106 protein-coding genes (1 of these 106 running past the window's edge) are annotated in these 115,343 nt (G+C 37.9%); 12 read left to right on the plus strand and 94 right to left on the minus strand.

From position 1 onward, the window contains the following. Positions 1-199: 199 nt before the first annotated feature. Genes CYP28_RS06075 through CYP28_RS06085 form a run of 3 tightly spaced genes read right to left on the minus strand, consistent with a single transcriptional unit; the run spans position 200 to position 2,416 of the window. On the minus strand, positions 200-973 hold the full coding sequence (locus CYP28_RS06075; RefSeq protein WP_103593500.1) for a transporter substrate-binding domain-containing protein: 774 nt from the start codon (positions 971-973) through the stop codon (positions 200-202). 11 nt (positions 974-984) lie between these two features. Further along, on the minus strand, positions 985-1,713 hold the full coding sequence (locus tag CYP28_RS06080; protein WP_103593501.1) for an amino acid ABC transporter ATP-binding protein: 729 nt from the start codon (positions 1,711-1,713) through the stop codon (positions 985-987). Then, a complete protein-coding gene (locus CYP28_RS06085) occupies positions 1,706-2,416 on the minus strand; it encodes an amino acid ABC transporter permease (protein WP_021091602.1) in 711 nt (236 codons plus the stop codon). The genes CYP28_RS06080 and CYP28_RS06085 overlap by 8 nt, the downstream gene beginning before the upstream one ends. 150 nt (positions 2,417-2,566) lie before the next feature. Between CYP28_RS06085 and putP the strand changes: the two genes are divergently transcribed. Beyond that, the gene (gene putP, locus CYP28_RS06090) at positions 2,567-4,054 is read left to right on the plus strand and encodes a sodium/proline symporter PutP (RefSeq protein WP_103593502.1); all 1,488 of its coding nucleotides are present in this window, start codon (positions 2,567-2,569) and stop codon (positions 4,052-4,054) included. A 58-nt stretch (positions 4,055-4,112) separates the two neighbouring features. Here putP and mnmC read toward each other — a convergent pair whose 3' ends face one another. From mnmC to CYP28_RS06160, 14 genes are all read right to left on the minus strand, one after another. Next, complete coding sequence (mnmC, locus tag CYP28_RS06095; RefSeq protein WP_103593503.1) at positions 4,113-5,981, minus strand: bifunctional tRNA (5-methylaminomethyl-2-thiouridine)(34)-methyltransferase MnmD/FAD-dependent 5-carboxymethylaminomethyl-2-thiouridine(34) oxidoreductase MnmC; 1,869 nt, start codon at positions 5,979-5,981, stop codon at positions 4,113-4,115. After that, the gene (locus CYP28_RS06100; protein WP_103593504.1) at positions 5,978-7,420 is read right to left on the minus strand and encodes an N-acetylmuramoyl-L-alanine amidase family protein; all 1,443 of its coding nucleotides are present in this window, start codon (positions 7,418-7,420) and stop codon (positions 5,978-5,980) included. Before CYP28_RS06100 ends, mnmC begins: the two co-directional genes overlap by 4 nt. Then, a complete protein-coding gene (locus CYP28_RS06105; RefSeq protein WP_103593505.1) occupies positions 7,417-8,508 on the minus strand; it encodes a nitronate monooxygenase in 1,092 nt (363 codons plus the stop codon). The genes CYP28_RS06100 and CYP28_RS06105 overlap by 4 nt, the downstream gene beginning before the upstream one ends. Then, positions 8,509-9,714: a tyrosine--tRNA ligase gene (tyrS, locus tag CYP28_RS06110; protein ID WP_103593506.1), complete on the minus strand. Its 1,206-nt coding sequence runs from the start codon at positions 9,712-9,714 to the stop codon at positions 8,509-8,511. 10 nt (positions 9,715-9,724) lie between these two features. Next, entirely contained in the window at positions 9,725-11,914 is a 2,190-nt protein-coding gene (locus tag CYP28_RS06115; RefSeq protein ID WP_084041542.1) for a RelA/SpoT family protein, read from the minus strand. Next, complete coding sequence (locus tag CYP28_RS06120) at positions 11,901-12,116, minus strand: DNA-directed RNA polymerase subunit omega (RefSeq protein WP_084041541.1); 216 nt, start codon at positions 12,114-12,116, stop codon at positions 11,901-11,903. The genes CYP28_RS06115 and CYP28_RS06120 overlap by 14 nt, the downstream gene beginning before the upstream one ends. Before the next feature lie 18 nt (positions 12,117-12,134). Beyond that, complete coding sequence (pyrH, locus tag CYP28_RS06125) at positions 12,135-12,851, minus strand: UMP kinase (RefSeq protein WP_054196984.1); 717 nt, start codon at positions 12,849-12,851, stop codon at positions 12,135-12,137. 73 nt (positions 12,852-12,924) lie between these two features. After that, complete coding sequence (locus CYP28_RS06130; protein ID WP_103593507.1) at positions 12,925-14,142, minus strand: murein hydrolase activator EnvC family protein; 1,218 nt, start codon at positions 14,140-14,142, stop codon at positions 12,925-12,927. Beyond that, the gene (locus tag CYP28_RS06135) at positions 14,139-14,954 is read right to left on the minus strand and encodes an FtsX-like permease family protein (RefSeq protein WP_103593508.1); all 816 of its coding nucleotides are present in this window, start codon (positions 14,952-14,954) and stop codon (positions 14,139-14,141) included. Before CYP28_RS06135 ends, CYP28_RS06130 begins: the two co-directional genes overlap by 4 nt. Next, on the minus strand, positions 14,941-15,612 hold the full coding sequence (locus tag CYP28_RS06140; RefSeq protein ID WP_021091805.1) for a cell division ATP-binding protein FtsE: 672 nt from the start codon (positions 15,610-15,612) through the stop codon (positions 14,941-14,943). The genes CYP28_RS06135 and CYP28_RS06140 overlap by 14 nt, the downstream gene beginning before the upstream one ends. After that, on the minus strand, positions 15,596-16,783 hold the full coding sequence (trmB, locus tag CYP28_RS06145; RefSeq protein ID WP_103593509.1) for a tRNA (guanosine(46)-N7)-methyltransferase TrmB: 1,188 nt from the start codon (positions 16,781-16,783) through the stop codon (positions 15,596-15,598). The genes CYP28_RS06140 and trmB overlap by 17 nt, the downstream gene beginning before the upstream one ends. Next, positions 16,783-17,340 (minus strand): fibronectin type III domain-containing protein, encoded by a 558-nt coding sequence (locus CYP28_RS06150; RefSeq protein WP_242047022.1) that lies wholly within the window; start codon positions 17,338-17,340, stop codon positions 16,783-16,785. Before CYP28_RS06150 ends, trmB begins: the two co-directional genes overlap by 1 nt. Next, on the minus strand, positions 17,315-17,989 hold the full coding sequence (locus CYP28_RS06155) for a fibronectin type III domain-containing protein (RefSeq protein ID WP_180997967.1): 675 nt from the start codon (positions 17,987-17,989) through the stop codon (positions 17,315-17,317). Before CYP28_RS06155 ends, CYP28_RS06150 begins: the two co-directional genes overlap by 26 nt. Continuing rightward, complete coding sequence (locus CYP28_RS06160; RefSeq protein WP_103593510.1) at positions 17,922-18,893, minus strand: RluA family pseudouridine synthase; 972 nt, start codon at positions 18,891-18,893, stop codon at positions 17,922-17,924. Before CYP28_RS06160 ends, CYP28_RS06155 begins: the two co-directional genes overlap by 68 nt. A 52-nt stretch (positions 18,894-18,945) precedes the next feature. Here CYP28_RS06160 and CYP28_RS06165 point away from each other — a divergent pair, with 52 nt between their 5' ends. Continuing rightward, positions 18,946-20,052 carry an FtsW/RodA/SpoVE family cell cycle protein gene (locus tag CYP28_RS06165; protein ID WP_103593511.1) on the plus strand — a complete coding sequence of 369 codons (1,107 nt, stop codon included), beginning with the start codon at positions 18,946-18,948 and terminating at the stop codon, positions 20,050-20,052. A 37-nt stretch (positions 20,053-20,089) separates the two neighbouring features. Here CYP28_RS06165 and CYP28_RS06170 read toward each other — a convergent pair whose 3' ends face one another. From CYP28_RS06170 to CYP28_RS06185, 4 genes are all read right to left on the minus strand, one after another. Continuing rightward, positions 20,090-21,367, minus strand: coding sequence for an aminotransferase class V-fold PLP-dependent enzyme (locus tag CYP28_RS06170; RefSeq protein ID WP_103593512.1), 1,278 nt, complete (start codon positions 21,365-21,367; stop codon positions 20,090-20,092). Positions 21,368-21,436: 69 nt separating this feature from the next. Further along, entirely contained in the window at positions 21,437-22,042 is a 606-nt protein-coding gene (gene thiE, locus CYP28_RS06175; RefSeq protein ID WP_103593513.1) for a thiamine phosphate synthase, read from the minus strand. After that, positions 22,035-22,781 carry a hydroxymethylpyrimidine/phosphomethylpyrimidine kinase gene (locus tag CYP28_RS06180; protein WP_103593514.1) on the minus strand — a complete coding sequence of 249 codons (747 nt, stop codon included), beginning with the start codon at positions 22,779-22,781 and terminating at the stop codon, positions 22,035-22,037. Before CYP28_RS06180 ends, thiE begins: the two co-directional genes overlap by 8 nt. Continuing rightward, positions 22,778-24,109, minus strand: coding sequence for an aminotransferase class V-fold PLP-dependent enzyme (locus CYP28_RS06185; RefSeq protein ID WP_103593515.1), 1,332 nt, complete (start codon positions 24,107-24,109; stop codon positions 22,778-22,780). Before CYP28_RS06185 ends, CYP28_RS06180 begins: the two co-directional genes overlap by 4 nt. A gap of 108 nt (positions 24,110-24,217) precedes the next feature. Between CYP28_RS06185 and CYP28_RS06190 the strand changes: the two genes are divergently transcribed. From CYP28_RS06190 to CYP28_RS06200, 3 genes are read left to right on the plus strand one after another with little or no spacing between them, the layout of a single operon-like run. Continuing rightward, positions 24,218-25,054 carry a DUF234 domain-containing protein gene (locus CYP28_RS06190; RefSeq protein ID WP_103593729.1) on the plus strand — a complete coding sequence of 279 codons (837 nt, stop codon included), beginning with the start codon at positions 24,218-24,220 and terminating at the stop codon, positions 25,052-25,054. Further along, on the plus strand, positions 25,051-26,040 hold the full coding sequence (locus CYP28_RS06195) for a sensor histidine kinase (RefSeq protein ID WP_103593516.1): 990 nt from the start codon (positions 25,051-25,053) through the stop codon (positions 26,038-26,040). The genes CYP28_RS06190 and CYP28_RS06195 overlap by 4 nt, the downstream gene beginning before the upstream one ends. Further along, on the plus strand, positions 26,037-26,699 hold the full coding sequence (locus CYP28_RS06200; protein WP_103593517.1) for an isochorismatase family protein: 663 nt from the start codon (positions 26,037-26,039) through the stop codon (positions 26,697-26,699). Before CYP28_RS06195 ends, CYP28_RS06200 begins: the two co-directional genes overlap by 4 nt. Here CYP28_RS06200 and CYP28_RS06205 read toward each other — a convergent pair. The 16 genes from CYP28_RS06205 to CYP28_RS10370 all read right to left on the minus strand — a co-directional run bounded on the left by CYP28_RS06205 (position 26,696) and on the right by CYP28_RS10370 (position 46,581). Beyond that, on the minus strand, positions 26,696-27,385 hold the full coding sequence (locus tag CYP28_RS06205) for a DUF6882 domain-containing protein (RefSeq protein WP_103593518.1): 690 nt from the start codon (positions 27,383-27,385) through the stop codon (positions 26,696-26,698). The two genes, CYP28_RS06200 and CYP28_RS06205, sit on opposite strands and share 4 nt — an antisense overlap. Next, positions 27,385-31,002, minus strand: coding sequence for a DNA polymerase III subunit alpha (gene dnaE, locus CYP28_RS06210; RefSeq protein WP_103593519.1), 3,618 nt, complete (start codon positions 31,000-31,002; stop codon positions 27,385-27,387). Before dnaE ends, CYP28_RS06205 begins: the two co-directional genes overlap by 1 nt. 315 nt (positions 31,003-31,317) lie before the next feature. After that, entirely contained in the window at positions 31,318-32,169 is an 852-nt protein-coding gene (locus tag CYP28_RS06220) for a universal stress protein (protein ID WP_103593520.1), read from the minus strand. Positions 32,170-32,186: 17 nt separating this feature from the next. Beyond that, positions 32,187-34,385 (minus strand): polyribonucleotide nucleotidyltransferase, encoded by a 2,199-nt coding sequence (locus CYP28_RS06225; RefSeq protein ID WP_103593521.1) that lies wholly within the window; start codon positions 34,383-34,385, stop codon positions 32,187-32,189. After that, positions 34,375-35,073: a sodium:proton antiporter gene (locus CYP28_RS06230; protein ID WP_103593522.1), complete on the minus strand. Its 699-nt coding sequence runs from the start codon at positions 35,071-35,073 to the stop codon at positions 34,375-34,377. The genes CYP28_RS06225 and CYP28_RS06230 overlap by 11 nt, the downstream gene beginning before the upstream one ends. Further along, complete coding sequence (locus tag CYP28_RS06235) at positions 35,074-37,233, minus strand: LPS-assembly protein LptD (protein WP_103593523.1); 2,160 nt, start codon at positions 37,231-37,233, stop codon at positions 35,074-35,076. Beyond that, positions 37,226-37,675 (minus strand): RDD family protein, encoded by a 450-nt coding sequence (locus CYP28_RS06240; RefSeq protein WP_103593524.1) that lies wholly within the window; start codon positions 37,673-37,675, stop codon positions 37,226-37,228. Before CYP28_RS06240 ends, CYP28_RS06235 begins: the two co-directional genes overlap by 8 nt. Next, on the minus strand, positions 37,672-38,916 hold the full coding sequence (gene purD, locus CYP28_RS06245) for a phosphoribosylamine--glycine ligase (RefSeq protein WP_103593525.1): 1,245 nt from the start codon (positions 38,914-38,916) through the stop codon (positions 37,672-37,674). Before purD ends, CYP28_RS06240 begins: the two co-directional genes overlap by 4 nt. Positions 38,917-39,149: 233 nt before the next feature. Then, the gene (locus CYP28_RS06250; RefSeq protein ID WP_103593526.1) at positions 39,150-39,788 is read right to left on the minus strand and encodes a uroporphyrinogen-III synthase; all 639 of its coding nucleotides are present in this window, start codon (positions 39,786-39,788) and stop codon (positions 39,150-39,152) included. Further along, positions 39,781-40,941, minus strand: coding sequence for a multidrug effflux MFS transporter (locus tag CYP28_RS06255; protein ID WP_103593527.1), 1,161 nt, complete (start codon positions 40,939-40,941; stop codon positions 39,781-39,783). Before CYP28_RS06255 ends, CYP28_RS06250 begins: the two co-directional genes overlap by 8 nt. Positions 40,942-41,050: 109 nt before the next feature. Then, complete coding sequence (locus CYP28_RS06260; RefSeq protein WP_103593528.1) at positions 41,051-41,695, minus strand: cupin domain-containing protein; 645 nt, start codon at positions 41,693-41,695, stop codon at positions 41,051-41,053. Between the two features lie 543 nt (positions 41,696-42,238). Beyond that, positions 42,239-42,607, minus strand: a complete 369-nt coding sequence (locus CYP28_RS06270; RefSeq protein WP_103593529.1) for a TIGR02328 family protein — start codon at positions 42,605-42,607, stop codon at positions 42,239-42,241. Further along, positions 42,591-42,995, minus strand: coding sequence for a YbgA family protein (locus CYP28_RS06275; protein WP_103582265.1), 405 nt, complete (start codon positions 42,993-42,995; stop codon positions 42,591-42,593). Before CYP28_RS06275 ends, CYP28_RS06270 begins: the two co-directional genes overlap by 17 nt. A 371-nt stretch (positions 42,996-43,366) precedes the next feature. After that, positions 43,367-44,899: a glutamine-hydrolyzing GMP synthase gene (guaA, locus tag CYP28_RS06280; protein ID WP_103593530.1), complete on the minus strand. Its 1,533-nt coding sequence runs from the start codon at positions 44,897-44,899 to the stop codon at positions 43,367-43,369. Positions 44,900-44,909: 10 nt separating this feature from the next. Continuing rightward, positions 44,910-46,298: a sodium:proton antiporter NhaD gene (gene nhaD / locus CYP28_RS06285; RefSeq protein WP_103593531.1), complete on the minus strand. Its 1,389-nt coding sequence runs from the start codon at positions 46,296-46,298 to the stop codon at positions 44,910-44,912. 115 nt (positions 46,299-46,413) lie between these two features. Next, entirely contained in the window at positions 46,414-46,581 is a 168-nt protein-coding gene (locus tag CYP28_RS10370) for a hypothetical protein (RefSeq protein WP_181000433.1), read from the minus strand. Positions 46,582-46,611: 30 nt separating this feature from the next. On the opposite strand from CYP28_RS10370, the gene CYP28_RS06290 reads away from it, so the two are divergent. From CYP28_RS06290 to CYP28_RS06305, 4 genes are read left to right on the plus strand one after another with little or no spacing between them, the layout of a single operon-like run. Continuing rightward, entirely contained in the window at positions 46,612-47,061 is a 450-nt protein-coding gene (locus tag CYP28_RS06290) for a hypothetical protein (RefSeq protein ID WP_103593730.1), read from the plus strand. Continuing rightward, a complete protein-coding gene (gene uvrC / locus CYP28_RS06295) occupies positions 47,055-48,872 on the plus strand; it encodes an excinuclease ABC subunit UvrC (RefSeq protein WP_103593532.1) in 1,818 nt (605 codons plus the stop codon). The genes CYP28_RS06290 and uvrC overlap by 7 nt, the downstream gene beginning before the upstream one ends. Continuing rightward, on the plus strand, positions 48,869-49,624 hold the full coding sequence (locus CYP28_RS06300; protein WP_103593533.1) for a hypothetical protein: 756 nt from the start codon (positions 48,869-48,871) through the stop codon (positions 49,622-49,624). Before uvrC ends, CYP28_RS06300 begins: the two co-directional genes overlap by 4 nt. Beyond that, entirely contained in the window at positions 49,614-52,484 is a 2,871-nt protein-coding gene (locus CYP28_RS06305) for a response regulator (protein ID WP_103593534.1), read from the plus strand. The genes CYP28_RS06300 and CYP28_RS06305 overlap by 11 nt, the downstream gene beginning before the upstream one ends. Here CYP28_RS06305 and CYP28_RS06310 read toward each other — a convergent pair. Beyond that, positions 52,481-53,752, minus strand: a complete 1,272-nt coding sequence (locus CYP28_RS06310) for an anthranilate synthase component I family protein (protein ID WP_103593535.1) — start codon at positions 53,750-53,752, stop codon at positions 52,481-52,483. The two genes, CYP28_RS06305 and CYP28_RS06310, sit on opposite strands and share 4 nt — an antisense overlap. Positions 53,753-53,906: 154 nt before the next feature. Here CYP28_RS06310 and CYP28_RS06315 point away from each other — a divergent pair, with 154 nt between their 5' ends. Further along, entirely contained in the window at positions 53,907-54,647 is a 741-nt protein-coding gene (locus tag CYP28_RS06315) for a sulfite exporter TauE/SafE family protein (RefSeq protein ID WP_103593536.1), read from the plus strand. 30 nt (positions 54,648-54,677) lie between these two features. On the opposite strand, the gene CYP28_RS06320 is transcribed toward CYP28_RS06315, so the two are convergent. The 24 genes from CYP28_RS06320 to lpxB form a co-directional block, all read right to left on the minus strand. Further along, a complete protein-coding gene (locus tag CYP28_RS06320) occupies positions 54,678-56,138 on the minus strand; it encodes a class I SAM-dependent methyltransferase (RefSeq protein WP_103593537.1) in 1,461 nt (486 codons plus the stop codon). Next, on the minus strand, positions 56,138-57,217 hold the full coding sequence (gene serC / locus CYP28_RS06325) for a phosphoserine transaminase (protein WP_103593538.1): 1,080 nt from the start codon (positions 57,215-57,217) through the stop codon (positions 56,138-56,140). The genes CYP28_RS06320 and serC overlap by 1 nt, the downstream gene beginning before the upstream one ends. Before the next feature lie 2 nt (positions 57,218-57,219). Continuing rightward, positions 57,220-58,386 (minus strand): exodeoxyribonuclease VII large subunit, encoded by a 1,167-nt coding sequence (gene xseA, locus CYP28_RS06330; protein WP_103593539.1) that lies wholly within the window; start codon positions 58,384-58,386, stop codon positions 57,220-57,222. Beyond that, positions 58,379-59,101: a bifunctional demethylmenaquinone methyltransferase/2-methoxy-6-polyprenyl-1,4-benzoquinol methylase UbiE gene (ubiE, locus tag CYP28_RS06335; protein WP_103593540.1), complete on the minus strand. Its 723-nt coding sequence runs from the start codon at positions 59,099-59,101 to the stop codon at positions 58,379-58,381. Before ubiE ends, xseA begins: the two co-directional genes overlap by 8 nt. 12 nt (positions 59,102-59,113) lie before the next feature. Further along, complete coding sequence (locus CYP28_RS06340) at positions 59,114-60,520, minus strand: CHAD domain-containing protein (RefSeq protein WP_258032518.1); 1,407 nt, start codon at positions 60,518-60,520, stop codon at positions 59,114-59,116. A gap of 140 nt (positions 60,521-60,660) precedes the next feature. After that, positions 60,661-61,071 carry a Fur family transcriptional regulator gene (locus CYP28_RS06345; protein ID WP_054197019.1) on the minus strand — a complete coding sequence of 137 codons (411 nt, stop codon included), beginning with the start codon at positions 61,069-61,071 and terminating at the stop codon, positions 60,661-60,663. 72 nt (positions 61,072-61,143) lie between these two features. After that, entirely contained in the window at positions 61,144-62,970 is a 1,827-nt protein-coding gene (gene dxs / locus CYP28_RS06350; RefSeq protein WP_103593541.1) for a 1-deoxy-D-xylulose-5-phosphate synthase, read from the minus strand. Continuing rightward, a complete protein-coding gene (gene fliH / locus CYP28_RS06355; protein ID WP_103593542.1) occupies positions 62,963-63,826 on the minus strand; it encodes a flagellar assembly protein FliH in 864 nt (287 codons plus the stop codon). The genes dxs and fliH overlap by 8 nt, the downstream gene beginning before the upstream one ends. Beyond that, positions 63,823-64,854: a flagellar motor switch protein FliG gene (gene fliG / locus CYP28_RS06360; RefSeq protein WP_021091747.1), complete on the minus strand. Its 1,032-nt coding sequence runs from the start codon at positions 64,852-64,854 to the stop codon at positions 63,823-63,825. The genes fliH and fliG overlap by 4 nt, the downstream gene beginning before the upstream one ends. Beyond that, positions 64,854-66,551: a flagellar basal-body MS-ring/collar protein FliF gene (gene fliF / locus CYP28_RS06365; protein ID WP_103593543.1), complete on the minus strand. Its 1,698-nt coding sequence runs from the start codon at positions 66,549-66,551 to the stop codon at positions 64,854-64,856. The genes fliG and fliF overlap by 1 nt, the downstream gene beginning before the upstream one ends. A gap of 4 nt (positions 66,552-66,555) precedes the next feature. Further along, a complete protein-coding gene (gene hisC, locus CYP28_RS06370) occupies positions 66,556-67,653 on the minus strand; it encodes a histidinol-phosphate transaminase (protein WP_103593544.1) in 1,098 nt (365 codons plus the stop codon). Beyond that, the gene (gene pheA / locus CYP28_RS06375; protein ID WP_103593545.1) at positions 67,653-68,732 is read right to left on the minus strand and encodes a prephenate dehydratase; all 1,080 of its coding nucleotides are present in this window, start codon (positions 68,730-68,732) and stop codon (positions 67,653-67,655) included. Before pheA ends, hisC begins: the two co-directional genes overlap by 1 nt. Next, positions 68,716-69,939 (minus strand): diaminopimelate decarboxylase, encoded by a 1,224-nt coding sequence (gene lysA / locus CYP28_RS06380; RefSeq protein WP_103593546.1) that lies wholly within the window; start codon positions 69,937-69,939, stop codon positions 68,716-68,718. The genes pheA and lysA overlap by 17 nt, the downstream gene beginning before the upstream one ends. Before the next feature lie 55 nt (positions 69,940-69,994). Beyond that, entirely contained in the window at positions 69,995-71,059 is a 1,065-nt protein-coding gene (locus CYP28_RS06385; RefSeq protein WP_103593547.1) for an LptF/LptG family permease, read from the minus strand. Further along, the gene (gene pth / locus CYP28_RS06390) at positions 71,056-71,604 is read right to left on the minus strand and encodes an aminoacyl-tRNA hydrolase (protein ID WP_103593548.1); all 549 of its coding nucleotides are present in this window, start codon (positions 71,602-71,604) and stop codon (positions 71,056-71,058) included. The genes CYP28_RS06385 and pth overlap by 4 nt, the downstream gene beginning before the upstream one ends. Positions 71,605-71,616: 12 nt before the next feature. Continuing rightward, positions 71,617-72,153 carry a 50S ribosomal protein L25/general stress protein Ctc gene (locus CYP28_RS06395; protein ID WP_021091684.1) on the minus strand — a complete coding sequence of 179 codons (537 nt, stop codon included), beginning with the start codon at positions 72,151-72,153 and terminating at the stop codon, positions 71,617-71,619. Positions 72,154-72,270: 117 nt separating this feature from the next. After that, the gene (locus CYP28_RS06400) at positions 72,271-73,263 is read right to left on the minus strand and encodes a transaldolase (RefSeq protein WP_103593549.1); all 993 of its coding nucleotides are present in this window, start codon (positions 73,261-73,263) and stop codon (positions 72,271-72,273) included. 6 nt (positions 73,264-73,269) lie between these two features. After that, on the minus strand, positions 73,270-73,896 hold the full coding sequence (gene serB, locus CYP28_RS06405) for a phosphoserine phosphatase SerB (RefSeq protein ID WP_103576701.1): 627 nt from the start codon (positions 73,894-73,896) through the stop codon (positions 73,270-73,272). A gap of 8 nt (positions 73,897-73,904) precedes the next feature. Next, on the minus strand, positions 73,905-74,402 hold the full coding sequence (locus CYP28_RS06410) for a chemotaxis protein CheW (protein WP_085658145.1): 498 nt from the start codon (positions 74,400-74,402) through the stop codon (positions 73,905-73,907). Positions 74,403-74,411: 9 nt separating this feature from the next. After that, positions 74,412-76,754 carry a hybrid sensor histidine kinase/response regulator gene (locus tag CYP28_RS06415; protein ID WP_103593550.1) on the minus strand — a complete coding sequence of 781 codons (2,343 nt, stop codon included), beginning with the start codon at positions 76,752-76,754 and terminating at the stop codon, positions 74,412-74,414. 8 nt (positions 76,755-76,762) lie between these two features. After that, complete coding sequence (locus CYP28_RS06420) at positions 76,763-77,716, minus strand: chemotaxis protein (RefSeq protein WP_054197033.1); 954 nt, start codon at positions 77,714-77,716, stop codon at positions 76,763-76,765. After that, a complete protein-coding gene (locus CYP28_RS06425; protein WP_103593551.1) occupies positions 77,716-78,507 on the minus strand; it encodes a UDP-2,3-diacylglucosamine diphosphatase in 792 nt (263 codons plus the stop codon). Before CYP28_RS06425 ends, CYP28_RS06420 begins: the two co-directional genes overlap by 1 nt. Before the next feature lie 63 nt (positions 78,508-78,570). Then, a complete protein-coding gene (gene greA, locus CYP28_RS06430; protein WP_103593552.1) occupies positions 78,571-79,056 on the minus strand; it encodes a transcription elongation factor GreA in 486 nt (161 codons plus the stop codon). Positions 79,057-79,059: 3 nt separating this feature from the next. Continuing rightward, the gene (gene lpxB / locus CYP28_RS06435) at positions 79,060-80,094 is read right to left on the minus strand and encodes a lipid-A-disaccharide synthase (protein WP_103593553.1); all 1,035 of its coding nucleotides are present in this window, start codon (positions 80,092-80,094) and stop codon (positions 79,060-79,062) included. Positions 80,095-80,196: 102 nt separating this feature from the next. On the opposite strand from lpxB, the gene surE reads away from it, so the two are divergent. Together surE and CYP28_RS06445 are read left to right on the plus strand one after the other, a co-directional pair. Next, positions 80,197-80,973 (plus strand): 5'/3'-nucleotidase SurE, encoded by a 777-nt coding sequence (surE, locus tag CYP28_RS06440; RefSeq protein ID WP_103593554.1) that lies wholly within the window; start codon positions 80,197-80,199, stop codon positions 80,971-80,973. Next, positions 80,963-81,613 carry a tRNA threonylcarbamoyladenosine dehydratase gene (locus tag CYP28_RS06445; protein WP_103593555.1) on the plus strand — a complete coding sequence of 217 codons (651 nt, stop codon included), beginning with the start codon at positions 80,963-80,965 and terminating at the stop codon, positions 81,611-81,613. Before surE ends, CYP28_RS06445 begins: the two co-directional genes overlap by 11 nt. A gap of 341 nt (positions 81,614-81,954) precedes the next feature. On the opposite strand, the gene CYP28_RS06450 is transcribed toward CYP28_RS06445, so the two are convergent. From CYP28_RS06450 to CYP28_RS06605, 32 genes are all read right to left on the minus strand, one after another. Then, a complete protein-coding gene (locus CYP28_RS06450; protein WP_021091757.1) occupies positions 81,955-83,469 on the minus strand; it encodes a 2-isopropylmalate synthase in 1,515 nt (504 codons plus the stop codon). 145 nt (positions 83,470-83,614) lie between these two features. Beyond that, on the minus strand, positions 83,615-84,346 hold the full coding sequence (pssA, locus tag CYP28_RS06455; RefSeq protein WP_103593556.1) for a CDP-diacylglycerol--serine O-phosphatidyltransferase: 732 nt from the start codon (positions 84,344-84,346) through the stop codon (positions 83,615-83,617). After that, entirely contained in the window at positions 84,339-84,965 is a 627-nt protein-coding gene (locus CYP28_RS06460) for a phosphatidylserine decarboxylase (RefSeq protein WP_103593557.1), read from the minus strand. Before CYP28_RS06460 ends, pssA begins: the two co-directional genes overlap by 8 nt. Positions 84,966-84,967: 2 nt before the next feature. Then, positions 84,968-86,893 carry an ATP-dependent zinc metalloprotease FtsH gene (gene ftsH / locus CYP28_RS06465; RefSeq protein WP_103593558.1) on the minus strand — a complete coding sequence of 642 codons (1,926 nt, stop codon included), beginning with the start codon at positions 86,891-86,893 and terminating at the stop codon, positions 84,968-84,970. Then, positions 86,886-87,719, minus strand: coding sequence for a 50S ribosomal protein L11 methyltransferase (locus tag CYP28_RS06470; RefSeq protein WP_103593559.1), 834 nt, complete (start codon positions 87,717-87,719; stop codon positions 86,886-86,888). The genes ftsH and CYP28_RS06470 overlap by 8 nt, the downstream gene beginning before the upstream one ends. Beyond that, complete coding sequence (locus tag CYP28_RS06475) at positions 87,719-88,084, minus strand: chemotaxis response regulator CheY (protein ID WP_002939933.1); 366 nt, start codon at positions 88,082-88,084, stop codon at positions 87,719-87,721. Before CYP28_RS06475 ends, CYP28_RS06470 begins: the two co-directional genes overlap by 1 nt. A gap of 63 nt (positions 88,085-88,147) precedes the next feature. After that, positions 88,148-88,858: a 1-(5-phosphoribosyl)-5-[(5-phosphoribosylamino)methylideneamino]imidazole-4-carboxamide isomerase gene (hisA, locus tag CYP28_RS06480; RefSeq protein ID WP_103593560.1), complete on the minus strand. Its 711-nt coding sequence runs from the start codon at positions 88,856-88,858 to the stop codon at positions 88,148-88,150. Further along, entirely contained in the window at positions 88,858-89,469 is a 612-nt protein-coding gene (gene hisH / locus CYP28_RS06485) for an imidazole glycerol phosphate synthase subunit HisH (RefSeq protein WP_103593561.1), read from the minus strand. Before hisH ends, hisA begins: the two co-directional genes overlap by 1 nt. Continuing rightward, positions 89,466-90,362, minus strand: coding sequence for a PDC sensor domain-containing protein (locus CYP28_RS06490; RefSeq protein ID WP_103593562.1), 897 nt, complete (start codon positions 90,360-90,362; stop codon positions 89,466-89,468). Before CYP28_RS06490 ends, hisH begins: the two co-directional genes overlap by 4 nt. Before the next feature lie 2 nt (positions 90,363-90,364). Beyond that, positions 90,365-92,146, minus strand: a complete 1,782-nt coding sequence (gene pglF / locus CYP28_RS06495; RefSeq protein ID WP_103593563.1) for a UDP-N-acetylglucosamine 4,6-dehydratase (configuration-retaining) — start codon at positions 92,144-92,146, stop codon at positions 90,365-90,367. Continuing rightward, positions 92,146-93,237: a UDP-N-acetylbacillosamine transaminase gene (gene pglE / locus CYP28_RS06500; protein ID WP_103593564.1), complete on the minus strand. Its 1,092-nt coding sequence runs from the start codon at positions 93,235-93,237 to the stop codon at positions 92,146-92,148. Before pglE ends, pglF begins: the two co-directional genes overlap by 1 nt. A gap of 48 nt (positions 93,238-93,285) precedes the next feature. Next, the gene (gene pglD, locus CYP28_RS06505) at positions 93,286-93,876 is read right to left on the minus strand and encodes a UDP-N-acetylbacillosamine N-acetyltransferase (protein WP_103593565.1); all 591 of its coding nucleotides are present in this window, start codon (positions 93,874-93,876) and stop codon (positions 93,286-93,288) included. Next, on the minus strand, positions 93,863-94,468 hold the full coding sequence (pglC, locus tag CYP28_RS06510; protein ID WP_087586201.1) for an undecaprenyl phosphate N,N'-diacetylbacillosamine 1-phosphate transferase: 606 nt from the start codon (positions 94,466-94,468) through the stop codon (positions 93,863-93,865). The genes pglD and pglC overlap by 14 nt, the downstream gene beginning before the upstream one ends. Beyond that, a complete protein-coding gene (pglA, locus tag CYP28_RS06515) occupies positions 94,461-95,576 on the minus strand; it encodes a N,N'-diacetylbacillosaminyl-diphospho-undecaprenol alpha-1,3-N-acetylgalactosaminyltransferase (RefSeq protein WP_103593566.1) in 1,116 nt (371 codons plus the stop codon). Before pglA ends, pglC begins: the two co-directional genes overlap by 8 nt. A gap of 2 nt (positions 95,577-95,578) precedes the next feature. Then, positions 95,579-97,678 carry an STT3 domain-containing protein gene (locus CYP28_RS06520; RefSeq protein ID WP_103593567.1) on the minus strand — a complete coding sequence of 700 codons (2,100 nt, stop codon included), beginning with the start codon at positions 97,676-97,678 and terminating at the stop codon, positions 95,579-95,581. Then, positions 97,671-98,795, minus strand: a complete 1,125-nt coding sequence (gene pglJ, locus CYP28_RS06525) for an N-acetylgalactosamine-N,N'-diacetylbacillosaminyl-diphospho-undecaprenol 4-alpha-N-acetylgalactosaminyltransferase (RefSeq protein ID WP_103593568.1) — start codon at positions 98,793-98,795, stop codon at positions 97,671-97,673. Before pglJ ends, CYP28_RS06520 begins: the two co-directional genes overlap by 8 nt. Then, positions 98,792-99,835, minus strand: a complete 1,044-nt coding sequence (locus CYP28_RS06530) for a glycosyltransferase (RefSeq protein WP_103593569.1) — start codon at positions 99,833-99,835, stop codon at positions 98,792-98,794. The genes pglJ and CYP28_RS06530 overlap by 4 nt, the downstream gene beginning before the upstream one ends. Next, on the minus strand, positions 99,832-100,890 hold the full coding sequence (locus tag CYP28_RS06535; RefSeq protein ID WP_103593570.1) for a glycosyltransferase: 1,059 nt from the start codon (positions 100,888-100,890) through the stop codon (positions 99,832-99,834). Before CYP28_RS06535 ends, CYP28_RS06530 begins: the two co-directional genes overlap by 4 nt. Next, positions 100,887-101,819 (minus strand): glycosyltransferase family 2 protein, encoded by a 933-nt coding sequence (locus tag CYP28_RS06540; RefSeq protein WP_103593571.1) that lies wholly within the window; start codon positions 101,817-101,819, stop codon positions 100,887-100,889. The genes CYP28_RS06535 and CYP28_RS06540 overlap by 4 nt, the downstream gene beginning before the upstream one ends. Then, positions 101,820-102,581, minus strand: coding sequence for a glycosyltransferase family 25 protein (locus CYP28_RS06545; RefSeq protein WP_103593572.1), 762 nt, complete (start codon positions 102,579-102,581; stop codon positions 101,820-101,822). Next, a complete protein-coding gene (locus CYP28_RS06550) occupies positions 102,582-104,099 on the minus strand; it encodes an MATE family efflux transporter (protein WP_103593573.1) in 1,518 nt (505 codons plus the stop codon). It lies immediately after the preceding gene. Further along, a complete protein-coding gene (locus CYP28_RS06555) occupies positions 104,099-106,225 on the minus strand; it encodes an STT3 domain-containing protein (RefSeq protein ID WP_103593574.1) in 2,127 nt (708 codons plus the stop codon). The genes CYP28_RS06550 and CYP28_RS06555 overlap by 1 nt, the downstream gene beginning before the upstream one ends. Positions 106,226-106,233: 8 nt before the next feature. Continuing rightward, a complete protein-coding gene (locus CYP28_RS06560) occupies positions 106,234-107,466 on the minus strand; it encodes a nucleotide sugar dehydrogenase (RefSeq protein ID WP_103593575.1) in 1,233 nt (410 codons plus the stop codon). Next, positions 107,463-107,903: an ecotin family protein gene (locus tag CYP28_RS06565; protein WP_103593576.1), complete on the minus strand. Its 441-nt coding sequence runs from the start codon at positions 107,901-107,903 to the stop codon at positions 107,463-107,465. Before CYP28_RS06565 ends, CYP28_RS06560 begins: the two co-directional genes overlap by 4 nt. Then, the gene (locus CYP28_RS06570) at positions 107,900-109,222 is read right to left on the minus strand and encodes a UDP-glucose dehydrogenase family protein (protein WP_103593732.1); all 1,323 of its coding nucleotides are present in this window, start codon (positions 109,220-109,222) and stop codon (positions 107,900-107,902) included. The genes CYP28_RS06565 and CYP28_RS06570 overlap by 4 nt, the downstream gene beginning before the upstream one ends. Positions 109,223-109,230: 8 nt before the next feature. Continuing rightward, complete coding sequence (galE, locus tag CYP28_RS06575; protein WP_103593577.1) at positions 109,231-110,214, minus strand: UDP-glucose 4-epimerase GalE; 984 nt, start codon at positions 110,212-110,214, stop codon at positions 109,231-109,233. Positions 110,215-110,294: 80 nt separating this feature from the next. After that, a complete protein-coding gene (locus CYP28_RS06580) occupies positions 110,295-111,143 on the minus strand; it encodes a DNA ligase (protein ID WP_103593733.1) in 849 nt (282 codons plus the stop codon). Next, entirely contained in the window at positions 111,143-111,721 is a 579-nt protein-coding gene (locus CYP28_RS06585) for a DNA-3-methyladenine glycosylase I (protein WP_103593578.1), read from the minus strand. The genes CYP28_RS06580 and CYP28_RS06585 overlap by 1 nt, the downstream gene beginning before the upstream one ends. 9 nt (positions 111,722-111,730) lie before the next feature. Continuing rightward, on the minus strand, positions 111,731-112,789 hold the full coding sequence (locus tag CYP28_RS06590; protein WP_103593579.1) for an NAD-dependent epimerase: 1,059 nt from the start codon (positions 112,787-112,789) through the stop codon (positions 111,731-111,733). Positions 112,790-112,834: 45 nt separating this feature from the next. Continuing rightward, positions 112,835-113,512 carry a DUF4272 domain-containing protein gene (locus CYP28_RS06595; RefSeq protein WP_103624656.1) on the minus strand — a complete coding sequence of 226 codons (678 nt, stop codon included), beginning with the start codon at positions 113,510-113,512 and terminating at the stop codon, positions 112,835-112,837. A 38-nt stretch (positions 113,513-113,550) separates the two neighbouring features. Next, the gene (locus CYP28_RS06600; RefSeq protein WP_103593581.1) at positions 113,551-114,897 is read right to left on the minus strand and encodes an FAD-dependent oxidoreductase; all 1,347 of its coding nucleotides are present in this window, start codon (positions 114,895-114,897) and stop codon (positions 113,551-113,553) included. Positions 114,898-115,025: 128 nt separating this feature from the next. Beyond that, on the minus strand, positions 115,026-115,343 hold the final stretch of the coding sequence (locus CYP28_RS06605) for a TonB-dependent receptor domain-containing protein (RefSeq protein WP_103593582.1). It continues 1,689 nt past the right edge of the window; only the last 318 of its 2,007 coding nucleotides appear in the window; the start codon falls outside the window, past its right edge; it ends in the stop codon at positions 115,026-115,028.

Raw genomic sequence — 115,343 nt, forward strand, 5'->3', positions numbered from 1 at the left:
AAGTTATTATGCAAGCAAATAGAAAATAGCACATTTAAAATAAATGCCGTTCTCATCCTGAGAAGCTTCATTTTTTCTCCTTGAAAATAGTTAAGTCATTTTATTAATTTTACTTTTAAAAGATGTTAAATTTTAAAAATTAGAAAAAAGTGAGTTTTTGCAGAGAATTCCTGCTTCTCTGCAAATTTTGTATTTAGATTTATTTCTTTAATCCATATTTATCTAGCATTTTGTCAAATTCGCCAGATTTTTGCAGCTCATCGATCGCTGCGTCTATCTTCTTGATAAGCTCAGTGTGTTTGCCTTTATCAAACGCCATCGCAAATCCTTCTGTGCCATCAGGAACTCTTAAAAATTCTTCCAAATCTGGATTTAGTTTTAAATACTCAACCCCTATCGGACTATCAGTTAGTACAACGTCGATTTTATCGGCTTTTAGTGACATGATGGCAGCTGCTACATTTTCAGCAGGTATCGATTTAGTGGTTATGCTTTTGGCTGCTTCTTCTTGCAATGTTCCAACTTGAGCTGAAATTTTCTTATCCTTAAGGTTGTCTTTATTTACATCTGAGCCTTTTTTGCGGATAAATAAATTCTCTGAAAAATAATATGGCTTAGTGAAATCAACCGATTTTCTTCTCTCATCAGTTGCGCTCATTCCGCTTATAGCAATATCGATTTTACCGGTTTTTAATGCTGATATCAGCCCATCAAAGCTCATATTTGCAACATCAAATTTTATTCCAGTTTTTTTGGTGATCTCATTTAATAAATCTATCTCAAAGCCAACAATTTTATTGTTTTCATCAAGATATTCAAAAGGTGGATAATCAGCACTCGAGCCAACTTTATAAACTACATTTTTACTAGCTTCTTCGGCATTATTTGCTGTATTTTTTTTATTAGCGTCATCGCCACAACCTAGTAAAAATAAAACCAAACTTGCCATCAAAAATTTTAAAATTTTACTCATTTTCTACTCCTTTAATGATTTAAAATTTTACCTAAAAACTCTTTTAAACGCTCATGTTGTGGATTTGTAAAGACATTTTTTGGTGTGTCATCAACTGCGATTTTGCCTTTATCCATAAAGAAAATTCTATTTGCCACATTTCTCGCAAAGCCCATCTCATGGGTCACAACAAGCATCGTTATGCCCCTTGCAGCAACATCTTTCATAATATCAAGTACCTCTCCGATCATCTCAGGATCAAGCGCACTTGTCGGCTCGTCAAAAAGTATCACTTCTGGCTCCATCGCTAGGCTTCTAGCGATCGCGATACGTTGCTTTTGTCCGCCTGAGAGTTTGTGCGGATAGGCAAATTTCTTATCACTTAGCCCAACACTTTTTAGCAACTCATCGGCTCTTTTTTCTGCACTTGCTTTATCTAAAATTCCCGCTTTTATCGGAGCTAGAGTTAAATTTTGTAAGACGTTTTTATTTGCAAAAAGATTAAAGTGCTGAAAAACCATGCTCACTTTTTGGCGAATTTTATTTATATCTGATTTTTTATCTAAAATATCTTCGCCATTTATCTTTATGTGTCCACTATCTGGATCCTCAAGGCGGTTTATGCAGCGTAAAAATGTACTTTTGCCACCACCACTTGGACCAATTATCGCTATAACTTCACCCTTTTTTATATCTACGCTAATATCATTTAAAACTCGCAAATCGCCATAACTTTTGTTTAAATTTTTAATCTCAATCATGGCGGTTTAATCTCCTCTCAAGTAGTTTTGTCAAAAGTGTAAAAAATTTAACACTCACATAATAGACAATACCTGTAAAAATAACTGGCTCTGGGCTATAAAAGACCGCTTGCAAGCTCTTACTTTGCATCGTGATATCAACGACGCTTATATAGCCCACGACTGATGTCTCTTTAAATAGCGATATAAACTCATTTGCAAGAGCTGGTAAGATATTTTTTGTAGCTTGTGGGAAAACTATCTCGCGCATCGAAACATAATAGTTTAGTCCCATCGCACGAGCCGCTTCCATTTGTCCTTTATCCACACTGTTTATGCCACTTCGCACGATCTCGGCTACATAAGCAGAACTATTTAGTCCAAGTGCGATGAGAGCTACATAAAAATTATCACTCCATGTTGCAAAAATGACAACTGAAAATATTAAAAGTTGAAGTATTACAGGTGTTCCACGTAAGATATCGATATATTCATCGATTATAAAATTTAAGACTTTGATATTTAAAAATTTAATAAACGCCAAGGTAAATCCAAGTGTTATGCCTATGGCAATACCGCCTATCGTTAGTCCTAAAGTCACTCCGTAACTTTTGATATAAGCGATCTCTTGAGCCTCACTAAGATCTCTTGGATAGAAAAAATATGCTCCAAGTGAGACGATTATTATAAAAAATAGAAATTTAGCTAAATTTTGAGCCTTCAACTTCGTCCTTCTCTTTAAAATATGGCTTTAAATAATACGAAAAAATTTATATCATTTTGCTTAAAAGTGTTTAAGGATCGGCACTGAATGTTGTAATTTAAAAAAATTTATATTAACATAAGCCATTTATCTTAATTTGAAAGGAAATTTATGAGCTTTGGGTCTTATTTAGCCATCGCCATCTATTTTGGCTTTTTGCTCTTTATCGGACGATATTTCTACGATAAAAACGCAAGTATGAACGAGTATCTGCTAGATAACCGTCGAATGGGTCCAGTAGTTACTGCACTTAGTGCTGGTGCTTCTGATATGAGTGGTTGGATGCTGCTTGGCGTGCCCGGAGCCTTATACGCAACTGGCATAGCAAATGTGTGGATGATAATCGGTCTTATCATTGGAGCTTACTGCAACTATCTATTTTTAGCAAAGAGGCTTAGAATTTATACTGAAGTTGCGAGTGATAGCATCACGATACCAGACTTTTTAGAAAATCGCTTTAAAGATAGGACTAAAATTTTAAGAATCATCTCTGGTCTTATCATTTTAATCTTTTTCACGCTTTATGTAAGTAGCGGCATCATCGCTGGCGGAAAGACATTTGAGAGCTTTTTTGGTTTAAAATTTGCCTACGGAGCGGTCTTCACACTTGTTATTGTGGTTTTTTACACATTTTTTGGTGGATTTAAAGCAGTTAGTATAACTGACGCATTTCAGGGGCTTTTGATGTTTTGTGTCCTAGTCTCGATCCCAGTCGTGGCATATCTAAATTTAGACTTGCCAAGCGATACAAATTTGATAAAGGAGATAGGCAAGCTTGATGCAAATCACCTAAATCCGTTTAGAGATCAAACTTTTTGGGGAATTTTAGGACTTATGGCTTGGGGATTTGGCTATTTTGGCCAGCCACATATCATTGTTAGATTTATGGCGATACGCGACTCAAAAGAACTTGCCAAAGCAAGAAGGATCGGTATTGGTTGGATGAGCATTGGGTTGCTTGGTGCGATTATGAGCGGACTTATCGGCTTTGTCTACTTTAAACAAAGAGGCGGACTTAGCGATCCTGAGACTGTATTTTTAAAGCTTGGCGAGTTACTTTTCCCACCATTTTTTATAGGCATTATCATCTCAGCTGTGCTTTCAGCGATCATGAGTACTATCTCAAGTCAGCTTTTAGTTACATCTAGCTCGGTAACAAAGGATTTTATCTTTGCATTCTATAAAAAAGAGATTAGTCAAAATACACAAACAGCGATCAGTCGCTATGCTGTCGTAGTAGTGGCCATAGTTGCTACTATACTTGCCTTTATCTCGACAGATAATGTTCTAAATGTCGTTGGCAACGCTTGGGCTGGATTTGGTGCGAGCTTTGGACCAGTGCTACTTTTTAGCCTTTACTGGAAGCGCATGAGTGCACTTGGAGCATTAGCTGGTATGATAGCTGGAGGCGCGACCGTAATATTTTGGATCACTTCAGGGCTAAACGTTTATGTTTATGAAATTTTACCTGGCATCATAGCTTCTTGTATAGCGATCATTAGCGTAAGTATCTGGGGAGATGCGATAAATAAAATGACGAGCGAACCTCACGAGCAAGTCATAAAAGATGAATTTGAAAAGATGAAAACAAGGCTTTAAGCCTAAACTTACAAGAAATTCCTAGTATCTTGTGCTAGGAATTTCTGCTAATTCTCTCTTAAAATTTTAATCCCTTTTTCAGTTTTCTTATCAAAAACCTAGCTGGATGAAGCTCATGAAATAGTGATCTTTCTATACAAAGTGGGCGATCAAATACAAGATCAGCTATCAAATTTGCTCCAAGTATCGCTGTGCCAAGACCTCGTGAGCCGTGAGCAAAATTTACAAAGACATTTTTTTCGTAGTTTGCTTTTGGATTGTTATCTTTATTTTTGCTCCAAAATAGCCCTTTGTAGTTTTGTTTATAAAATTCCTCATCATACAAGGCGCCAATTATCGGAAACCTATCTCCACTATAGCTTCTATATCCCACACGTGAGCCGATAATGGTGGCTTTTGTGGTGTCAAAAAACTCGCTTACATCGCTTAAATTTTTAGCATTATCCTCAACTTTAGGCATATCGCAAATTTCATTTCTAGCGTAAGTAGCGCCGATAACTTGCATGCCTTTTACAGCTGGACAAATGTAGCCTTTTGCGCTTAGCGGCATGGCATTTTTTAGCACTGGTTTTAGGTGCGTGACTTGACCTCGGACACTGCTTATTTGCATGTCGTAGTCCTTAAAAATTTCACTGCTCTTACTGCCAGTGCAAAAGATTAAAATATCGGTCTCTAAATTTTTACCATTTTTAAATTTAACGCTGATCTTGCCATTTTGAAGGTACTCTCTGCTCTCGTACTCATGGTTAAATAAAATTTCAAAGTTGCTTGATAAAAATTTACAAATTTCTCTTGGTCTAGCGTATGCACCATCTTTTATAAATATGCCAGGATATGGTTTTAAGTTCTCATCGAATTTAAAAATATCCTCTGCATTTTGATCCTGCCATGAGGCGTACCTTTTAACGAGCTCATCATCAAATGCGTAGTCGATGCAGCCGTTAAATTTGATAAGGCTTTTTGGCAAAGTTGCCTTGTAAAATCTCACTGCTTGCAAAAATGCGTTTAAATGCATGCGGCCTAAATTTACCCCAGGCTTCGTAACTAATGGCATCAAAGCACCACAGTGATTGCCTGAGCCATTTGTTGCGACCTCACCATTTGCCTCGGCGATCACCACTTTAAAGCCATTTTTGGCTAGCTCGCCAGCTGTTGCAAGTCCAGCCACTCCTGCTCCTATGATGAGCGCTGTTTTGCCTTTTACGCTAGAGGCTGGCTCGCATCTCGCAAACCAAGCATCTTTTAAATTTTTATCTTTTTTCTCTAGCACGGCGCTACTCATCTGGCGTTTTCTAGCGTATCCCTCTTTTAGGCTTAGCAAAAAGCCAGCACCCTTTAGCCCGTCTTTTACTATTTTTGCACACGAGTAGGTTCTAGCAATCGTGCCAACCCTGCTTAGTCTTGCGATCTGCCTAAAAATTTCTTCGCTCCAGATCGAGCCATTTTTACTTGGAGCAAAGCCGTCTAGAAACCAGATGTCGGCAATAAAATCAAGCTCAGGTAAAATTTCTTTAGCCTCGCCGTAGCAAAGATCAAGTGTAATATTTGGGGCAAAATTTATACGGTGTATGCCTGAGATTAGCGGCGGATAGAGCGAAACCAGCTTTTTGGCACAAGCTTTAAAAATGCCTAAATTTTCATAAATTTTTAAAAGATCTTCTTTTTTAATAGGGCTTTTTTCGATACTAACAAAGTGAAGTTTTTTAGAGCTATTTTTAAATTTCTTACAAATTGTGAAAAAATTTAATCCAGCACCAAAGCCAGTTTCAGCGATAATGAAGCTATCTTTGATCTGCCAAATTTCATCAAGCGCTCTTGCAAAGACAAATTCACTCTCAAGCCAAGGTTTGTCGGTATTAAAGTAGATGTCACCAAACTCCTCGTTAAATGGAATTTGCCCTTTAAAGCTTAAATTTGCATTTTTCATCTATTTTTTGCAAAATATCCATCGATGCCATTTGCGATGCCGTTTGCAAGGGCATTTTGATATGCATCATTAAAGAGCTTTTCACCCTCGACTGGATGCGTGATATAGCCGATCTCAACAAGAACTGCTGGCATAAGAGCACCTACAAGTACCCAAAATGGTGCCTCTCTCACACTGCCGTCACTTGCAGCATAGACTTTTCTGGCACTTGCTAAAATTTCTTTTTGGATATCGATGCCAAGCTTGTTTGAGGCGATGATCTTCTCGCGGTTTAGCACGTTTAGAAACGTCTGCTGCGAAAAGTAGTTCATCTCTTCTATATCTGATTTGTTCTCAAGCGCGGCTGCGTTTTTACTACGTTCACTTCGTGCAGGCGATAAGAAAAATGTCTCAATGCCGTGCATGCTCTTTGCCTTTGTGGCATTTGGAGCGGCATTTGCGTGAATGGAAACAAAAAGATCAGCCATCTTATCATTTGCAAATTTTGTTCTTGTTCTTAAATTTATAAAGACATCGGTTGATCTGGTAAAAAAGACCTTGTAGCCACGCGCTTTTAGTATGTCGCCAAGTTTTTTGGCTACACCTAAAACCGCAGTTTTTTCCTGAAGCTTACCATTTACTGCACCTGGATCAGTGCCACCATGGCCTGGATCGATGGCGATCGTTTTGTTGCGTGAAAATTTACCAGTCGCAACTGGTGGCAAAGGTGCTGCTACTGGCTCACTTTGTGCAGGCTGCGGCTTTAAATTTGGCTCAGGCTCTTTGTGTGGCACTTCTTCATTTTTGTTTTTAGTTTTATGAAGTGGTGCTTTTACATTTTCATTTGAGATAAAATTTTGAGCGCTGATCACAAGCAGATCACTTGTTGCATTTGCTTTTATAGTCTTTTGGATCTTATCAGAAAAAATAACTCTAACAGTATTTTTATCATACTGCGAGATATGAATGTAATCAGATATGAAATTTTTATAAGTCAGCGGATTACCATTTAATCTACCATCAATATCCATAATATTTTTATATGTATTTTGCTGCTTTAAAAAGGATGTTTTTAGTTTTGCGGTATCGATTTTTGTATTAAACTTAAGCACTAAAGTGTCATTTACCTTGGTTGCACTAAGCAGCGTCAAAGTAGCGGTGCTAGGCGTGCTAGCGCTCTTTATGCCATTTAGTGCATTTAGATCTTTTATATACCCATTTGAATCAAAACCAAGCGATTTTGAGCTAGTTATGAGTCTTGTGAGTGCTTGTTTTTTTATATTTTTGTCATTTTTTATGATCGCGTCGACATAGATGTCTTTTATATCGTTGTGAAATTTGATCTTTGCACTTCTGCTTGAGCTGGCAAAATTTTTATCAAATTTTGCAAATATCTCTGAATTTGTCGCAGCAAAAAGGAAATTACAAACAATAAAAAAGAGGATTATCGCTCGTTTCATTCACCATGTACCAGCTTGTGCATTAGCTCTTTTACGCTTATTAGCTCTTTTAGTTTATATCCGTTTGCTCCCGTGAAAAATAACCCGGTCTCTTTTTTGCCACTAAATGAGTCAAACAGCCTATCAGCGATGCAATATCCAACCTCTTTAGCCCCTTTGCCCCTTTGACAAGGGCTCACACAGTTGCTTATACACTGGATCTTTGGTCCCATCCTTTTTTCTACCAAATTTATCAAATTTGTTCTAATCCCACGAGCCGGATAGCCAACTGGACTTTTTATAAGCTCTATGTCCTTTTCCTCGGCTGCTAGTATCACTTCTTTAAAGCCAATATCTGCGTCACACTCATGAGTTCCGATAAAGCGTGTACCCATTTGAACGCCGTCTGCGCCTAGCGATATTGCTTTTTCGATATCATTTTTATCCCAAATTCCACCGGCTGCGATGAGCGGAAAGTCGCCCCACTCTTTTATCTCGGCTTTTACTTGTGGGATTAGATTAAATAGCGAAAACTCAGGATCAAGGCACTGCTCGTAAGTAAAGCCCTGATGCCCACCGCTTAGTGGTCCTTCAAGCACAACTGCATCTGGTAAGCGGTCATATCTTTGTAGCCAACGTTTGCAGATGATCTTTAGTGCTTTTGCACTTGAGATAATAGGAACTAGCGCGACTTCTTTAAAGTTTTGTGTAAATTCTGGCAAATTTGTAGGCAAGCCTGCACCTGATACGATGATGTTTATGCCAGCCTCGCAAGCATCTTTTACTACCCTCGCGTAGTCATTTGCGGCATACATGATATTTACACCAAGCGGCAGATCGCCACAAATTTTTCGCGCATTTTCGACAATTGCTCTAAATCCTTTTGTAGAGTAGAAATTTTCACTTCCAAAAGGCTTTGCGTTAAGCTCTTTATCTATAAATTTTCTATTTTCATAATATCCAGTACCAACTGAGCTGATTATCCCAAGGCCGCCTTCAAGGCTGACATTGCCAGCTAGTTTGTCCCAACTAATACCAAGTCCCATACCACCTTGAAATATCGGATACTTTATCTCATATTTTCCTATTTTTAATGGCTTTAACTCCATTTATTCAACCTTTACTTTTGCAAATTTACGCTTACCGACTTGCAAGATATATTCACCTGCTCCTAATTTTAACTGCTCATCACTGATCTTTTCTTGATTAATGCTAACCGCATTTGCCTTTATATCACGCCTTGCTTGAGAATTTGACTCGCTTAGTTCGCACTGTGATAAAGCTTCCACTATCCATACTGGTGCTTTTAGAGTAAATTCTTTTATATCAGTTGGGATTTGATTTTGTGAGTGGACACTATTAAACTCAGCCATCGCAGCCTTTGCAGCCTCCTCGCCGTGATATCTCGCTGTTATCTCGTACGCAAGGTCTTCTTTTGCTTTTTTTGGATGATACTTGTCGTTTTTAACATCGTTCATTAAATTTTCTATCTCGCCAAGGCTTTTTGCGCTTAAAAGCTCGTACCAACGCCACATTAGCTCATCGCTTATACTAAGCGTTTTTGCAAACATATCATTTGCATTTTCGGTTACGCCGATATAATTTCCAAGACTTTTGCTCATCTTATTTACACCATCAAGCCCTTCAAGAAGAGGCATCATGATTACAGCTTGCTCTTTGCCAACATTATATGTTCGCTGTAAGGTTCTACCCATTAGAAGATTAAATTTCTGATCCGTACCGCCCATCTCGATGTCGCACTTCATCGCAACACTATCATAACCTTGAAGAAGTGGATACATAAATTCACAAATTGAAATTGGACTACCAGATTTTATCCTTTTTTCAAAATCATCGCGCTCTAGCATTCTAGCGACTGAAAATGTGCTAGTTAGCTCTATCATTCCAGCAGCTCCAAGTTCATTTGACCATTTTGAGTTAAACATGATCACGGTCTTTTTTGGATCTAAAATTTTAAAAACTTGCTCTTCGTAGGTTTTAGCATTTTTTAAAACTGTCTCTTGATCTAGTTTTTTTCTGGTGGCTGATTTGCCAGTTGGATCGCCTATTTGAGCGGTAAAATCGCCTATCAAAAACTGCACGATCGCGCCATGTTTTTGAAGAAGTGCCATCTTGTTTAAAACGACTGTGTGACCTAAGTGAAGGTCTGGAGCAGTTGGATCAAAACCAGCCTTTACATAGAAATTTTCACCTTTTTCATAATAGTTTTTTATTAAATTCTCAACTCTTTCAAAGTCAATAATCTCGGCAACACCGCGTTTTACCTCTTGTAAAATTTCAGCTATATCTTGCATTATCTTTCTCCTAGTTATGGTATGGATCGCTTTGCGAAACGAAATCTATAATCTTATATCTATCTTTGATCTTCTCTCTTAGCTCGTTTGCATCGATGTTTTCAGCTATCTCAACACTTATCTCAAATGTATCACCGCTAAGGTCATTTGCTTCATTTAGCGAGATTGTAGCCAAATTTACATCTAGTCTAGCAAGATATGTTAAAAATTCAGCCAACGCGCCTTTTCGGTTTTCCAAATTTAATAAAATTTTATATCTATGCGGAGCATTTCTAGTCCATTTGACAAAGATGATCTCATTGCCCTTATCCATAAGTTTCCCGGCACGCTCACAAAGCTTGTGATGCACTGTCACATTGTGCCCATTTTTAAAGCCAACTATACTATCGCCTCTTTTTGGGTTACAACAATAGTCAAACTCGACATTTGAAATTTTATGATTTGAATAGATTACGATATTTTCAAATTTTTGCTTTTTAACCTGATATTTGTCGCCCAAAGAGATCATAAAAGGGCGCTCTTTTTTTATATACTTTTTAAGCATATTTACGACCTCTTGCAAAAAATCGCTCTCAGTTGCAGCACGAAAAACTTTTTTGCCTAAATTTTCATGCTCTATCCAGTCTAAAATTCTATCTTTCGAAACGCCAAAAACCGACTTTAAAATGTCAACTGCGATTTTATAATTTATATCTTTTATCTTTTGTTTGCAATATGTCCTTATCGTAGCTCTTGCTTTACCAGTTCGAACGCTATTTATCCATGAACAGCGAAATTTTGCCTCTTCACCAGTTACAATCCTTACAATATCGCCGTTTTTTAGCTCCGTTAAAAGTGGCATCCTGACGCGATTTATATAAGCTTCTTTTGCATAAAGTCCGATCTCTGTGTGAATCTCATAAGCATAATCAAGTGCAGTAGCCCCGCGTGGAAGCGTAAAAACCTCACCTTTTGGCGAATAGACCGCAATATCTTCTATGTAAAGACTATCTTTTGCATATTCATAAAGCTCTTCGACGTTACTTTCAGCTTCATTGTTTTGCATACCAATGTCGTTTAGCCAGTCAAGTTTTGGATTAAGTAAACTGCCCTCGCCGTTTTTGTATTTCCAGTGAGCTGCGACACCATATTCAGCGGTTTTGTGCATATCGTAAGTGCGAACTTGCGCCTCAAAAATACTCTTATTATCAAAAATAGTTGTATGTATCGTTTGATAGCCATTTTGCTTTGGAAGTGCAATATAATCCTTAAATCTCGAAATAAGAGGATTAAAATTTATATGCAAATTTCCAAGCGCAAGATAGCAATCAAGCGGCTTTTGTACAAGAATTCTAATAGCTAGCAAATCAAGCACCTCTTCAATCGAAATACCTTTTCTTTGCATTTTTAAATAGATTGAGTAGTAATGCTTTATACGTTTTTGTATCTCAAAAGTACCCTCAATAAAGCCGTTTTCAAGCAAAATTTGATTTACTTTTTCGTAAAAAGCATTTAGTTTAAGGCTAAGTTGCTGCTTATTTTTATTTAAAAAGCTATCGATCTTAGCGTATTCTTCTGGCATCGCATATTTAAAACTTAGATCTTCAAGTATGTTTTTGATAGATGAAATTCCAAGCCTATGAGCGATCGGAGCATAGACCATAAGCGTCTCTTCAGCAATTCGTTTTTGTTTTTCTACCTTTAACGCATCAAGGGTTAGCATATTATGAAGTCTGTCACAAAGCTTAACCACAAGAACTCTAACATCCTCAATGGAGATTAAAAGCATTTTTCTAAAAGTTAGCGCCGAACTTGCTAGTTTTTCGTTACTACTTGAGCTTGCAAGCTTGTTTTCTCTTATAGCAACTATCTTTGTAAGTCCTTCAACCAGCTTCGCCACTTCATCACCAAATTCAGCCTGAACTTCGCTAAGTGTAACTTCAGTATCTTCAACTACATCGTGAAGTAGTGCAGCTATAACCATACTCTCATCTCCACCCATATTTGCTACTATTGATGCTACCAATATTGGATGGATTGCGTATGGCTCGCCACTTTTGCGATATTGACCAGCATGAGATGTGACACAGCTATCTATAGCTTTGTCTAATTTCTCGCTTCGTTCGCAAAGAGAAAAGAGCAGCGTTATAGCTTCTGAAACATTTTTACAAGGTAAAATTTGCTCGATCAGCTGCTCTAAAAAAAGACTATTTTCCTTCAACTATTGCCTCTAAGCCTATTTTACCCTCAGCTACTTCAAGTAGTGCAATGTCAGCAAATTTCATCTTTGAAGTATCAGCATTAACAAGAGTTTGAGCTCCATTTGCCAGTGCTTCTGCACGCTTTGCAACTATAAGTGAAAGCTTATATCTATCGTCACCAACTTGTTTTAACGCTCTTGCTGTTATTTGTTCTGTTCTCATTTTTATCCTTTTTAAAATTTATTTTACTACTGAGTATAGGGCCGCTTCTTCTTCATTTATTATTTTTAATAAATTTCCAGCCTTAAACATATTACAAACCAAAATCGGTAGTGAGTTATCTTTTGCTAAAGCTATGGCAGTATCGTCCATAACCTTGATATCATCGCTCATTGCCTTTTCATAGTTTAGTGATTTTAAAAGTTTTGCATCTTTGAATTTTTTAGGGTCTTTATCATAAACACCATCAACTTTTGTCGCTTTTATGATCATATCTGAGCCAATCTCAATAGCTCTTAGCGTAGCTGCGGTGTCTGTTGTGAAGAATGGATTACCAGTACCTGCAGCAAATATAACAACTCTGCCTTTTTCCAAATGGCGCTGTGCACGTCCCACGATGAAAGTCTCACAGATCGCTTCCATTTTGATTGCACTTTGCACTCTTACCTCTAGCCCACTTCGTTCTAAAGCTTCACGCATTGCGATCGAATTTATAACAGTTGCTAGCATGCCCATGTGATCGCCGCTCGTTCGTTTAATAATGCCATCTTTTGCGGCACTCACACCGCGTATAATGTTGCCACCACCGATAACGATGCCAACCTCAATACCATTTTCAACAAGCTCTTTTATCTCATTTGCTATAAATTTAAGCACCGCCGTATCTATACCAAAACCATTCTCTCCCGCTAAAGCTTCGCCTGAAAATTTAACTAATACGCGTTTTCTTTTACTCATTGTCTTGCTCCTTAAAATTCACGCATTCTAGCCAAAAAGGCTTTAAATTTAGTTAATAGTACTTGCAAAGCGGCTATTTTGAGATCATCTCAAGTGGATCAATGTGGTAGTTTCTTTGCGTCACTTCAAAGGTTAGATCATTTCTAACTCGGCCTATAACGTAGCCTTTTTGCACAACTGAGCCGACTTTTACAGTCGGTGCGATCTGGCTTAGATGAGCGTAGATCGTATGGATGCCATTTTCGTTTTCTATAATGACTACATTTTCAAGCATCGGAGTTGCTTTTGCAAAGACCACTTTGCCATTTAGCACGCTTTTAACCTTGGCATCTGGCGTGGTTGAGCGAAGTGTGACTGACTCATTAAAAATTTTTATGTTATATATTGGGTCTACGTAATTTCCAAATTTTTGCTTTACGGTGTAGCTATCAAGAGGAGCGATTGTCTTTGCACCTGAATATTTTTTGACTGAGCTTGTTTGATAGCCTCCACCCATTGGCTGGCTTTTTTCGCCTTTTTTGCCACTCTTACTGGCTACTTTTTCTTGTTTTTCTCTAGCAGCACGTGCGGCTTCATCTTCTTGTTTTTGCATGATAGCAAGCTGCTCTAGCGTCTTTCTTAGCTCATCTTGCTGGGCTTGAAGCTTGGCTAGTTTTTTGCTGTAAATTTCTTTATCTCGTTTTAGTCCGTTTATAGTATTTTTCTGCGTACTTTCTAAATTTTGCAAATCACTTTGCTTGCGTCTATAGTTTTTGATGCTTGAGTTTATCTCACTTATTTTGTTTGATTTACTTTTTATCTTCTCAATCGTATCTTCATAGTTCTGGCTAAGCCTTTTAAAATCCTCTTTTGTAATGGCATTTAGCTTGGTTAAAATTTGAGACGAAATGATGCTCTCCTCGCTTTGCTTGCCCTCAGTTGCAGACATCAAAAGATCAAACGAAAGATCTTCTGCGATGATCCTTATCATGTTTTGCTCAAGCTCCTTTTGAGTGCGTTCTAGCTCTTTGTTTTGCTTAGTTAGATCATCAAGTTCAATAAGTGCTTTTGAAGCATTTGTCTCAAGTACAGAAATTTGACCTTTTAGATTTGTGATATCACCACTTATACCTCGAAGTTTTTTCTCGCCACTTACGATATCACCAGCCAAATCATCAAGCTTTTTACTAAGCTGCTCACTCATCGCCTGACTCGACCTTAATGAGTTTTTGGAGTCTTTGATCTTCTCTTTGGTATTTGACGCAAAAGCTAGACTAAAAGCTAGCAAAAATATAAAAATTCCTTTTCTCATATCGTGCTTTTTCTAGCCTTACTCATCACCAAACTAACAGCAAAAATACTTAAAAGCATAGCCACGCCAAATAAAATAAAAATATCTCTTGAAGGATCAAGACTAGGCAAGATCACATCAATGCTTGCGGCATTTTCTCTAAAAATTTCAATGCCCGGCAAGAAAAAGAAAAATGCACTAACGGCAATGGTTGCAACTAGACTATCGACCATAGCTGATTTGTAAAGCATGGCTGATTTTAGCCAAAAAGGTGCTCCAAAAAGCGTCATGATCTCGATGCGCTCTCTGTGCTCAAACAGCCAAATTTTAGCCTGCTTTAGCATGAGCATAAGACCTATTACGCAAAGTATCGCCATAAATGCGTACGATATGCTTTTGGCTAAATTTAGTATTTTAAAAACCTTATCATGAGTCTTTGAAAATGTCTCAACCTTTGTGATGCCATCAAATTTTAAAAGTTTTTGCTTTAGCTCATCCATGTACTGCGGTGTCGGAAATTCGCTAAGTTTTAGTGAGTAAAATTTAGGTAGCGCATTTTGCAGTATGGACAAATTTTTAGCAGAGATGTCATTTGAGAGGCGGTCGATGATCTTTTGTGGACTTAGTGGCTCGAGGCTAGCTAGATTACTCACAATCGGCTTTAGAACGGGCTCACTTAACTCTTTGCTTGAAACTATGACGATGTTGTAGTCATTTCCCATAAGTCTTTCATAATCTCTCACAACCTTATCAGCAGTTAGGCTAAACTGCACAGAAAACAAAAGCGCGATCAGTGGCAAGATAAATCCAAGATGATTCTTAAGCGATCTCATGCACGCCTCCATTTTCTATGACGAAGTGACGGTATGGGATACGAAGTGTCGATGGGATATGGTGCGTGACAACTACCACGCTCGTACCTAAAAATTCCCTAGCTGATTTTAAAAGTGACCAGATGACGTCGCTTGAGTATTCGTCTAAATTTCCAGTTGGCTCGTCGCATAAAAGCAAATTTGGATTGTGCGCTAGAGCCCTTGCCATGGCAACTCTTTGCTGCTCACCACCACTTAGCTCACGAGGGTATTTATCGGCTTTATGAAGCATATTTACATGTTTTAAAAGTTTAGCCACTTGCTTTTTACTCACATTTTGATTGATGCCTTTGATGATGAGGGGCAACATGACGTTTCTTTCCACATTCCATTCATTTATCAAGCGATAATTTTGAAATATAATGCCAACTCGCTGCCTAAGCTCACAAAGTCTTTTATCATCGATGTCGTCCATTTGTGTCATGCAGACATTTAGCTCTCCAGCAAGTGGTGAAATTTCTCCGTAAAATGATTTTAAAAGCGTGCTTTTTCCACTTCCACTCTTACCTGTGATAAAGACAAAATCATTTGCATAAATATCTAAATTGACGCTATTAATTACGATTTCATCGCGTTCATAAGCTAGGCTCAAATTCCTTGCACTAATTATCTCTTGCATCAGCCAAATACTCCTTCAAAAGCTCGTGTGCAGCTAAATTCTCACGAATTAAGATCGGTTTTTTTATAAAATATTCGCTTTTTTCATCACTTATTTTGATAAAACATTGCTCGGGTTTATTAAATGCCCCAAAAGCAACTTTTAGCAAAATTTCACCCTCATTTATGGTGTAAATTTCTTCAAAATGTAAAAAATAATCCTCTTTTTTGATGATGAAATTTTTGAAATTTTTAATGATATTTTTTACGCTTGTCTTTTCTTTGAAGCTAAAATCCCCAACTAAAATACTCTCACCACTTTTGACCTCACAAGTATAAATGACATCATAAATATCCTTATCTTGGCGTCTCCAGCGGTCTTCGTATTTACTAGTTACTTCTAAATTTCTATTTTTGAAAGCTTCTATTTTTGAGTTTGTAGGCTCTAAAAATTTACTCAAACTAAAGTCGCAATACTCCTTGCTATCAGTCCTTAACTCAAATTTACCGCCAAGCTTTAATATCCTCTCGCATTCAAGCGCAAACGCCGACGAGACCACACGTCTATGCTCTGCTTTATCCCACGGCACTGGAAAGTGTAAAAAGACTCTATCAACTAAATTTGAGCCAACGAGAGAGAGTAAAAGTCTGGCGTCAGTATTGATTAGACGTACGTTTTCTAGGCCATTTGCCCTAGCTAGCTTTGCTACTTGCTCGATGCTTGGTTTATAGACTTCTATTCCGATAACTAGGGTATTTGGATTGTTTTTAGCTTGATAAAGCAAGTGCCTACCGGAACCAAAGCCGATCTCTATAAAAATTTGATCAAATTTATCTTTTAGCTTACAAAATACTGGCACAAATTCTTCAAGGCTTAAAATTTCACTCACTTTTTTAGTCAAATTTGTCTTTTTTACAGCAAATGCTTGACTGATTACGTCATTGCAATTTTGCTCTTTAAAAAGCTCCAGTGCCTCTTGCAAAAGACCAACTTTAGCTGGCTTTGTAAGCTTCTCTCCCTTTACAACAACGCCATTTTTACCGGGCTTTACAACTAGAAAAAAGCTCTCTTCTTCATTTTTTGTGTAGATGAGCCTCTCGTTTCGCCCATTTGCCTGCCAAAGAAATTTGACTTTGTCATTACCAAATGGAAATGAGAGCTCTTTTAAAGACGAAGCGATGAAATTTGGCATTATTTTATGCTAACTTCTGCTTTTGATGACTTATCAGAGGCGATGCCGTACTCATCGATAGCTACGACGCTGTAAGAATAGCTAGCTCCTTTTTGCACGCTATCATCTCTAAGTCCAGTACCATCTATGCCACTAAAAATTTTCTCACTTTCGCCACTTCTATAAACAGTGTACGAACTGGCTCTATCAACTGCACTCCAGTTTACATTTACGCCGCTACCATCGTAGCTAGCGCTAATATTTGGAGTCTTTGGTGCGCCAAGCGTTATCCCCACGATTGGCTCTTCTTGTTTTAAGCTCTCAAGGCCGTCTTTATCGACTGCTGTGACTCTGTAATACCTCGTCGATGCATTTGTATTTATGAGATCTTCATAGGTGTTGCTAGTCGTTTTTGCTAGATATGTGTAAGGCAAAATTTTACTTACTGTCCTATAAACCTTAAAATAAGCAAAATCCTCAGCCGGCGCGTAATCCCAAGTTAAAATTATCTTTTTTGGCGCATTTTTTGTTGCCTGAAGGTTTGTTACTGATTTAGGGTAACTCCTTTGTCGTTGCACTTATGTTTTGGCTTGGTTTTGAAACAACGCCTGAAGAAGTTTTAACTAAAATTCTATACTCATAAGACTTACCAGGTTTTACCTCAGTATCGATATACTCGGCGTTTAGTCTGCCATTTACCTCTGCGATTTGGCTAAATTTATTAACTCCGGCATCACTTCTTTGAATGATATAGCTTGCCACGGTGCTATCAGGATGTGGTCTCCAGATCACTTTTACACGTCCTGGAAGCCCTGTAATAGCTTGCGAAAACGGTACTGAGTCAAGCAGTGGCTTTGTAGTTGCTGTTGCGATCGTGCCCGGTTGAGAGATGGCATTACTTGAGTAAGTTCTCATTTGGTATGAGTAGGTTGTCTCTGGAGCTAGATCACGATCCACATAGTGCGTTGCAAAGCGGTCTTTTATGTCTGCAACTAGTTGCATTTTTGAGTTTGCATCATTTGGATTTGAGCGGTAAAGGTAGTAGCCAACGACGCTCTCATCGGTCACTGGATTCCACTCGAAGCCAACTTCTGTCATATCTGAAATAGTTTTTAAACTTGTAATCGTAGGTAGTGACATGCTTTGCTGAGTCGGTACGCTAGAGCCGCATCCCGCCAAAAAAGCTGCTAAAAATGGTGTCAATATGCGTAGGGCAAATTTTTTCATCAAAAATCTCCTTGGGAATTTTTTTGTAAATTATCTGGTTAAAGTCATCATACGTTTTTGCGGTAAATTCTACCCTTTTGCCAGTTCTTGGATGGATAAAATAAAGCATATAAGCGTGAAGCATAACCCTGCTTATTTTATCGCCTTGGCTCTTAAATCCGTATAAATCATCGCCTAAAATATGGCGGTTTATGCTAGCAAGATGCACTCTTATTTGATGAGTCCTGCCTGTAAAAAGTTTTGCTGCTATTAAATTTATGCCATTTTCACTTAGCAAATTTACAAAGGCACTTTTTGCAAATTTAGCGTCCGCAACGATCGCTTTTTTTAGGCGGTTGTTTGGATTTCTGCCGATTGGCTTGTCGATTATGACATCCTCTTTTAGCGGTAAGTCAGTGAGCGCTAGATAAATTCTCCCCATACTCTTATCACTTAGTTGCTCGCTAAGTTTTGCATGGGTGAAGTTGTTTTTAGCAACTACGATAGCACCACTCGTGCCCTTATCCAGGCGGTGGACGATGCCAGCTCTTACGTCACCATTTAAATTTGAGAGCATAAAGCCTTTTTTATTTAGCCATTCAACAAGTGTCGCCTCTTTTACACTTGGAGCTTGGTGAACGACGATTTGAGGTGGTTTATTTAGCACTATAAGATCGTCATCTTCGTAGATGATTGGAATATCAAAATTTACTTCATACTCGTTTTGTACCTCTTTTTTTGGGGCAAAATTTACGCAAATTTCATCGTTTTCACTTAACAAAAAGCTTGGTTTTGAGACTGGTTTTAAATTTACGCTTACGAGGTAGTCTTTTATCAAATTTAAAGCTTGATTGCGTGAAATTTGAAGCTCTTGTGCTACTGCAACGTCTAGTCTTGAGCTATTTAAAACGTTAAATTTAACCAAAATCAAAGCCTTGTTTGTGATATAATCTAGCCCAAAAATTAAGGTTTGCTTCTTGATAAAACTAGATCGGCGTATTTTAACACATTTTGATTTTATTCAGCCGTTTTTAATAATCCCAATCATCATAATTTCATACATCCTAGTTTCCGAAGCAAACGACATTTTAGCAAACAAACAGCTTGTGTATTTTGGCATAGGTTTTGCATCATTTTGTGTAGCGTTTTTACTGCCTATTAGGCGTATTGACTGGATTATTCCGATGTTTTACTGGGTCTGCATCGTGCTGCTTTTAAGTGTCGATCTCTTTGGCGTTAGCAAACTAGGAGCTAGGCGCTGGCTAGAAATTCCCTTCGTTCATTTCACGCTTCAGCCCTCAGAGCTCATGAAGCCAGCATTTTTGCTGATGTTAGCCTATCTCATTAAACAGCGTCCTCCAGAGGCTAATGGATACGGAGTAAAAGATTTTTTAAGACTTAGTTTTTATATACTTTTACCATTTGTACTCATCATGAAAGAGCCTGATCTTGGCACTGCACTCATACTTTTGATAGTTGGCTACACCATCCTTTTTGTAATCGGTGTAAATAAGAAAATTTGGATCACCATCATCCTTGCGATAGGCTTTTTGGCGCCAGTTTTGTATGAAAATTTACATGATTATCAAAAAAAGAGGATTCACGATTTCATCGCTGAAGAGCCAAGCTATCACGTCAAACAAAGCATCATCGCCATAGGTAGTGGTGGGATAAAAGGCAAGCCAAAGGATGAAGCGACGCAGACGCACTTTAAATTTTTGCCAATCGCTACTAGCGACTTTATCTTTGCCTACAATATCGAGCGTTTTGGCTTTTATGGTGGATTGTTTCTGCTTGGGCTTTATGGAGCGCTTATAACACATCTTTTAAGTTTAAATTACGGCCTAAAAAATGACTATTTTACACAAGTTACCACCACGGGAATTGCTGCACTAATCTTCGTTTATGTGGGTGTAAATGTCTCGATGACGATCGGTTTTGCACCAGTTGTAGGTGTGCCGCTACCATTTTTTAGTTACGGCGGAAGTAGCTTTGTTACATTTATGGTGCTTTTTGGAATTTTGCAAAATTTGCTAACTTTTAGATTTGATAGAACTTATAGCTTTATAAAAATTCACTTCTAAAATTTTCTCCGCAAATATCAAGCATATAGTTTTTGCTCTATCCTTCTTTGTGCTTTTTGATGCAAGATTTTATAGCATTTATAAGATATTTTATATCCTCTTTTGTATGCGTGTAGTGAATGCTAACACGTACCCAGCCAGGCTTTTCGTCAAAAATGGCATTATCTTTTAAATTAAGTAAATCATGTCCATACGGCCCAGCGCAATCACAGCCTGCACGCGTTTGTATACCAAAATCACTACTTAAACTAGCAGCAAAATCATAAGGTGAAATGCCTTTTACATTAAATGCAAAAATGGGCAATCTGTCTAAATTTTCAGGGCAATAATTTATCACCTCATCTATCTTTTCTAGCTCTTTGCAAAACATCTCGCCTAACTCACATTCAGCCACTTTTATATTATTAAGTCCGATTTTATTTCTTAGCTTGTAGGCTAAATTTGCACGGATTAGCTGCATTATCGGTGGCGTGCCGCCCTCTTCTAAATTTTCAACTTCACTAGTAAAAATATGCGATGTCCTGCTTACGTACTTGACTGTGCCTCCTGCTGCAAATGTAGGCAAATTTTTACAAAGCTCTTTTTTGATAGCCAAAAGCCCACAACTCCCAACTCCACCAAGTAGCTTATGAGGCGAGAGAAACAGTGCGTCAAAATATTTACAATCAACATTCTCATAAGCACTAAGAGTGGCTGCATCAAGAGCTAAAATGCCATCATATTTTTTGATCAACGAGTAAATTTTTTTATAATCAGTTTTAACGCCAGTGACGTTTGAAGCAGCGCTAAAGCTAGCTATTATCTTTCTTTTTGCATTTTGCTTTAATGTATTCTCAAGCATCGCATAGTCTATCTCATTGTTTTCATCAAGCTCTATGCGTTTTATATCACAAACCCCTTCTCTTAAGCTAACTTCAACAGAGTGATGCTCATAAGGCCCCACGATCACTAATGGCAAGTTTAATTTTCTTAAATTTGCTTCACCGATCAAGGCTCTTGTAGCTGGTGAGATATAAATTCCCATTATCTCCTGAAATTTCTTTATCGCAGCCGTTGCTCCTTGACCAGTCGCGATAAGATAAAAACTATCATCAAGGCTCAATAAGCTTTTTAACTCAGCCCTTGCATTTTCATAGCATTTTTGCGTTAGCACTGCGCTTGAACTACTATCTGAGTGAGTGTTTGCGTAGGTTTTTAAAAATTTTAAAATTTCATCTTCAATGGGCTTATAAGCAAGACCTGAAGCCGTGTAGTCAAAATAGTAAAGACCCTCTTTTAAAATGATATTTTTTCTTACTTCATCAATATTTAGCAATGTTTTCCTTTTTTTAAAGCAGGGATTATAATTAAATTTTCATAAAAAATCTTGCAAAACAAGCATCTTTTAAAGCAATAAATTTCTTTGTAAATTTTCTATATTTTTCTTTATCGTGCCATCTTTATAGATAGCGGATATTAAGGCGACCATGTCTGGCTTTACTTTAGCGACACTTGCAATATTGCTAGAGTTTATGCCACCTATGACACATACATTCATTCCCATTTCTTTTGCTTGCGATATGGTTTGAACCTTGCAAAGCGGTGCATTTGGTTTTGTTGGGCTTTTAAACATCGCTCCAAAAGCCACATAGCTAGCACCATTTTGTTTTGCCCTAAGGGCAAGCTCCAAGCTATCATAGCAGCTAACTCCCACGTAAGCGTCATCTCCTAAAATTTCAAACGCTTCTTTTATGTTCGCATCATCTTTTCCCAAATGCACGGACTTTGCCCCTATATGAGCAGCAAATAAAATATCATCATTTACGATAAATCTAGCTCCAAATTTTTCGCATAAGTTGAAAATTTCACTAGCTAGCCTCTTATCTTTGGGTATTTTTTTAGAGCGAAATTGAAAAAATTTCACCCCACACTCTAAAATTTCTTTAGTGTATTGCAAGGCTAAATTTTCAGGCATCAACACATCGTCGCTAATCGCGTAAATTTCAATCACTTATGTCAACTTTATGATTTAGTAGACGTTTGCCAAATTTTGTCGTAATTGCATTTTTAATAGCATTTAAAATGTATTTTTTGGCTAGTTTTATAGCCTCTTCTTTTGTGTGTCCATTTGCTAGCAAGCAAGCCAGCGCACTCGCAAAGCTACATCCAGCCCCATGCATGATTTCTGGTTTTATTAGTGGCTCTTTAAATTTAATCACGTCACCATTTTTTTTAAAAAGAGTATCTTCACAAATTTCTGCAACCGTGCTTCGCTTTAAGATCATATCGCAAGGTAAATTTTTGCTATCAAGTTCCAAAACTTTGGCTTCATCGATATTTGGCGTGATAATGTCTGCGAATTTAAAAAGCTCTTTTAAGCTTGCTATCGCGTCATCTTCTAGCAGCTTTGAGCCTGATTTTGCTACGCAAACTGGATCTATTACTATCTTGATGCCTTGCTTATAAAATTTTTCAAGCCAAGAACCAACGCAAGATATAAGCTCTTTATTAAAAAGCATACCAACCTTGATAGCGTCTATATTTAGCTCCTCGTCTACCATTTTGATTTGTTCATTTAGATTTGTAACATTTGTAGCAAAGATATTGCTAACGCCATTTGTATTTTGTGCCGTAAGAGCCGTGATAGCCGTCGCTGCGTAGCAAGAAAACGCCTCACATGTCTTTATATCAGCCTGCACGCCAGCACCACCAACACTATCACTTCCTGCAATGATTAATATATTTTTCATCTATCTCCCATACAACCTGAAATTTCATTAACACTAAAAGGATCATCGACCTTCCAACTACTTGAATACTTTTTAATGCTATTTTTTAATGCGTCTACTAGATAATTCACGTCTTCTAGTGTATGCGTATAGTGGAGTCCAGCCCTCACCCAGCCTGGCTTGTGGGTAAAGAGTGCGTCTTCCTTTAAATGAAGCAAATCATGTCCATATGGCCCAGCACAAGAACATCCTGCACGCGTTTGAATGCCGTACTCTTTGCTTAAAACTTTAGCTAATTCATAAGGCGAAACACCAGCCACATTAAAAGCAAATATTGGCAAACGCTTTGCATTATTTGGATGATAGCAAGTAAGCTCAGGAATTTCTGCTAGTCTTTGCTCTAAATACTCTCCAAGCTCGCTCTCGTTTTCATATATCGTCCCAAATCCTATCTCATTTCTTAGCCTATAAGCCAAATTTGCTCTTATGAGTCCTAAAATAGGCGGTGTGCCAGCCTCTTCTAGCTGCTCACTATCTTTTACAAATATAGCATAGTTTTTGCTGACATAACTTACCGTTCCACCACCAGCAAATGTCGGCTTATCTGAGTTTGCCAGTATCTTTTTTATAGCAAGGAGCCCACAGCTCCCTACTCCACCAAGCAGTTTATGTGGCGATAAAAAAAGAGCATCGAAATAGTCACAATCAATATTTCCATAAGCGCTAAAGCTTGCAGCATCAAATGCCACAATGCCACCATAAGATTTTATAAGAGTATAAATTTTTCTATAATCACTCAAAACCCCAGTCACATTTGAAGCCACACTAAAAGTTGCGATGATCTCACGACCGGCATTTATCCTTAAAATTTGCTCCAAATGATTAAAGTCGATCCCTCCATTTTTATCAAGCCTGATACGCTCAACCTCACAAAGTGCTTGCCTAAAGCTTATCTCATTTGAATGGTGCTCATAAGGTCCAAGCACCACAAGCGGAGAATTTTCATCTGGCTTTAGGGCATATCTTTTTTTGAGCGCTGGCGGCGCATAGATTCCTAAAATTTCTTGAAATTTCTTTATCGCACCGGTAGCTCCATTACCACAAGTAAAAAGATAAAAGCTCTCATCAAGTCCTAGTAAGTTTTTTAATTCACGTCTTGAATCTTCATAAGTTTGAGCGGTTTTATAGGCATTTGATGAGCTGATAGAGTGCGTATTTGCGTATGTTTGGAGTATTTTTGCCATCTCATCTTCGATAGGTTTATAAGCTAGTCCTGAAGCTGTAAAGTCAAAATAATAAATGCCATTTTTTAAAATTATATTTTCTCTAATATGCTCTAAATTTACCAAATCACAACCCCTTTTTTTGCGTAGCATTATAGATTACTTTAGCTAAAATATACTACAATGCCCAATAAAGGAGTCAATATAAAAGCTTTAAAATCAACATTTGAGCGAATGAAACACCTTGATATAAATGAACTTATTAAATTTCATCTCGTCTTTGATGAGTTTGATTTAAAGCACTCATATTATGATGTTTTTGAAGCGATTGAGGCTGAAATTTTAAATAACTTCTTAGCCTTGATGCCAAAATTTTACTTCGAATCCGATACAAACGATGCTATAAAATCTGCCCTCATAAAACTCGCACGAAGCGATAGAAAAAAATTTAGCGTACATAAAATTTTATCTCAAAGCCTAGCTAGCAAAGTCTATGCAAAGCTTTTCGAAAAGAATTTTTTACTGCTTGAAAAAAGTAGAGAAGTACTTCCAAAAAGATCAAAAAACCAAATGCTAAAAAAAGAAGAAAGGAGCTATAAAGTTGAGGATAAAATACATTTTAATAGCCATTTTTCAAGGTTTTGGTTTAGATTTATTGAGCCAAATTTAAGCTTACTAAAAGCTGGCAAAAATGATGAAATTTTAGCCATCATAAAAAAGGAATTTGACGAATATGCAAGCCTTGGGTTTGAAATTTTATGCGGTGAACTCATGGCAAAAAAATTTCTGATTAATGGCATATTTTTAAGTAGCTTTTGGAGCAAAAACATAGAGCTTGATATGCTATTAAATATAGATGGCAAGATCATAGTCGGCGAGGCAAAATACAAAGAGAGAAAAGTTTGTAAAAACGTGCTAAATTTACTATTAAAAAAATGTGAAAAGCTAAACATAACGCCAGATATTATTGCTCTTTTTTCAAAGAGTGGATTTAGTAGCGAGCTTTTAAATCTAAAAGATGAAAGGCTAAGGCTTTATGAAATTAGCGATTTTGAGGAACTTTTAAAATGAACGAACACGATATCCAAGCTGGCTTAAAAAGCCTGATAGAGCAGACTTATCTGATAGAAAACGAATATAAAAATTTAACATCATCTTACGTAAACTTGCAAAATTTCATTAAAGATATTGTAGAAATTTTGCCAAATGCTATCTGGGTGTTAGATGAAAATGATGAGATCTTTTTACAAAACTCAGAAGCAGTAAGACTTGGTAAAATTTTTAAAGAGATACCAAAAAAAGAGGGTGAGATAAATGTAGATGGACAAATTTATCTTTTTAAAACAAGCTCTAAAGACAATAAACTAATAATCTCTGCAACAAACATAACAGTAGAAAAACGTACCGAGCGTCTTGCCTCTATGGGCCAAGTGGCAGCTCACCTAGCCCACGAGATCAGAAATCCGGTAGGCTCTATCTCGCTTTTAGCTTCAACTCTACTTAAAAGAGCTGATGAGCGCACAAAGCCTATCGTAAATCAAATACAAAAAGCTACATGGCGAGTCGAACGCATAATCAAAGCCACTCTACTTTTTACCAAAGGTCTTAACATAAATGCACAAATTTTTGACTTTTCACAGCTTAAAAAAGAGTGCGAAGAGGCTATAAATTTTTACGACTATTCAAAGGATATTAAATTTAGCCTAGAATTTCCAGATGGCAAATATATGGGCGACCTTGATCTACTTGCCATTGTTTTCCAAAATATTTTATTTAACGCCATTGATGCCATCGAAGAGAGCGATGATGATGAAGGAGAGATCATTTTAAGCTACGAAAAAACACAGAGTGAGCATAAATTTATCGTTTACGATAGTGGCGAGCCTATCAAAGACAAAGCCATAGTCTTTGAGCCATTTAAAAGTAGCAAATTAAAAGGAAACGGCCTTGGGCTGCATCTTTGTTTGCAGATCATAGAGGCTCACAAAGGCAGTATCGAGATCACACTAAATCCAAAAACATTTTGCATAAATTTACCAATAAAGGAGAAAGAATGAACATACAAAACGAACTTGAGACATTTAAAAATTCTCTTCAGACACTTAATCTGAGAGAAATTTCAAATGATGGAGCAAAAAACGTTGCATTTATCTGTATCGATATGATAGAGGCTTTTGCTGGTAGCGGCGCACTCTCTAGTCAAAGAGTAGCTGCCTTATCAAAAGGGATCGCAACACTTTTTGATAGAGCGTGGAAAGATTTTGGCTTTAGAAATTTTATCCTTATAGAAGATAGGCACACCAGTGATTCAAAAGAATTTGAGAACTTTTTGCCGCATGCCATACTTGATACAAATGAGATAAAAACCGTAAAAGAGATAGAAAATCTAAGCTTCTTTAAAGAGTTCAAGACATTTTATAAAAACTCTTTAAGCATTGCATTTAATAAAGAATTTGAGAAATTTTTAGAGCAAAACCCACAAATTGACACTTTTGTTATTACTGGAGATTGCACTGATATGTGCGTTTATCAGTGCGTTAGTTATCTTAAACTACGAGCTAATGAATACAATAAAAAATCAAGAGTTATCGTGCCGTTTGATCTTACACAAACGTATGATATACCAGGACACAATGGTGATTTTTACCACGAGATGTTTTCTCTTCATATGAAGCTAGCACTTGGTGCTGATGTGGTAAAGAGTATTAAATTTTAAAGCTTGCTTGAAATATTTATGAGCCTATTTAGCTCGTCAAATTTAAAGCTAAGCTCGTATTTATCCGATACGATTTCATTAGGACTTTCGCTAAATTTTATACCACAGCTTAGCAAAAGTCCTTTTATAAAGATTTTGTGATCTAGCTCGTAGCTACTTATACACTCATTTACTATGCTCAAAAGCTCACTTGCTAGCACTGGCTCTTCAAAGACCACATCTGATCTAAAAGCCACATACGCAGCTCCACCCTCGTACTCTATCCTATAATAATTTTGCTCATCAAAAGTGGTGCAAGCAACCATACTAATCGTGTGGCCATTAAAATTTTCATCTAGATCAAATCGTGGCGTGCTAAATGCACTAAGTCCAAATTTCTCGCCAAACTCACGTGCTTTATTTGCAAGCTCAAGCAACCGCTCATCAAAGCCATTTATATTTTCATAACCCCAAAGCCACGTATTTGACGAGAAGCTTTCAGAGCCTATAAACTGCATATCAAACTCACGTTCATCAAAGTAAATTTTACCGCTATCAAAATCAACCTGCCACTTACTACCTTCAACAAGTAGCTTAAATGCACGTTTTTGAAGTAATGTCGCTTTGCCAACACATGCGCTAAAAAGCTCGCTCCAGTTACTTTTATCTACGTCAAGCTTATCTAAAAACATCGCTTCTCCAGGCATTAGCAAGCTATTGCTTGAAGTGCTTTTTCTTTAAAGCTGTCATTTACAACAAATTTTGTCTTATAGACAAAAATTTGAGCCGTATTTTCATTTTTTATCTTAATAACAAGACGCTTATCGTTGTTTGTGCCACTTTTTATATGCTCGTTATAGCCAAGATTATAAAGGCTAGTGATCTTATCTTTGCTAAGCTCGCTAAGGCATAAAAGCACCTCTAGTTCGGCATATTCTCTTGCTCTTTGAGGTGTGCTAGCTTCTTCATTTTTAGAAAATTTAGAGTTTTGTTTTAGTTTTCTTGTCTTAAAGTCTAAATTTTGCGCATCTTCTAGGCTATAAACCTCATTTAAATTTGTCCTAACAAACTGATCGTCGCGCGAGATATTTATCCTAAAAGCATAAGGCAGATCACGTTTAGCCTCGTCTTTTACGATATCTTCGATGTTGCCAAGCTCTCTTTCAAAGACGGCGATCTCGATGTTACCGTGAAAATCAAGCACATTTATAGTGCCCATTTTTTTGCCACTTTTTGTTATCCTAGTAGCAAAGTCTTCAATCTTTCCAACAACTAAAATTTCTGCACTTTGCGGCAAACTCTCAAACTCCGAACTGATCGTATATTTGATCTTATTTATCTCCTCTTTATAATCATCAAGCGGATGTCCTGAAAGGTAGATACCAACGCTCTCTTGCTCAAATTTTAAAATTTGTTTGATGTCAAATTCATCATTTATCGCAACAAAATTTATCTTCACATCATTCATGCTCTCATCTTCGCCAAACAAGCTCTCAACAGCATTTTTACGGATCTGAGCTGCACTTTTGCAAGCTTCTATGATGTTTTCTACATTTTGCATAAGCATCTTGCGACTAAAGCCAAACTCATCAAAGCAACCAGCTTTTATGAGGCTTTCAAAGACCTTTTTATTTACTTTAAATGGATCGATCCTTGAGACAAAGTCGTCCATACTCTTAAACTCGCCATTTGCTTCACGCTCAGTGATAATATTTTCAATAGCCGCTCCACCAACGCCTTTAATCGCACCAAGCCCAAAGATAATGCCGTCATGATCGCCATTTTTAACGACGCTAAATTCTTTAGTTGATTTATTGATAGATGGCGGCAAAGTGTCTATATTTATACGTTTTATCTCATCAATATATCGAACGATCTTATCGACATTGCTCTCTTCGCTTGTAAGAAGTGCTGCCATAAATTCAGCTGGATAGTAAGCCTTAAGATAAGCTGTTTGAAATGTGACGTAGGCGTAAGCTGCGGAGTGAGATTTATTAAAACCATATCCTGCAAATTTTACAATTAGCTCGAAAAGATCGTCTGCTTTTTGTCCATTTAACCCTTTTGCCTCAGCACCTTTTACAAACTCTCCCTTTAGCCTGTCCATCTCTTCTTTAATCTTTTTACCCATCGCACGGCGCACAAGATCCGCCCCGCCAAGACTAAAGCCACCTATGGCTTGAACGATTTGCATAACTTGCTCTTGATAAACGATTACGCCGTATGTTGGCGCAAGGATTGGCTCAAGCTCTTTAAATGAGTAGGTTATCTCCGCCTCACCATGTTTTCTTTTGACAAAGTCATCAAGCATGCCACTTTCCATCGGTCCTGGGCGGTAGAGTGCTAGCATCGCGACGATATCCTCAAAGCAGTCTGGACGCAAGCTAGTTCCTAGCTTTCTCATGCCTTCGCCCTCGATTTGGAAAATTCCTATCGCTTGGCCGCTTTGTATCATTTTATAAACATTAGAATCGTTTTTATCGATCTGCTCCCAAATAATATCCTTGCTAGTTCGTTGTTTTACTAGCTTTATGGCATTATCGATAACCGTTAGTGTTTTTAGTCCAAGAAAGTCGAATTTAATTAAATCCACATCCTCAAGATATTTAAGACTATACTGCGTAACATAGCGATCTTCTGGGCTGTTTGGCTGACGAAATAGCGGAGTTTTGTTCCACAGCTCCTCATTTGAGATAACGACACCTGCTGCGTGCTGACCGGCGTTTCTATTTAGCCCCTCAAGATCAAGGGCAAATTTCCAAATTTTAGCTGCCTTTGGATTTTGACTGATGAGCTCAGCTATCTTTGGCTCTTTTTCATAAGCATCTTTTAGCGTAATGCCTAGTTCATCAGGTATTAGCTTTGCCATCGCATCAGCTTCGGCATAAGGCATATCACAAACTCTAGCAACATCTCTAATGACACCTTTTGCGAGCAATTTACCAAATGTAATAACGCCAGCAACGTTAAATTTTCCGTATTTTTGCGTAACATAGTCGATGATCTCGCCACGCCTACTTTGACAAAAATCCACGTCGATATCTGGCATACTAACACGCTCTGGGTTTAGAAACCTCTCAAAAAGTAGGTTGTATGGGATCGGATCAAGGTCGGTGATCTTTAGCGAGTAAGCGACCAAGCTACCAGCCGCAGAACCACGTCCTGGACCAACTGGCACACCTCTACTTTTGGCCTCATTTATGAAGTCCCAAACGATCATCATATAGCCTGGGAAATTCATTTTATTTATGATACCAATCTCTATCTCAAGGCGCTTTTTGTATTCGTCATGTAAATTTTCAGGGACAAATTTTAGCCTCTCTTCAAGCCCCTTTCTGCATTCATATTCAAAAAACACAGCATCATTTTTAAAGCTATATCTATTTTCAGGCTCTGGAAGTATTAAATTTCTCTCTTTAGCATACTCAAGTGTAAATTTAAAATTTGGCGGAGTTGGGTTGCCAAGCTTGATCTCAAGGTTGCACTTATTTACGATCTCTTGGGTATTTTCTATCACTTCAGGGATATCTAAAAATAGCTCACTCATCTGCTCTTTGCTCTTAACAAAAAACTCATGGACGCTGTGGCGAAGTCGGTTTGGATCATCTAAAGTTTTGTTCATCGCGATACACATAAAAACCTCATGTGCGTCGGCTCGCTCTTTAAAAGTGTAGTGAGTATCGTTTGTGGCGATGACCTTTATGCCAGTCTCTTTGGCGATACGTAAAATGTCATCATCAATGCGTTTTTGATCGCCGATGCCGTGACGCATGATCTCAAGATAAAAGTCATCTCCAAAAATTTCTTTATATTCAAGTGCGACCTCTTTTGCTCTCTCGTAGCCCTTTGCGCCAAATTTCACATTGCGATCGCTTAAATTTAGATGCCAACTCACCTCGCCCTGCAAGCACGCTGAGCTACAAACCAAGCCCTCGCTGTGCTCTTTTAAGATTTTTTTATTGATACGAGGATAGTAGTAAAAGCCCTCAATGTAGCTCATGGAGCTTAGATACATTAAATTTTTATAGCCAGTCTCGTTTTTGGCGATTAAGATAAGGTGAAAGCGTTGTTTGGTGCTTTTGTCATCAAGCTCTTCGCCATTATGCACATAGGCTTCAATGCCAATTAGAGGCTTTACACCCTCTTTTTTCATCGCTTTGTAAAAATCTATCGCTCCAAACATATTGCCGTGATCAGTAATCGCCGCTGCTGTGTCACCTCTATCATGAAGAACATGAGCTAGCTCTTTTATCTTGTTTGCTCCGTCAAGTAGGGAGTATTCGGTGTGTAAATGTAGGTGTGTAAAGCTAGAATTTTCACTCATTTTTTATCCTTTTTTAATGAGTGGATTTTACAAAATTTTGGCTAATAAGGTGCTTGATGAAAACTTAATGAGAGCTTTAAAATTTAGATATTTTTCAGTCTGTGGCAAGAGCAAAGCGCACTGTCATCTGATACACTATGCTATTAAGGTCTTGTAAATTTTAAAATTTTATGAACGAGTAACTTTAGCTCTAAAATTTGAGTTAAGCGGTCAGTGAAGTTAAAATTTAGTAGTCAATTCTTGCGAGTGAACAAAAATTAGCAAATCAAAAAGATAAATTTAAAAGAATTAGATCGCGGACTAAGCCGCAATCCATTATAAATAAACTGGGATATTTGTGTGTTCTAAGAAAAATCTCGAAGTGCCACCAAGCACCATTTCCATAAGACCATTTTCACCATATCTGCTAGCAACGATTAGATCAGCATTTCTATCAATAGCTGCTTTCAAAAGTGCTTCACCAGGTATCATCGTGGTAGCGATCACTTCAAAAGTGGCTGATATGCCATGAATTTTGAAGTACTCTTCAAGCTTTTTAAGATTTAGTTCAGCATTATCGCCAAGGCTTGCTTTTGAGGTAATGCACTGAACCTTTTTTGCCTTTTTTAAAAGATCGATTGAGCCTGTTAATGCCCTTGAGCTTTGCGTCGTACCAGTCCAGCTAACAAGGATATTATCGGCTTTAAACTCACGCATTTTTCTAGGGATTACAATCGCATTTTTACCGCTTTTTAAAACAGCTGACTCAAATGTACCAGTAATCTTTCCATCAAGTGGCACAGCAGCCACCACTAGATCGCAAAATTTACTCTCTTGCTCCACTATCGCGCTTCTTTTGCCACTGTGAATAGTAAAATTTGCAGTGCAAACATCTTCAATGATTTCACTAGTTACTTTTATGCCAAGCTCAGCACAAATTTTATTGAAAATTTTCTCATTCTCTTCATGCTCGACAGCTAGTTCAGATTTAGCTGATTTTAGAAATTCCTCAAAAAGCACTCCTCCGCGAAGCGTCATTTTCATATTATAAACTACGCTTGGATCAAGCTGGCAAGTCATAATTTCTATATGTGTGTTAAACCACTGAGCAACCTTTAGGGCACCATAAATTCTTGGCTCGATATCGTCTCCAGCTCCTATTGGAAAAAGCAACTTTTTGTATTTCATCATCTGTCCTTTAAAATTTATTCGACTAAAGAGAGCGAAATTTTATTTCCTTTTTGCTCGCTCACACATACTTTGACCTGATCGCCTACGTTTAATGGGGTTTTTATCTTTGAGATGTGAAGCAAGCCATCAATGCCATCTTTTAGCTCGATAAACACACCAAAATCAACCACACTCTTTACAGTTCCCAGAAACTCATCACCGATATTAAAATTTGGTTTTGAACGCTCTTTGTCGTGTTTAAACGGCTTTTTGCCAAATGAACGTCCATTGTCTTTTGAAGTGATAGAGATGATGTAATCTTTTGCAGCATCGACATTTTTCTTTGCTCCACCTGCGATTTTTACCTCCCCTTTTTCTCTATCAAGATCTATTGAGACTTCAAATTTCTCAATGATCTCTTTTATGGTTTTTCCAGCTTGTCCAATGATGTCTACGATCTTACTTGGATCGACACTAAATAATTCAAGCTTTGGAAGTACATCTTCATTTATTTCTATATTTTTATCAGCTTCTGCCATCAAAGATAAGATATGCTCTCTACCACGTTTTGCTTGATAAAGTGCCTCTTTTAGCACTTCTAAGCTAATGCCACCAAGTTTAATATCCATCTGAAGCGCCGTGATGCCATCACTTGTACCTGCTACTTTAAAGTCCATGTCGCCGTCATGATCTTCAAGTCCCATGATATCTGTTAGTACTGCGTGTTTATCGCCTTCAAATATAAGACCCATAGCAACACCTGCGACAAGTTTTAAAGTATTTACGCCAGCTGCTCTAAGTGCGAGCGAGCCACCGCAAACGCTAGCCATCGAGCTTGAGCCGTTGCTCTCTAAAATTTCTGAAACGACTCTTATTGTGTATGGTGAAGCTAGATCGATACTTGGTGCAAGGGCACGTTTGGCTAAATTTCCATGTCCAAGCTCACGTCTACCAGGAGCTTTTAGTGGGCTTGCCTCACCTACGCTAAAGCCTGGGAAGTTGTAGTTAAACATAAATTTCTCTACAAAAGGTACTTTTTCAGTAAGGATGTCATACATTTGAGCGTCGCTATCAGTGCCAAGAGTAGTGACAACTAGAGCCTGAGTTTGGCCCCTTGTAAAGAGGCATGAGCCGTGAGCGTTTGGAAGCACATTTGTTTCGATACTAATAGGCCTAACCTCTTCAAGACCGCGTCCATCGGCCCTTACGCCCTCGTTTATGATCTGCTCTCTTACGATTTTCTTTTTATATTTGCCAAGGACATTTGTGATGGCAGCCTCATCCCAGCCTTCTTTTTGAGCTACCTCATCGCTTGAAATTTGTTTTGCGATCTTACTAAGTTCGCTCGCACGCTCGCTTTTTGCCATTTGATTGATAGAATTTTTGACTTCAGCTTTATAAAATTTATCTATATAGATAGCAATATTTTCATTTTCTATCTCAGGTTTTAGCTCAAGCGCAGCGTCCTCTTTCTTATGCTCTTTGAAAGCTTCTTCGTAAGCACTGCTAGCCCTTAATATCGCCTTACCAGCAAAATCAATCGCCTCAACCATCATATCTTCACTAAATTCATTCATTAACTGTTTTTGAGCCATGCTATCACTTAGGCTCGGATCTATCATCGGCTCGATCGCAACCATCGGGATAAGCTGCGTGGTTTGTTGAGGCAAGCTTCTCATCTCTATCATCAAAAGCTCATCTTTTGTGCCAGCCACATAAAGATCGATCGCACTTTGTTTTAGCTCAGAGTTGCTTGGATTGATCACAAATTTTTCATCTATGTAACCAACTCTCACGCCACAAACTGGGCGATTTACTGGGATGTCGCTAAGATATAGTGCAACTGAGGCTGCATTTAAACTTACAACCTGCAAATCAACCTCAGGATCGGCTGAAAGCACCATTACCACTATTTGAGTTGGATATGCGTAACCTTTTGGAAAGAGTGGTCTAAGAGATCTATCAATGATGCGAGCTGTTAGCGTTTCAAAGTCGCCTGGCTTTGTCTCGCGCTTAACATATCCACCTGGAATTTTACCAGCGGCGTAGGCTTTTTCTATATACTGCACCGTTAGAGGTAAAAAATCCTCCTCAACTTGTGTGTCCTCTCTTGCAACAGTTGCTAAAACGACGGTATTTTTTACCCTTAATAGTACCGCTCCGCTAGCTTGTTTTGCTACCTTATTAAGGTCAAAAATTTCAACCTGATTATTGACTTCTATACTATATTGCATTATTTTTATCTCCTTGTTGTTTTTGTAACGGCAAATAATAAGGGCTCTCTTCTAATATTGACATGATACGCTCACTCGTAGCTTCGATCTTTTTCTCGTAATACGAATCCACATCGATAAAATCAACGATCTTGTTTATTGTGTAAATTTCATCAACCATATCATTTAAATTTGTAAAGACATCAGTAGCAATCACTGGCGTTGCGTATGAGATGGATTTTACCTTCACATCAAGCAACGTCTTTATGCAAATGAGTGCCGTCATACCAGTCTCGCACCCCTCATCGATTAGTAAAATATTTTTATCTTTTAGCTCTCCTATCAAATTTCCTTTTCGGTATTTATAAACGTTTTTTAAAATTTTTTCTTCGTATTTTCTATGCGCTTCGCCATAAATATAGTCATAGCTTATATTAAAAGCTTTTATAAGCTTATCGTTTAATACTATATCTTCTGTCTCACTAACTATTGCAACGTCGCATTCGCTATTATTTGGCGCAGGTATTGGCTCGCTAAAAAGCATCTCGTAGCTTAAATTTAAACTTCTACAAACTGCATCTGTGAGTATAACTGACTCAAGCGACATACAAACGATTATCGTCTTTTTATCTACGAGCTCCTTTTTTGGCAAAATTTCAATTAGCTTGCTAGCTGCCTCTAATTGATCCTTAAATTTAGCCGTTATCATTTAGTTGGCACTCGATTTTGTACTGCTTTGCGAAAAGTCATAGTGCAAACCGCCCATTGGATAAAAATTTATCGTGAAATAGATACCATTTTTTCTAGTTGATGCTGAACCATTTATTGTTGTTGTTGGCTCGACATCTTGTTGATAAATTATCCCGTAATTCCAGCATTTTCTTTGATGAAGTACACCAACTCTCCAGCTTTTTGTGTAACTTCGCTCGATATCATATTGCCAGCCGCCAATAAGGCTATATTGATGAGGCAATTTTACTCCAAGACCACTTGTAAAATAGCTATCTTTTGTTGCACTATTTTTTATTTTGCTATCATTTTTCTTCATGGTGTGAAGCATATTTAGCCAAAATAGATCATTCGTGTATGAAAGTCCGCTTTGTATCTTTTTAAGCTCTTTGCTCTTGTGCGAATACTCAAGCTTATTATAAAGACTTAAATTTTCAAATGGATATAGATAGATAGCATTTTTTAAATTCGAATATTCATCTTCTTTTGTGTAATAACCTTGAGAAATACTATGTTTTATAATCTTTCTACCATTAGAGTTAAAGAAATACTGAGTCAGATAACCAGAAATTTCTTCCTTGCTCTGCCCTTGAGTCAAGAAATTTTCATACTCATTTAGATTTTTATCATAGATAAACTCATCATCTAAATTTCCTTTTCTATAACCTGGTAGTAGGTATTCAGCTCCAAAATTTAGAGTGTGGTAAAAGCTTTCATACGCTTTTGCAAGGTCAGTGTGAAGGGCAAATTTATGGTAATTATTTACAAAATTTGTATGTTTATCTTCTCTTTTATCATCAAATGAATTTATCTTATTCTCGTAATTTATTCTTGATGCGTATAGATACTCGTAAAATGAAAATGTTAAGCTATCATCAAGCAGTGGCACATGCACTGAAGCTGGAAGCGTAAATTCATACTGAGTCGCTCTAACGCCTATCTTTCTATCATATCTATGTGACTGAAGATCGAGTGAATATAAGATATTTGGCAAAGCAATATCATCTGTAAATTTGTGATACTGAAGCGATGGAAGCTCTTGAAGCGTATCTTTGTTCTCATTTTTTGAGCCAATTTTTTCAGTGTCTATATAGTATTTTGCATAAGCACCAAAGTAATGATCGTCATTTGCGATGAAATAGTTAAATTTAGAAGTTACAAGCGAATCGTAATCATTATCCCTGCCCTTTAAATTTAAATAATCTATATCATTTAGCTTCGTTGCATCTATCCAAATTCCCTCTTGCAAATCCGCTTCGCTAAGGTATCTTATAAGCTTATCTCTTTCGTATTTTAGTCCGATACCTTTATGTGTTTTATTTTTTAGTTCGGCCTTATTTGAAGTCTCTCCTTTTTGCTTGGCTTGGTAGCTGCTTTTATCAGCAAATGAACCAAAGCTGATTTCGCCCCTTGAATCAGGCGACTCAGTAAATCTAAACGCACCATAAATTCCAGCGCCTCTGTTTGTTCTTATCTGCGGATCAAGCTCGAAGTCCCACTCATTATAAGGTGCAAAATAAATCGGCTGTTTGTAATAAAAGCCTTCAGATTTTCCGTATCCAAGCTCAGGCGGCAAAAGGCCTGTTCTTCTTGTGGTATCTGTTGAAAAACCAAAATATGGCAAATAAAAAACTGGCACATTAGCTATACGAAAGACTGGGTTAAAAAGATGTAAAAATTTGCTTTGTTTATTTAGCATTGCTGAGCTTGAAGTGATACTCCAGTCAGGATCTTGGACATTACAGCTTGAAACCATCGCCTTTTTTACTCTATAGTACTCGCTGTCAGAGCTGCTCTCATCGCTTCTCATCCATACTTCCATGTCTTTATTCATCATAAAAAGCGATTCAAAAGAAGTATCATTATTTTTTAAATTTAGCTTTGCATAGTTTGAGCGAGAGACTTCACTCTTGCCCTTCATCATATTGACATTTCCAAAAAGCTCGATAACCGAATTATTTTGATCATACACAGCACAATCAGCTGTCACAAGATAATCTTGTGAATACACAACAACATTTTTATTGGCCGTGACGATGCCTTTATCTTGCTTTACATCATCAGCCAAAAGCTGCACATCTTGCACAGCTGCACTTAAATTTAAAATACAAACCGGAACTAAAAATAAAATTTTACGCATTTATCACCACTGTTTTTGCTATTTTGTCTTGCCAAGTTTGCCTAGCTGGATTTGCAAATGCCCATGCAAAACCAAGATAAAAACAAGCTTCACTAACCAACCTAAAAATCGCCCTTACCAAGCTTGAAATAAAATTTGGTCTATCTAAAATTTCTACATTAATGCACATCGTCTTTGTTATCATTTGTCCAAGACTCGCACCATAATACCAAACAAAAAATGCATGATAAATAATCTTTAGTGCGACTATTTGCCAAAAGAAATTTAAAGTCAAATTTCTGGCTTCATCATAGCTCATAACCGACAAAAAGGTATCCCAGTAAATGATCAAAAACAAAAAAGAAACGATACATTCATCAATTGAGTAAGCTAGCACTCTTTTTGAAAATGGTGCTAGCGAAATTTCTTCTTTTTCAAGTTTTTCAACTATCTGCATACTCATTTTAATGCCTGCCAGGCAATATCTTTTCTATAATGTGCTCCGTCAAATTTTACATTTTCGCAAAGCTCATAAGCTCTATCACGTGCCTCTTTTATACTCTTCGCAGTGGCCACACAGACTAATACTCTGCCACCATCTGCATAAATTTCTCCGCCTTGCTCGCTAACACCAGCATAAGCAATGTGAGCATCTTTTACATTATTTAAAACTGAAATTTTAGCTTTTGGACTACTTTTATACGGATAGTCCTTACTAGCCATCACAACACCGACTGCAAATTCATCTTTTAAGCTAATAGGCTTTAGCTCGCCCTTTGCAGCATTTAGTAAAATTTCGCTTAAATTTCCGTCAATTAATGGCATCAATACCTCGCACTCAGGATCGCCAAATCTCACGTTAAACTCAAGTACATAAGGCTCATTTTTCACGATCATTAGCCCCACAAAAAGTACTCCACAAAACGGACTGCCCTCGTTTTTCATCCCTTTTAAAGTTGGCTTTACAACCTCTTCTTCAACCCTTTTTATCAGCTCTTTTGAAGCAAGCGGACTTGGAGCATAAGCGCCCATGCCACCAGTATTTGGACCTTCGTCATTATCAAGCAAGCGTTTATGGTCTTGTGCCACTGGCAAACTTACAAAATTTTCGCCGTCGCAAATAGCAAAAAAGCTAAGCTCAAAGCCGTCCAAAAACTCTTCAACGACAACAAATTTACCAGCCTCGCCAAAGCTAGCCCCACTTAGCATGTCGCTAACTGCCTCTTTGGCCTCCTCTTTAGATTTTGCGATTATAACGCCTTTGCCAGCGCAAAGTCCATCGGCCTTTACGACCATCGGCGCGCTTAAGGTATCAATAAATTTAAATGCTTTTTCTTTATCATCTGTGTTTAAATATCTTGCGGTTTTTATGTTATTTCTAGCTAAAAAGTCCTTCATATAGGCCTTGCTAGCTTCAAGTCTAGCAGCTGCTTTGCTTGGTCCAAATATAAGCAAGCCCTCTTTTTTAAAGATATCCACTACGCCTTCACTAAGCGGCGCTTCAGGGCCTACGATAGTTAGAGCAATATCATTTTGTTTAGCAAATTTTGCAAGCTCATAAAAGTCTTTTATATTTAAATTCTCACCAAGGCGTGAGGTCGCACCATTTCCTGGCGCAAAGTATAAATTTATATTTTTTTCGTTTTTTAGTTTTAGAGCAATGGCGTATTCGCGGCCGCCACTTCCTATTATGAGAATATTCATTTCATCTCCGTAAATTTAAAAAACCCGAGTGGGCGTCGCATAGAAGAGTGGCCCATAAACAAAGCCAATCTTGCAAATAGATGGATACCAAACGGTTGCAACTTCTCGCCTTTTCAGACTCAAACGAAGCCACATCACAAGGCACCCATACCTTTTCGCTAACAAAAAAGTGTTGGACCCCGTAAAATGCTGACTCGCTTCACTCAGGCAATAAAATTATATAAATTCTTTGCTTAAAGTAATGTTTTGGCAAGCGCGATACAGGCGTTTATATCTTGACTTTGGCTTACTATTGGTTCGGTAAATTTTAGCTCTTTTGCAGTGACCTTTCCAATGCTTATCGCTTGATAGCTCTCATCCCAGCCAAAATTACTAAGAAAATTTTTGACATTTAGCGGAGAAGCGAAGATTAAAATACTATTTTTTGGTGGTTTTAGCTCCATTTTGCAAGGATTTAAGACATTTTCATAGGTGATGATCGCTTTTATATTTACTCCGCCATTTTGCAAAATTTCTAAGAAATTTGAAGCGCTATCTTTGCCTTTTAGATAAAGAACCTTTTTGCCCTTTAAAAGTGGCAAAATTTCTCTTGCAAAGTCATCTCCATGAGCATTTTGCCCAGTGTAAATTTCACTAAAACCAAACTCTTTTGCAGCCGCTGAGCAACTATTTGCGATAGCAAAAACTGGTAAATTTATAGGCGAAATGTCATTAAATTTTAATGCATTAAAAGCATTTTTAGAAGTAGCTACCAGCACGTCATAGTCACTTAAATTTAGTTCAAATTTCAAAAACTCGATCTTGCTAACGCTTAAATTTACAACGCTCTCATCAGTCGTTTTTGTGTTTGAAATAAGATAAATTTTACGCAACTCTTTTTAACCTTAAAAAAGATATCAAAGCAAGTAATGTGCAGGCTAAAATAATAATAGAAGTTGAATAAAATATATCGCCAAGCCCAACTAGCGGAGAGACGACGCCGCCTAAGAAAAATGGACAAAATCCAAGTATCGCTGAGGCTGAGCCTGCGTATTCTCTGCCTTCATTCATGGCTAGCGATGAAGCAGTTGGCAAGACAAATCCTGTAAAAAGAAGCAATAAGAAAAATGCGATAATGACGCCGATCACTTCAAATTTAAAGCAAAGCATGAAAGCAATAAAAACACTAGCAAACAAGGTGCCAAAAAGCCCGGTTTTGAGTGCTTTTCTCTCATTTAAAAGACTAGCAAGCCTTGCTCCTATAACAAGCCCTAAACCATTTGAAGCAAAGCAAAAGCTATAGCTTATTGGACTTAGAGAATAAAATTCTTGAAAAATAAACGAAGATGACGCTATATAAGCAAACATCGCAGCCATCGAAAATGTCAAGATCGCGACAAAGAGCATAAATTTCTTTTTTCTTAAAATTTTGCCAAAGACACCATAAGTCTGAAGCAATGGTAACTTTAGTCGGTTTGCAGGGCTTAGGCTCTCTTTGAAGTAAAAATTTGCGATAAATAGCAAAATACCAATGATAGTTAGCGCCATAAATATGCCACGCCAGTCGGTAAATTTAAGCAGCAAGCTGCCGCCTATTGGCGAAAGTATCGGGGCAAGACCATTTACAACCATCATAAGACTAAAAAATTTAGTCATTTCATGACCCTTATAAAGATCACTCACAACAGCCCTTGAGATGACTAAGCTACCGGCACTTGCAAGCCCTTGGATGATGCGCATAAAGATAAAAAACTGGATATTTTGTGCAAAAAATATAAAAATAGTGCTTATCGTATAGACAATGAGCGAGATGGTAAGGGGCAGTTTTCGGCCAAATTTATCACTTATTGGACCAACTATGAGCTGACCTATGGCTAAGCCTGCCATTGATGTCGTGATCGTTAATTGCGTAGCTGTAACACTTGTTTTAAACCACTCGGTAATAGCCGGAAGTGCTGGCAAATAAAGATCTGTAACAAATGGTCCAAAGGCAGAGAGAGCGCCTAAAAATAGCAATAAAAATAGTTTGGAATTTTCTTTTTTCATAGTTTTTCTTTTTTTGGAGCGATTATATTATGGTTTTACTTTTTGCTTTATTAAGTATAAATTTACTATTGTTATTATAAAGAAGAAGCCCTAAAAATAGGGCTTGATATTACATTTTGTCTTTAGTGACGATTAAGAGCATTTTAAATTTATCTTTTATCTTTAATCCGTGTGGTATTTTGCCTGGAAGCACGATGGTATCGCCTTTTTTGATATCAAAATGCTCATCACCAATAGTTAGCTTCATCTCGCCATCAAGTGCGATAAGTAGTGCATCGCCTGGAGCTGCGTGAGTTGAGAGCTCTTGGTCTGTGTCAAAACTAAGTAATGACATTGAGCCGTTTTCGTTCTTTACGAGCGTTTTGCTCACGATTTTACCTTTTTCGTATTCCACTGCATCAACTAAGCTAAAAATAGCTGCCTTAGGTAAATGATCTATCATTAAATCCTCCTTAAAATCAATTGAAATATATTTCGTTGGTTCGTTAAAAACCAGCTTGCGCCACACTTTTTTCTCTATCAGGCAAGCTTGCTCGCCACCTATATGCATCTGCTTTTCGCCGTAGTATAGGCTAGCACCGCCTTCTACAACCCATGCGAGGCTGTCGCAAAACAGCATCTCATGATCTAGCTCCTCGCCAGTATCAAAAGCAAATACATCGATATGAGCGTTCTCGCAATCAAAAATTCTCTTGCTAACAACGCTTTTTGCGACGACTTTCGTATCGGCATTTAGATTGTAAATTTGACTCATTTTATATCCTTTTTTTGCAAAATTATAAAAGGTTAAGAGCTAAATTTCATTGACCAATGTTAATAAAAAGAGAAAAAATATCCTAATTAAAACTAGTGCATATCAAGAAGTTCCCTTTACAAAAAATTCCATAAAGGAATTTGGCCACTCAATAATTACCATATCATATTTGTTTCTTTTATTCTATAACAGTATCTTTTTAGTTTCTATTTTTAATATGCATAACCCGGCTTCCTTGCCGTAGTTTTGTAAGCTTCGTTAAGTACTGATCCAATACCCATTTGATGGAATTTTTTATACCAATTACAAAAATATCTGCGCAATCCTTGTCGGTTGCATTTAATACAACAAAACCAGCTGACTCATCATTCATATGGCAAGCGAGAAAAAGCTTTTACCGTGAATCACGAATATACTCTTCTGTGCTTTATGGTATTCCAAACCATTCTGAAAGGTCATATAATATTTCTTTTGATGCACTTTCTTTTTCCAATTTATCTTCAACTTCTTTTATTTTTATATCAATTTACTCTTCCACAACTTCTATACTTTTAAATGTATACCTTTGTTTCTTAAATTTTCTATGCAATCAGCTAGATATTCGATATTGTGCTCTTTGTAAATTGGACTGCCTATAATTTCCTCTTTAAGATTATCATACTTTACTGCTGTGCTTCCTCTATAATTTTTATCTTTCCATTCCGCAGAAACTTTATATCCTCTTTTTTCCATCTCCTCCATAACCAATACATGGTAAATAAAAAGATGATACGGAGAATATGAAAACACATAGTCCACAGTTTTATGTTTCTTTTTCCATCCATTGCCCCTCAGAGCACAACATTCCCTATGTTGCCCAAGAAGCTGACTTTTGGGCAATAAGTGGATAAGTTTTTCATGCCATAGTCTCATATTTTTCTCCTGTTAACAAGGTTGATTTTTCTAAATATTCATTAGGGTATTTCTTTAGTAAAGTGTTAATGTATTCAATTACAACCTTCTGACTATTTTCCCCTTCCATATATCCATTTAATATATCAAATAATACCTGTTTTTCAATCGTACTTGCGTCTTTTTTAAAATATCCCCATATATGAAGAATGGCATTACTAAAATCTTTTTTGCTCTCCTTCATATCTCTTGTTTCCTGTATTTTTTCATTTAGCCATACAACATCCAGTTCTTTTTCCCTCAAATACGCCCTTATCTCCAAATATGCTTTATGCGATTTGCTTAGTACAAAATATTTATTTTTTGCCCATAACTCTTCACATTCTATTCTTGTATCTTTGTGTCTCATGTTGACGCTTCTTTCAAAAAATTCAAACCAAAACAAATCCCATACAATGTATCACCATTTAAGCATTTATTAATAGCATTTAAATTTTTGTTTAGGTAAGGTATAAATGAATATCCTGCATTATTAGTATGTTAAAGTGGGCTCAGATACAAATAATTTTTATTACTATAACCTATTCAAATTTATTAACTGCTTTTTCCACAAAAGCCTCCCAGCAAAATAATGGGAGGCTCTCTAAACAATTTATCTAAATTTAAAACTCTCTTTTAAGCCTACTTTTTCTCATTTTTAGTATCAAAAGAGCTTTTTGCTTCCGTAAACCGTTGCAATATTGTATCTTCAACGATTTTACAGCAAAAATATTTTTTACTCTATTCCCACTCAATAGTTGAAGGTGGCTTACTTGAGATATCGTAAACTACGCGGTTTATGCCGTTTACCTCGTTTATGATGCGGCGGCTTACGTTTTCAAGTAGATCATAAGGAAGCCTTGAAAAACTTGCAGTCATGCCATCGCTCGCATCGACCACGCGCACACAAACAGCGTTTTCGTAGGTGCGATTATCGCCCATTACACCAACAGAATTTACATTTAAAAGTACGCAGAATGCCTGCCAAGTTTTGTTATACCAGCCAGTACTCTTTAGCTCATCACGCAAGATCACATCGGCTTTGCGAAGTAGCTCTAGGCTTGGTTTATTTACTTCGCCCATGATGCGGATAGCAAGGCCCGGTCCTGGGAAAGGATGGCGGAATACTAAATCACGGCTTAGCCCAAGCTCAAGACCTAGCTTTCTAACCTCATCTTTAAAAATTTCTCTTAGTGGCTCTATTAGCTCAAATGTCATCCAATCAGGCAAACCTCCAACATTGTGGTGGCTCTTTATCGTCTTGCTTGAGCCAACTACGGAGCTTTCGATGATATCAGTATAAAGAGTGCCTTGAGCTAGAAATTTCACATCACCATGCTTTTTAGCCTCTTGCTCAAAAATTTCTATAAATGTCTCGCCTATAATCTTACGTTTTTTTTCAGGATCAACCACACCAGCCAAGCGTCCAAGAAAAGTCTCGCTCGCGTCTATGCTAACTAGCTCAACGCCAAGCTTTGTTCTAAATGTAGCTTCAACTTGCTCTTTTTCGTTTGTTCTAAGAAGTCCGTTATCAACAAAGACAAGGATCAAATTTTCAGGCACAGCAGCTGCTAAAAGTGCCGCGGTTACAGAGCTATCCACGCCACCGCTAACTGCACAAAGTACCTTGTGAGTACCTACTGTTTTTCTTATCTCTTCTATCTTATTTTTAGCGAAGCTTCCCATATTCCAAGTACTCTCGCAACCGCAGATATATTTAGCAAAATTCTTTAAAATTTGCGTGCCATACTCGCTGTGTTGTACCTCTGCGTGAAACTGGATCGCATAAAATTTTCGTTTATCATCGCCAAAAGCACAATAAGGCGAATTTTCACTAATAGCGATCACTTCAAAACCCTCTGGCAAGTCCTTTACGTAGTCACTATGACTCATCCATACGATTTGTTTTGAAGGTGTATCTTTAAATAGCGCATGCTCTTTAATAACGTTAAGCTCAGCCTTGCCATACTCTTTTTGATCAGCTGCTAAAACCTCCGCTCCATGCGTGTGAGCAAGTAGTTGCATGCCGTAGCAAACGCCAAGTATAGGGATATTTAACTCAAAGACGCCGTTATCGCAAAAATAAGCATCTTTAGCATAAACACTAGCTGGACCGCCACTTAAAATGATACCTTTTGGCTCTTTCGCCTTTATCTCACTAAGCTTTGCATTAAATGGCAAAATTTCAGTGTAGACGCCCTCTTCTCTTAGCCTTCTGGCTATTAGCTGAGTGTATTGCGAACCAAAATCCAAAACTATAATCGTATTGTTCATTTATAACCTTTTAAAAATAGATATGAAAAATTTCAAATTGCACATACCAAACAATGATTGATACGATATATCCTAGAACCACCATCCAAGCGTATTTCATATGTGCACCAAAGGTATAAATTCCTTTTAATTTACCCATTACTCCGACACCAGCTGCTGAACCAAAGCTGATCATCGAACCACCGATACCAGCAGTTAGTGTCACTAATAGCCACTGACTCATTGCCTCGCCTGCATCAGCTCCCATTGCTGGATTTGCTTTCAAAACAGCTGACATAACTGGAACGTTATCAACGATTGCTGAAAGGAAACCAACGCCAATATTTACAGCAGTTGAGCCAAATTTATCATAAAGTGATACAGCGTAATTTAAAAATCCAGCAAAATGAAGAGCGCCAACTGCAGCTAAAATTCCAAAGAAGAAAAATAGTGTGTTGTTTTCGATCTTTGACATATAGTGAAATACATGCATTGGTTCTTCATTTTTGTGAGCTTTTTTGAAATAGTAAGTATAAAGACTAAGTAGTGAGAAACCAAACATCATTCCCCACATCGCTGGCAAATGGAAAAGCTGATGCATCATAACTGCACAAAAGATAGTAAATGCGCCTATTGTAATAACTGCTTTACCACCTTTTTTGATAACAACTTTTGGCTCGTTTGCCACATCAAAATGTGGTGCAGTACTTGGCACTACGCGAGAAAGTAAAAATGCTGTTACAAGCCAGCCAATAATAGATGCTGGGAAAAGTGCGAAAAAGTCTAGAAATGGTGACTTACCTGCTGCCCAAACCATAAGCGTAGTGATATCGCCAAATGGACTCCATGCTCCACCTGCATTTGCTGCTACGACAATGTTTATCGCGCCAGCTACTAAAAAATTTGTATTATTTCTATCTATTGTTAGAAGAACGGTTGAAAGAATAAGCGCTGTTGTTAGGTTATCAGCTACTGGGCTTATAAAAAATGCCAAAATACCAGTTAGCCAAAATAGTTTTCTATAAGTATAGCCTTTTGATACGAGATTATATTTAAGTGCATTAAATACGTCTCTTTCTATAAGTGCTTCGATAAATGTCATCGCCACCATCAAGAAAAATACGATCTGAGCAATCTCTAAAATCAGGTGATTTACCTCATGTTCAAGCGAATGCACATCCATGCCATTTATAAGCATATAAACGCCGATAAGTAGGAACATAAACGTACCGATAAAGATAGCAGGTTTTGCCTTGTCGATATGGAAATTTTCTTCTGCTGCTATGAAAAAATATCCAACAACAAAAATTATAAGCGATAAAATTCCTGCCCATGTGGTAGTTAAGTCAATAGCTGCGGTTTCTCCATCAGCACCAAAAGCCATCGCGAAAAACAAGCCTAGAAGTCCAAAAAACCTCATTATACTCTCCTTGTAGAATAAAAAATCTTGGTATATTACTTAAATGAGCCTAAAAATTAGGTTAGTTAAAATTATTAAGCTTACATTACATTTTTATTTAAATACGAAAATTTTACTAGCTTTTGTTTATCTTATCAGTTTTCTTTTCTTTTACGGGAGCATTTCCATAAAATGGATCATCTTTATAGCCACAACCGCTAAATGCAAAAAGAGTAAAAATTAAAATAAAAGATGATAAGATAAGCCCATGAAAAACGCTAAATTTTTGATAAATACTATTCATAAAAATCCTTTGTATAAAGAAAAATTAAGCATGGCAAATGAGTGCCAACAGCTTTTAGAGCTTATGGGGAAAGCAAAACGATTTTATATAGCTTTTTGCTACGTTAGAGAAGGTGTTTTGACCTTTGTTCTTACTCATCCCACTGGGCTTTTAGAGCTTAGGCGTGATAGTAGTATAAATGATATAAAAAGGTTATTAAAAACCTTTTGCAATTTTAATAAAAATAGCGTTTTTAACAGCATTCTTACTCCAAAACCTCTTAACGAAATCAACTATACAAAAAATAAGAAAGAAGAAAATATAAGATTTGTCGTGAGTAAATTTTTAAAATTTTTTAATCAAAAAGAGCAAAGTGTCATCTTTTATGCACCAGCTAGCAAAGGCGAGTTTAAAAATTTAGCAAAAGACGAACAAATACACCAAAAATTTGAAGAGCTAAGAGAAATTTTGCTCAAGAAAAATGAGCAGGCAAGATGCTAATAGACGAGATCAGAACGCTTCCAAACGAGCCTGGCGTATATCAATATTTTGACGCTCAAAACAGACTTTTATATGTCGGTAAGGCCAAAATTTTAAAAAACAGGGTCAAAAGCTACTTTAAGTTTACCCCAAGTCTAGCTCCAGCCGAAAAACTAAGCCCAAGAATTTCTAAGATGATAAGCGAGGCGGTGCATCTTGAATACATCGTCACACCAAGCGAGGCAGACGCGCTCATACTTGAAAATTCATTCATCAAGCAGCTAAAACCAAAGTACAACATCTTGCTTCGTGACGACAAGACCTACCCTTATATCTTTATAAATTTAAATGATGATTTTCCAAGATTCGAGATCACTAGAAAAGTAGTAAAAGGCTCAAATATCCGCTATTTTGGGCCATATTTTAGTGGAGCTAGCGAGCTGCTTGAGGCACTTTATCTAAATTTTAATCTCGTTCAGAAAAAGTCCTGTATCAAAGGCAAAAAAGCTTGCCTTTTTTATCAGCTAAAACGCTGCTATGCTCCGTGTGAAGGCAAAATTTCAAAAGAAAACTACGCTAAGATCGTAAATGAGGCTATCGCGGCCTTACAAAATCCAAATTTACTTATAACTCGCCTTGAAGAGCTCATGCTAAACTACGCCAAGGCCGAAGACTACGAGCAAGCAGCCGCGACTAGAGATAAGATACAAACACTTAAAAACATGCAAACAAAGGTTGAAGTTGATCTTGCTAAACTTGAGGACTTTGAGGCCTACTCGGTCGCTTGCGTGCACGATATGATCTGTGCGGTGAGATTTAGCGTGCAAAATGGCAAGATAACTGGCGTAAAAACTGATATCGCGCAGGCTAAAAACGCTCAAAAAGATGAGATAAACGAAGCTTATAAGCAGGCTATTTTAAAAAGCTTCATAGCCGGTCAGCCAATAATTAGCACCAAAATTTATGTCCATGAGAGCTTTGAAGATAGCAAGCTGGTGGAGGAAATTTTAAACGAGAGATTTGGACGTAAATTTAGCATTACTTGCCCTAAAATTGGCGATAAGCGTAAAATTTGTGAGATCGCTACAAAAAACGCTGAAGTTAGCATCGAAAAATATCTAAAAACGCACGATAACGAGCTACTAAACGAGATAAAAGAGTACTTTGACTTAGCTCACACGCCTTACGTGGTCGAGGCTTACGACAACTCACACCTTTTTGGCGAGGCAAGTGTCGGAGCGATGGTGCGCTATGAGTATGGCGAGTGGGCAAAGCAAAACTACCGCCATATGCACCTAAGCTCTAAAAACGACTACGATCAGATGAAAGAGAGCCTCACTGCCAGAGCGCTTAGATTTGATAAGCTTAGTCCGCCTGATCTTTGGGTTATTGATGGGGGCGAAGTGCTTTTAAACTTAGCCTGTGAAATTTTAGCAAGCAGTGGCGCAAATGTCGATGTGATCGCTATCTCAAAAGAAAAAATCGATGCCAAAGCTCACCGCGCAAAAGGCGAAGCAAAGGATAAAATTTACACAAAAGGTGGCAGTTTTAGCCTAAGCACGAGCGATAAAAAGCTGCAGTTTTTCCAAAAAATGCGTGATGAAAGCCATAGATTTGTCATCAGCTTTCATAGAAAAACAAGGCAGAAAAATGATATGCAAAGATCAATTCTTAAACAAGCTGGCGTATCTGAGGGCAGTATCGCGAAATTAATCAGCTTTTACGGAAGTTTTGATAAAATCAGCGAAGCGAATTTAGACGAAGTGGCAAAAATAACAAATAAAAGCGTAGCAGAAAAGCTTGCAGTACTCAAAGAAGGAAATTTGAAGTGATAATATATGATGAAAATTTAAAAATATCTGCGATAACGCAAGATTCACTTGAGCTATTGGGTTTTGATAGTTTAGATGACTTTTTGTTGCGATACAAAGATATAAGCGAGCTAGTCATAACAAGCCAGGAAAGTACAAACTACAGCTTCTTGGAATTTTTACAAAATACGAAAGATAATAGTGCTAGAGTAAATTTAAAAAGAAAAGATGGTGGTGCGATCTTACTAGAAGCGAGATTGCAAAATGCCATTTTAAAAAATGGCGAAAAATTTTTTATCGTGCTTTTAGAGAAGCAAGACATAATAAACAACCAAAATCTAATAGCAGCAGTAAAAGTAAAACCTACATTAAGACTGCCTGTTTTTAAACTAAACGCATGGTATCTTTTTGATACACAGACACAGTCACTTATCGATGATTCCTGGTTTGAAACATCGCTTAAAATGCTAAATTTAAATAAAAAAGATTTTGCATCCTATTTAAATATATTTTTGCACAACGCAAGAGAAATTCTTATCCAAATCCAATCAGCCATAATCGCAAAAGACGAGATAATGCTCAAAAAATACGTAGATGAGATAAGAGAAGCTGCATTAAATTTAAAGCTTAATAACCTTGCAAATGAGCTTAACGCTTTTTTAGATAACAATCAAAATGGAAAAATGAAAGAGATGTCTCTTTTTACCAAAAGACTAATTGAGATAGAAAATATCGTCAAAAAATATAGCAAAAAGAGTATCCATGAAAAATAATAAATTTTATATATTGTTAGCGCCAATAATAATTTCAGCGATCTTTTGCGCATATAGCGGAAATGAAAGCTATAAAAAATTCACAGATCTAAAAGATCTAAATGAAAAACTATATAAACAATCCTTAGTATTTCAAACTATAAGATCTGTAATACAAGAGCACGATACACTAATAGGCAAAAGCCAAGAAGATATAAAAAAGTTGCGAGATAGCACCTTAAAAAATACACAAAAATTTATAAATTCTATAAGAAAAGACGATCGCACCGAGATACGAAATGTAAATAAATTAAAAGAATTGCTAGCAAATCTCAACCAAAATGATAAATTTGATGAACTATTTTACGAATTTTTCCAAAATATAAATGGAGAAATAGATAGCGATTTTAAACAAGATTTAGACCGAGACTTTCCGCTTATAATAAAAGCTTATGCCGCAACTTTAAGTAAAATTTATAATCAACTCTCTTTAGCAAACAACACTAAATACTACGTAAAAAATATCTTTATAAATGGCCCTTTATTTTCAATAAACAATAATGTGAGAGAAAATATATATTCCGTAAAAGACAACGCGCCAAATCTTGATATGCTTCCAAAAAGTGAGCTAAAAGAGAATATTTACAAAGACTTTAACCAGTTTGAAGCCAACTATCAAGCTAAAAAAATAAGAGAAGCTAAAGCCAAGATCGCATTTTCTGAAAAACTAAATATCGAAGATATTATCTTAATCAAACAGTATGAAGATGATAAATTTATACTTTTATTAGATAGTGCCATAAATATAAAAAATGAGCTGTTAGAACTTACCAAGAGCGAGAAAATAAGCTTTGGTATAAAGACCTTTTTTGAGTTCTTGCTTTGTGGCTTGCTCATTTTATCTTTGCTTAGCATTTCTGCTAGGTTGAAATTTTTAAAGACACTTATCGATAAGTCAAAATACATATCAAACTATATCCTATCATCAAAAGAGACAAGTGCGGATAATGCGATATCAAAGCTCATAAAAACTTATGAAGATCTAAAAGAAACCTATATAAAAGATAGCAGCTTTTTTCAGATAAAAGATAGATATATTTTATCAGTGAGCAAGAAGCTAGAGTCCATTAATAAAGAAATTTTTACATCGACCGCGGCTTTAAAAATAGAAACAAATAATAGCAAAAAGCAAGTATTTATAGACACGATAGAAAAAAATGCAAATATCATGACTTCGCTTTATAACAATGCTAAAAATATCTCAAATGTTAAAAAATATAGCGAATGCAATAAAACCGAGATATTTGATCCTCAAAAAAGCTTTGAAGAAATTTTGCAAGCAAATATTGTCTATTCGCAAAGCAAAAAGATAAATTTTATAAGCTACCTTGATCCAAGCCTTACAAATGAACTAGAAGGAAATCTAAATTCATTAAAAACCGCATTTAACTCTATCTTTTTGGCATCTTTATCAATGTCTTTAAGACATCAAAATATTATCATCGCTATCAAAAAAGTTCAAAAAGAGTTTGATAGAAGCGGACTTTGTTCTGTAAGCTTTAGCATAAAAAATAGCTCAGCTGCCATGAGTGAAAAGCAAATTTCAGATATATTTTCAGATGATGAGAATAGCTTAAATAATGATGAGAGCGAGTTTTATCTAAAAATTGCTCAAATTTATTTAAAAAATTTAGAAAGTAAGCTGGAGATTAACTCGTTTCCAAGTATCGGAAATGAGTTTAAATTTGTAGTCATTTTTAAAACAACATCAAACTATAAAGACTTTGATATAAAATGCAATCATAAATTAGCATTCTTACAAGACGCAAATGTCGCTTACAACGAAGCTTTTGAGCAGACTACAAAAGACCTTGGGCTCAAAGTGGATATGCTAACAAGTACTAGTCCATCTATTACAAAAAATTATGATGCTATATTTTTAAGAAACACCAATAAGCAAGGCCAGGATATTAAAAATCCGCTCATTTTAAAAGATCCACTAACTCCATTAAGCATCACAAGGCTACTTTGCTTAGGCGAAGCTGATATTATGAATAAAAATTTAAACGATAAACCAAAAATTTTAATCTGCGATACTAATGAAATTTACATAGATATAACAGCAAGTGGTTTTAGTAAATTTAACTGTGAAGTTGTTGGAGTTTGCAATAAAAAAGATCTAAAACAAGCCATAAAGCAAGGCGATTTTGACCTTATATTTGTTGGCTCGAAATTTTTCGAAGCTGAAAAAAATAGCCTTCAAAAAAATCTTGATCTTATAAAAGCAGCTATACAAAATGCGAAAATTCCAATTATACTAATGCTTTCAAACACTTCAAATATAGATGGAGAGAGTGTCAAAGAATACTTCAACGCTTATATAAAAACACCAATAAATAGCGACGAACTGGCTCAAATTTTTAGAAAATTTTTGCCAAATTTTGGTGAGATTGCAATAGACGAAAGCTATCTGGCAAAAAGCGAAAATATTATTTTATTTAAGAAATCGCCAATGGAAAATAAAATATTTAGCTCAGCTTTAGGAGAATTTTACAACACACTTGAAACCACAAATAGCTTTGATGAGCTATTAACAAAAATAAAGACCAAAACTTATGGCATCGTTCTTATAGATGAAAATGTAAAAGACTTCAACTACGAAGAGCTAACAAGAGTTGTTGATAAGATAAGACAAAGCCAAAAGGTTGATACAAGAGTGCTGATATTTGGCGCACAAGAAAGAAGTGAATTTCCTTTTGTAAAAGTGCTAGCTAAAAATATCACAAAAGCAGAGCTTTCAGCTACCGTAAGAGAGCAAATCGATTCTATGGGCACTAGCTACGCTAAAAGCTCTTATGAATTTATTAAGTTTAACGCCTAAAACTCTTTTGCGTTATTTTTAAATACATTTAGCACGCTTGCTCGCTTATGGCAAATTTCAGCGTATTCTCTTTCGCTCTTTGAATCGTAAACTATACCAGCTCCAGCCCCCACAAATACATCACTAAAGCCATTTTCACTTGGCACAAATATGGCTGATCGAATAAGAATAGCAACCTGAGCATCACCATTAAAATGTAAAAATCCAATGCCACCGCCATAGATATTTCGCTCAGAAATTTCAAGCTCATTGATTATCTGCATAGCTCTTATTTTTGGGGCTCCGCTTAGTGTGCCAGCCGGAAATATGCTAGCTAAGACATCAAAAAGATCAAGCCCTTTGGCGCACTTGCCATAGACATCGCTTACGATATGAATTACTTTTTCATATTTTTGGATATGCATAGCATTTTTTACGGATACACTTTTTGGTTCCGAAACCCTGCCGATATCATTTCTAGCAAGATCGATTAGCATCTTGTGCTCAGCCAGCTCCTTTTCGTCACTTAAAAGCTCATTTTCAAGTGCTGCATCTGCATTTGCATCACTTCCTCTAGGCCTTGTGCCTGCGATCGGAGCTACAAAAATTTGCTCACTTTTCATCTCAAAAACAAGCTCTGGCGAAGAGCCAACCACATCGCCATAAGGTGTAGGAAAATGAAACATATATGGGCTTGGATTTGTAAGTGAGAGCTTTTTATAAAATTCCAAACTGCTCATATTCGTTGAAATTTCAAGCAACTCACCAAGCACCACCTGAAAGACATCGCCACTTCTTATATACTCTTTTGCTAATTCAACCATATCCTCAAAGTGTTTCTTTTCTTTACCAAGATCGGTTTTTATACTAAATTTACTCTGCTCTTTATTTTTGCATTCAACTTTCGCATCAAGCAAAAAGTCATAATATTTATTCTTATCTCCATAAAATGTATAAATTTTACTCATCTTGTCAAAGTGTAGATAGGCCTTCGCATCAGCGTAGATAAATTTTGGAAATTCATACTTTTTAGCTTTCTCTTCTCCGATATATTCAAAATATCTCACACCATCATAAGCAAAAACACCAAAGAGTCCCGCAAAAGGAGCTAGTGATTTGTTGCTATTTGTATCAAAGTAGCTTCTAAGCCCATAAAAATCCATATCCTTTTCATCTATATAATCGCAATCAATGCCGATTATCGTCTGTGTCTTATCTTCAGCTAAATAGCTATTTTTAAATTTTTCCCTGATCGCTTCATAATAAAAAAGCGGCTGTTCTAAAAGCATTTTTTCCCTTTTTAATTTTTGGGTGATTATAAAGAAAAATCGCTTTTACTTTTTAAAATTTTTATCAAATTTCTAAATTTATGCCTAAATTTCACCTTTTTACTATTTTTTTAACACCGCTTGGCTAAAATTTGGCACTCATAAAAGGAAATTTATGCTTTTTGTTGAACTTTTTATAATTGGTATCGGAGTTGGCTACATCGCTGGCTTTTTCGGCATCGGTGGCGGCACGGTCGTCGTTCCTATCATGGTCGCCTTTGGATATGACGTGAAAACAGCTATTGGCATAAGCGTCATGCAGATGATCTTTAGCGCGACGTTTGGCTCGTATCTAAACTACAAAGCTGGACTTTTAAAGCTAAATCGTGGCGTATTTTTGGGGCTTGGAGGCTTAGTTGGAGCCAGCTTTAGTGGCATCATCGTATCGCACGCGCCTGCACTCTTACTTGAGTCTATGCTTCTAGCAACATTTGTCTTTTCGCTTATAAAACTATACTTTTCACCAAACAGCGACGGCTCAAATGCGAATAATTCGCTCTTTTTGCTATTTTTAGTTGGCGTTTTTGTTGGCGTTTTTGCCATTAGCATCGGCATCGGCGGAGGCGTCTTTATCGCGCCGATCTTGGTAGGCTTTTTACGCTACGAGCTAAAAAAAGCCGTTTCTATGGGTGTATTTTTCGTTATGTTTGCAGCTATCGCGGGTTTCATCTCGCTCTCGCTAAATGGCCATATCTCATACGCTGAGGGCGCATTTTTAGGTCTTGGCTCGCTAATAGGCGCATACTTTGGCACTAAAAAGACGCAAAATACCGACAAAAAAACACTTAAAAAATGGTTTTTGGTCTTTTACATAGCGATGATATGTTTGATATTAAAAGATATGTTTTTTGAGTAAGAGCATGGCTAAATTTGCCACGCTCTTTTTTTAAATTTCTTCAAAAAAATAGGCTTCACTTAATTTAAAAGCAAGCTTATCTGGCTCATCTTTACTTAAATTTACGCTCTTTGCGATATCTTCTAAACTGGCTTTGCCATCAAATTTTAAAGCGGCATTTATCTCTTCATGGCTTAAGTTTAACTTGCCATTTAGCTCATTTGCCAAAGAGATAACTGGTGAGCTAGCATTTAAAAAATACTCAAGATACGCCGCAGCTCTAGGCTTTAGTTTGGTTTTACCAGGCTCATATGTGAGTGCTTTGAGTTTTGAAGAAGAAATTTTAGTGTTTTGATCGTTTAAAATTTCAAGCAGTCCCACAAAAGCTTCGTTTGCATTCTCGCCAAGCGCCGTTTTTACTTCACTTAAATTTAAGCTTTGTGGATAGCTTTTGCTTAAAATTTCTTGCGTTTTTGTCCTTGGCTGCTCGCTAAAATATGCAAAATAAATCCTATCAAGCTCGCTCTCTCCAAGTACCGCATCAAAGTCCTCAGCACCACCAAGCCTCTCTTTGTGAGCGATGAGACTTTTTCTAAATGATCTATTAAATAAAAAATCGTTTAGTTGCTCTTTTTTGATGCGAGAGTTATAATTTTGCTCGATATGTGCGTCAAAGCGGTAAATCCCAGTCGAGCTTGCAAAGATATCATTTAGCGAAGCATCTATTACGTAGCAAAGTCCGTGTTTGTCGATATGCTTAGCAAATTTATGAAAGTAGATTGGCTCGTTGCTTGCCTCTAAAAAGTCATGCAATATATAATAATCATTACCCTTTGCGATGATGCTTTGTAAGAAATTTAGCTGTGTTAGAAGAAGCTTCATACTATCTTTGTATACGACATCACTTTGGCTTTGCAGGCTAAATTTCAAATAATCCTGCAAGAAATTTAACTCATCTTTCACATGAGCAAGTGCTTCTTTGCTGTCGTTGCCTGAGCTAACAAAAAGCATAAAATCTCTTAAAATGTCAAGGCTCTTCCAGCCAGGATAGGTATTATACGAAACATAAGCGATGCCATCCTCGCTTAGTAGTGCCTTAATCGTGGCAAGCAGCGCATCTCTTACATTTGGACTCACCCAGCTATAAACGCCATGAGCGATAATATAGTCAAATTTCCCAAGCTCTTTTATATCGCTTTCGTTCATGTGCAAAAAATTTCGCTCAAGCAGAGTAAAATTTTCTAAACCTATCTGCTTTGCTACTTTGTTACCTTCAGTCACTTGATGGCTTGAGATATCGATACCAACGACTTTTGCGCTTTTGTGCGAAATGGCAAATGGCAAGATATTGCCACCATATGATGAGCCAAGCTCAAGCACTCTAGCCTCTTTTAGGCTAGCTGCTTTAAGCCCCAGAAATTTAGCAACCGCTTCTATCCTAACTGGCGAGCAGTCGCTAAATGCAGCCGAGAAATAAGGAATTTCATCATAAGCTTTCTTTGTTTTATTCATCAGCTATGTTTTCTTGCAAATTCTCTCATAAACTCGCCAAGTTTTTCAACATCTCTTTGGCTAACGGCATTGTAGATAGAGGCTCTTATGCCACCAAGATGTCTGTGACCTTTTAGCCCTAGCATGCCCTCTTTTAGCGCTTCTTCGACAAAAACTGGCTCAAGCGCATGATCTTTTGGTATCGTAAAGCTCACGTTCATATCTGACCTGCTTGATTTTTTGGCATGTCCCACGTAAAAGCCATTTGAGCTATCGATGATATTATAAAGCGTGCTTGCTTTTTTGGCGTTTATCTTCTCAACCTCGGCAAGTCCGCCAAGATCTAGTAGGTGCTGCATAGTTAAATTTAAAAGATAAATTCCAAAAGTTGGCGGTGTGTTGTAAAGTGAGTTTGCCTCTACGTGCGTTTTGTAGCGTAAAAACATAGGGACGTTTTGGCTACTTACACGCTCTATCAGATCTTTTCTAATAATAACGATCGTAACGCCACTTGGACCTGCATTTTTTTGAGCGCCACCGTAAAGTAGGCCAATGTTACTAAAATCAAGCGGTCTAGCAAAAAAATCGCTCGAAGCATCAACCACAAGCGGTGACTTGGTCTTTGGCATAGTTTTATACTGTGTACCGTAGATAGTGTTGTTTGAGCAGATGTAGGCATAGTCGGCATCATCACTAAATTTCACCTCTGGGATATAAGAGAAATTTTCATCTTCACTGCTTGCGACGACGTCTACATTTACGCCAAACACTTTAGCCTCTTTGATCGCCTTGTTTGTCCAAACGCCGGTGTTTGCGTACTGAGCCTTTCCACCTTGATACAAATTCATCGGTATCATGCTAAACTGCAAATGCGCACCGCCCTGCAGAAATAAAATCTCATAATCATCGCCGATGCCGTAAAGCTTTCTTATCTTATCCATCGCGCCAAAGTGGATCTCTTCAAAAGTCTTGCTTCTGTGGCTTATCTCCATGATCGAGTAGCCTTCGCCTCTATAGTCCGTAAATTCAGCCTTCGCGTGCTCTAAAACGCTTAAAGGTATCGCGCTTGGACCTGCACTAAAGTTGATTTTTCTGCTCATTTTTACTCCTTGATGATTGCTTTTTTATGTGTATTTTGCGAGATAAGCTCTATCTCATCGTCTATTTTTAAATCCATAAGATCGGCTCTCTTGCCATCTTTTCTAACCTCAATAAGCCCTTTTGTGCTCTCAAAAAAGAGCTCCCTCATCTCATAAGCCTTCTCTAGCGAGCCAATAGCTGAGCTAAGGACTAAAATTTTTCTTTGTACGGCGTTTGTTAGGGCGTTTTGCTTATTTGCTACCTCGCTAAATTTTAGCTCGATCCTAGCTTTTAGGGCATTTGATGAAAATTTAGAAAGAAGGACATTTAGTAAATTTTGCTTTTTGGTGATCTTTAAATTTAAGGCGCTATCAAGATCGTCGCTGAGCCTGTCAAGATACTGAAAAAATGCCTCTTCATCAGGCAAAAGATCAAGCATAGCTGCACTTGGCGTAAGCGACCTGCGGTCTGCTACAAAGTCGCTTATAACATAGTCGATCTCGTGTCCGATAGCGCTTATGACTGGCGTTTTGGTGGCATAAATTTCACGTGCTAAGCCCTCGTCGTTAAAGCACCAAAGATCCTCTTTGCTGCCGCCTCCTCTAGCTAAAACGATCACATCAACGCCGTATTTATCGGCTCTGCGTAAGGCTTTTATAAGCGAGCTTGGGGCATTTTCACCCTGAGTTAATGCGTCAAATATATAAATTTCGCTTAATTTCCAACGACTCGTCACGACCTTTAACATATCCTGAAGTGCCGCCGAAGTAGCGCTTGTGACAAGGGCTATTTTTTTAGGTAAATTTGGTATCTCTTTTTTTGCAGCAATGTCAAAAAGGCCCTCATTTTCGAGCTTTTCTTTAAGCTGCCTAAATGCAAGCTCAAGCTCACCCTCGCCATCAGGCAGCATCGCACTAGCCACTAGCTGATACGACCCACTTGGCGAATAAATGGTCACTTTGCCATAAATTTTTACTTTTAGCCCATCTTTTGGTAAGAATTTCACCTTTTGGTTGTTCATGCGATACATCACGGCTGAGATGCTTGACTTTTCGTCCTTTAGTGTGAAGTACCAGTGCCCAGAAGCATGCTTAGTAAGGCGCGAAATTTCTCCACTTACCTCGACATAGTCAAGTGTCGCTTCAAGCAGCGCTTTTGCTTTTTCGTTTAGCTCAGATACGCTAAGCATTGATTTCTCTTACCTTTTTAGCGATAAATAGCGTCGAGATATCCATGCTAAAGCCCTTGCAAAGCTCTATCTCAAAACCAGCCGTGGCTAGCTCGTCGCAAAAACTCTTAGCATCCAAGAAATTTTCGATCGAGCTAGGCAGATACTCATATGCTTCTTTATTTTTTGAGATAAAGCCGCCAATTTTTGGCAAAATTTTACTTAGGTAAAAATCTCTTAACGAGGTTACAAGGCCTTTTTTCTGACGTTTTGTAAATTCAAGTACGACTACGTAGCCATTTAAAGCAAGCACTCTGTTAAACTCTCTAAGCGCCGTCTTTCGCTCGACCACATTTCTAATGCCGTAGCTTATGCTTAAAATTTGAGCCTCGCCGCTTGCAAGCGTCGTGTTGTCAGCATAGGCCTCTATAAATTTAAAATTTGGAAATTTCGCCCTAGCCTCTTTTAGCATACCACTTGAGGGATCGATGCCAGTAAGGCTTTTTATCTCTACGCCAAATTCTTTTGAAATTTCACTCCAAAGCCCCATCATATCGCCAGTGCCACAAGCCACATCCACGATATTTATGCTTCTTTCTTTAAAAATTTCTAGCATATATCTGCAGGCGAATTTCCTCCAGCTCACATCCACACCAAGACTTAATACCCTGTTTGCGACGTCATAAGTCGGAGCGATCTGGTTAAACATATCAACTATTTTTTCTTGTTTTTGCATAAATTTGCCCTTTTATATGTAGTAAATTTTTAAATTTCTTGAAATTTTACGAGTTGCTTTTATAAATTTAAGACGCTTTTTTAGTATCTCTTCTCTACTTTTATAAATTTGTTTGTAAATTTTACTCTCAAGCCTCTCTTTATCTGGCATTTCTGGAAGTCTTTTAAGGATACCGAGCCAGACGTCATAGTCTTGAAGACTACCAAAAATTTCTTGCATCTGCTTTAGCTTCTCTTCATACTTTTTAAGCCCTTCAAAATAGAAAATTTCACATAAAAGCTCGTATGTATATCTCATCTTCTTAAGCTCTATCCTAAGATCATGAAAGCTCTCATTTGGGCAGTCTTGATTTAAGCCTTTTAGCCTTTTTTGAGCTAAAACCAAAAGTGTTCTAAGCTTAAACGAACCAAGGCGCGAAAGGCTTACATCAAAGAGTTTTGACTTATAAAATTCACCCTCGTTTAAAAATATCTCCCACTCTTTTAAAAATGCGTAATTTTCTTCGTCGCCAAGGTAGCTTTTTACATTTTCATACTCTAAATCTAGAGCCTTTTGCACAAAATAGATAGGCTCATTTGCATGTTTTTGCTCGTTTAAAAAGCTCAAAAATACATCCAAATCTCGCTTTTTGTTTGTCGAGTTTGCAAGCATTTTAAAATTCTCGCCAAAAAAAAGTGTCACTTTCTCATCAAAAACGCCACTAAAAATTTTAAGTAACGATCTAACCTTTCTTAAATTTACGCGAAGCTCATGCAAAACTTCTTCATCTTTGTCTATCAAATACTGGCTTTTTAGCCTTTTTATTACTTTAAAAATACTAACAAAAAGGACTCTTAGCGCCTCTCCGCTTTTTAGATTTGCAGCAAAATTTGGCAGAATTTCTTTTTCTTTTATGATCTTATAGGCTCTTTTGTAGTCAATTTGTTCATTTTCATTAGCATGGATGGCAAGAAATTTGTTTTTATATCTTTTATCGCAAGTTACGTCACTTAGGCAAAAATTTTCTAAAAATGGTGGCAGCTTGAAAAAGACGGCCTCATTTTCATCGCTAAATTCGATTTCAAATGTACAAAGCCCGTTTAGTTCATTTTTAAAAATATCAATATTGCAAGGATTGTTATTTAGTTTAAAAAAATATCTATCTTTTAAGATGACGCTACCAATGCGGTTTTTAAGAGCCTTTTTAAACTCCGCTTTTTCGCAAAATTCTTCATTTTCTTCCCTGATCAGATCTTTACCGATCTTTACAGTTTTTATAAATTTATCCTCTTCACTTCGAAAGCGGATCTCTTCATTTTGCGTTATCTTGGTATAAAACTGAGAAATTTCAAGATGCTTAAAGACTACTCCAGCTTCTTTTAAAAAATCTAGAATTTGAGAATTTTTGAGTAAAAATTTACGCTCTATCTCCAAACTCACATTTTTCTCCAAAATTTTTTGTTCATTTTAGCAAGTTAGTGCTTAAAACAATGAGAAAAATGCTAAATTTAGGCTTATTTTAAAAGTATTTTTATTAGGAAAAAAGATGAAATTTATGCTGCCAAATAGCAACATAAATTTTATTTACAGTGTTTACAGCTTTTTACGCTAGCTACGATGTTTAGGCGTTCTATTATATTTCCGATCTTCTTTTCTAGTGCTTCTTGGTATTTGCCAAGCTCAGCATCATCATAGCTCACGTCCTCAACGCTTCCACAGCTTTCGCAAACCACATGGATATGTGGATATTCGTAGATGTCGTATCTAGCTTTTTGATTGACGATATTTACTTCGACTACGAGACCTTCGTCTTTTAAAGTATTTAAATTTTTATAAACCGTTGCTAGAGAAACCGATGGACTCTCTTTTAAAATTTCATCATAAAGCTCATCAATCGTTGGATGCGTATGACGATCAAGAATTCTTAAAACGCTAAGGCGTTGTGGCGTGACTTTTAGCCCAGATTGCTTTAATAATGATACGTATTGCATAATGCTTTTCCTTGTTTTTATTTTGGCTTATGCTAGCAAAAATAATATTAAACGTTACTTTATTAAATGATATTAATTATTTTCTAGTAAATTTTTGGTAATCTGCTCGGCACTTATACCAAGGTACTTTTCGACCTCAGTAGTTGAACCATGAGGGATAAATTTATCTTCATACTCAAAACTAATGACACTTATATTTGATATTTTGTTTTCTTGTAAAAATGCACTTATTATCTCACCAACGCCACCTTTTTTGGCACTATCACTAAAGATATACCACTTTTTAGTGCGTTTTGCAAGACCTAGTAAAAGCTCGCTATCAAGTGGTTTTGCAAAGACAAGGTCAACTAATACCACATCAAGCTTGTCAGCTAGTAAATTTCTAACCAAATTTGCCCTGCCAACGCCGTTGCCATAGCCCAAAAATGCAACATCAGACTCTGCATCGGCTACAATTTCACCCTTGCCAAACTCAAGTGGTTTGGCATTAAATTCATCTCTTAAGATAAATGCTCCGCGCGGATATCTAAATGCGCTAACACCCTTGTAAGAGTAGGCAAATTCCATAACATTTTTCATACTCTCTTCGCATCTTGGGGCAAAAAGAACCATGTTTGGCACAGCATTTAAAAAGCTTATATCAAAAGCGCCTTGATGCGTTTCGCCATCTTCGCCAACAATACCCGCTCTATCCATCGCAAAGGTGATGTTTAAATTTAAAATAGAAGCATCGTGAATGACCTGATCATAGGCTCTTTGCATAAATGTCGAGTATATCGCAACAAATGGTTTAAAGCCCTCTTTTGCCATGGCTGACATAGACGTGACTGCATGCTGCTCAGCTATCGCCACATCCCAAAAACGATCTGGAAATTCTTGTATCAAAGCGTCCATGCCAGTGCCTGTTGGCATCGCGGCCGTTACGCCAACGATGTCGCTATGCTCTCTTGCCATCTTTAAAAGCTGCTCGCTAAAGATCGCCGTGGCTGACTTGTTTGACTGTCTTTTGATAAATTCGCCACTTTTTAGATCAAATGGTCCAACTCCGTGCCAATTTTCGTAGCACCCCTCAGCAAATTCATACCCTTTGCCCTTTAGCGTCTGCACGTGCACGATGACTGGTTTTTTCATATTTTTGGCAGTTTCAAATGTGCTAAGAAGCGCCAAGAGGTCGTGTCCATTGACTGGACCTATGTACTCAAGTCCAAGCTCTTCAAAAAACATGCCAGGAGTGATAAGTCTGATGCCCTCCTCCATGCGTCTAGCCATGTAGGCTGCAGAGTCTGGCATATAGCTTAAAAAGCGCTCAACCCTACCTTTAAATTTTTGATAAAACTGCCCTGCCATCATCTGGCTTAGATACTTGCTAAGTGCGCCTATTGGCTTGCTTATACTCATCTCGTTGTCATTTAGGATGATGACGCAAGGATATTTTCTATCCCCTAGCTCATTTAGCGCCTCGTACGCCATGCCGCCACTTAGTGAGCCATCGCCTATGACAGCTACTGGGATACGATCTTCGTTTTTAAGTTTTATCGCCTTTGCAGCACCAACTGCTAAAGATATGGACGTCGAGCTATGCCCTGCTACAAAGTAGTCAAATTTACTCTCGCTTGGCTTTGTATAGCCGCTGATGCCATTAAATTTTCTAAGCGTATCAAAGCTCTCCCAGCGCCCAGTTAGCAGCTTGTGCGCATAGCTTTGGTGGCTCACGTCGTAAATAAATGGATCTTTTGTCACATCAAAAATTTTATGCATCGCAACGATGATCTCGACTGCACCAATATTTGAGCTAAGATGACCGCCATTTTTGCTAACGGTGGCTAAAATTTTATCCCTGATGTCATGACAAAGTGCGTTTAGTTCATCAACATCTAAACTTTTAACGTCTTTATTCATTATTTACCAGCATTTTTAGTTTTTCTAGCCTTGTTTGCATAGTTGCATCGATATTGCCACCATCACTTATAATAACCACACCGCCTTTGCTTATAGCATCATCAGCGCTTATCTTGACGTGTTCATTCTTGCTAAATTGCTCTTTTATATATTCGCTATCTTCGGGATTTACACGAATTTCTATATTTTTGACATTACTTAGCTCTTTTATAAGAGAGCTTGCTAAATGATGAGCGATCTGATTTGAAGAGGTTGAAATTTCTTTATCGATTACTTCTTTTGCGATTTTTATAGCAGTTTGTCCGAGCTCTTCTTCGATCTTCTTTAAAAACTCATCGAATTTAACGTACTGCTCATCTAGCTTTGCAGCTGAAGCGCTAAATCTAGCCTCAAGCTCATTTATTCTTGCTTCATTTGCTGCATTTGCTTGGGCGATACCCTCATTTTTGCCATCTTCTTTTGCACGAGAAATTTCAGCCTCAAGGCGCTTAGCAAATTCGCTCTCTTGATTTTCTATTTGCATTTGAAGTTTGATGATGTTGCTGCTTAGCTCATCTGTTTTTTTAAGCAGTTCTTCGACAAAGCTCGACTCGCCTGTTTGCTGTATTTGTGGACTTTGAGTCTGAGAAGCAAAGTGGTTTTGTGAGTTTGTCTGCGTTTGGTGGCTAGCTTGAGGAGCAAAATTTTCACCCTTTTGCCCAAAATTTTGCTCGCATAGCTCTTCACTAAGATTATTTTCTTCTATTAATACAGGAGCACTATCTGTGGCTCGCTCTCCAACTCCAAGCACCTTAAATCTGTAATTTTCTATAAAGTGAGCTGGAGAAGTCTCACTAGTTATTACGCTGCTTTTCATTCTATCATCTCATCTGCTTCGCCGACTTGGAACACACCTTGATCAGCTAGAGTTTGCACCGTCTCTACTATGCGTCTTTGAGCCTCCTCAACATCTTTTACACGCACCGCACCAAGATATTGCATCTCCTCTTTAAAGGCTTCTGCTGCACGTTGAGACATATTTGATAAAAATTTATCCTTTATACCATCGCTTGAGCCTTTAAATGCGACCATAAGGTCTTTTTTATCGACATTTTTAAGAATTTCTCTAATCGCAGTTGCGTTAAGGTTGATAATATCTTCAAAGGTAAACATAAGCTCTTTAATCGTCGTTGCAAGCTTATCATCGCTTTGCTCAATACGCTCAATCGTGCTTTTACTAGCTTTTTGCCCAAGTCTATTAAGCACTTCTGCCACAGCTCTTGGACCGCCAACTTCGACTTTATAAGATGTAAGACTTTCGAGTTTACCCTCAAGTACGGTTGAAACACGCTTAATTACCGATGGGCTAATATCACCAAGATTTGCCATTCTAATAACGACTTCGCTTCTTAGCTCATCTGAGAAAAAGCTAAGCGTTTCAGCAGCACTTGTTGAGTCCATGTGAGCTAGTATTAGCGCTATGGTTTGAGGGTGCTCTTTTATGATAAAGTCTGCGAGTTGCTGTGGTTTTATCTTATCAAGATAGCCAAAGCTTTTTGAGTTTTCCATGCTTTTTGCAAGCTTGTCTAAAATTTTCTGAGCTGCCTCTGGACCAAATGTGCGGTAAAGAATTTCTTTTGCGTACTCTAAACCACCACTTCTCATATATTGATTTGACTGCATTAGCGCGTAAAATTCTTCTAGAACAGCACTTGCGACTTGCTTATCAATATTTTTCGCAGTTGCGATATAGCCTGAAATTTCAGTGATGACATCAACATCCATGTGAGAAAATATAAGAGCAGTTGCCTCTTCGCCAAGCTGAATCAGCAAAATAGCAATCTTTTCAGGCATCGATAGATCATCATAAATCATTTTTTGCTTGTCATTTAGCTTTATTGACATCAAATTTCCTTACGCATATTAAAGTCGCTGTCATTTTTTACCATATCTTGAAGTAGCATTGCTATCTCTTCGTTTCTTTCTGTGATGACCGCTCTCATTTTCTCAAGTAAAACATCATATTTTAATTCATCTTCATTAAACTCGCCACTAAGTCCTAGTTGCTCTTCGACCTTTTTGCGAGCAGCTTTGAATTTCTCAAGCGTATCTTCAGCATCTACCTCAATATCCTCAAGGCCATCTTGAACTTGCTCCTCTTCTTCTTTTGTCTCTTCAAGCATCTTTTGCATAAATGGCACAATGACTTTTTTATAGAAAATATAAAGCAACAATGCTACAAAAATATATTTTAATAGCGGCATAAATGGCACTACATAGTTATTCACAAAGCCATCCATCTTCTCACTAGTGCTTATATCTTTGCCAGTTTTAAACTCAAAGTTATCCAAGCTTACTTCATCGCCCCTATTTTGGTTATAGCCGATTGATTGTTTGATTAAATTTGTGATTGACTCTCTTTGCTCTTTGGTAAGTGGAGTAAATTCTACCTCACCAGTTGGCTTGCCGTCACTATCTTTTTTACTTTGATAAAGTCCGTCTATAACGACAGCTGCACTCACTCTATTTATGCTAGCAAATTGCCCTTTGATGCTTGTTACTTTCTTTGAAATTTCGTAGTTTGTCTGCTGCGAGCTTTTGTTGTACTGCTCTTTTAAAGTGCTATCATCAAGTCCTTGAACAGGGCCAATGTTGCTAACTGCACCTGGGACGCCGCCCACTTCATTTGGAGCTGAGCCTTGGCGTTTTTCCTCAATGTTGCTCTCGCTTCTAACGACGTTATTTGGGTCATAAACCTCGCTTTTTGTATCTTTTTTGTCAAAGTCAAAGTCAATATTTACCTTTGCTACGACCTTATCTGCTCCGCCCACGATAGGAGCTAGTACATTTACGATCTTTTGCTCATAGTTATTTTCAAACTCACGTTTATAGCGTATCTGCTGGGCTATAGCGTCACTATCAAACTCACCATCTTCATCGCCAAGTGCGACGCCATCTTGATTTACTATCTTTACATTTTCGGTGCTTAAATTTGTAACAGAGGCGGCGACTAGGTTTTTAATGCCAAAAATTTGCTTCGCGTTTAGGCTAACGCCTGGCTTTAGCTCAACCACGATAGAAGCTGTTGGAAGTGCTTGACGCTCAGTAAAAACACTCTCTTTAGGGATAGCGATACGAACAGTCGCTTTTTGGATAGAAGAAAGACTCTCAATCGTTCTAGCTAGCTCGCCCTCAAGCGCTCTTTGAAATTTTACTCTCTGCTCGGCATCAGTCGCGCCAAATTCTTGCTTATCAAAAATTTCAAAGCCGATTTTGCTCTCTTTTGGTATTCCAAGAGTTGCAACAGCGATACGCTCTTTATAGACATCACTCGTTGGTACAAGGATAGTGCCTTCGTTTGCCAATTTATATTTAATTCCATCTTTGTTTAGCTGATCAAGTATTAAGGCTGAATCGTTTGGGCTAATGTTTTCAAAAAGGACGCTGTAGCCTGCAAAATTTTCATTTTTGCTTTTATAAAGTGTTAAAAATACCAAAAATGCCACGACCAAGACGATCGAGCTAGCTGCAACGATTTTTTGCTTTAATGAAAGCTTTTGATAAATTTGACTTATTTGATGAAGTAATGCTTTAAAATCCATATTCCTACTTTAAAATTTGCTTTAACTCTTCAAAAACTCTATCATTTTGCCAGCTAAGGCCGATGGTGATTCTCACCGCATTTAAGGCGTAGCTTTTTAGATCTCGCAAAATTATACCTTTTTTTAGCATCTTTTCGCATATATGGCTTGATTTTGGCTTGTTAAATTTAAATGTGATGAAATTTGTATAGCTTGGGATAAATTCTATGCCATTTTGCTTTGCAAATTCCTCATATCTCTTCATTTGCTCGAAGTTATTTTGCATGGTTTGCTGCACAAACTCATCATCACCAAGTGCCACGATCGCAGCTCTTAGGCTTGGAGTTGTGATGTTAAATGGAGCTCTTAGTTTTGAGAGAGCGCCTATGATCTCTTCATTTGCCACGCCGTATCCAACGCGCATGCCACCAAGTGCGTAGGCTTTTGAGAAAGTGCCAAGATAGATGGCATTTTTAAATTTCACCACCTCGCTTGGCTTTATCTCTTTTTTGCTATCTTTAAATTTTGCAAATTCATTGTAGGCACAATCAAGCACAACAAGCGTATTTTCATCAACGCTTTTTATAAATTTATAGACCTCATCTGCGTCCAAACACTCGCCCAAAGGATTGTTTGGTAAGCAAAGAAAGATTACTGAAATTTCATCTTTATGCGCATTATAAATTTCTAAAAACTCGTTCAAATTATGCTCCACACTCTTTGTGCGGTAAATTTTAGCCCCAGTTTGTTTTGCATAAATTTCATACATCGCAAATGTCACGCCAGCCATCAAAACACCACTTTGCTTGTTCGCCTTTGCGTGAAGTGCGTATTCTATGATCTGGTCGCTTCCAGAGCCGATGATTAAATTTTTGCTAGTTACGCCAAATTTCTTAGCCAGTCCCTCTTTTAGCTCAAAGTAGCTATCGTCTGGATAGAGATGCGCTTTTTTAGCGACCTCTTTTAGTGCCTCCTCTACGCGTTTGCTCGTGCCAAAAGGGTTTTCGTTGCTAGCTAGCTTTATCACATCTTTTGCTTCAATGCCAAACTCTCTAACTACAAGCTCGATCGGCTTTCCAGCCTCGTAATTAACTAAATCATCTAAAAAATCATTAAACTTCATTACTCTTCTCCGTTTAAATAACTCCCTAACCAGCTTATCTCAGCGCCACTCTCTTTTGCGAGTTCAAAGGCGTTTTGCACCTTCTCATCGTCGATATGCCCTTCAAAATCAAGATAAAACATTGATTTAAACTCGCGTTGCTTAATAGGGCGTGACTCAAGTTTTGTGATATTGATATTTTCATTTTTAAAGATAGAAAGCAGATCAGCAAGGCGTCCTGGGCTGTGATCAGTCTTTGCAAGGATCGAAGTTTTCGAGTTTTCAACTCTTGCGTTTTTAAAATCGCTTAAAATCAAAAATCTTGTTCTATTTGCCATATTGTCTTCAATCGTCTCATAAACTATCGGTACGTTATAAATTTTTGCTGCGATCTTTGAGCAAATGGCGGCTGAGTTTCTATCCATTGATGCCATATATGCAGCTGCTGCGGTTGATTTTGCTGGAACAAATTCAATTTCATTTAGCATATGATCTTCTAGAAATTTACGGCATTGATTATACCCTTGCGGATGTGAATAAATTCGCTTTATATCTTTTAAATTTTCATTTATGCTAACAAAGCTGTGATGGATATCCACATAAAGCTCAGCAACTATTTTTATATCACTGAATTTACTCAAACAATCAAGCGTAGCGCCAACAGCGCCTTCGGTATTATTTTCAATAGGCACAACGCCGTATTTTGCCTCTTTTTGAGCTAGCTTTGTAAAAACCGCCTCGATGGTCGCAAGTGGCAAATATGAACTCATCGCACCAAATCTACTCTGAGCCGCCTGATGCGTGTAAGTGCCTTCAGGCCCTAGATATACGATCTTTTGAGGCATTTCTAAATTTCTACTTACAGCAAAAATTTCAAGATAAATGGCCTCGATCGCAGCTTTATTTAAGGCTTTTTCTTTGCTTAGGCTTGTTAGGCGGTTTATGATAGCTCGCTCACGCTCAGGACGATATATAGGCGTTCCACTAGTTTGTTTTAGCTTGCCGATTTGTTCAACTAAAATCATCCTTTCATTTAGTTTATTTAAGATGAGATCATCGATCGCATCGATCTCTTTTCTAAGCTCATTTAGCTCTTGCATCAGCGCTCTCCAAAAATTCTCTCTCAAGTGCCACGACATCTTCAAAGCTCTCACGTCTTCTTATGAGTCTATCTTTGCCATCAAGCACGCAAACTTCAGCGGCTCTGTTTCTTGTATTGTAGTTTGAACTCATGCTAAAACCATAAGCTCCAGCACCTTTTACCACGATAACATCGCCACTTTCACACTCTGGTAGCTCTATATCTTTTGCTAAAAAGTCGCCACTTTCGCAAACTGGACCAACCACGTCGCAAACACCTAAATTTTTATCTTTTCCGCAAACAAAAATTTCATGATGAGCACCATAAAGGCTTGGCCTTATAAGATCATTCATCGCGCCATCAGTGATGACAAATCTCTTTTTGCCGTTAAATTTCTCATATAAAACGCTTGCGACAAAGTAGCCAGCATTGCCCACGATAAAACGTCCTGGCTCGCAAACAATGGTCACGTCTTGACCTTTTAGTGCAGCTAAAATTCCTTGAGCATAGTCATATAAATTTATCTCTTTTTCATCGTTATAAATTATGCCAAGTCCGCCACCAACATCGAAAAATTTGATATCTATTTCAAGTGCTCTTAGCTCTCTTAAAAGCTCGCTAACGATATTTGCAGCATCTATTATCGGGCTAAGTGATGTTAGCTGAGATCCGATGTGAAAATGTATACCAGTTGGCTCAAGAAACTCTGAAGCTTTAGCGTGGATGTACATTTTTTTGGCTGTTTCCGCATCAACGCCAAATTTATTTTCATTTAGCCCTGTTGAAATGTAAGGGTGAGTTTTTGCATCAACACCTGGATTTACCCTAATGCTAATTCTTGCCTTTAAGTTTAGCCCTTTTGCGATCTCTTCAAGTCTTAAAAGTTCAGCAAAACTCTCGACATTTATGAGCAAAATTTCATTTTTTAAAGCCTCTTTTAACTCTTCATCGCTCTTGCCAACACCACTAAAAATGATCTGATATCTCTTTGCACCTGCTAAAAGTGCTCTTCTGACCTCGCCGATGCTAACACAATCAAATCCAGCTCCAAGATCAGCTAGAAATTTCAAAACACTTAAATTTGAGTTTGCTTTCACCGCATAGCAAATGAGAGATTTTCTAGCAAAAAATGCATTCTTTAGTGCTTCATAGCGGTTTTTTATGTGGTTAAAATCATAAATGTAAAGTGGGGTTTTGTATCTATTTGCAAGCTCTTTAAAATCCATAAAATAGCCTTTATTAAAATGGCTTGATTTTACAAAAAGCTTGCCAAAATTTGGCTTAACGATGCGATTTTATGAGATAAATGGCGTATGCAAAAAGTAAAATAACTGGCAAAACTATGCCGATTTCTGGCAAGATCACAGAAGTTTGTGCAAATTTTGCAAGAATAAAGAGCAGTCCCCAAACGACAAGAGTTATCACAACAAAAATAAAAGTCGAAAGCGCAAGATTAAAAAATCTACCGGTCACAGGCAAATGATAGTAAAAGATGAGCAATAAAAATGGTGCAAAAAATGGTGCGATAGCAAGGTTGTAAAAAGCTGTTTTTGCGCTATCAAGGCCGATGCCTTCATTTTTAAATGTTTTTATAAAATTTATCGCATCTGGGATATTAAATTTTGAGTTTTCAACACTAGCAGCGCTTTCAATACTCTTTGGTTTAAAGCCCTTTAATGCATCTAAGCTCTCGCTTTGTATTTTATTAAAACCAGCTTCACCAAGCTCTAAAATTTGTGGCAAAAGGGTTTGATTAACATCTTTTAAAATCCACTCATTGTCTTTAAAATTAGCATGATTTGCAAATGTAGTTGAGAGTAAATTTGTGCCATTTATCTCAAAAATTCTAACATCATTTGCTATTTGATTAACAGAATTTAGCTCCTTTATGTAGATAAATTTGCCTTCAAATTTTAAAAATGAATCAGTCGTGCTTTTTGAGAAAGCCGTATTTTTAGCGATGCTTTTTTGATAGTCGTGCGCATAGGCAAATGGAGTAAAATTTAAGCCAACATAAAAAATAGTTACAAAAAGTGCAATAAAAAATGGTGGGAAAATTAGACTATTTTTACTAATACCAAGCGCATAAAAGCTGATTAGCTCATTTGATCTGACCATATTTACATGTAAAATAATGAGTGCAAAAATAAGCGAAAGCGGCAAAACATAGCCAATAGCGCTAAGCGATGTAAGCCCAACATAAAGGAGCTGAAGGTTTGCAGATGGCGGCAGATCTTTTAAATTTGTAAGTAGGTCAATACCAACATAAAATAGTTCAAGCGCTAAAAATACGATAAGAAAAGATTTTATATAGACCCAGCCAACGTATCTGGCGTATAGTTTCATTTGATAAGACCTTTTTTTATCGTAAATTTTTGCGAGATTTCGTTAATGTCACTCTTTAGTAGTTCACAAACTGCATTTTTTGTATAGGCTAAAATTTCATCTAAAGCCTTTTTCTCCTCATCACTAAACTCTCCAAGGACAAAATTTTTAGCATCACCAAGGTGTCCAATGCCAACACGCACCCTTTCGTACTCGTTACCTATTAGTCCATCGATCGATTTTATGCCGTTATGCCCACCGCTACTACCGCCTTTTTTAAATTTAACTGCACCAAAACCAAGATCAAGATCATCGTGTATTACGATTATTCTATCTGGTTTATAAAAATCTTTGACCGCTTTTACACTTTGCCCTGAGAGGTTCATAAAAGTTGTAGGTTTTAGCAAGATAATGTCATTGAATTTAAAAACTTCGCCTTGAAATTTAGCCGAGCTAACATCTTTGAAATTTGAGTCTTTTAGGAGATCTATAAGCATAAAGCCTATGTTGTGTCTAGTATTTTCGTATTTGGGACCAGGATTTCCCAGCCCCGCTATTAGTGTCACAAAAGCCCTTTTTTATTTAGCTTTAATAACTCCAAGTACCGCAACACGGTCAGCGTCCACAATAGTAACGCCTTTAGGAGCTGTGATATCACGAACCAAAATAGTATCGTCGATGTCAAGTTTGCTTACATCAACGTCAAATGAATTTGGTAAATTTTCAGCTGTGCATTTTACGCAAAGACGTCTTTTTGACTGGATCAAAACGCCCTTATTTTTAAGACCAATAGGTGTTCCAACTGGCTTAACTGGGATCATATATTTTGATAAAACGCCAGGAAGTGCTACTTTTAGATCTACGTGTTTAAGATCGCTTGTAACAACATCTCTTTGGTAATCAACAATAACGACATTATAAACTTTTCCGCCTACTTTTACATCAAAAGCAAGGCTCTCTTTTTTGCGTGCTTCTTTAATAAAGTCATTTACTTTAAAAGCAGCTGCAACATTCTCTAATCCCTTGCCATAAATGTTGGCGATTAGATAACCATCTCTTCTCAAAGCCTTTGCAGACTTCTTACCGATACTCTCTCTAACGATACCCTCTAACATCGTTTTCCTTTCATAAAAAAATAGGTGCTGATTTTATCCAATGCTTTATAAATTTCAAATAAAGCTTATTTAAGAATGATCACTTTTGCTGTTTGTGTATTAGCCTGGGTTCTTTGTCTAAAGTGATTTCATAATATCATCAAATGCTGACACAAACTGCTTTAAACCGTCGCTTAATAAATCTTTATAAACGACATTTATATCTATCTCGTTATTTTTTATAATCTGGAAAAAGCTTGAGATATTTTCTTTACTAGGCACATTTTTTGCCTCTGCTTTTTCTTTTATAAATTCTTTTATCGTCTCTATTGGTGCTGTATTTATAGAATTTTTATACATTAGCTCTCTAACGTAATAATCCCCTCTTAAACCACCACCCTTTACGCCTGTGCTTGCAAAAAGTGTTCTTACATTTTCTAGTCCAAAATCTTCGATCAGGTGGTATATATTTGCAGCATTCATTATGCCAATTTGTCCAGTTGGCAAGCTCTTTGCAGCCATAACCTCATCAAGCTTTCTATCAAATCTACTTACGAAAACACTTATCACACCTTTTGGCATAGTAGTATCTATAAAGCGACTTGTATAAGCCTTACTACCTTCTTTAAAAGCTTCAAGGCAGTTTTTAGCCTGATCTGGTGAGAATATAAGCGTAGCATTTACACTAATTCCTCTTGCCATAAGCGCGCTCATCGCCTCATAGCCATCTTTTGTAGCTGGAATTTTTATCATAACATTTGGCATTGATATTAGATTATAAAGCCTGATACCTTCTTCTATCGTTGCAGCTGTATCGTCACTTAAATTTGGATCAACCTCAATGCTTACAAAGCCATCATCGCCATTTGCATAATTTCTTAACATTTTACATGCGGCGATTTTTATATCTTGAGTAGCCAAAATTTCATAAAGATCTTTTGGGTGGCGTTTGTTGCTAGTTTCTATGATCTTTTTATAAGAAGGTGAAGCAAATGCTGTTTTAAAAATAGCTGGGTTGCTTGTAGCGCCGTTTATAACATTATTTTCTAATAAAGAGTTAAATTCGCTTTGTAAAAAATTTCTCTCTATAAAATCACACCAAAGAGAGAATTTAGCTTCGTTGTCATACATTAATTTTTACCTTATAAATTTTAAAATTTCACGCAAGTCTTTAACATCAACACAATGTGTCGCTTCTTTTTTTAAGATATCTTTTGCACAAAATGCAATGCTAAGATCGCACTTTCTAAACATCGATATGTCATTGGCCCCGTCCCCAACACACATTATCTCGTCCTTGCCTAAATTTAATAGTCCACACAAGCGGTCAATCATATCTCCCTTTGAACTACTAAACATCATTTCTCCACCAACTTCACCACTTAAAATTCCATCTTTATGATGCAAGATATTTGCAAAATTTGCATCAAAATTAAGCTTTTTTTGCATTACATCGGTTGCATTATGAAATCCACCGCTAAAAACCACGACTTTGATACCTTTTTGCTTTAAAGCTTCTATTAGCTCGCCAGCTCCTGGCATTATGGGTAAATTTTTGCAAATTTCATTTACTTTTAAAAGTGGCAATCCTTTTAAAAATTTTACTCTTTTTGTAAGACTTTCAAAAAAATCAAGCTCACCGTTCATCGAACGCTTAGTTATATTAGCCACTTCTTCACTAGCATTATTAGCGGCGGCGAGAATATCTATCGTCTCGCCGTCCATTATTGTAGAGTCAAAGTCAAAAACACAAAGTTTTATCAAGCTATACCCTAAAAATCACGTTTTAAAAGGCTTTCGACCTTCAAGATCGTAAGAATATTTTGGTCGCGCTTACCGATACCATAAATCATGCCTTTGTCTTTTACTAAAGTCTCTGGTGGCGGATCAATCCTATTGCGGTCTATTCTGATAGCCTCCGTCAAGCGGTCTATCACAAAGCCAGCGATATTATCCGCATCTTTCATAACGATATATCTTGTGCTTGGGCTTTGTTTTGTGACATTTAGTGAAAAACGCTTACGCAAATCAATAAGCGGAATAACATTTCCACGTAGGTTAAACACGCCAAGAACGTAATCAGGTACACTAGGAACACGTGTATATTCAATAGGTTTGATTATCTCTTGGATATTTAAAATAGGTATCGCGTACTCTTCCTCGCCGACAACAAATCCTACTAGCTGAACTATATCCTCATTATTTTTTAACTCAGGACCATTTATTTGCTGTTTTTGTTTGCTTAAAACTTGATTTAGTTTATTGTTCATCCCTTACCCCTAAGCTAATTTTATATTCTTTCTAACGACATTTTCTAGGTACTCGGCTGAATATGGTTTTGTAATATACTCAGTCATTCCAACTTCTACACCACGTAATCTATCTGTTTTTGAAGTCCTTGATGTAACAGCAATAAGTGGTAAATTTCTATACTTAGAGTATTTTCTAATTTCGCCAGCTAGCGTATATCCATCCATTCTTGGCATCTCAATATCTATCAAGATCGCATCAAAGGAGTGTTCTCCGGATTTTACGATATTTAATGCCTCAACACCGTTTGTGGCTTCTATTATCGTTACCCCAGTTGGTTCAAGCGCTTTTTGCATGATAGTTCTATCCATTTTTGAGTCATCAACTATCAAGACTTTATAATCACTTGGCTTTTCCTTTGCTTTTGTACTATCTTCTATTTCGGCTCTAATATCTACCTTAATATCTTTTGCCATCTCCATCATAGCACCAACATCTATAATCAAAGTCACACGGCCATCACCTCTAATAGTAGCACCGGCAATACCTGGGATATTTTGTAAATAATCGCCCATTGATTTAATAACAATCTCTTCTTGTCCAACCAAAGTATCGACGATAATACCTAGTTTTGCTTCAGCAACACCGATTATTACGACATAAGTTTGATCTCCACCATCAAATGCCTTCTCAACACCAAACACATCAGAAAGTCTAACAAGAGATAAAACTTCATCTCTTAGCCTTAGTACATTTTTGCCATCGATCGTGTAGATATCATCAATAGGTACACGAACAGTTTCAAGAACACTAGCAAGTGGAATAGCGTAAAATTCTTCTTGTGTTCCAACAAGTAGTGACTGAATAATCGCAAGTGTGAGTGGAATTTTAAGCTTCATAACCGTGCCTTTTCCAACTTCACTTTCAATATCAATGATACCGTTTAGTTTTTCAATATTAGTCTTAACAACGTCCATACCAACACCGCGACCAGATACGTTTGTGACCTTTGCCGCAGTTGAAAATCCTGGTCTAAAGATAAGGCCAAATGCCTCTTTTTCGCTCATCGCATCAGCTTCGCGCTCAGTGATGATGCCTTTTTCTATCGATTTAGATTTAAGCATATCAGCATCTAAGCCTTTACCATCATCAACTATCTCAACAACAATGTGATTACCTTCATTGTAAGCTTTTAGTTGAACAAGGCCTTTTTCTGGCTTACCTGCTGCCTTTCTTGTCTCAGGATCCTCGATACCATGATCGCATGAATTTCTGATAATGTGTACTAGTGGATCGCCGATCTCTTCTACGATTGACTTATCAAGCTCAGTCTCTTCACCTGAAATTTCAAGATCGATTTGCTTACCAAGATCGCGGCTAAGATCGCGTATCATACGTGGGAATTTATTAAAGACTTTTGCTATTGGAAGCATTCTTGTCTTCATAACCGCAAGCTGAATATCAGTCGTAACTAGACTTAGACTTGAGACTACTTGATTTAACTCTTCAAGGAATTTCTCACCCTCATATCTCTCTTCCACGTCATCATAAATTTTTAATAAGCGGTTTTTACCAAGAACAAGCTCACCAATTAGATTCATCAAATGATCAAGTCTTTTTACTTCAACGCGTATAGTTTGCTCCTGAGCCACTGCACCACTACTTGCCGCTGGGACCTTCTTATCTCCGTCTTTTTCTTTGCTCTCTGCTTTTGCAGCTGGAGCTGAAGTGCTACTTGCAGCTGGAGCTATCTCGCTAGGAGATTTTGGAGCTATGCCTTTTGAAGCACGCCTTGCTTGGTCTTCTGCTTTTCTAACCTTTAAGAGTCTTTCTATCTCTGCTTCAACTTCTGAATCACTTAATTTTGAAAGCTCAGCATCACTTATCTCTGGTGCTTCTTCGGCAGGCGCGGCTGGCTCTGGCTCTGGTGTTGGCTCAGCTACTGGCGTAACAGGAGCTTCAGGAGCTGCTGTTGGAGTCTCACCTTCAGAAATTTGAGTAAGTCTTGCGCAAATATTTTTAATATCAATGCCAGCAGCTGTATCATTTCCATGATCTCTAATGCTGCTTAACAAACCTTTCATCATATCAACTGACTCAAGAACTACGTCCATGATGTCTGGAGTGATCTTTAGTTCGCCTTTTCTAGCTTTGTTTAAAACATCCTCCATATGGTGAGTAAGCTCTGTTAAAACGTCAAAATTTAAAAAACTTGAGCTACCTTTTACTGTGTGAGCAACGCGGAAAATTCTATTTAATAATTCCAAATCTTCAGGGTTTGACTCAAGCTCAACAAGGTCATGATCTATCTGCTCAATAAGTTCGAAAGCCTCTATTAAAAAGTCTTCCATTATTTCTTTCATATCATCCATGTTTCACCTCATTTTGCAGATTTAGAATGTGCTTCAATAACTTTTAGCACTTCTTGATAAAATATGCTTGCATCAAATTTTGTAAGATACGCCGCACCACCAGCTTCTTTGCTCTTAATTTCACTAAAATCATTACTCAATGAGGAGTTAAATACTATTGGTACTTCTTTAAATCTTTCATCGTTTTTAAGAGTTGAAGCAAAGCGGTATCCATCCATCTGTGGCATTTCAATATCACTTAAGATAACTCTAAGCTCTCTTGATAGGTTATCTCCATATCTTTGATAAAGCTCTTCCATTCTCTCCAAGCCCTCAACGCCATTTTTAGCCTCAACTACGCTAAGTCCCATCTTCTCAAGTGCATCTTTTACCAGTTTTCTAGCAGTCGAGCTATCATCTAAAACTAAAGCAGCACCTTTTAATTTTTGATCGTCTGTTACATCAAAATCGATCTTTGGTGAGTAAATTCCAAGCTCTTCTACTATGCTTTCAAGATCAAGGATAAGTAAAACTTCATCATTTTCTATTCTTGTTACGCCTGTTATTTTGCCTTTATCTAAAGCACCAGAACCTGAAGCAAAATTTGCAGGCTCGATATCTTTCCAGCTTATACGTCTGATCCTTTTTGCCTCATGGACGATAAAACCGATCAAAATACCACTAAACTCAGCAATAATAACACGTGGCTTTATAACTACGCCTTCGGTTGGCTCAATAATATTCATCCATCTTGCCAAATTTATGACAGGGATCACTACACCCCTTAAATCAAAAATTCCCTCGATATACTCGGGAACGCCAGGAAGCTCTGTAAGATTTGGCATCTTAATGATCTCCCGCACCTTTGCGACATTGACTCCGTATATTCCTTCATATACTTTGTTTTCGGTCTTCTTAAAGATACGAAAATCAACAAGTTCCATCTCGTTTGAGTCCGTTTTTAGTACGTTATCTCCAAACATCAATGTCCTTTCAAACTCATTTTGAGCAAATTTAATTTTTGCTGGCCGTATTCTACAACAAAATAACTTTGCTCACATGCAAAACAAGGTAAATTTATATAAAACTTATCGTAAATGTTAAATTGCTCGCCTTGATGATAGTGTCCTTCTATCACGATATTAGCCTCATATCCTTGCAAATGCTTGCTCATTAGCTCCTTAAAATTAGGAATTTTATAGTCTAAATTTTTCTTGGTAAGTTTTGCTAATATCACTTTTGATATTTTAAAATTTAAAAATTTATCCAAAGCATTCATAAATTTTAAAAACCATTTTAAACGCAAAAATCTAAGTGCATATTTATCTACAAAAGGTAAAAATATATCGCCATGCGCGATCTGAACGCGCTCTTCATTGATCGTTTTAAAATTTGCTGGCTGATCGTAAATATCATAAACCCTAACGCTTTTATAGCGCAGCATCTCACGCCCATCCCAAATTTCTCTTGTTTTATTAAATAAATTTGAAAGTCTAAAATCGTGATTGCCCTCGAAGTAAAAAATTTCTACCTTTTGTGAAATTTTATTTATAAGATCTAGATGCTCAGCGTAAAATTCTCTTGTGTATTCGCCCTCGCCCGTTAAAAAATCAAACATATCGCCTAATAAAAAAATTTGTGGCGGCTCTTTGATCTCCCCGCTATCAACAGCTCTTAAAAATTTTAAAAAGCCATTTCGGTTTACGTTTTCATGCGCATCAGCTATAAAGATCGCACCTTCTTTTATAACAGGGGCATATAGATATTCGCTCAAATTTTGCCTTAATTAAAAATTAGCAGAGCCAAAAAGCAGTTTTTAGCTCTTCGCCTCGTCTTTTTAGTCAAATTTTATAGGCTTGTAGCAAATTTTTACGATCTCAACGTCGCTTCTGCCTTTTGGTAAATTTAGCGCCACCTCATCACCTTCAGCCTTGCCCAAAAGCTGCTTTGCAAGAGGTGAGTTTATCGAGATATAGCCCTTGTCTAGGTCACTTTCACTAATGCCAACTATCGTATATGTATGCTCTATTTCGGTTTCCTCGTCCATTATCGTAACGCTTGAGCCAAATCTAACTCTATCGTGCTCATAGCTACTTGGATCAATCACTTCAGCATTTGCCAGAAGCGCGCTAAGCTCAGCGATCCTAGCGTCAATAAAGGCTTGTTTCTCTTTTGCTGCGTGATACTCAGCATTTTCTTTTAGGTCACCGTGACTTCTTGCGATGTCGATCTCAGTTACGATTTGAGGGCGTTGCACCAGCCTTAGATCTTTTAGCTCAGCTTCTATCTTCTCATATCCGTGCATTGTCATTGGTTCACTCATTTTTTACTCCATATTTTTTAAAATTTTTACTACATTTTTACTGCTGCCATGCCCTAGGTAGTCCCGTAGCTCATCGCAGCCTTTTAAAAATTTTTGCCTATCACAGCTCTCATAAGCTCTAAATAAATTTTCAGCCGTTGCAAACTCTTGGATAAACTCCTCATGAAGCGGCTCTTTGCCTATGAAGTCAAACATTATATTTGCAAGTCCTGCATGCTTGATCTTTACAAATTTTCTAGCGATGAAAACATCTATTGCTTTTGCCTTATATGCTAGCACAAATGGCGTACCAATGAGCGCTGCTTCAAGCGTAGCCGTGCCTGAGCAAATAAAGGCAAAATCACTATTATACAAAGCCTCAGGAGTGTTTGAAACGATCTCAAAATCGCTTACATCGCCATAAATTTCATCCACTTTATCAAGTAAAAATGACGGCACGACAAGCAGCCTTTTTGCTTCTATCTTTTTAGCAAGCTCTCTATAAACTGGCATCAGTCTTGAAATCTCTGACCTTCTTGAGCCTGGCAAAAACGCCACTTTGCCACTACTGCTTAGGCTAGTTTTTTTAAGCTTTATCTCATCTATCAAAGGATGTCCCACGTAGGTCGAGCGACTATAAAATTTCGCATCAAATGGTAGGATCGAAGCTAGGTTGTCACAATACCTCTCAACCGCGCTCACACGCTTTGGCTTCCACGCCCAAACTTGAGGTAAAATGTAATATGTCACGGCTGCTTTTACGCCAGCCTCTTTTATCGCCTTTGCAAGTGGCAGGTTAAAAGCTGGGCTGTCGATAAGTAGCACTGCGTCGGCCTCTTTTGCCATCTGGCTCATCACTTTTATCGCTTTTTTTGCTTTAAAAATGAGCGGCAAAACCTCGACAAAACCCATAGCTGAAAACTCGCTACTTTTCATATATGGCGTGCCAAGCTCTTCGCTAAAAATTCCCATTAGCTCAAATTCGCCCTCGAAATTTTTCAAAATTTCTTTTAAATGCAAATTTGCCGATGGCTCAAGAGCGGAGACTAAAATTTTCATTTACACACTTTCATCAGGTCTTTTTTTGGGGGCATTATACGCAAAAATTCTTTAAAATTTTAAGAAAGCTGTGATAAAATCCAACCCTTTAAAGGATAAAATTTGAAAGAAATTTTGATAACAAATGACGATGGATTTGAGGCAACTGGCTTGCTTGCCTTAAAAGAAGCTTTAAGCGAGCTAGATGGCGTGAACGTCACGATCGTAGCTCCAAGCTCTGAAAAATCAGCCTGCGCTCACTCTTTGACACTCACAAGACCACTTAGATTCATAAAACTTGATGATAACTTTTTTAAACTCGATGACGCAACGCCAAGTGACTGCGTCTATCTCGCACTTCACGCACTTTATAACAAAAAGCCAGATCTAGTGATAAGCGGCATAAATCACGGAGCAAATTTGGGTGAAGATATAACCTACTCTGGCACGTGCGGAGCTGCCATGGAGGGGGTTTTGCAAGGCATTAGAAGTATCGCCTTTTCGCAGTTTTATGCAAATAACTCACTAAATGAACTTGGCTTTAATCTAGCAAAAGAGGTCGTGAAATTTATCGTGCCAAAAGTGCTAGAGGGTGAAATTTCGCTAAATCAAAGAGAATTTCTAAATGTAAATATCCCAGCCACAACTAGCAAAAATTTCAAAGGTTATGCCGTCGTGCCAGCTGGCAGACGCACCTACGCCACGCATGCCACGCTTAATCGCAACCCAAGAGGCATCGAGTACTACTGGCTTGGAAACGCCGCACTTGAATATGAAAAAGGCGAGCCAAGCGACATCAGCAAGGTAAATGAGGGCTTTGCCACGATAACGCCCATAAAACTAAATATGACTTCATACGAGAGTTTGGAGAGCTTAAAGGGGAAATTTGATGCAAAATGATAGATTTACAAGAATAAGATGGCTCTTTGGCGATGAGGGTTTTAGCAAGCTTCAAAGCGCAAAAGTACTAGTTTGCGGAGCTGGAGGCGTTGGCGGGATGTGCGTGGATGCGCTTGCTAGAAGCGGAGTCGGAAGCATCACTCTAATCGATAAAGACATCTTTGACATGACAAATCAAAACCGCCAAATTTACAGCGAAAACGTAGGCGGCATAAAGGTCGAGGAGTTTGCCAAAATTTATCCTTGTATCACGCCTATGCAGACGCTGATCACGCCTGAGTTTGTTGCTGGATTTAACTTTAGTAAATTTGACGTGGTGATCGATGCGATCGATGATATCACCGCCAAGATCGCCCTTGCAAATGCAGTAGATCCTAGCAAATTTATAGCCTCGATGGGCGGTGCAAAAAGAATCGATCCAACTAAGATAAAGGTGGCTAGCATTTGGAAAACCTCGGTCGATCCACTAGCTAGAAAATATAGATATGAGCTCAAAAAATCAGGCTTTAGCGATAAATTTGATGTGGTCTTTTCAACAGAAGAGCCACTTTGCAAGCCACTTGGAAGCTTCATGGGCGTGACTGCTTGCTTTGGGCTAAATTTAGCTTCACTGGCTGTTAAAAAGATAGTTGGGCAGTAAGTCAAACATTTATTATCCGAGCAAAATTTCAAATTAAAGCTGGCATTTTTTGGATATAAATTTAATAGCCAGCTCTACAAAACACGAATTTAACAATCCAAGATGAGAATCTAGCAAATTTTAAAATTTATGAGCGAGCATATCACACTTCTAAATTTAGTAGTGAATGTTTATGAGCCCTAAAATTAGTAAGTTGCTAAGGTGAGTGAGTAAGATTTTAAAATTTGCAAAGATAGTAAAATTCTATTTTTTTAAATAAGGACTTTAAATTTTAAAAATTTATATATTTTTTGGATTAAATTTAAAATAGCCAGCTGCAAATTTAGCAGCCGGCTAAAATTTTAGTTTTTATGTATGCGAAGGTAGCTATTTAGTGCGCCAACATAGGCTTTTGCGCTTGCCATCATAGTATCTATGTCAAGTCCATGGCCTATTACAGCCGTTTTACCCTCAAACTCGACCTTTACATCAACCTTTGCAAGTGCATCCTTGCCTTGAGAAACAGACGCCACTTTATAGTCTTTTAGCGTGCCGCTAATGCCACTAATACGATCAACCACCTTAAATATCGCATCAGCAGTACCATTTCCTAGAGCTGAGTCGCTAATAATCTCATCATTGTGTTTTATACTAATTGAAGCACTCGCAAGGCTTCCGCCGCTACTTTGAAGAAGAGCCGTGATCTCATAAGCTTGTGGAATTTTTGTAATCTCTTCAGCCACAAGAGCCCTAATATCATCATCAAATATCTCTTTTTTCTTATCAGCTAGCTCTTTAAATTTTTCAAAAGCCTTATTAAGAGCATCGCTATCAAGGTCAAATCCAAGGCTAGCAAGCTTATCTTTAAACGCGTGGCGACCGCTATGCTTACCTAAAACAAGGGAATTTTTCTCAAGGCCTATACTCTCAGCGCTAATTATCTCATAGGTCTCTTTGTGTTTTAGCACGCCGTCTTGATGTATGCCACTCTCATGAGCAAATGCGTTTTTACCAACGATAGCTTTGTTTGGTTGAGGCTCAATGCCTATAATACTAGCAATCAGTCTTGAAGTTGGATAAATTTCTTTTGAGATAATGTCTGTATAAAATGGAGCAAAGACGTCTTGGCGAGTTTTAATAGCCATCACGATCTCTTCAAGCGCAGCATTTCCGGCGCGCTCACCTATGCCATTTATCGTACCTTCGACCTGCCTTGCACCAGCTTTTATGGCTGCTAACGAGTTTGCTGTAGCCATGCCTAAATCATTATGATTATGCACAGATATTATGGCTCTATCGCCTACAAATTTTACTATTTCACTAATGCGAGCAGTTATCTCTTCAGGATATAAATAACCAACTGTATCAGGGATATTTAAAGTTTTTGCACCCGCATTTATGGCCGCATCACAAATTTCTTTTAAAAAGCTCATTTCACTTCTACAAGCGTCCTCGCAGCTAAACTCCACATCATCACAAAAGGTTTTTGCGTATTTTATAGACTCGACTGCACGTTTTATTACTTCATCTGGGCTCATTTTTAGCTTGTACTCCATATGAATTGGACTTGTCGCTATAAATGTATGAATTCTCTTATTTTTAGCTGGAGCTAATGCCTCGCCAGCTGCCTTGATATCACGCTCAACTGCGCGTGCAAGAGAGCAAACCGTAATATTTGAGGCTTGCTTTGCTATTTGATTTACAGCATCAAAATCCCCTGGGCTTGCTGCTGCAAATCCAGCCTCCATAACATCCACACCAAGCCTTTCAAGCTGAAGTGCGATCTGTAGTTTTTCAGCTGTGTTCATCGATGCACCAGGGCTTTGCTCACCATCTCTTAAAGTTGTATCAAAGATTATAATTTTATTCTTATCCATTTTTATCCTTTTTTTATTTTTATATTTAAATTTTAAATTTGATGAGTTAAGTAAAGAGAAATTTGCTACCTAAGTAGCAGCAGTAGAGAGTTTTTGATTTCGATTTTTGGTAAAAATTTACGTGATTTTATGACACCATTTTCGCTCATTCGCTCTCCTTTTTTTTGGAATTTTTACTAAACATTATAGTGGCTCTTACTATGCCGTAAAGCATATAGACGCTCATAACCAAAGTCGCACTTTCAAATGGATATAGATAAAGCATCGAAAACGCAACTACAAGAGCTACTAAAATTCTTATCACGTGAGTTTGTTTTAAATTTATTTTTTTAAAGCTTGGATAGCGGATGTTGCTAACCATTAAAGCTGCCAAAGTAGCTTCAAGTAGCATCAAGCACCACTCAAATCCCTCTAAAAAAGTATAGTCAATATAAATACCAACCCAAAGTACGCTCACAATAGCTGCTGATGGAATAGGAAGTCCGATAAAAACATTTGGCTCATATGTACCAGTAGTGACATTGAAGCGAGCAAGCCTGATAGCTCCAAAAACCACAAACATAGCAGCTATAAGTGCTCCAAATCTGCCAAAATTTTTACCAATAGTCAAATAAAATAAAATCGCTGGCGCTACACCAAAAGCAACAAGATCTGCAAGGCTATCAAACTCTACCCCAAATTTACTAGTTGTCTTTGTAAGTCTAGCCACACGCCCATCAAGTCCATCTAAAATAAGCGATAAGATTATATAAATAATGGCCTTAAAATAGCTACCTTGAATAGATGAAATAATACTAATAACACCCAAAAAAGCACTAGCTGCTGTAAATAAATTTGGCAAGATATACATTAGTTGCATCTTTTGTATGTTATTCATCTCTTTTTCCCTCTTCAAAATATCCCAAAAGTGAAGCAGCCTTTACGCTTTCTCCAACGCTTACACATATCTTAGTATCTCTTGGTAGGTATAAAATCACCTCACCACTTCCTAAAAAACCAAATTTTCTAGATGCTTTTAGGCTAGTAACATTTGAAATTTCTAAACTTCGACTGAAAGCTCCAGCTATAATTTTCATAACAAATTTTATATTCTCTTTTTCAAAGCGAATAATAGCTCTTTCATTTAAAAATTCTGAAATTTTTATAGCCTGGCATAAGAATAAGCCATGTCTTTTGCGTATTTCAGCTACTTTTACATCACTTACAGCCCTTAATGTACCAACATCAAAAAAAGATTTTTTTATAACGATCTTAGCTACTTCATTATTATCAAAATTTGAAACACTAATCTCTTTTATCTTGCCATCAATTGGCGATAGTAAAGCCAATTTATCATCAGAAAATGGCTCTCTCTCAGGGTCTCTAAAAAAATAAAGACTCAAAAAGAATAAAATAGCAAAAAATAGTGGCAAGATCCCAAATAGCAAAGATAAAACAAATAAAATTAGAAAAAATAATATAAATTTATATCCTGCTTTCGCGATATAACCACTCATTTTTATTCCTCTTTTTTGCTCTTTTCGTCTTCTTCAATCTCTACAACCCTGCTCTCTAGACTATTTTCGATCTCGTAGTTTTTAATAATCTCTCTAACTCTTTTTCCTTCGATTGTTTCCTCTTCATAAAGTGCTGATACCATATTTTCAATAGCACCTTTATAAATTTCAAGCAAACCAAGCACAGCCGTGTATCTTTCATGAAGAAGTGTTTTTACAAACTCATCAACCTTTTCAGCCATTTTATCACTGTAATCTTTAATGCTTTGACCACCATTTAAAAATGTCGCGCGTTGCTTTTCAAGCACCATAAGACCAGCAACATCGCTCATGCCATACATACTAACCATAGCTTTTATGATATCAGTCGCACGCTCTAGGTCGTTACTAGCTCCGGTTGAAATTTCTTTAATAAACACCTCTTCAGCTGCTCTACCAGCCAAAAGTACATCTACTTCTGCTATCAGTTCATGCTTTTGCATCATAAATTTATTCTCTTCAGGCGTGTTTAGAGTATAGCCAAGTGCCGCAAGACCACGTGGTACGACTGAGACTTTTGTTACCCTTTTTGCACCTTTTGTTAGCTCAGCTATCAAGGCATGACCGCACTCATGATAAGTGACGATCCTTTTTTCTTTTGGATTTACGCGGCGAGACTTTTTCTCAAGTCCAGCAATAGATCTCTCAACGGCCTCCACAAGATCAGCCTGCTCAACAAAGGTCTTTGACTTACGTCCTGCAAGAAGTGCAGCCTCATTTATGATATTTTCAAGATCAGCACCAGCTAAACCAGTCGTAAGCCTTGCAATATCTTCGATATTTACATCCTTACCGATCTTTACATCTTTCATGTGAACTTTTAAAATGTCGCAGCGTCCTTTAAAATCAGGCTTATCAACAAGCACTTGCCTATCAAATCTACCTGGCCTCAAAAGCGCAGCATCTAAAACTTCAGGTCTGTTTGTAGCTGCTATAACGATGACTGGCGATTTATCCGCATCAAAGCCGTCCATCTCAGAAAGAAGCTGATTTAGCGTCTGCTCTCTCTCGTCGTTGCCACCCATTGGACCAGAATTTCTACTTTTACCGATCGCATCGATCTCATCTATAAAAACGATCGCTGGAGCCTCTTTTTTAGCATTTTCAAAAAGATCTCTAACTCTGCTTGCGCCAACACCGACAAACATCTCTATAAAGCTTGATGCTGACATAGAGAAAAATGGCACGCTAGCCTCGCCTGCAACTGCTCTTGCAAGAAGTGTTTTACCTGTGCCTGGAGGGCCAACTAGCAAAATTCCTTTTGGAATTTTTGCCCCAAGTCTTAGATATTTATCAGGACTTTTTAGATAATCAACTATCTCTTGAACCTCTTCTTTTGCCTCTTCGACACCTGCGACATCATCAAATTTTACTTTTGGCTTTTCAGAATTTATAAGCTTTTTTGCACTTCCTATGCCAAGTATGCCACCGCCTATATTCTTTTGCATACGACTAGCAATAAACATCCAAATAGCAAAAAATATAAATACCGGGATGATCCATGAAAATATAAGATCGCCAAACCAGTTATTTTCGCTATAAACGCTATAAGTTATGCCATTTTGCTCAAGTATGCCAATGAGTGTTGGATCATTTATACGTTTTGCAAGATAGATAGTTTTGTCACTACCTATGCCTTTTATGGTAGTCTCTGAGATAGCAACCTCATTTAGTTGCTTATTTTTTAACATATCTTTAAACTCAGAATAAGCTACCATTTTACTCTGAGCATTACTATTTAGCCCAAAAGAGCCACCAAGTCCATCTCCACTAAAGCTTCTAAAAGCTAAAACTATAACTATTGCAAAAATGGCAAAAATAAAAATAGGATTTTTATTAAAAAAACCGTTATTATTGCCACTATTTTGGTTATTATTTTGGTTATTCATCTATTTCCTTATAAACAAAGCTACTCCAATCGTTACTTTGTTTTATCTCAATTAGCTCCAAATCCTTAAAAGTATCTTTAATCCTATCTTCGTACTTGTTCAAAATTCCTGACAATACTAAATAGCCGCCTTTTTTAAGCGATTTTTTCAAGTCATTTGAGAGCATAAAAATAACATCAGCGATAATATTTGCTACGACAATGTCATATTTTTGCTCTAAATTCGCGATAGAGCCTGTCCAAATTTTATTAAATTTAACCTCATTCAACTCGGCGTTACTAAGTGAGCTTTGTGTGGCTTGCTCGTCTGTATCACAAGCATCGACCTTACAGCCAAGCTTTGCCAAGGCAATACTTAAAATTCCACTTCCGCAGCCCACGTCTAAAGTGGTATTGCCACTTTTTGCATATTTTTGTAAAAGTTGTAAGCAAGAATTTGTGCTTTCATGGTGCCCTGAGCCAAAGGCTAGAGCCGGGTCGATTATGATATTTGTTACGCCATTAAGTGGCTCTTCCCAGCTAGGTCTAACATAAATTTTATCAACCAAAATGGGCTTAACTGCATTTTTATATTCACCTAGCCAGTCTTTATTTTCTTTTAAATTAAGAGAAATTTTTAAATCATTTAAAATCTTACGAACACTAGAGAGCCCTTTTGCATACTCTTCGATACCCCAAGCTATATCTTTTAGATCATACTCTTCCCTGATGATGATCTCGTGATCTAGCTCTTCAACACAGGTAACTCCAAAAGAGAAAACTAGCTCTAAAATTTCATCATAAAAATTTGATGTTTTTATGCTTAATTCGTAAAATTTATCTTTCATTAACCAAGAACGTCTTCAAGCTTCTCTTTTAAAACTTGTGGTGTAAAAGGTTTAACGATGTAGTTATTAACACCTGCTTTTAAAGCTGTTATAACTTCGGCTTTTCCGCCCTCTGTTGTTACCATTATGATAGGCATATCAACATACTTTTGCTCTGCTCTTACCTTTTTAACAAGCTCAAGACCATTCATCTCAGGCATATTCCAGTCAGTGATAAGAACTTCGATACCTTCGTTTTGAGTTAAGATATTCCAGGCCTCAAGACCATGCTCAGCCTCAAGAATTTCTTGATGTCCTAACCTTTGTAAAGTATTTTTTATGATTCTTCTCATTGTTGAACTGTCATCTACAACCAAAATCTTCACATAATATCCTTTTAGTAAAAATTGCCCTATTCTAGCTAATTTAAATTTATAAAAGCTTTAACGCTATCTAAGTAGTTTAAAGGCCTCTTTTAGGTCAAGCAACCCCTCATAGTAGGCTTTCCCAACTATTACGCCACTAATCTCATTTGTAGCTTTTAGCATCAAAATATCATTTATATCACTCACGCCACCACTTGCTATCGTCTCAAGCTTGCTATTTCTAGCTATTTGTAAGCTAAACTCAACATTGACTCCGCCAAGCATTCCATCCTTGTTAATATCAGTACAAATCACAGCTTCCACGCCAACATCTGCAAATTTTCTTGCAAGATCGACTGCTTTTATATTTGAGATCTCACCCCAACCTTGCACGGCCACGTAGCCATCTTTTGCGTCAATGCCGACTACAACTCTATAAATTTCAGCCATTTTTGCTGTAAATTCTGGATCACGAAGGGCAACTGAGCCAAGGATCACCCTGTTAACTCCAAGGTCTAAATAGCGTTTTATTCGCTCTTCATCTCTTATGCCACCACCCACTTGGACGCTTAAATTTGTAGCCTTTGTAATTTTTTCAATTGTTTTAAAATTTATCGTCTCTCCAGCAAATGCACCATCTAAATCAACCACATGAAGCCATTTTGCGCCATAATCTTCAAATTTTTTAGCTAGCTCACTTGGCTCACTGCTATAAATTTTAGCGCTTTGCATAAGACCTTTGCTTAGCCTAACTGCTTGTCCCTCTTTTAAATCAATCGCTGGGAAAATTTCCATCACAACCTCGCAAAATTCTCTAAAATTTTAAGTCCAGCTTCATGACTTTTTTCTGGATGAGGCTGAAAGCCAAAGATATTTTCATGCCAAACCGCACTTGTAAATTCATATCCATAAGTTGTCTTTGCCAGTGCAAATTTATCATCACAAACCACATGATAGCTGTGTACAAAATATAAATACTCAAGCTCTTTTAGTCCTAAATTTAATGGGCTATTTTGCTTAAATTCCAAGGCGTTCCAGCCAATGTGAGGTATCTTTAATGGTTTATCGAAATTAGCTTCATTAAATTTTACGACCTCACCGGGCAAAAGAGAAAGTCCCTCATACTCGCCAAACTCAAAGCTTCGCTCAAATAAAAGCTGCATACCAAGACAAATGCCAATAAAAGCTTTGCCGCTTTTTACAGCTTCTTTTACGGCTTCGTCCATGCCGTTATTTTTTAGCTTTGTCATAGCCTCACCAAAAGCTCCAACGCCTGGTAAAACGATATGAGAGTACTCTTTTAAACTATCAGGCTCACTCACTAAAACGCACTCATGTCCAAGAAATTTAAAAGCATTTATCACGCTTTTGATATTGCCCGCACCATAATAAATAATAGCGATCATTTGTTCTCTTGTCTTTTTACGCTAAAGAGATAAAAGCTAAGTGCTGCCATCAGCATCGCCACACCGCCTATTAGATAGATAGCGTTTATGATATTTTCAGGTGCAGTAATAGCAAATTTAAAGACTAGCATAAGCGCTTCGATCGCAAGTGCGATGATAATTGAGCCGATAAATCTCACCATCGTCTTATAAATAACGCTATTTTCTTCGTGATTTTTACCTAAAACCTCTTCTTCAAATATCGTCTTAACAAGATCAAAAATGGCAAGAGCCAGCGTTAAAATGATGGTTGATTCAAAAATTTCTTCGACATTTATATGCTCGATACTTTTTGAGATAAAGCTCTTCACGCCATGCCAAAACAAAAACGCACAGATCATAAAAAGTGAGGCACAAAATAGTGTGTAAACAGTCTTTAAAAATCTACCAAAATGCTCCTCAACAAAGCCACCGTCGACCATTTTTAGGATATTTTCTAAGCTAATGTCGATGCAGGCAATAAATTTAAGCTCATTTTTTTCATTATAGATAGGCACGCTTGCTGTGACGCATAAATCTCCATTTAGACTTGATGGATATGGATCGCTTAAAACGCACCTTTTCTCACGCACTGCAGTGTAATAGTATGCCTTATTTGCGCGGTTTTCGCCTTTTGGAATTTTATACTTTTCATTTAGGCTGATAGAGTCTTCGATCTGTATGCCATTTTCGTCTAAGATATACAATGCGTCAAAATTTTCTATCTCGTGGCTGATCTTGTCAAAACCAGCTTTTATGTTCTCCAAACAAACTCCAGGTAGTCTATTTGGCAAATTTCTACTAAATAAATAGCAAATATACGCCCTTGCCTTATATCTCGTGTCACTAAATCTCTTAATATCTTTTATAACCAAATTTAACCTTTTAAATTTAATGCGTGATTGAACTCAGGAACGATCTTTTTAAGTGCAGGTGCGATCTCATTATCCTCAAGCTGTAAAAGCTCACTTATCTGCGAGTTTAAAAGCGCTAAATCGTAAGGCTCTGAATGCGTTACAAAGATCGATTCATACTTGGTTTGCACATCATCTTTGTTGATAAGTAGCTCTTCATAAAGCTTCTCGCCTGGTCTAAGACCTACAAATTCTATACCCAAATGCTCTTTGTTTGAAAGAAGAAGCATCTTTTTAGCAAGATCAACGATCTTAACAGGCTCACCCATATCAAGCACGAAAAGCTCGCCACCTTTTGCGATAGAGGCCGCTTGAAGGACTAGCTGACAAGCTTCTGATGTAAGCATAAAATATCTTGTGATCTCTGGGTGAGTAACACTTAGTGGCTTATTTGCGGCGATTTGTGCTTTAAATTTCGGTATAACAGAGCCACTTGAGCCAAGGACATTTCCAAAGCGAACGCAAACTATCTCGCATACACCTGCTTCGTTTGAGTTTAGTGCGTAAAGCTCGCAAACACGCTTAGTCGTACCCATTATGTTTGTTGGGCGCACAGCCTTGTCTGATGAGATCATGACAAATTTCTTAACGCCATATTTTTTAGAAAGATCGACTGCATTTTTTGTGCCAAGGATGTTGTTTTTAACTGCTGAGCAAGGATTTAGCTCGCAAAGTGGTACGTGCTTGTAGGCTGCTGCATGGATGACGATCTCAGGTTTAAAATCATCAAAAACTTCTTCAAAATCCTTTAAATTTGTGATATTTACAAGCTTGCTAATAGTTCTTTTATCTTTTGTATCTTCGCCTATCTTATAAAGGTTAAACTCGCTGTGCTCAACCATTATAAGTTCACTTACACCAAATTTTAAGCATTGCTTACAAATTTCACTTCCTATACTGCCGCCAGCTCCAGTGACAAGTACTCTTTTATCTTTTAAAAAATTTGAAATAGCCTCTGGATTAAGGTCTTTTGGCTTTCTAGCGAGTAAGTCTTCGATCGAGATATCCTTGATTGGCTCGTTTTCGATAAGCGAAAATAGTTTCATATCTCTTATGCCGTATCCCGTTAGTTCATCGACTAAGGCTTGAAGCTCATCTTGATCTAATGCAAGCGCGATGATAGCGGTCTTTGCGTCATAATCTTTTATAAGGCTTGGTATCTCTTTTTTATCTTGCACTAAAAATCCATCACAATAAGTACCAACAAGATCACTCCTGCCATCTACCACTCCAACCGCATAGTAGTCAAGATAGCCTTGCTTTAAGCCACGCAAGACGTGAAGCGCTTTTGATGTCGCACCTATAACGATACAAGGCTCACCTTTGTGAGGTCTATTTGAAAAGTCAAGCACCATGCGTTTTGAAATTCTTAAAAGCCCAACAAGCAAGCATGAAATAAGAAGATCAATGAAAATAACGCTTCTTGGATATGGATTTAAAAAATCTTGAATGATAAAAAAAATGATCGTAAATAAAACAGCTGAGCAAACGTGAGCTAAGAAAATTTTTCTTGCTTCATTTAATCCAAAAAACCTCCACGGCACCTTGTAAATTTTAAACATCCACATAAAAAAGAGCTTAAATACGATCAAAAATCCAGCCGTTACAAAAAGCCCTTGCACGTAGATATCTGGGATGTCAGCGTTAAATCTTAAAAGATAAGCCACATATATCGAAAAGATAAATATAAAAACATCGCCAAGAAGGAAAAATACGAGCCTTTTTAACTTTGTTGCATGAAACATTACGCATTTTCCTTGACTATTTTTATCACTCTTTCTTGTGTCTGCTCACTCATATCGCTGCCACTTGGCAAGCAAATTCCTCTTGAAAATAGATCTTCGCTATATCCATCGATAAAGCTTAACGCACCATTAAATATAGGCTGCAAGTGCATAGGTTTCCAAAGTGGGCGACTCTCAATATTTTCATCAGCTAGTGCTTTGATAACTTTTAAATGTGCATCTTTTTTAGCAAAAACGCCAGTTGTCAGCCATCTGTTACCACGAGAATTTGGCAGTTCTGGCATAAATTCTAAAACGTTGCCAAGCTCTTTTTCATAAATTTCAAAAACTCTTCTCTTTTGCTCGACTCTTTTTTCCAAAACTTCCATCTGAGCCACGCCAATAGCACCTAGCACGTTACTTAAGCGGTAGTTGTAGCCATAGTCTTTGTGCTCGTAGTGAAGCAAAGGCTCTCTTGCTTGAGTGCTGTAAAACCTAGCTTTTTCTACAAATTCCTTGTCACCAACCAACATGCCGCCACCTGAAGTGGTGATGATCTTGTTACCGTTAAAGCTATATGCACCCATTACGCCAAATGTGCCAAGTGCCTTACCGCCGTAAAATCCGCCGAGTGCTTCAGCTGCATCTTCAACCAAAGCGATGCCCTCATTTTGGCAAATTTCACAAATTTCTTTCATCTTTGAAGCTTGTCCGTAAAGATGAGTAACGACTAATGCCTTTGGCTTTTTAGGTAAATTTGAGATTGCTTTTTTAAGTAGTTCTGGGCTTAAATTCCAACTCTCATCGCAGTCTATGAATACTGGAGTTGCTTTTTCATAAAGTATAGGTGAGACTGAAGCCATGAAAGTAAAGCTAGAAGCTAGTACAAAATCACCCTCTTTTACGCCAAGGACGCGAAGTGCTAGGTGAAGCGCCGCAGTTCCAGCGCTTAGTGCAAGAGCATCTTTTGCTCCGGTATAGCTTTTTATACTTTCTTCAAATTTATTTACATACTCGCCAAGTGGCGCTATATAGTTACTTTCAAAAACTTTTTTTATATATTCTTGCTCTTTTCCGCTCATATTTGGTGGAGATAAAAAAACCCTATCCATTTCATCCCTTTCGTGATTTTTTGGCGATTTTAGCACTTATTTTTAAATTTATATCTTAGCGCGCTCGCATGCTGGTACGCCGTAAGCCTTTGTGCCGTCCTTTATATCTCTAACGACCACACTTCCAGCGCCAATGATGCAGTTGCTGCCGATGCTTATACCTTGAATGACGCTTGAGCCGATGCCAACATGTGTAAATTCGCCCACTCTAACGTTTCCAGCAAGGGCTGCATTTGGGCTAATGTGAGCAAATTTACCTATCACGCACTCATGCTCTATCACCGCACCAGAGTTTATGATAGCGCCCTCTTTTATGCGTACTTTTGCGTTTATAACGGCATTTGGCATGACAACTACACCTTTTTCTATCACAGCGCTCTCGCTCACAACCGCGCTTTTATGGATCAAATTTACTATCTCAAAGCCAGCAGCCTCTACTTTTTGGCTGATCTTTTGCCTAGTTTTGTTTTCGCCAATGGCTATTATAATGTCAGCTTTTTCAAGCTCTGGGCTAAATTTACACTCACTAGCGTCATCTAAAAAAACTATCTCATCATAGCCATTATTTCTAGCGATGTCAGCTACTACAAGGCCATGCCCGCTTGCTCCGTAGATGTAGATTTTCTTAGTTTTTGCCATTAAATTTCTCCGTCGTCGCCTGCCCCTCTTTGCTGACACCACTTCGTTTTAGCACCTTTTCGATGGTCTGTAAGGCAATCTTTACATCAAGCATAAAGCTTAAATTTTTAGCATAATAGACGTCGTACTCAAATTTTTTCTCCCAGCTTATGGCGTTTCTGCCATTTACCTGCGCTAGCCCTGTGATACCAGGGCGCACGTCGTGGCGGTGCTTTTGCGTTTCGTTATAGATGGGTAGATATTCGACCAAAAGCGGCCTTGGTCCGATAAAACTCATATCGCCTTTTAGCACATTAAAAAGCTGTGGCAACTCATCAAGGCTAAGCGAGCGGATAAGTTTGCCAAATCTACCAAGACGCTGCTCATCTGGCAAGAGCTCGCCATTTACGTCACGCTCGTCACTCATCGTTTTAAATTTATAAATTTTAAAAATTTTCTCATTAAGACCTGGTCTTGCCTGCGTAAAAATGACATCGCGGCTTACCTTAAAATAGATAAAAATCGCCGTTGCTATGATGATAGGCGATGTTAAAATAAGCAAAAACAAAGCCCCCAAAATGTCAATCACCCTCTTTAAAAAATTTCTATACATCTATAAATTTCCTATAAATTTCTATATATCTTTTCGCGATTTGCTTCTCGTCAAACTCGCTAACCACCCAGTTTCTGCCGTTTTGCCCAAGCTTAGCGCAAAGCGCCTCGTCATCAAGCAAAATTTTTATCTTTTCTGCTAGATCGCTTGCGTCTTTTACCTTGCATAAAAGTCCGTTGTAGCCGTCTCTTACAGCTTCATTGCAGCCTGTCACGTCACTTGCAACGACTGCTTTAGCCATACTCATCGCCTCTAAAACCGTTCTTGGAAAACCCTCTTTGTAGCTAGGAAGTGCTAGCAAGTAAGAAGCCTTTAAAAGCTGCGGGATATCGTTTCTAGCGCCAAGATAACGTACCTTGCCACCTTTTAAAAAGCTCTCGTCAGCGGTTGATTTATTACCAGCAAAGCCCTCACCTACAAAGACAAATTCGCAGTTTTTGTAGCCATTTAAAATTTCAGCTGCCTCGTAAAATTCACGAACGCCCTTGTGCCACATGGCTCTTGCGATCATTAAAATAACCTTTTTTTCGCCCAAGTCTGCAGCTTGCGTGATAGCTGGATCAAATTTAGTAGTATCCACGCCGACACTTTTTATGCGGTACACTTTGCTTTTATCTATTAATTTTTTTGAAATCATATAATCAGCATCCGAGTCATTTACAAACACGCAAGCATCGGCCTTTACAAAAGAAAATTTATAAAGACTCTCCATGACAAAACGCACAGCCTTTGTCTTAATATCATCATCGATATAAAAGCTACCAAGACCTTCCACCAAATTTATCACATACTTTATACCAGCGTTTTTAGCAGCAAATGTGCCAAAGACATTTGACTTGTGAGCGCCAGTTTGCAGCAGGTCTAAATTTAGCTCGCCCAAAATTTGAGATAGTTTTTTTGAGTTATTTATCACCGTTAGTGGATTTAGACTAGCTTTGTCAAGCTCGTAAGTGACAGAGTGAAAGCTTTTAGCAAGCTCATTAGTAAAATTTCCCTTTGGAGCGATAGCAAAAACCTCATGCCCCATATCTTTTAAAGCCTGCATTATAGGGCGTCTAAAAAAGTGTATGCTCATGTCAGCGTGGCTTAAAAACCCTATCCTTGCCATTTTTACCTCTTTAGTTTATAAATTTTTGCTGCCCCATCAAGTATGACTGGCTCAAAAATTTTTGGATCGTACCTTTCAAGCACAAAAAGCTGGATGTATGCGCTATTTAAAATACTTTCATCAAGGATGATAAACCTACCATAATCTCTCATAAAAATGACAGAAATATTTGAGCTTTCGTTATTTTTATACTCTTTGACATTTAGCTTGCCAGCCTCGTTGTAATCAGTCTCTATGAAAGATTTAAGAGGCAAGATGTTGCCATCATAGATTAAATTTGTGACATCACTTGTGAGCGTAAATCCACCATTTAGTCTAATGCCATTTTCATTTTGAGAGATCGCTCTTGTGACGATAAAAAGGCCGTTGTTTAAATTTTTACCGCTTTTTAGATCGATCTTGCTAAATTGCAAAATGGTCGGAAAAATACCAAGCATCCTATCTGGCAAGTAGTAGTAAATATCCCTTGTCTTTGCTGGAAGGCTAAAATTTGCCTCTTTTATATCACTAAAAAACTGATCGATGCTTGCATTTCTCTCTTTTAAAATTTGAGCCAAATTGCCATTAAATCGCTCTTTAAAATTTCTCTCTGTGTACTCAACATCAAGTCTTGCCATATTTGCCGAGCTCATCTCATCGCTTCCAAGCGCAAAACTCACGGCAAAATTTTCACGTCCAAGGTGCTTTCCGCCATCAATTAGCGTCTTAACATCGCTGTAATATCTGATCGGATATCCATAGTCCCACCACGCAACCACGTAGTCCTCGCGTCCTACGATACCTTTTAGCTTATTTAAAATTTCAACCTCTTTGTGCACAAAAACTGGCTCAGCTTTGTAGCCATAGATATGAATGAGTGCCGGAGTTAGGGCGAGCACGATTATAAAAGCTCTCGCAAGATTTAGCACTGCTCCTTTTAGCTTTAAATTTGAAAGTATATACTCGGCTATGTATCCAAATCCAAGCGCCATAATAGGCACAGCATAAATAGTAAATCTAAGGCCACTTTTAAATGCCAAAAAGCCAAGTGCAAGCATGCCAAGCGAGACGGCAAACGAGCGGTATTTAAAGCAAAAAAGAGCAACGCCTGCAAGCGAGGTCAGAAATGTTATGACATTTGCGCTGATCCTCTCGCAAAATAGCGTAAAATCAACGATACTTGACTCTTGGATAGTTTGATTGACATTAAAAAAATGAAAACTCATACCGCCAACTTCAGGCGCATCTCTAAAGACGTAAAATTTAAGCTGAAAAATAATCGGATTTAGTCCGCCACGAATTACAAAAACAATAAAAACAACTGCCAAAATACCAAGAACAAATTTTAAATTCATCACCTCTTTTTTAAAAAGACAAAACGCATAAATAGCGATGATAGCAATAAATTTAAGCATTAGATCAAGGTTCGAAATAGCAAGTAGAAGCAGCGAAATTTCAAGATAAAAAAGAGGATTTTTCCTATCAAAAATGAGTGTGTAAAACAAAAATAACGCCGTTAAAATACTAATAAGCGAAAAGGCACTCGCATACCACCACATGTAAATAAGCACGCTTAAAGGCGCGATTATTAGGCTCTTTGCGTCCTTTTTCTCAAGCACTCTAATAAGTCCCCAGACGACAAAGACGCTAAGTGGAATGATGAGCATGTCAGTGTCGTAATATCCTGCCATTGTGCGGTTGTAGTAGCTATTTGCGACGACAGCAAGAAGTGCGGCGATAAAGCCAGCCATTTTTAGTTTGTATTCATTTGCGATCAGGATAACAGGCACAGCGACAAGCGATGAAAAAAATACACTCATATAAATCATCGCTGTCTCAAGCTTGACACCTAGAAATTTCACGATCCAGTAAGTAAGCGTCGAGAGCGGATAGCCGTAGTAGCTAAGGTCGTTTTCTTGGTGAAAGCCAGCCAGCATGTCCCTTGCACCCTCGGCAAATGCGTAGCCGTCGTTTGTGCTGATCATTAGCTCGTTGTTCCAGAAAAATACCGGATATTCACTCGCCCAAAAGACCCAGTAGAGCCTACAAACCATGCCAAAAAGGACCGCGACAAATATCATCAAGTATAAAGAGTAATTTTTAAAAAATAAATTTCTATTCATTAGGATTTTCCAAAAAATTTATAAGCTTGCTCGCTATATTTTTACTATCGAAAAATTTAGCCCGATTATACGCAACATTTTCAAAATTTTGCCTTATCTTTGGCTCGTTAAGCACCTTTATCATCGCCTCTTTCATCGCATTTTCGTCATCAACTGGTACCAAAATGCCAAACTCACTCTCGCCCAAAAGCTCCTTTGCGCCGCTCTTGTGCTCGGTTGAAATGATAGTTTTTTCGCACGCTAGTGCTTCAAGCAAGACATTTGAAAAGCCCTCAAAACGCGAGGCACAAAGCAAACACGAGGCGTTTTTTATATGCCTAAAAGGATTTTTATCAGTGCCAAGAAGCTTTACTCGCTCGCCAACGCCAAGCTCATCAATTAAATTTTCTAGTTCATCTTTTAATGGTCCTTTGCCAAGAATGCCAAGCGTGGCACGAGGGTCGTTAATTGAGGCTATTATTTTTATTAGCATGGCTTGATTTTTGCCACTATCAAGGCGGCCAATGTTTATGAAAAATGGCTTAAAATCGCTCCCAAGTGGCTCATCTTTTAGTAAGTTTATAGTTTTTAGATCAAGGGCGTTATAAAGCACCTTTGTTTTTGCCTCGCTCATGCCAAAATTTCTTACCAGATCCTCTTTGTTGCCAGCTGCATTTGCAAGAATGAGATCTGCTTTTTTATAAAGATGAGTGAGTAAAAATTTATTAACCTTGCCGCTTATATCGTTTTTATATAAGATAGACGGACAGCTTCGCTCGCTGATAACCAGCCTAGCCCTTAGCCCTAAAATCCTAGCTATTGCGGCGATATAGCAAGGGCGGTTCATCAGCACAAACTGCGTGTCGATACCCAAATTTTGGCAAAGCTTTTTATACTTAAACGCAAGCATTGGCATCGCCAAAAAGAGCCTTGCAAGCTTTTTTAGCCCGCTCTCATAAGGATCGCTATTTTCTATAAAGTGGATATTTACCTCGTTTGGGATCTCGTAGGCGATGACCTTACTCATTAAGATGAGGTGAACTTCATAACTTCTAACCAAAAATGGCAGTAAATTTGCCACATTTCGCTCAGCTCCGCCAGGCCCCATCGAGTATAAAAAAACGGCTATTTTTTTCACTTGCCAACAACCTTTTTTATAAATTCTCGCCACTGCTTGATGATATTTTCTTTGCTAAATAAATTTGCACTTTCGCTGGCGTTTTTTGCTAGTTTTTGCCTTAAATTTTCATCTTTTAAAAGCATCTCAAGCTTATCTTTTAGATCATCTGCGTCACCATTTTTAAAGATAAGCCCGTCAACGCCGTCATTTATAAGCTCTCTTGCGCCCACAGTGTCGCTACTTAGCCTAGCGCAACCAAAAGCGCCTGATTCGATTAGTACGTTTGAAAGCCCCTCGCTTCTTGAGCTAAGAGTAAAAAATTTTGCCTCACTATAAAGCTTTGTGACGTCGCTCATGTGACCTAGAAAATTGATGTTAAGCCCTAAATTTGACGCCATTTTTTTTAGTTCCGTCTCCTGCCTACCACTGCCTGCGATCTTTATCTCCCAGCCATCAAGCAAGCTCTTATCTATCTTGCTAAGCGCCTCAAAATAGATATCATAGCCCTTTACCGCCTCCAGTCTCGCCACGCTTAAGATGACATTTTGCTTCTCGCAATTTTCAGGCACGTCGATAAAAAGTGGGTTGTGGATGACCTCGCAGTTTTTGGCAAATTTATAGTAGTCGTAGTCGCTTTTGCTTAGCGCGCTTAAGCCATCTACAAAGCGGTAGCTAATATCACGCATAGCGCTTGCGACTTTACTTTTTAAGTAGCTATGCTCGTGGTGCTCGGTTGCTATTAGCTTGCTCTTTAGTCCAAAATTTGCCAACACACAAGCGACGTTTGTCCAGTCGATAAAGCTCATTATGAGATCAGCTTTTTGCTCTTTAAAAAGTGCTCTAAGGGCGAAAATTTTCTTAAATTTTAAAGCCAGACCTGAGCCAGTGACGTTAAGGTTTATGATATTTATTCTTTCACTAAATTTATAAAGTCCAAGATCCTCTTCAATCACGGCGATAGTGACCTCATTGCCTTTGCAAAGCTCATTTGCAAGCACATTTAGCACTCGCTCAGCTCCGCCGTTTCTAAGTGCGGCGATGACAAAAAGAATTTTCACTTTACACCTCCAAGCCTTAAAAGCTCCAGCCACTTTTTATAAATTTGCTCCACGCTAAACTCATCAAGTCTAGCCCTTGCGTTTTTGACAAATTCGCCCATTTTTGCTTCATCTTGCAGCAAATTTACAAGCTTTTCGCTCATCTGCCCAGCGTCATTTATCTCACAAAGCAAGCCATCAAAGCCATCTTTTATAAGCTCTTTTGCCCCGCTAGTTTTTGTCGCAACCCGCACGCAGTCATAGTTTATCGCCTCTATCAATGTGTTTCCAAGACCCTCGAAATTTGAGCAAGAAAGCAGCACCTTTGCTCTTTTATAAAGTGAGGCGATGTCGCTTACATTGCTTAAGAATTCGACATCAGCGCCCAAACTTTTAGCTAAATTTTCTAAATTTGCTCTCTCGCCGCCATCTCCAGCAACTGCGAATTTATAGCCACTTTGCTTTAAGCTTGCAGCCACTCTTATAAACATTTCGCAGTTTTTTATCTTATTTAGCCTGCCAACAAAAATTACTAAATTTTCTTTAGCAAAGCTCTCATTGCGCACCTCTTCAAAGAGTGGGTTGTAAATTTTCATCACATTTTTGCAAAATTTAGAGTAGTAGCCAAGATCCTCGTCGCTTAAGACGCTAAGTGCGTTTGCAAATGGATAGCTTATGCGTCTTAGCACCTTAAAAATGGCTCTTTTTGGCGCAAGATAGTTTGTGTGCTCGCTTATGATTATAGGCGTTTTTAGCCCAGCCGAGCTAAAGAGTACCAAGGTATTTACGGCATCTAAAAAGGATATCACAGCATCAAATTTGCCCTCTCTTATGAGCGCTCTTAAGGCAAGCACCTTTGAAACTCTCTTTTTTAAATTTCCAACCAAGCCAAGCTCATCAGCCCCAACGCCTAAATTTATGAGCTTCACGCCACTTGCTAGCTCGTAAAATGGCTCGTCCTTGTCAAATTTAACAAGGCTTACATCATGATCCAAGCTAAATCTTGATGCGATCACCGCGCAAACCCGCTCTGCACCGCCACTTCTAAGCGTTGATGTGACAAATAATATCCTCATACGCCAAACCTTTGTTTTATCTTCACTCTAAGCTTTGAGAGTGCTGGTAAAATGCCACTTGGAAGTGGGCTAAGTAGTAAGAAAATAAACGCCTCTTTGCTAAATTTAATGCTAAGGCTTTTAAAAATACACCTTAACATCAGGCCATATTCGCCTGCTATTTTGGCGTAGTAAGCGGCGTTTTTATACTGCAAAGCTAGAAATTTTGGCTCATTTTTTATAGCGATGTCGTAGTGCAAATTTGCCGTTTTTATATAGGCGTTTGCCACGTTTAACGCGTGTTTGCTGGCATTTAGCGTCGCACTATCGCTTCTTGCGATGCGGTAGATGTAAAGTGGCTTTTTAAGATAAAAGACATTTTTTTCAAAAAAGCGGATATAAAGCTCATTTTCGCCGCCAAAACTGCTCTCATCAAATCTAAAACCATCTATAAATTCACGCGAAAAAAGCTTAAAATACTCGCCATTTATCCGCCCGCAGTGATAATCAACCTTGCTCATCGCCCCACTCTTGTTATATGGGCTTCTACCAGCCACGACATCGGTCATCACGCCATCTTTCTCACAGATCGCATCCGCAAAAACGCACGAGTACTCGCCACTTTTTAAAATTTCATAACACTGGGCAATCGCCTCTGGCAAAAGCTCGTCGTCATCGTCAAGCAAGCAGACAAACTCGCCTGTTGCGTTGTCAAAGCCGTTATTTTTGTTGCCATTTGGGCTCTTTTTGTGGGCTCTATTTTTTACAAATTTGATCCTTGCATCGTTAAAACTTTTGCAAATTTCACTCGCACTCTCGTCATCGCCGTCGTCAGTTACTATGATCTCTAAATTTTCATAGCTTTGAGCTAGAGCGCTTTTTATGGCCTTTTGTAAAAGCTCTGGGCGCTTGTAGGTCGCTGTTACTATGCTAATTAACGGCCTCATCATCTAGCCCCTTTTAAAAATTCTCTCATAACCTTGAAGCTTTTCAAGCCGTGAGAAAAGTATAAATTTAAATGTTTTTATGTATGCCTTTAAATTTGCACTATATCCTCTCTCAAGGCGCTCACCCTCGATGTTTGAGCCGCTTAGATCGGTTGGGTGCGCAAAGAGATCACAAAAATACATCTGCATATCATTAACACCAAGCAAATAGTCCCAAACATCGGTCGTACAAAGTGCACGTTTGTGAATTTCAAGCAAATTTTTAGCGCTTTTTTTAGTTAGCACATAAGCCCCTGCTCTATAAATGCTTGAAAATGAGTGCTTTGAGACCTGCCAAAGTGGCTTACTTAGGCTACTATCCACCTTTTTGCCAAAGGCGCTAAACCTGCCCTCCAGCCCATCTTGCATGCCACATATGAGCACGCTGTTTTCAGGCATCTTGTTAGCTGCTAAAAAGGCCTCTTTTATGGCCAGATCGTCTCCGATTACGTCATCTTCAAAGATGAGGGCAAATTTGGCCTCACTTGCTAAAAACACCTCGTAGGCCTTCACGTGCGAGAGCGAACAGCCAACCTCAGCTGGGCTTAAAACCTTGCCGTAAGCTTTAAATGATGGCGAAATAATCTTGTAGTACTCCCTCGCGTTTAGCTCCCTGCCATCAACTGCGTCTATTAGTTTAAAGCTATCATAAGAGGCAAATTTCTGCTGCAAAAGCTCGCGCCTTTTGGTATCTTTTGCTAAAGAGATCAGGTAAATTTCATCCATTTAAGACCTTTTAATTTTTTTTAAAATTTTACGCCATACTATGCCTCTCTCGAAGACATTAAAAAACAAGAAAAATCCCAAAACATAAGCTGCGCCGGCGTATATCGCAGCAAAGATAGCAAATTTTAGCCAGTTATCTAAGCTCACAAAGTCCTTGCAGGCAAACATCACAAGTACACAAAGCACAAAAACTACTAAATTTTTAAAATAAACCCCGTAAAAGGTGGTGAGTTTCACCTCTAAATTTAAAGCAGCATTTATTAGATCAAAGCCAAGAATTCTTATGCTATAAAAAATGGCTGCGACGATGACAATACCATAAACGCCGTAGCCACTAAATTTAAGCAGTGCGATCTGCGCTATGATCGTGCTAACGCCAAGAATAGTGTTGGCAACGGCTGGTCGGCGAAGCTTGTTTGTCGCGCTATCAAGGTTAAAAAGCGAGAAAACAAAGCTGATAAAGACGATAGGCACAAGCGTGATCATCGAGACGTTGTAGATAAATTTGATCTCGTCCGCACTTTTAAACGGCAGCCAAAGCGTGTAGAAATCCAGCCCAAAAACGACAAAAAATGCGGCCGGAGCGCTCATTACAAAGGCGATCACCTTCATTGAAAATTTAGCCTCTTTTATAAGATCTGTGATCAAATTTTTTGAGTAAAGCTCGACAAATTTTGGCGCAAATATACCGCTAAGCTGCGCTACAAAGCTCTCAAGTATGATAGGGGCAGCCTTGGCGACTGAAAGAAGACCAGTGGCGTTTGCATTTACAAAAATGTTGCAGATAAAGAGGTCCATGCCCGTTAAAAGTATGCGATTTAGCGCGTTAAAGCTGTTCCAAATGCCAGAGCTTAGAAGCTCTTTGATCTTAGAAAAGTCAAATTTACTAAGGCTAAATTTTAGCTCTGGCGTGATGCGAGCTGACATAAAAATGGTGCTAAAAAAGACAAAAAGGCTAGCAACTAGCGCTGAAATGGCGATATAAGAAATAAATGGCTTAAAAAAGTAAAAAAGTGCGACGATAAGGGCTGCCAAGATCGCGCTTGAGATGGCATTTCTGATGGAGAGCAGATAGAGCTTGTTTGTCACAAAGGCACATACCGTTAAAACGCCGTTAAATAGGCCGACGCAGAAATTTATAAAGTAAAAAACAAGGGTCATTCTCACGTCAAAGAGTAAATTTTCAGGGACGTTTAAAAACCTTTGCAAATTTAGTATAAAAATGGAGCTAAGCACCACCACAACGGCGCAAAAGAAGATATTTACGACAAGCACTGATGAGTAGTAGGTGTTTGCAAGGTTTAGATCTTTTTTGTGCCAAGCATGAGCGACAAAGCGCCCACTAACAGAGTTTATTGCTACACTCACGACCGCTGCGTAGCTAACGATGGCGTTACTAAGACCCACAAAGCCAAACGCCTCATTGCCAAGGCTTTTTAAGATAAATGGCGTAAGAAAGAAATTTATGCCCATTGATACGACAAAAACGACGATTGAGCTTATTAGATTGATTAGCATTAGATTTTTAACCTATAAATTTTTACGCCACTTGAGATGACAAATGGCTCAAAGTATCTCTCATCGGCCTTTTCAAATATAAAAAGCTGCACAAAAGATGAGTTAAAAGCATTTTCATCAAGCAACAATATCCGCGCATAATCTTCCAAAAAAACCACATAAATTTTGGCATTTTTATCTATGATTTTTTCATCTATTCGCAAATCTTTTCCAGCACCTTTTACCTTATAAAATGATTTTATAGCTTTTTTCTCGCCGTTATGTATGATAAATTTTTGCTCATTTGTAGGCAAAGTATAGCCGTCTCCAAGGTCAATACCAGCTTCGCTAACGCCATTTAATGCACTAACATGATAAAAATTCTCTTTTTGTCTTTTGCCAGTTGTAATGTCGATATAGCTATATCTAAAGATATTTGGTGCGATGTCAATCATATTTGGCACAAGATAGTAAAAAACATCTTTTTTTGCAGCTGGCAGAGTGAAATTTTCGCTTTCAAGCTGACTTAAAAAAGTATTTATATCACTTGTGTTGTAGTCTTTTAAAATTTTATCTATTGGCCTTATATTTTGCTCAAGCGAGGTGTCATTATACGTAACTGCCACTCTTGCAAGTCTAGCCGAAAATGCCTCATCTTTTCTCAAAGCAAGGCTAACAAAATAATTATTTTCGCCACCTTGTCTACCAGGATCGTTTAAAGTCATGACATCAGCAAAATACTTTATACCATATCCATAATCCCACCACGAAAATACATAATCATCGCGCTTAGTGAGCTTTTTAAGTTCATCAAGCGCAATTGCCTCATCACGGTTAATCACAGTGTTTGGCCTATATGAATAAGCAAAATCTAAATTTATAGCAAGAGCGGCTACGGCAAAAACTAAAAATGATAAATTTTTAATGAAATTTCTAAGATCAAATAAATTTAAAAAAAAATGCAAAAAATAACCAAAACCAAGCGCAACAAGTGGTGTTACGTACATAACAAATCTAACTCCGCTAAAGAAAGAGAGGAGTCCAAGTCCAAGCATTGGCAACGTAAGTAAGAATGGACGAAATTTAAAGCAAAGTAGCAAGTATCCAATAATAGCTGCCAGTAATATAAGAATATTTCCCGACATGAAATATATAAAATACAAAGGACTGGCACTTTTTACTTCGCTGATGAAATTATATTCATTTATAAAGTGAAATTTATCGCTAAGAATTTCATTGCCTTTAAAAACATAAATACCCATCTTTGAAGTAATGAAATCAAAACCACCAAAATAGATAAAAATAGCTAGCATTAAAGTAAGAAAAATGGCTAATTTTCTAGCTGAGAGTAAATTTTTATATTTGCAAAAAAGAGAGAAAAATAAAGCAATAACTACTAAATTAAAAATCAAAATTTTATTTGCTATTAGTGGATCTTTAGTAAAAACATTTGAGCTTACGATGCTTATAAATATAAAAAATATCGCTTGATAATTTTGCAATCTATCTCGCATAAAAACTATCGTATATAGTAAAAACATAAAGAAAATGCTTAAAATAAGTGCATAAGAGCTTTGATACCACCAAAGATAAAGCGATACAAAGACTCCAGGCAAAACGATAAATTTTTGTTCATTTGTGTTTAAAAGCCTGATCAAAAAATAGATGATAAAAAGCGCAAATGTGACATTTAACATGTCACTATCAAAATATCCAGGCGATGTCCTTGAAAGATAGCTTGGCAAGATAACACTCATAAATGCAGCCACAGCCCCAGCTTTTAGCGCTTTGAGCTCATTTGATATCAAAATAACTGGAAGTGCGATAAGAGGAGCTAAAAAGATGCTCATATAAAACATCACGCTTTCGATCTTAAAAGGAAAAATTTTACAAATATAAAAAACTATGGTTGAGATTGGGTGATTAAAGGGGCTAAAGTCATTTTGCTGATGAAAGCCAGCCAGCATATCTCTAGCGCTCTCTGCGTAATAATATGCGTCATTTGTCGTAAGCATAAACTCGCCATTAAAGTAAAACTCTGGCATATCCTTTGCCCACAATACCCAGAGCATCCTGGCCGCAAATCCAAACAGATAAGCAGCCAGAAATATAATTAAAATTTTACAATTTACGCTTACTTTGTGCACTAAATTCCTTACAGCCTAGCGTCAGCCTCTGGATAGATATTTTTTATATCATAAACTAAATGGCCTTTTAAATTTAGCTTTTTAAACTCATTGTGAGCTACGGCGATCACAATGCAGTCGTAGTCATCTAAGCTATACTCTTTCACTAAATCAAAGCCGTACTCGTGTTTTACCTCAGCGCTATCAGCCCAAGGATCAGTCACATCGACCTTGCAGCCAAAGTCTTTTAGCTCATCAACTACATCTATAACGCGAGAATTTCTTATATCAGGGCAGTTTTCTTTAAATGTCATACCAAGGACAAGCACACGCGCTTTGTTGATAAGCACACCTTTTCTTATCATTAGTTTTATAACCTGATCAGCTGCGTATCTTCCCATGTCATCGTTGATACGGCGACCTGCTAGGATCATCTCTGGATGATAGCCTACCTCTTGAGCTTTGTGAGTGAGGTAGTATGGATCTACGCCGATGCAGTGTCCACCAACTAGACCTGGACGGAAATTTAAGAAATTCCACTTAGTACCTGCAGCCTCAAGCACGTCGATAGTGTTGATGTGAAGCTTTTCAAACAGCATCGCAAGCTCGTTTATAAAGGCGATGTTTATATCACGCTGAGTGTTTTCGATTACCTTTGCAGCCTCGGCTACTTTGATGCTTGAGGCCTTATGAGTGCCGGCTGTGATGATTGAGCGATAAATTTCATCGACCTTGTCAGCGATCTCTGGAGTTGAGCCACTTGTGATCTTTTTGATCTTTGTTACAGTATGCTCTTTATCACCTGGGTTTATACGCTCTGGAGAGTAGCCGCAGAAGAAGTCTTTGTTAAATTTAAGCCCACTTTTTTCAAGAAGTGGCACGCAAATCTCCTCTGTAACGCCTGGATAAACGGTGCTTTCATAGACAACGATGTCGCCTTTTTTAAGCACTTTTGCCACACTCTCGGTTGCTTTTACGACTGGAGTTAGATCAGGGCGCTTATTCTTATCTATTGGAGTCGGGACGGTTACGATAAAGAAGTTGCAACTTCTGATGTCATCTAAATTTAGACTAAATTTCATGCCATTATCGATCGCTTTTTTCATCTGTTCGTTACTAAGTTCAAGCGTTCTATCATAGCCACTTTTAAGCTCTTCTATACGTTTTGCATTTACATCAAAGCCCACTACTTCGTACTTCTCGCTAAAAGCTGCTGCAAGTGGAAGTCCCACATATCCTAGTCCTACTACTGCTATTTTCATTTACTTTTTCCTTTCTTTTTTGCTTCTATCTTTTTTACGCGTTCGTACATTCTTATTTCCGCACTTACGCCTTTTGGAGTTATGATCCTAATAGGGCTAACGCCTGGTAAAATTTTAGTGAATTCATAATAAACCCGCCTCTTTTTCTCTCCGTCCTTGCAAAGCCACATCGTTTGCTCTAGCTCGTCACCGCCGCTAAATTCGTAATAAATCCCGCGCGCGTCCTCTTTTTCCTCGAGCTTTCCGCCGAGTAAAAAGGCGAAGTTGCAGTCGATTTTTATCTCTTTAAAAAATGCGACTTCGTATTTAAAATAATCAGGCGGCATCTTTGAGATAGGTAGCTCAAAAATATTTTCCTCAGTTTTTAGCGCATTTTCGCCTGCCAAAAGTACAAACGGAAGCGCGAAAGCCGCGATAAAAAGTAAAAATTTTCTCATGCCTTTACTCCAATTTGAAAATACTTAAATCCATGCTCAGCTAAAATTTTAGTGTTGTATTGGTTGCGCCCGTCAAATATGACAGCATTTTTTAGTCTTTGTTTGACCTCCATAAAATCAGGCGATCTAAACTCGCTCCACTCGGTGACAAGCACCATAGCATCGGCGTTATCAAGCGCATCGTACTTATTTTTAGCATATCTTATATCTAAATTTGGCATATATTTTTTAGCTTCTTCGCTTGATTTTGGATCATATGCCACCACTTTTGTACCAGCTTCGTCTAAAAGCTTTATCAAAGTTAGCGAGCTTGCCTCGCGCATATCGTCTGTGTTTGGCTTAAACGCAAGCCCCCAAAGCGCGATCGTCTTGCCCTTTAGATCTCCACCAAAGAAGTTATAAATTTTCTCAAATAGCACTCTTTTTTGAGCCTTATTTCTTGACTCGACCGCGTTTAAAAGCTCTGGCTCAAATCCATTTTGTCTAGCTGTGTAGATGAGTGCCTCAACGTCTTTTGGAAAGCAGCTGCCACCGTATCCGCAGCCTGGGTAGATGAAGCTATATCCGATCCTTGAGTCACTGCCGATGCCTTTTCGCACTAAATTTACGTCCGCACCAACACGTTCACAGATATTTGCTATCTCGTTTATGAAGCTTATTTTGGTTGCCAGCATCGAATTTGCAGCGTATTTTGTCATCTCGGCTGATTTTACGTCCATGCAAATAAGTCTGTCGTGATTTTTCATAAACGGCTCATAAAGCTCTCTCATCACGCTAAAGCCCCACTCACTGCTAGCTCCGATAACAACGCGATCTGGCTTTAAAAAGTCCTCGACTGCCGCGCCCTCTTTTAAAAACTCTGGGTTTGAGACGACTTCAAATTTAATATCCACATTTCTTTTTTCAAGCTCAGACTTGATAACCTCATGAACCCTGGCTCCAGTGCCTACTGGAACGGTTGATTTATCAACAACTATCAGCGGTTTACTTAAATTTTCTCCGATAGACTTGGCAACCGAGAGAACGTATTTTAAATCCGCCTGCCCATCAGCGCCCATAGGCGTGCCAACTGCGATAAATAACACATCTGCATGCTCTAGCGCCTCAGTTATCTGCGTACTAAATTTAAGCGAACCATTTTTGTAGCACTCGCTCACGATATCAGCAAGCCCTGGCTCATATATCGGTACGATACCGTTTTTTAGTGCTTCGATCTTTTTGCTATCAACATCAACGCAGATCACGCTGTTGCCCATCTTAGCAAAGCATGCACCACTTACTAGTCCAACATATCCGGTTCCGATTACTGCTACTTTCATGCTTATCCTTAAATTTTCTTTTCCCATTCAAGGGCGGTTTTTATGATGAGCGCTAGATCATCTCTTTTTGGCTTCCAGCTTGTTAGCGAGCGTAGTTTGCTTGCGTTTGAGATGAGGATAGCTGGGTCGCCGTCTCTTCTTGGAGCATTTAACACTTTGAAATTTACCCCACTCACCTCTTTTGCGGTCTCGATGACCTCTTTTACGCTAAATCCTCTGCCGTATCCCACGTTAAAAGTTTCACTTCCATTTTGACCGATATACTCTAGCGCACTTATGTGAGCGTCTGCTAGGTCACTAACGTGAATGTAGTCTCTTACACATGTACCATCTTTTGTCGCGTAATCATCGCCAAAGATGCCCATACTGTCACGCTTGCCAAGTATAGTTTGCACAGCTACTTTGATAAGGTGCGTGGCATTTGGATAGTTTTGACCGATTAACCCCTCTTCGTCCGCGCCTGCCACGTTGAAGTAGCGAAGTATTGCAAATTTAAAATTTTTATTTGAAGCGGCGTAGTCTTTAATGATCTGCTCGCTCATAAGCTTACTTCTTCCGTATGGATTTATCGGGTTTGTAGGCGTTGTTTCGCTCACCTCTGCCACGTCTGGCTCGCCATAAACTGCAGCAGTTGAGCTAAATATAAATTTATTTACATTGTAAGTTTTTGCGTATTTTAGCACCCTTGCGACGTTTGCAGTGTTGTTTAGATAGTATTTTAGTGGCTCGCTCATACTCTCAAAAACCTCGATAAACGCCGCAAAATGGATGATCGCATCAAATTTGCCATTTTCAAAAATTTCACTTAGATCATCTTCTAAATTTGCGTTTATGAATTTAAAATTTCCGATTTTTTGGAGCGCCTCAAGTGCTTTTTGTGAGCCCTTGCAGAGATTATCGATGATGGTTATCTCATCTTTACCTTGCTTTAAAAGTGCTTTTACTACGTGGCTGCCGATGTATCCAGCACCACCTGTTACTAAAATTTTCAAGTTTAAGCCTTTCGTAAAAAGTGGTTAATTTTATCAAAAATAGGGTAAAGCAAAAGTAAAACAAGGCTTTTGAATAAATTTTAATCTTCTCTAACCCTTAAAAATATTGGAAATCTTGGCTTGCCATTGGCTGTTAAATTTTGAAATTTATATGTGATGATGGAGCCTATCTTTGGGGGATTTCGGCGCTTTTCATCGCTTAGTCCTGAGCCTATTTTAAAGATAGTGCCAGATTTTGGTTCACCAGATTTTTCTTCACCCTGCTTGCCACCAAGCGCTTTACAGGTAAGCGAACCAGCAAATTTTGCGTATTTGCCGCTGCCTTTATTTATAGCGATTACTTCACACTCGGCATCTTTAAATTTTTTAAATTTCAGTACATTTTTGCTTCTTTTTCGCTCGTACGGTGCATTTGGCTCACGCACGACTGCTCCCTCGCCACCCTTTATAATAATATCCTCTGTAAATTTTAAAAACTGAGCGTTATCTCGCATTTTTATCTGTTTTATGATGATCAAATTTTCATTTGGCTTATTTTTTAGAAATTTAGCCAAAACTTCAAGCCTGTCAAGCAAACCACCACTTGCCTCAGGCACGTCAAAAATATGAAATTTTAGCCTCTGCCAAGCTTTTTCATCGGGTAGCTTATCCATCACGGTCGCTTGAATTTCTTCAAATTTAAGCTCTTTTGCGTAAAGCTCGCCATCGAGCGCAAATTTTGGGAAATTTTTAGTAAAACTTAGCGGCGCATTCAGCCTTTTGCCCTGCCTTGAGAGTAAATTCTCTCCGTCCCAGTAGGCACGCACGCCATCAAGCTTCTCGCTAGCTAGCCAACCACTGACATTTTGATCTTTATACTCGCTAAGGCGTAGCAAATCAAGAGAAAATGCAAAATTTAAAAGGAGTAAAACCGCAAAAAATATTCTAATCAAGCTTTTGCCTTGCAAAAGCAATAATCCAGATGATCGTCTACAACGCCCACACTTTGCAAAAATGCATAGGTGCTAACAGAGCCTAAAAATTTAAACCCTCGCTTTTTTAGCTCCTTTGCCACAAAGTTAGACATCGGCGTAGTGGCTGGCACTTGTTTGATATCTTGATAGTGATTTATGATCTGTTTGCCGTCAAATTTTGGGTCAAATTTTCTTAACAAATATCCCCAAAGATAGTCATAAAAGCTACCAAATTCTTGCGTTACGGATAAAAATGCAAGGGCGTTTGCAGAGAGTGATTTTAGTTTTAATCTGTTGCGAATCAATCTCTCATTTTGCATAAATTTCGCTATCTCAGCCTCGTCGTAAAGCTTGATCTTCTCTGGATCAAAGCCATCAAACGCCTCTCTCATGGCCTCTCTTTTTTGAAGCACTCCATGCCACGAAAGTCCCGCCTGAAAACCCTCCAGAACTATCATTTCAAAAAATTTTCTATCATCTTTTACGACTTTGCCCCACTCGTTATCGTGGTAAGCTATATCAAGCTCGCCTTTTGCCCATTCACATCGCCTCATCTGCTTTCCTTAAATTTTAACTCCGTAAAACTCGCAATACCACTCGACAAATTTAGCCACGCCGTCGTTTACTTTTGTATTTGGCTTGTAGTCAAAATCAGCCACCAAATCGTTCACATCAGCAAATGTTGCTGGCACGTCGCCTGCTTGAAGTGGGAGGAAATTTTTCTTGATCTCGCGGCCGATCTTTATCTCAACCGCCTTGATGTAGTCCATGAGCTCAACTGGGCTGTTATTACCGATGTTATAGACCTTAAACGGCGCTTTTGAAGTGGCAGGGTCTGGGTGCTTTGCGTCCCAAGCTGGATTTGGCTTCGCTGGGTTATCTATGCACTTAATGATGCCCTTTACTATGTCATCCACGTAGGTAAAGTCACGCTTCATCTTGCCGTAGTTAAAGACGTCGATGCTCTTATCTTTAAGTGCGGCATCAACAAACAAAAATAGCGCCATATCAGGGCGTCCCCATGGTCCATAAACGGTAAAAAAGCGAAGTCCGGTCGTTGGCACGTTAAATAGATGGCTATAAGTGTGCGCCATCATCTCGTTGCTCTTTTTGGTCGCTGCGTAGAGACTTATTGGGTGATTGACCCCTTCGTGCGTAGAAAATGGCATGTTCTCATTTAGGCCGTAAACCGAGCTAGAGCTTGCATAGACTAAATTTTTGATCTCATTGTGGCGGCAGCACTCTAGGATATTTGTAAAGCCTGTGATGTTGCTGTCTATATAGGCTTTTGGATTTATAAGCGAGTAGCGAACGCCTGCTTGTGCGGCTAAATTTACTACTACGTCAAATTTTTCTTTAGAAAAAAGCTCTTTCATAGTCTTTTCATCGGCCAAATCGGCTTTTATAAATTTTAAATTCGGATGTGTTTTTGAGGCGATCAGCTTGCCATAATCTATCTCATTTACGTCAAAGCCAGCCGTTTTTAGGCGAGCAAGCTTTAAATTTACGTCGTAATAGTCGTTTATCACGTCATATCCAACGACCTCATCGCCACGTGCTACAAGGGCATTCGCAAGGTGAAATCCTATAAATCCAGCTGTTCCAGTTACTAAAATTTTCATATTTTTCCTTTCATTTTTGGCTTATTTTAGTGCAAAAATGTAAATTTACGTATTTAGATCAGGGTAGTCCCAAGCGTTAAATTCAGCTCTTAAGTCGTCGTTCTCCCAACCTTTGCAACATAACCACTCAAGCCCTGCACGTCTTTCCATAACGACCTCTTCGTCAAGTCCAGCAAGCTTTTTGCCATTTATCCTAGCATCCACACACGCCCAGTGATAACGATAAACTAGGTCAAGTTTGCTTAAAATTTCATCCAAACTGCGCAGTTTTGAGCGGTTTTTGAGCCCACCCTCTCTAAAGACATCCATCACAAACTCACAGTCGCAAATTTTATCCATCTCACCGATATCTTCAGCTATACCAAGCGCCCAAAGCAAGATCCAAAGCGACTCATATTTCCAGCCCATATTTACGGCCAAATTTATATCAGCCCTTCCCTCTACGACCTCTTTTTCTTTTACACTTAGGTCATTATAAAAATCGCCCAAAAAGTCTTTAGCCCAAGCTATCTCATCTTCACTTAGGTGGCCATTGTCACGAATCGTACAAGCACACATAATCGCTGTAAATGAGCAAACCGCACGAGCAATGATCTCATCAACGCTTCTTGGCGTAACTTCACTATTGTCATACCTTAGTGGCAGACTCTCAAGCACAGCCACGCCCTCTTTTTTTAAAATTTTTATGCTCTCATCTTTTCTTTGTTGCGCTGTTTTTGGCATATCCGCACCTTTTTTAAAAATATCAAACACTCCCATTTTTATTCAAAAAACTCGGCGTTAAATTTCTCTTCGTTAAAATTTTTACCTAAAAATTTACAGGCTTCGATCATATCAGTTCTTGCTATTTCAAAGCAACTAGTAGCCCCAGGACTTGGAGTCATATTAAAACTTATACCCTCGCCTGTGCTTATCTTGCCCTCGCCAAGCTCAAGGCACTTTTTATTACGGTCGATAACTTGCGGTCTTACGCCGCCAAAATTTATAGCATAGCTTAGGTCATTTTCACTTAGGCTTGGCACGATCTTTCTAGCGTCTTTTACAAATTCTTTTTTATTGATAAATGGCACTTCAAATAAGAAATTTCTTAAAATATAAGATCTGATGTCGCTATCTTTTAAGAGATTTGTAAAGACTTCAAAGACATTTTTATCAAATTTTAGGCATTTACAAAAGTCAAAAAAGCTTGAACAGCCGTGATATCTCTCTAGTTTTGGTATGACTAGAGCTGTTGGTCCAAAGCGGGTGTTGCCATTAGCTAGGATATCTGGATCGCCGTGAAGCGCAGCAAATGGCAGCTTATCGTTTTGCACCATATAAACTTTGCCGTTTAGTAAGCGTTTTTTTGCGAAATAAAAGCTTCCAGCAACGGGCAATGTACTAAGATGAAGCCCATAACCCATCTTGTGAGCCAAAAATAGCGAGTGTCCTCCAGCATCGACTACGACGTAGTTTGCAGTGATCACCTCACCATCATTTATCTTTATGTGAAATGTATCGCCAGCCTTTTTTATATCAGTTACTTCTGAGTTTAGGCTGATCTCGTAGCCATCTGCGCCTAAATTTAGCGCATTTTGCACAAGTGAGTTTGCTAAGCCACCAAAATCCATCGTCGTAAACTGCCCATTTTGCGTGCCTATGGCGATGATGTTTTCTGTCCTCTCATTGCCATTTGCGTCAAAAACGACGTTTGGCTCGATTTGTTTTAACTTCTCTTTGTCATAAATTTCAAGGTAAGGAAAAAGCTCTCTAAAACTCTCATATCTCTCTTTCATGCGCTCTACTTCAGCATCTCCGATAGCTAGTGCCATCTTTTGATGAGCGAACATATACTTGCCATCAAGATTGTATTTTAGAGCATATTTTACTGGCATATTTGCCACACGAGAGACTTTTTTTGCTTTTTCTAGTGTGTAGTTTGTCTCGATATCGCCACAATGAATGGTTTGTGAGTTGCCTTTGCCGTTTGAATTTAGAGTAGCTACGCCGTCATATTTTTCTAAAAGTGCGACTTTTTTTATGTCGCTAAATGCAGCCAACTCATAAAAGAGCGCCGTCCCACTAATGCCTGCTCCGACAATTACCACTTCAAAGTGCTTCTGCCTCATTTTTTCTCCCAAAAAAGTTTAGTCGCCAAAATGATACTATATTAATTTTAAAACAAACAGCATAGTGAAAAAAGCTAGAATTTTTATATAAAAGAGAAATTTGGCAAGGTTCTCACCTTGCCTTGAAGTTAGAATTTATAAGAGACGTTTACTTTGAAATTTCTACCTGGTTCCCAGTCTATGAAATTTGAGTCGCCTGTATATGTAGCCAATCTTTGAGATTGTGAAGTATAAGCTTTGTTAAAGAGGTTGTAAATTCCAGCGTTTATCTCAAGGCCTTTAAATTTACCGCTGCTTGGTGAATAGGTAGCGTAGATATCGCTAACTGCGTAGCTTGGTATATTCACACTTTCGTCATTACCAGCCGAGATGGTATTTTTTGATGCAAAGTAGATTAGGTTGTAGCCTACTAGCGTATCAATGCTAGAAAATGCATACTCTGCGTT

This window comes from Campylobacter concisus (assembly GCF_002914195.1).
Classification (GTDB): domain Bacteria; phylum Campylobacterota; class Campylobacteria; order Campylobacterales; family Campylobacteraceae; genus Campylobacter_A; species Campylobacter_A concisus_M.

Excerpts from the sequence above, each read along its gene's own strand:
- CYP28_RS06075 (WP_103593500.1), bottom strand. The coding sequence starts at position 973 with ATGAGTAAAATTTTAAAATTTTTGATGGCAAGTTTGGTTTTATTTTTA.
- CYP28_RS06080 (WP_103593501.1), bottom strand. The coding sequence starts at position 1,713 with ATGATTGAGATTAAAAATTTAAACAAAAGTTATGGCGATTTGCGAGTT.
- putP (WP_103593502.1), top strand. The coding sequence starts at position 2,567 with ATGAGCTTTGGGTCTTATTTAGCCATCGCCATCTATTTTGGCTTTTTG.
- mnmC (WP_103593503.1), bottom strand. The coding sequence starts at position 5,981 with ATGAAAAATGCAAATTTAAGCTTTAAAGGGCAAATTCCATTTAACGAG.
- CYP28_RS06100 (WP_103593504.1), bottom strand. The coding sequence starts at position 7,420 with ATGAAACGAGCGATAATCCTCTTTTTTATTGTTTGTAATTTCCTTTTT.
- CYP28_RS06105 (WP_103593505.1), bottom strand. The coding sequence starts at position 8,508 with ATGGAGTTAAAGCCATTAAAAATAGGAAAATATGAGATAAAGTATCCG.
- tyrS (WP_103593506.1), bottom strand. The coding sequence starts at position 9,714 with ATGCAAGATATAGCTGAAATTTTACAAGAGGTAAAACGCGGTGTTGCC.
- CYP28_RS06120 (WP_084041541.1), bottom strand. The coding sequence starts at position 12,116 with ATGAGAACAGAACAAATAACAGCAAGAGCGTTAAAACAAGTTGGTGAC.
- pyrH (WP_054196984.1), bottom strand. The coding sequence starts at position 12,851 with ATGAGTAAAAGAAAACGCGTATTAGTTAAATTTTCAGGCGAAGCTTTA.
- CYP28_RS06130 (WP_103593507.1), bottom strand. The coding sequence starts at position 14,142 with ATGAGAAAAGGAATTTTTATATTTTTGCTAGCTTTTAGTCTAGCTTTT.
- CYP28_RS06135 (WP_103593508.1), bottom strand. The coding sequence starts at position 14,954 with ATGAGATCGCTTAAGAATCATCTTGGATTTATCTTGCCACTGATCGCG.
- CYP28_RS06140 (WP_021091805.1), bottom strand. The coding sequence starts at position 15,612 with ATGCAAGAGATAATTAGTGCAAGGAATTTGAGCCTAGCTTATGAACGC.
- trmB (WP_103593509.1), bottom strand. The coding sequence starts at position 16,783 with ATGCCAAATTTCATCGCTTCGTCTTTAAAAGAGCTCTCATTTCCATTT.
- CYP28_RS06155 (WP_180997967.1), bottom strand. The coding sequence starts at position 17,989 with ATGAAAAAATTTGCCCTACGCATATTGACACCATTTTTAGCAGCTTTT.
- CYP28_RS06180 (WP_103593514.1), bottom strand. The coding sequence starts at position 22,781 with ATGAAAAATATATTAATCATTGCAGGAAGTGATAGTGTTGGTGGTGCT.
- CYP28_RS06190 (WP_103593729.1), top strand. The coding sequence starts at position 24,218 with ATGAAACACCTTGATATAAATGAACTTATTAAATTTCATCTCGTCTTT.
- CYP28_RS06195 (WP_103593516.1), top strand. The coding sequence starts at position 25,051 with ATGAACGAACACGATATCCAAGCTGGCTTAAAAAGCCTGATAGAGCAG.
- CYP28_RS06200 (WP_103593517.1), top strand. The coding sequence starts at position 26,037 with ATGAACATACAAAACGAACTTGAGACATTTAAAAATTCTCTTCAGACA.
- CYP28_RS06205 (WP_103593518.1), bottom strand. The coding sequence starts at position 27,385 with ATGCCTGGAGAAGCGATGTTTTTAGATAAGCTTGACGTAGATAAAAGT.
- dnaE (WP_103593519.1), bottom strand. The coding sequence starts at position 31,002 with ATGAGTGAAAATTCTAGCTTTACACACCTACATTTACACACCGAATAC.
- CYP28_RS06220 (WP_103593520.1), bottom strand. The coding sequence starts at position 32,169 with ATGAAATACAAAAAGTTGCTTTTTCCAATAGGAGCTGGAGACGATATC.
- CYP28_RS06225 (WP_103593521.1), bottom strand. The coding sequence starts at position 34,385 with ATGCAATATAGTATAGAAGTCAATAATCAGGTTGAAATTTTTGACCTT.
- CYP28_RS06230 (WP_103593522.1), bottom strand. The coding sequence starts at position 35,073 with ATGATAACGGCTAAATTTAAGGATCAATTAGAGGCAGCTAGCAAGCTA.
- CYP28_RS06235 (WP_103593523.1), bottom strand. The coding sequence starts at position 37,233 with ATGCGTAAAATTTTATTTTTAGTTCCGGTTTGTATTTTAAATTTAAGT.
- CYP28_RS06240 (WP_103593524.1), bottom strand. The coding sequence starts at position 37,675 with ATGAGTATGCAGATAGTTGAAAAACTTGAAAAAGAAGAAATTTCGCTA.
- purD (WP_103593525.1), bottom strand. The coding sequence starts at position 38,916 with ATGAATATTCTCATAATAGGAAGTGGCGGCCGCGAATACGCCATTGCT.
- CYP28_RS06255 (WP_103593527.1), bottom strand. The coding sequence starts at position 40,941 with ATGAAAAAAGAAAATTCCAAACTATTTTTATTGCTATTTTTAGGCGCT.
- CYP28_RS06260 (WP_103593528.1), bottom strand. The coding sequence starts at position 41,695 with ATGAGTCAAATTTACAATCTAAATGCCGATACGAAAGTCGTCGCAAAA.
- CYP28_RS06270 (WP_103593529.1), bottom strand. The coding sequence starts at position 42,607 with ATGAGACTATGGCATGAAAAACTTATCCACTTATTGCCCAAAAGTCAG.
- CYP28_RS06275 (WP_103582265.1), bottom strand. The coding sequence starts at position 42,995 with ATGAGACACAAAGATACAAGAATAGAATGTGAAGAGTTATGGGCAAAA.
- guaA (WP_103593530.1), bottom strand. The coding sequence starts at position 44,899 with ATGAACAATACGATTATAGTTTTGGATTTTGGTTCGCAATACACTCAG.
- nhaD (WP_103593531.1), bottom strand. The coding sequence starts at position 46,298 with ATGAGGTTTTTTGGACTTCTAGGCTTGTTTTTCGCGATGGCTTTTGGT.
- CYP28_RS10370 (WP_181000433.1), bottom strand. The coding sequence starts at position 46,581 with ATGAATAGTATTTATCAAAAATTTAGCGTTTTTCATGGGCTTATCTTA.
- CYP28_RS06290 (WP_103593730.1), top strand. The coding sequence starts at position 46,612 with ATGGCAAATGAGTGCCAACAGCTTTTAGAGCTTATGGGGAAAGCAAAA.
- uvrC (WP_103593532.1), top strand. The coding sequence starts at position 47,055 with ATGCTAATAGACGAGATCAGAACGCTTCCAAACGAGCCTGGCGTATAT.
- CYP28_RS06305 (WP_103593534.1), top strand. The coding sequence starts at position 49,614 with ATGAAAAATAATAAATTTTATATATTGTTAGCGCCAATAATAATTTCA.
- CYP28_RS06310 (WP_103593535.1), bottom strand. The coding sequence starts at position 53,752 with ATGCTTTTAGAACAGCCGCTTTTTTATTATGAAGCGATCAGGGAAAAA.
- CYP28_RS06315 (WP_103593536.1), top strand. The coding sequence starts at position 53,907 with ATGCTTTTTGTTGAACTTTTTATAATTGGTATCGGAGTTGGCTACATC.
- CYP28_RS06320 (WP_103593537.1), bottom strand. The coding sequence starts at position 56,138 with ATGAATAAAACAAAGAAAGCTTATGATGAAATTCCTTATTTCTCGGCT.
- serC (WP_103593538.1), bottom strand. The coding sequence starts at position 57,217 with ATGAGCAGAAAAATCAACTTTAGTGCAGGTCCAAGCGCGATACCTTTA.
- xseA (WP_103593539.1), bottom strand. The coding sequence starts at position 58,386 with ATGCTTAGCGTATCTGAGCTAAACGAAAAAGCAAAAGCGCTGCTTGAA.
- ubiE (WP_103593540.1), bottom strand. The coding sequence starts at position 59,101 with ATGCAAAAACAAGAAAAAATAGTTGATATGTTTAACCAGATCGCTCCG.
- CYP28_RS06345 (WP_054197019.1), bottom strand. The coding sequence starts at position 61,071 with ATGCAATACGTATCATTATTAAAGCAATCTGGGCTAAAAGTCACGCCA.
- dxs (WP_103593541.1), bottom strand. The coding sequence starts at position 62,970 with ATGAATAAAGACGTTAAAAGTTTAGATGTTGATGAACTAAACGCACTT.
- fliH (WP_103593542.1), bottom strand. The coding sequence starts at position 63,826 with ATGAAAAGCAGCGTAATAACTAGTGAGACTTCTCCAGCTCACTTTATA.
- fliG (WP_021091747.1), bottom strand. The coding sequence starts at position 64,854 with ATGTCAATAAAGCTAAATGACAAGCAAAAAATGATTTATGATGATCTA.
- fliF (WP_103593543.1), bottom strand. The coding sequence starts at position 66,551 with ATGGATTTTAAAGCATTACTTCATCAAATAAGTCAAATTTATCAAAAG.
- hisC (WP_103593544.1), bottom strand. The coding sequence starts at position 67,653 with ATGAAGTTTAATGATTTTTTAGATGATTTAGTTAATTACGAGGCTGGA.
- pheA (WP_103593545.1), bottom strand. The coding sequence starts at position 68,732 with ATGCAAGAGCTAAATGAGCTTAGAAAAGAGATCGATGCGATCGATGAT.
- lysA (WP_103593546.1), bottom strand. The coding sequence starts at position 69,939 with ATGGATTTTAAAGAGCTTGCAAATAGATACAAAACCCCACTTTACATT.
- CYP28_RS06385 (WP_103593547.1), bottom strand. The coding sequence starts at position 71,059 with ATGAAACTATACGCCAGATACGTTGGCTGGGTCTATATAAAATCTTTT.
- CYP28_RS06395 (WP_021091684.1), bottom strand. The coding sequence starts at position 72,153 with ATGTTAGAGGGTATCGTTAGAGAGAGTATCGGTAAGAAGTCTGCAAAG.
- CYP28_RS06400 (WP_103593549.1), bottom strand. The coding sequence starts at position 73,263 with ATGTATGACAACGAAGCTAAATTCTCTCTTTGGTGTGATTTTATAGAG.
- CYP28_RS06410 (WP_085658145.1), bottom strand. The coding sequence starts at position 74,402 with ATGAACAATAAACTAAATCAAGTTTTAAGCAAACAAAAACAGCAAATA.
- CYP28_RS06415 (WP_103593550.1), bottom strand. The coding sequence starts at position 76,754 with ATGGATGATATGAAAGAAATAATGGAAGACTTTTTAATAGAGGCTTTC.
- CYP28_RS06420 (WP_054197033.1), bottom strand. The coding sequence starts at position 77,716 with ATGTTTGGAGATAACGTACTAAAAACGGACTCAAACGAGATGGAACTT.
- greA (WP_103593552.1), bottom strand. The coding sequence starts at position 79,056 with ATGAGTGAACCAATGACAATGCACGGATATGAGAAGATAGAAGCTGAG.
- lpxB (WP_103593553.1), bottom strand. The coding sequence starts at position 80,094 with ATGAAAATTTTAGTCTCCGCTCTTGAGCCATCGGCAAATTTGCATTTA.
- CYP28_RS06445 (WP_103593555.1), top strand. The coding sequence starts at position 80,963 with ATGCAAAATGATAGATTTACAAGAATAAGATGGCTCTTTGGCGATGAG.
- CYP28_RS06450 (WP_021091757.1), bottom strand. The coding sequence starts at position 83,469 with ATGGATAAGAATAAAATTATAATCTTTGATACAACTTTAAGAGATGGT.
- pssA (WP_103593556.1), bottom strand. The coding sequence starts at position 84,346 with ATGAATAACATACAAAAGATGCAACTAATGTATATCTTGCCAAATTTA.
- CYP28_RS06460 (WP_103593557.1), bottom strand. The coding sequence starts at position 84,965 with ATGAGTGGTTATATCGCGAAAGCAGGATATAAATTTATATTATTTTTT.
- ftsH (WP_103593558.1), bottom strand. The coding sequence starts at position 86,893 with ATGAATAACCAAAATAATAACCAAAATAGTGGCAATAATAACGGTTTT.
- CYP28_RS06470 (WP_103593559.1), bottom strand. The coding sequence starts at position 87,719 with ATGAAAGATAAATTTTACGAATTAAGCATAAAAACATCAAATTTTTAT.
- hisA (WP_103593560.1), bottom strand. The coding sequence starts at position 88,858 with ATGGAAATTTTCCCAGCGATTGATTTAAAAGAGGGACAAGCAGTTAGG.
- hisH (WP_103593561.1), bottom strand. The coding sequence starts at position 89,469 with ATGATCGCTATTATTTATTATGGTGCGGGCAATATCAAAAGCGTGATA.
- pglF (WP_103593563.1), bottom strand. The coding sequence starts at position 92,146 with ATGTTTCATGCAACAAAGTTAAAAAGGCTCGTATTTTTCCTTCTTGGC.
- pglE (WP_103593564.1), bottom strand. The coding sequence starts at position 93,237 with ATGGATAGGGTTTTTTTATCTCCACCAAATATGAGCGGAAAAGAGCAA.
- pglD (WP_103593565.1), bottom strand. The coding sequence starts at position 93,876 with ATGGCAAAAACTAAGAAAATCTACATCTACGGAGCAAGCGGGCATGGC.
- pglC (WP_087586201.1), bottom strand. The coding sequence starts at position 94,468 with ATGTATAGAAATTTTTTAAAGAGGGTGATTGACATTTTGGGGGCTTTG.
- pglA (WP_103593566.1), bottom strand. The coding sequence starts at position 95,576 with ATGGCAAGGATAGGGTTTTTAAGCCACGCTGACATGAGCATACACTTT.
- CYP28_RS06520 (WP_103593567.1), bottom strand. The coding sequence starts at position 97,678 with ATGAATAGAAATTTATTTTTTAAAAATTACTCTTTATACTTGATGATA.
- CYP28_RS06535 (WP_103593570.1), bottom strand. The coding sequence starts at position 100,890 with ATGAGGATATTATTTGTCACATCAACGCTTAGAAGTGGCGGTGCAGAG.
- CYP28_RS06540 (WP_103593571.1), bottom strand. The coding sequence starts at position 101,819 with ATGATGAGGCCGTTAATTAGCATAGTAACAGCGACCTACAAGCGCCCA.
- CYP28_RS06545 (WP_103593572.1), bottom strand. The coding sequence starts at position 102,581 with ATGGATGAAATTTACCTGATCTCTTTAGCAAAAGATACCAAAAGGCGC.
- CYP28_RS06550 (WP_103593573.1), bottom strand. The coding sequence starts at position 104,099 with ATGCTAATCAATCTAATAAGCTCAATCGTCGTTTTTGTCGTATCAATG.
- CYP28_RS06560 (WP_103593575.1), bottom strand. The coding sequence starts at position 107,466 with ATGAAAATAGCAGTAGTAGGACTAGGATATGTGGGACTTCCACTTGCA.
- CYP28_RS06565 (WP_103593576.1), bottom strand. The coding sequence starts at position 107,903 with ATGAGAAAATTTTTACTTTTTATCGCGGCTTTCGCGCTTCCGTTTGTA.
- CYP28_RS06570 (WP_103593732.1), bottom strand. The coding sequence starts at position 109,222 with ATGAAAGTAGCAGTAATCGGAACCGGATATGTTGGACTAGTAAGTGGT.
- CYP28_RS06585 (WP_103593578.1), bottom strand. The coding sequence starts at position 111,721 with ATGAGGCGATGTGAATGGGCAAAAGGCGAGCTTGATATAGCTTACCAC.
- CYP28_RS06590 (WP_103593579.1), bottom strand. The coding sequence starts at position 112,789 with ATGAAAATTTTAGTAACTGGAACAGCTGGATTTATAGGATTTCACCTT.
- CYP28_RS06595 (WP_103624656.1), bottom strand. The coding sequence starts at position 113,512 with ATGCCAAAAACAGCGCAACAAAGAAAAGATGAGAGCATAAAAATTTTA.
- CYP28_RS06600 (WP_103593581.1), bottom strand. The coding sequence starts at position 114,897 with ATGAGGCAGAAGCACTTTGAAGTGGTAATTGTCGGAGCAGGCATTAGT.